This is a genomic window from Streptomyces sp. NPDC090445, assembly GCF_044769385.1.
Taxonomy (GTDB): domain Bacteria; phylum Actinomycetota; class Actinomycetes; order Streptomycetales; family Streptomycetaceae; genus Streptomyces.
Genome location: NZ_JBIVXV010000006.1, coordinates 166,766 through 278,842 on the forward strand (window position 1 = coordinate 166,766; position 112,077 = coordinate 278,842).

A 112,077-nucleotide genomic window follows, 5' to 3' on the forward strand; every position below is an offset into this window, starting at 1 on the left:
GAGAGCGGCCAGCGGGGCCGCGCCGACTTCTCCGACTACAACGAGCCGGTGCCGGCCAAGACCCCGCCCCCGCAGGAATCCGTCGACCTCTCCGACCTCCGGTAGCGGCAGGGCTCAGCGGTCGGTGCCCCAGCGCCAGAGCAGTTCCCCGCCCTCGGGGACCGCGGCCCACCGGGCGGCGGCCGCGTCCAGGCGGGGCCCGGTGCGGGCCAGGGCGTCCGGGCCGATGGGCGGGCGGCCGACCCCCCGGCCCTCGGTGTCCAGTCCGCGCCACACGCGGTACGCCCAGTTCACGGAGAGCTCGGCGGCCATCACCGCGTCACCGCCCCGGCGGAGCACCTTCATGCCGGACCTGCGGTGCCGGCCCGGTTCGACCGTCTCGAAACCCTGGAACGTGGCCCCGCGGGCCATCGCGCCCCAGAAGCCGTCGTCGATGCCGAGGGCGGTCTCCACGACGGCGTGCACCAGGTCGTGCGGCATCGTGGGGCCGACCGGCTGGGCGGGGAGCCTGACGTCCGGGCCCTTGCGGGCTCGGACGAGGATCTCGTGCTGATTGTCCGGCAGCTTCCGGAAGGACATCTCCATCGCGGAGGAGCGTAGGCGCGGACGCCGCTGCGGCCAACCGGATTTTCCGCCGGGAACGGGGCGCCCGGGCGGTCACCCGCGCTGCGGGCGGGTCGCGATGACGACGTAGTAGTCGATGATGCGGCGCTCGTACGCCCGGAAGAAGTTCCGGGGCCAGGTGTCCGGCGCCCACAGGCGGGCCAGCCAGGTGTCCCAGCCCGTCCAGACCTGCGGCCCGATCGAGTGGGCCCGGGCGTCCGCGAGCCCGGCCCCGGCGAACGCGTCGGTGAGCGCGGCCACCGGGCGGGCGATGTCCAGGCCGGTCTCGAACGTGTGCAGGAGCCCTGCGAGTTCGGCCGGGCGGCCGGGCGCGTCGTCCACGGTGAAGAAGCTGGCGACGGCTGCCCGGCCGCCCGGCCGCAGCACCCGCGCCGTCTCGGCAGCGAAGGCGGCCAGGTCCGGAAAGTGCTGGGCGGCCTCCACGCTCACCACGGCGTCGAACTCGCCGTCCCCGAAGGGCATCCGCTCGGCGGCGCCCCGGACGAACCGCAGCCGTCCCGGCTCCTCCCGCAGCAGGCCGGCGTGCGTGTCGCGCGCCCGCTCCAGCTGCTGCGGGTGGATGTCCATGCCGGTGACGCCGGAGGGACCGTACTCCCCCAGGGCGAGCGCGCAGCCCATGCCGAGCCCGCAGCCCACTTCGAGGACCCGCCGGTGCGCGAGCGGCCCGGCGGAGTCCAGGACCTGCCGGTACAGGTCCTGCTGGCTGCGGATGCGTTCGGGCTCGCCGAGGGGGGAGCTCAGGTCGATCGCGTTCCAGTAGCCGAAGTTGATGAACCCTCCGGCGAAGACGGACTCCCGGCTGAGGTCCGCCGGGCCGTACGTCTCCTCGACCGCCGGCCGCATCGCCGGGTAGGACTCCTGGGGACCCTGGGCCACGGTGTGACACCTCCTGGAACGCACGCCGTCGTGCCGACACGGCCAGTCTGGCACCCCCGGGCCGCCGTGCGGACCGCTTCGGCGTCAGTCGGCCACGGCGGAATCGGCCGCCGCGGAACCGGCCGTACGGCTTCCGGCCGAGGCCATGCCGAGCCAGGTGTGCGGATTGCCCTCCCAGCACCAGCCGAGCTTGGGCGCCTTGCGGCTGATCCAGATGGCCGGAACCCGGCGGTCGCCGCTGCGTGAACCGCCCAGCGAGAAGCACTTGTTCGTGACGAGGAGCTGCGGGAAGTGGGTGACGAACGCGATGCCCTCCTCGATGGTGAGGAGGGTCCGGCCCCGGCCGGCGATGACGTCCATGGCGTCCCGGGGCACGGCCCCGCAGAACTCCTCGCCGCGCTCGACGGCGGTCAGCAGGTAGGCGTCCCCGTCCGGGAGGCCGGTCTGCGGGGTGGCGGTGAACCGTTCGAGCGAGCCGGGTTCGAACGAGCGGTCGACGATGCCGGGGAGGCGTCCGCCGCGCAGGGTGGTGCGGGGCATCGTCTCCTCGATCGCTGCCGCGCTGCGGGTGACGACCAGGAGGAACGGCACCCGGCCGGCCTCCTGGTCGTACGCCTCGGGCGGGGCGGCCGCGGCGTGCCCGCGCAGGGGGGCGACGAGGGCGGTGAACTGTTCGGGGTCCAGGCCGGACATCGCCGGGTAGCCGAGGCCGATCAGGGTGTGGACCTGGCGGTCGAACTCGGCTGCACCGTCGAAGGGGGTCTGGGTCAAGGGTGTCCTCACATCCGGAAGGGAAATTACGACAGATGTAACATTACTTCGAGCGCATCTTTAGAGTCAAGGGAAAAATAGGATCGGGGTAACCATGGCGCAGCAGGAGCAGGGCGATGTCGTCCGTGCGGGGTGCCGTGTGCCGGGCGTGCCCGATCAGGTTGTCCGCCACCAGGTCCAGGGCTGCGTGCCGCGGCGTGCGGGCGAGGCGGGCCGCCGTCTCGCCGATGGCGTCCCCGATGTCCCGGCCCGGGGTCTCGACCAGGCCGTCGGTGTACAGGGCGAGGAGGGCACCGGGGGCGAAGGGGACGTCGGTCGCCGTGTACGCGGTATCCGGGTCGATGCCGAGCAGCAGCCCGGGCGGCAGGTCCAGCACCTCGATCGAGCCGTCCGCGCGGCGCAGCAGCGGCGGCGGGTGGCCGGCCGTGGCCAGGCTGGCCATGCGGCGGGTGAAGTCGATGTGGACGTAGAGGCAGCTGGTGAACAGGCCCGGTTCAAGGTCGGTCAGCAGCCGGTTGGTGCGGGCGAGGACCTCGGCGGGCGGCGCCCCGGCGGTGGCGTGGACGGCGGTGCGGACCTGGCCCATGAGGGCGGCGGCATTGACGTTGTGGCCCTGGACGTCGCCGATGGCGGCGGCGACGGTGGTGTCGTCGATGCGGATCAGGTCGTAGAAGTCGCCGCCGATGTCGAGGCCCTGCGCGGCGGGCAGGTAGCGGGCCGCCACCTCCAGACCGGGAACCTGCGGCAGGACCCGGGGCAGGAGGCCGGTCTGGAGGCTCCGGGCCAGCTGATGGGTGGAGTCGTACAGCCGGGCCCGTTCCAGGGCCTGGGCGATGAGGCCGGCGATGGCGGACAGGATCGCCCGCTCACCGGGGGCGAACGTACGGGGGTGGGAGTAGCCCAGGACGAGCGAGCCGACGGGCCGGCTGGAGGAGATCAGGGGCAGGAAGGCCCAGGCGGCCATGCCGTCGAGGACCATCGTCGAGGGGTAGGCGGCCAGCAGCTCGTCCGGGCTCCCGAAGAACAGCGGGGTGCCGGTGCGCAGCACGTGGGTGCGGGCGGTGTCGGCGGAGACGGGCACGCCGTCGAAGCGGGCCATGAGTTCGGCCGTGTAGCCGCGGAAGCCGACGATGCGCAGCCGCTGCTCCTCCTCGACCAGCAGGGCCATGGCATGCGCGCCCAGGGCCGGGACGAGCTGGTCGGCGGCCTTCTCGACGACGTCCTGGGCGTGGGCGGCCTCGGTGAGGATGGCCGCCAGGTGGATCAGCTGGTAGAGGGCGTGGGCGCGGCTGGGCGAGGGCGCCGTCTCGGCGGCCGGGGGCGCGGCGGCGGAGGGCGCGGGCTCCTCCGCGGCCTGGGTGATCCGGACGCTGAGCCCGCTGGCGTCCGGGTAGAGGTCGAAGCGCAGGCGGCGGCCGTCCGGGTGGTCGGCGAGGAAGCTCCGGGGCATCCGGCTGATCATGGCCGCCCGGTAGTGGTCCTCGATGGTGGGGTTGTCCATCCAGGGCAGCGCCTCCCACGGGAGGGCGCCGACCAGCCGCGACACGGGCTCGCCCAGCAGGTCCGCCGCCCGCTCCGTGATGTAGGTGACCTTTCCGTTCAGGTCCAGGGCGCAGCTGCCTCCCGGCAGGCGCCGGATGAAGGCCAGGCCCGCCGCCGCCTCCGCGGGTCCCGGGGTGGGCGGCGGGCGCGGCGCCAGGATGACCGGGTGGGCCTCCGGCTGGATGGCGCGGCCCTCGTCGGCGGCCCGGCGCAGGATGCCGGCCAGGCGCTGCGCGCCCGAGTCGATCACCTGCCGCTCCCGGTCGCTGAGGCGCGGCCCGTGCGAGCCGGGCCACAGGAGCACCAGCCCGGCGCCCGTGCGCATCTCGTCGGCCGTGCCGGCCGTGTCCAGCGGGGTGGCGGCAAGCGCGAAGCGGTACGGCACGACCAGGCCGACCCGCGGGTAGCGGCGGGCCGTGTCCTCCAGGCCGCCCAGCCATACGAGGCGCTGCTCGCGGACCGCGTCCGCCACGGGGACCGGGTCGTCGATCCCGACGCGGGCCCAGGGGACCGCGAACTCGCGGGCCACCCCGACGGTCACCGCCAGGTGCAGCACCCGTCCGGTGGGCTCGGGCAGGTAGAACATGCCGATGGACGCACCGGCCTCGGCGCAGGTCTCGACCAGCGCCTCCTCCATCAGCCGGTGGCCGGCACCCCGGTCCCGCGGGTTGTCTCCCACGTGACCATGGTCACCCCGGACCCACCCGCGCGCTCGGCCCGGCCGCCGCGGCGCCGCCCGGCGGCCTCGCCCGGCCCGGGGCCGGGCACGGGCCGCCGGCGGCCGGACACGGAGCGGGACGGTCGGCGCCCGGGGCGGTGGGGAGGGGCGCCCCGGGCCGCCCGGGCCGCCCGGGCGCTCCGTCGGCAATCCGGTCATGACACTGCGGGCCGGCGGGGGGCCGGTCGCGCAGTTCCCGGCGCCCCTGCGGGGCGCGGTACCGCTCAGGAACGGGCGGCGAAGGCCTTCGTGAAGGCCAGCGGGGCCTGCAGGATGGACGAGCAGGTGGCGTCGGCCTGGTTCTTGGCGCCGCCGGGGCACTGCTTGTCGCGGGCCCCCGACCACATGGAGAGCCAGGCCAGACCCTTGCCGCGGGCGAAATCGGCCAGCTGGGTGGCGTCCTCGACCGTGAATATCTCGCTGGTCACGTCGTTGACGCCGATCATCGGGGTGACGGCGACCGTCTTCCAGGCCTCGGCATCGGAGAGCCCGAGGACGCCCTTGATCTGGGCCTGGGTCGCGGTCGCGGCCTGGATCGCGTAGCCGCCCATGTCGCCGCTGTACGCCGGCCCGTAGTCCATCGCCATGACGTTGACGGCGGAGATGGCCACGCCGTTGCGCTTGGCGTTGGCGACGAGGTCGACACCCGGCTGGGTCAGGCCCTCGGGCATGACGGGCAGGGTGAAGGAGACGTTGAGGCCGGGGTGCTTCTTCTGGAGCAGGGCGATGGCCTGGGCGCGCCGGGTGTTCGCGGCGGTGTCGGGCAGGGCCGCGCCCTCGATGTCGAAGTCGGCCTTGGTCAGTCCGTACGCGTCGATCACCTTGCCGTACGCGGCCGCCAGGTCCGCGGCCGAGGAGCAGGCGAGGGCGAGCTCGGAGCCGGCGGCGCCGCCGAAGGACACCCGGACGTCGCCGCCCTTGGCGCGCAGGGCCTGGACCTGGGAGGCGACGTGGTCGGAGCCGAGGGCGGTGACGCCGCCCCACAGCGGGTTGCAGCCGCCTCCGGAGGTGATGAAGGCCAGGTTGAACTCCTTGACGCCGGTCTGGTCGGCCGTGCCGACGAGGTCGAAGGCGGGGTAGAGCGAGGTGTCCACGTACGGGGCGAACGGGGCCGCCTTGGTGGTGCCGCCCGGGCGGGTCGCGGTGGCGGTGGGCTTCGGGCCGGCGGTCGCGGTCGCCGTGGCGGTGGGCGCGGTCGTGGGGCGGGTGGTGGCGGTGGGGCTCGGGGCGGTGGTGGGGCGGCCCGTGGGGAGGGGGGTGGGGCCGGAACCGGGCGAGCACTTCTCCTTGTTGATGAGGCAGCCGGTGGGGTTGGCCGGGGCGCCGCCCTTGGCGGCGGTGACGAAGCCGATGGTGGTGGAGGCCCCGGGGGCGAGTCCGGCGGTGTCCCAGCGCGGCGGCTTGACGGTGATGTGGCCGCCGCTGACGGTCTGTTCGCCGTTCCACAGCGAGGACAGGGTGGTCCCGGCGGGCAGGTCGAACTCCAGGGTCCAGTCCTTCAGGGGTTGGCTGCCGGTGTTGGTGATGACGTACTGGCCCGTGTAGCCGGAGTCCCAGCTGCTGGAGCGGGTGAAGGCGGCGCCCGCGGCGGCCGCCTGGGCGGTGCCGGTGAGGGCGATCGCGGTGCCGGCGACGGCCGCGGTCAGGGCGAGCGCTCCGGCCGCCTTCGCCTTGGTGCCGGCGGTGCGGCGGTGTGCGTTCCTGGTCATGACTGCCTGCCTCATCGGTGCGGGGAGGGGGGACGGGGCAGCACGCTAGCGATCCGGAATCGGACAAATCGCCGGTTCGGCCGCTCGGGCCGGGATCTTGAGGCCCCCTTAAGGAAGGGATCGGCCGGGGTTAACGAGCACCCGCCGGCTGCTCCGGGTAGGTGTGGAACCCGCGTCCGGTCTTCCGGCCGGGCAGCCCGGCCTGCACCATGCGCCGCAGCAGCGGCGGCGGGGCGTGGAGGGGCTCCTTGAACTCCTCGTAGAGGGCCTCGGCGATGGCGGCGACCGTGTCGAGGCCGATGAGGTCGGCGAGCCGGAGCGGGTCCGGGAGTGGACCGGGGTCTTGCCGAGGGTGTCGCGGGCGAACCCCGCCACCGCGTCCCTCGTGGCGCGGGCGGTGTGGAGGGAGGAGACCACCTCGACCAGGGGCAGTACGGGGACCGGGTTGAAGAAGTGCAGTCCGACGACCCGGTCCGCGCGGGAGGTGGCCGTGCCCAGGCGCATGACGGGCAGGGCGGAGGTGTTGGTCGCCAGGATCGCCTCCGGATCGGCGACGACTTTGTCGAGGGCCGCGAAGACGGCGGTCTTGGTGTCGGCGTCCTCGGTGACGGCCTCGATGACGAGCTGCCGGTCGGCGAGTTCGCCGAGGTCGGCGGAGAACACCAGGCGGGCGAGGGCGTCCTCGGCGGCGAAGCGGTCGAGCTTCCCGCGCTGCACGGCGCGTTCGCGGGAGACGGCGAACCGTTCGCAGGCGGAGCGCGCCAGGGCGGCCCACCTGTGGACGGCCCGGGCCGTGACCCGGCACGGCGGCGGCTGGGGGGAGCCGGGCAAGACGTACGCCATCGGCCTCGGCTGCGAACTGCGGCACGCCGCCCGCCTGGTGTACTCCGACGGCTCGACCTCGGCAGTGCGGCGGCCGCCACCCCGATCGGCATGGGCTGCCGCGTCTGCGAACGCCTCGAATGCCCGCAGCGCGCGGCGCCGCCGCTCGGCCGTGCGCTGGCCGTCGACGAGAACACCAGCACCTTCGTCCCGTATCCGGTGGTGGCCGAAGACCGCCGCCCCTGAGCCCGGGACGGTCCCGCACCCCGAACAAGGCATCCCTTCCTGGACGTTCATGACTTAGGGTGGCCGGTGCAGCTGGTTCGCCCCCGTCATCCGGGCGGGGCGCGTCGCAAGAGGGAACCCGGTGGGAATCCGGGACTGCCCCGCAGCGGTGAGCGGGAACGACCGCCGTCACACGCACTGGACCTCCGGGCCCGGGAAGCGACGGCCAGTAGGAGACCGCGTACGTCGAACGTCAACGCGTCGACGCGTACGCAGGTCGTGCCCGCGAGTCCGAAGACCTGCCACTGCCCGTGCGCGGCCGATGCGTACGGAGATCCCGGTGACCTCGAGGGCGGGTCGGCGACAGCGGGCACCACCGTGCCCGTCGCTCCTTCGCGCCCGCGTTCCCGTCCCCGGGACGCCCACACGACTCGCGAAGGAGAGTTCCGTGACCGCCACCGTGTACGGCTACCCGCGCCAGGGCCCGCACCGTGAACTGAAGAAGGCCGTCGAAGGCCACTGGAAGGGCCGGGTGACGGCCGCCGAGCTCCGGGCCACGGCCGCCGGACTGCGCCGGGCCGCCTGGCGGCAGCTGGCCGAGGCCGGCATCGACGAGGTGCCGACCGGCGACTTCTCGTACTACGACCACGTCCTGGACACCACCGTCATGGTGGGCGCCGTCCCGGCCCGGCACCGCGCGGCATTCGACGCCACCGGCGATCCCGAAGCCGACGCGCTCGACGGGTACTTCGCCATGGCGCGCGGTACCCGGGACGCGGCCCCGCTGGAGATGACCAAGTGGTTCGACACCAACTACCACTACCTCGTCCCCGAGCTGGGCCCCGACACCGTCTTCACCCCGCACCCGCACAAGCAGGTGTCGGAGCTGGAGGAGGCGCTCGCGCTGGGCCTGGCCGCCCGGCCCGTCCTCGTCGGCCCCGTCACCTACCTGCTGCTCGCCAAGCCGGCTCCGGACGCGCCCGCCGATTTCGTTCCGCTGACCCTCCTGGACCGGCTGCTGCCGGTGTACGCGGCGGTGCTCGCCGACCTGCGGGCGGCCGGAGCCGAGTGGGTGCAGCTCGACGAGCCCGCGCTGGTCCAGGACCGCACCCCCGCCGAACTGAACGCCGCCGCCCGCGCCTACCGCGAGCTCGGCGCCCTCCCCGTCGGCACCGCGCGGCCGCGCCTGCTGGTCGCCTCCTACTTCGACCGGCTCGGCGAGGCGCTGCCCGTCCTCGCCAAGGCGCCGGTCGACGGGCTCGCGCTGGACTTCACCGGTCCCGCCGCCGCCAACCTCGCCGACCTCGCCGCGGCGGGCGGACTGCCCGGCAAGCGCCTCGTCGCAGGTGTCGTCGACGGCCGCAACGTCTGGATCAACAACCTGGAGGCGTCCCTCGCCACGCTCGGCACCCTCCTCGGCCTCGCCGGCCGGGTCGACGTCGCCGCCTCCTGCTCCCTGCTGCACGTCCCCCTCGACGCGGGCGCGGAACGGGACATGGACCCGCAGGTGGCCCGCTGGCTCGCCTTCGCCCGCCAGAAGACGGAGGAGATCGCCGCGCTGGCCCGGGGCCTCGCCCAGGGCCCGGACACCATCGCCGCCCGGCTGGCGGCCAACCGCGCCGACCTCGCCTCCCGTGCCGCGTCCGCCCTCACCCGCGACCCGGCCGTGCGGGCCCGGTCCGCCGCCGTCACCGACGCGGACACCCGCCGCCCCCAGGCGTACCCGCAGCGGGCCGCCGCCCAGCGGGCGCACCTGAAGCTCCCTCTGCTGCCGACGACGACCATCGGCTCGTTCCCACAGACCGCCCGGCTGCGCGCCGCCCGCGCCGACCTGCGGGCCGGGCGCATCGGTCGGCCCGCGTACGAGCGGCTCATCGAGGCCGAGATCCGCGAGGTGATCGCGTACCAGGAGAAGGCCGGCCTCGACGTCCTCGTGCACGGCGAGCCCGAACGCAACGACATGGTGCAGTACTTCGCCGAGCAGCTCGGCGGCTACCTGGCGACCCGGCACGGCTGGGTCCAGTCGTACGGCACCCGCTATGTCCGCCCGCCCGTCCTCGCGGGCGACGTCACCCGCCCCGGCCCGATGACGGTGCGCTGGGCGGCGTACGCCCGGTCCCTCACGGACCGCCCCGTCAAGGGCATGCTGACCGGGCCCGTCACCATGCTGGCCTGGTCCTTCGTCCGCGACGACCAGCCGCTCGCCGACACCGCCCGCCAGGTGGCCCTGGCGCTGCGGGACGAGGTTGCCGACCTGGAGGCGGCCGGGATCTCCGTGGTCCAGGTGGACGAGCCGGCGCTGCGGGAGACGCTGCCGCTGCGGGCCGCCGGCCGTGCCGCGTACCTGGCGTGGGCCACCGAGGCCTTCCGCCTGGCGACCGGCGGGACCCGGCCGGACACCCAGGTCCACACGCACATGTGCTACGCGGAGTTCGGCGACATCCTCCCGGCGATCGAGGACCTCGACGCCGACGTGATCAGCCTGGAGGCGGCCCGCTCCCGCCTCCGGATCGCCGGGGAACTGGGCGGGGCCGGCTACCCGCGGGAGGCCGGGCCGGGCGTGTACGACATCCACTCCCCGCGCGTCCCGGACGAGGCGGAAACCGCCGGGCTCATCGAACGGGCCCTGGAGTCGGTGCCGGCCGACCGGCTGTGGATCAACCCCGACTGCGGTCTGAAGACCCGCGACTGGGAGGAGGTCCGGCCGGCCCTGGAGCACATGGCCGCGGCGGCCCGCCGCGTCCGCGCCCGCCTGGACAGCCGCCACACGGAGAGCTGAGGACGCCCCCGTCGATGTGGCGACGGCCCGGCTGATGTTCGTCGCGGGTCCGGCAACGCCTGTCAGCCGTGGGCGGCGGGCTGCGGGACCTCGGCGAGCACGGAGCACATCCGGTGGCGGAGCGCCTCGTCCTCGTGAACGATCCGGGTTTCCCGGCCCGCGCGGATCACCCGCAGGTCCCGCTCGGCGAGCCCGGTGAGCCGACGGATGTGCTCGGGCCCCAGGGCGGCGGGGCCGAGGGCCTCCAGGCCGAGCAGCGCGGCCGCCCGGGCCGCCACCGGCGTCGCCGCGTCCCCCGTGATCCGCCACAGGGCCTCGGCGAGAGCGGTGTCCGCGTCCGGATCCGGGCTGCCGGCCGTACGGGCCTGCCCCTGGGCACCGCTCAGGGCCGCCTGCAGGGCCGGGACCAGCAGGGCTGCTCTCCAGGCCCAGCACTTCGGCGGCTTGCCCGGGCCGCCTCGACGGCCCGGGAGGGGCCGCTCGCGAGCCGCCGGGCCAAGGACGGCCAGCAGGGCCGTGCTCTCCCCGGTCAGTGCGTACAGGGCCTCCTCCACCTCGAACGACGCGCCCTCCGGGGCGGCAGCGCGCAGGACGTCAGCCGCGCGTTCGCGGTCCGGCACGGTCGGGGTTGCGGCGTGCCGCGGCGGCCAGCGCCGGTGCGGCCGCCGCGGCCGCGGTGCCCAGCCGGGAGAGCAGGGTCCGTACGTCGCGGCCCGCGTCGGCGTCGGCGGCGAGCGGGGCCAGGGCGGGCAGCAGGCGCCGCGGCACGCCGCGGGAGAACCGGCACGCTTCCCCGGCCGCCCACAGGGCGCCGGACCGGACTTCGGTCCGCTCGTCCCGCAGGGCACTGTCGAGCAGCGCGGTCACGGCGTCGCGGTCCTCTTCGGTGTCGCGGCGCAGCAGCTCCTGGGCGACGGCCCACAGCGGTTCGCTGCGCTGCTGGTCGAGCCGGTGCGCCATCAGCGGCTCGGCGGGCAGCAGTGACAGCAGGGTCGTGTGGTGGGCGGTGGTCCAGGGCAGGCCGGCGTCCAGGCAGGCGAAGAGGGCGGCCAGCCGCAGTTCGCCCGGGTTGCGCGGGCCGAGGACGGTCTCGGCCAGGGCGGCGCCGAGCTGCGGGTCCAGCCGGGAGATCCCGCCCAGCAGTTCGGCGCGCACCAGGGGCACGTCCTCCCGCCGCCAGCGTTCGCGCAGTGCGGGCAGGACCGCGGCGGCGTCGCGGGTGTGGGCGGCGGCCCAGGCCGCGGCCTGGCGGGTTGCGGGGCAGGCGGCGGCGAGCCGGGGCAGCAGCAGCGGCACCTGCCCGGCGACGGCGGCCCGGACGGCGCCCGGTGCGACGTCGTGCTCGTCCTCGCTCTCGGCGAGGCCGCCGAGCAGCACCAGGACGTCGGCGGTCCAGTGGCCGGCCGCTGCCATCCGGGCCAGGAAGGGCACGGCCTGCGCGCTCGCGCCGTGGACGTTTCCCTGGTGGAGCAGGCACTCGTACAGATCGGACAGAGCTTCCTGCGCCGCGGCCTCGTCGTCGCCGGCCAGTGTGCGCAGGAGGCGGGGCAGGTCGGCGGCGCTGCCGTGGGGGTGCGACACGGCGGACCAGGGCTGTGCGTCCAGGCCGTCGAGAGGATGTGCGAGTTCCATGCGCGGAATCCTGCCAGGCCGGTGCGACGGGAGCGTCTGGGGTCTCCGGCGTCTGCGGTCTCCGGCGTCTGCGGGGGCGGCGTCTGCGGGGCCGGTGCGCGGGGAAGGGTGGTTCGGTCGGGCATGACGGTGCGGGAAGGGAGTGTGCGGTGCACGGAGACGAGCCGGAGCGGTCCACGCCGGGGCAGGGGCGGCGGGGGACGGTGTCCGCGGCCGAGCTGTTCGACGGTCTGGGACTCGACTACGAGCGTGCCTTCGGGCGGCTGCCCGCCCAGCTGGCGGCGGTGGACTGGCTGTCCGCGCGGCTGGCCTTGGGGGCGCGCGTCCTGGACGTCGGCAGCGGGACGGGGCGGCCGGTCGCCGAACGACTGGTGCGCGCCGGCTGTGAGGTGACGGGGATCGACGTGTCCGGGGCGATGGTCGACCTGGCCCGGGCGCAGGTGCCCGGGGCCCGGTTCGAGCAGTGCGACGTACGCGGGTTCGGCGCGCCGGAGGGGAGCTTCGACGCCGTCTGCGCGTTCTTCCCGCTGCTGATGATGAGCCGGGAGGAGGCGTGTGCGGCGCTGGAGCGGATGTCCGGCTGGCTGGCGCCTGGCGGGTACCTCGTGTCGGCCACGGTGCCGGCCGATGTGGAGGGCGTCGAGATCGAGTGGATGGGGCGCCGGGTCGAGGTGTCCAGCTTCTCGCCTGAGGAGTACCTGCGCAGGCTGCGCGAGGACTGCGGGTTGGAAATCCTCCACCACGCCGTCTCGGCCTTCGAGCCGGAGGGGGAGCTCGCGGCCCCCGAGGAGCACCTGTTCTGCTACGCCCGCCGCCGCCCGGCGGCGGCCCCGCGCTGAGCGGAAGGGCTGATTCCCGGGCCGGGCGGACCGGGCCCGGCCGGCCCGGCTGACGGCACGGAACACGCCTGCGGCACGGTGGGGGCGGACCCCCTCCGTGCCGCGTGCGTTCCGGCGGCCCCGGCCGGCCGGTCCCCGCGGGCCGGCACGGCGGAGCCGGCCGTCAGGTGTTCGCCGGGTCGGGCTCCACCTGCCGGAGTTCGGCGAGCAGTTCGTTCCGCCCGGCGAGCATCTCGGTGAGGATGCGGCGGGCCGCCCGCAGCAGGTCGGCGACGTCCCCGCCGGCCAGGGCGTAGGTCACCGTGGAGCCTTCACGGGTCGACACCACGATCCCCGACCGGCGCAGGACCGCCAGCTGCTGGGAGAGGTTCGACGGCTCGATGTCGATCTCGGCCAGCAGGCTGCGGACCGGTTTCGGGCCGTCCTGCAGGAGTTCCAGCACCCGGATGCGGACCGGGTGGCCGAGCATCCGGAAGAACTCCGCCTTGGCCTGGTACAGCGGCACCTGCATTCCCACGACGCTCCTGCTGCTCCTCGGTCCCGTTGCCATGTCCCGCGCATCCCGCCGCAGGACGACCTTGCGTGTCCATCGTCCTGCCCTGTCGGCCCACGCGGAACCGAAGTTGACCGCTTTCAGATGTGCCGAGTTGAAGAAATTTTCAACTCATGGGCATGCGTGGGCCTGACAGAGCGCTGTGTCTAGACCTCCAGATCCGCCTCGATGCGGCGCAACTGGTGGCGGGCCATGGCCAGGTTGGAGCGGCCCTTGTCCAGCACGAGGTAGAGGAACAGACCGGATCCGCTGCGGCTCTTCAGCACCCGGATCAGGTGGTACTGGTTCCCGAGCGTGATCAGCAGGTCCTCGATCTCGTCCTGCAGTCCCAGCATCTCCATGGTGCGGACCTTCGCCCGGATCACGTCGGTGTTGCCCGCCGCCGCGACTCCGAGGTCCAGGTCCTTGCTGCCCCCCAGCGTACCGAGGGCCATTCCGCTGCTGTAGTCCACCAGGGCCACGCCCAGCACCCCGTCGATCGAGGTCATCGCTTCCTTGAGTGAAACTTCCACGTTGGCCATGGCCGTACCTCTCGTCCTGCGCTCTGCCGTTACCGGCACCGGATCTTCCGTAACGGGACGCTACCGAGCGGCGGCCGCCGAGCGGGCGAATCCCGGGATTCGGCGAAAAAACACCGGCGCGTTGGGTATGGGCGAGGCGGACGGACGTGCTCCGCCCCCCGCGCGACCGGCGCTGCACCTCGGGTTCCGCAATGACCGGCCCCGCCGGAGACACGGTCCGGGGCGGACCGGGAGGCCCTTGCCGGAGGGGCCGTCGAACGGGGGACGATTCTTTTCGGCCTGAAGGGCGTCGACCGCAGGCCAGAGGGCCCATGCGGCCTATGCGGCCAGTGCGGCGGGCTCGTCGAGATGCGCGGCGGCCGTGCGCCAGGCGTCCATGACCGCGCGGTGCGCCTGCCGGGTCCGGGCGGAGCCGTCCCCGCTCAGGTGGACGGGAGCGCCGACGTGGACGTGCAGGTCCGGGCGCCGCAGCGGGGCGGTGACGAGGCCCGCGACCTGCTTCGCGGCGCTCCCCGAGGTGACACGGCGGGCCCCGGCCTGCCCGATCGGCACGACGGGGGCGCCGGTGCGTTCGGCGAGCCGGGCCAGCCCGCTGCGGAAGGCGCCGGGCGCGGCCTCCGCGGCGTCCCGACGCTCCGGGATGCCCCCTTCCGCGTACATGAGGACCAGTCGGCCCTCCCGCAGCGCGGCCTCGGCGAGGTCGAGGGCGTCCGCGGCCCGCCGGGAGCGGCGGTACACGGGGATGTGGCCCTCGCGGGCGAGGGAACGCCCGAGCAGGGGGACGCGCCAGAGCCCGGCGGCGGCCATGACGACGGGCTCCACGCCGAGGCGGCGCAGCGCGGCGAGGACGACGGCGGGGTCGGCGAGGGAGGTGTGGTTGGCGGCGAGCACGCTGCCCGGAGCGAGGACGGCTTCGTGGTCCGCGGTCACGCGGAGGCGCCCGAACACGGGCACGAAGGCGTCGGCGAGGCGGCTGAGCATGTGGATCTCCCGTTGCGAGCAGTGGTGTTCACCATCGTCGGCACCCGCCCCGCGGCCGGCCTGAGCGTTCCTACTCAGGTCCGGGCGGGCCCCGTACCCAGGCAACGCACCGGCGCCGTCCGCGGTCACACCCATCCGCGACGCGGTGTCACACCCCGCTCGGCCCCGCCGGTCGCTCCTCGAAGGTCAGATCCACGTGTGGTTCCGGTCCGTGACCGGGGGCAGCGCGGCATCGGGCACGGCCGCGCGCGGGTCGGGGAGGGCCGCGAGGGCGGGCCCGACCGGCGGGAAGAGCGGCAGCGAGGCCGCTTCCCGGTAGTCGATCCACTCGATCACGCCGATGTCGTGGGTGCCGTCGGGGAGCTCGTCCGCCTCGTGCGCGGCGAGGCCGGACCGTACCGCCGGGGTGATGTGGAAGCGGTAGAGCAGGTGGAGCTTGCGGGGCGGGGCCGTGGGCCCGGGACGGGTGACCCGCTGGTCGACGATCCACATCAGGTCGCCGCCCTCGGCCAGGCCGGCGTCGAGGGCGAGTTCCTCCGCGAGTTCCCGGTGCAGGGCCGCGGTGAAGTCCTCCCCGTCCTCGACGTTGCCGCCGGGCAGGGTGTACAGGGCGGAGGCGGGGCGGTCCCGGCGGATGAGGGCCACCTCGTCGCCGCAGAAGACGAGGGCTCCCGTACGGACCTTGATACGGGAGAACGGGACGGACGGCGACGGGTCTGCGGCGGGACGTGCGGTGCCTGCGGGATGAACAGGGCCTGTGGGATCAGCGGTATGTGTCACTGCGTCAGTATCACGGGCCGGGGGCCGGGCCCGGGCCCGGTCGCGCGCGAGGCGGCGAGCCCCCTGCTCCGCCGACTGGAGCAGGGGGCTCGGACGGTACTTCGCCGGTTCGGGGTCGTACGGATGCACCCGCGCGGACCGCGTCGGGCCGCGTCGGGCTGGGCCGGGCCGGGCCGCTCAGCCGGTGTCCTCACGGGCGAGGGCCAGCGCGAGGTCCTGGAGGATCTGCTCCGTGCTCACGTCGGGGCCGGCGCTGTCGTGGGCGTCGGCGAGCGCGTCGAAGGCCAGGATGAAACCGTTCACCAGCGCGCTCAGCGGCGCCGACACCTGCTCGATCACCGCCTGGCCGACCTCCTGCGCCGTCGCGTCGGCCGGGACGGCGAACTGGGTCGGCACGACCTCCGCCAGCAGGTCGGAGACGAACGCCGTGTCGGCCCCGGAACGCAGGGCGGTGAGCGCGGCGATCGCCTTCAGCTTGATCTCGTTCTCCGTCACCAGGCGAGCTTAGGACGCGGGCGGCCGGGCGGCCGCCAACCCGAGACCCTCCACAGGGTGAGGTTGCCCGTGAACGCCGGCGGGGCGACGGAACTGCCGGTCTGCCTGACCTCCTAACCGCCGGACACGGCGGGCCAGATGACCGCGGGTTCGGCACCGGGTCGGCGCAGGTCGGCGCCCGGGGCGGCCCGGTTCGGCGCCGGGGCGGCCCGGTTCGGCGCCGGGGCGGCGCGGCTCGGCGCCGGGGCGGCCCGGAAGGGGCAACCCGGGGTGCGGGGTCGCCGCGGCCGGGATTTGCTGGACGGGACAGGTGTCCCGTGATCTTCCGAGAGGGCGGACTCGATGGCCGCACAGCCCGCAATCGTCCTGGTCCACGGCTTCTGGGGCGGTGCCGCCCACTGGGCCAAGGTCATCGGCGAGCTCCACGCCCTCGGCTACGACTCGCTGCACGCGGTGGAGCTCCCGCTGACCTCCCTCGCGGACGACGCCGAACGCACCCGCAAGATGGTGCGCCAGGTGGACGGCCCGGTGGTGCTGGTCGGCCATTCGTACGGGGGCGCGGTCATCACGGAGGCCGGTGACCTGCCGAACGTGACCGGGCTGGTCTACATCGCCGCGTTCGCGCCGGACGCGGGCGAGAGCCCGGGCGGGATCAGCGAGGAGATGCCCCCGGCCGCCTTCGGGAACATCGTCCCGGACTCCGACGGCTACCTGTGGATCGCGCAGGACAAGTTCCACGAGAGCTTCGCCCAGGACCTCCCGGCGGAGGAGGCGCTGGTGATGGCGGTGACGCAGAAGGCGCCGCCGGCCTCGACGTTCGGGGACAGCGTCACCGCGCCGGCGTGGCGCGTGAAGCCGTGCTGGTACCAGGTCTCCCTGAACGACAACATGATCCACCCCGAGAGCCAGCGGCGCATGGCCCAGCGCATGAACCCGCGGAAGACCGTCGAACTGGACGCCGGCCACGCCTCACTGGCCTCCCAGCCGCGCGCGGTGGCCGACCTCATCGCAGACGCCGCCCACGCAGCCTGACACCGTGCCCGTCCTCCCGCCCGGCGGGGGGGCCGCGGATGAGGGTCGGGCCGATGTACGGGAGGGAGTGCACGGTCATCTGCTGACAAACGTCACTTTCATCCGTCCGGGGTGTCGCAGACGCTGAAGTCGGTGAGAGCCGGAAGGGGGAACCGTGAGCCGGATGGATGCAGTGGAGGGTGTCGTTCCGGGGAGGGTGACGGCGCGGCCGGGCAACGGGCGGATCCTGCGGATCTGGGGTGCCGCGCTGGTGCCCGGGGGGCGGGCGCGGTCCTGCGGGGCGGTGGTGCCGCATTCGGCGGGGTTGCGGCAGATGCTGCTGGGCCTGGTCGTGATGGAGCCGGTCACGGCAGTCGTGGTGTCGTCGATGCTGCCGCCCGCCGTGCGGTTCGCGCACGGCGTCCTCGAAGCCGTGCTGGTCCTCGCCGGGCTGGGGGCCGCCGCGGCCCTGGTTCGGGCCCCGCACGAGGTGCAGGAGCAGCACGTGGTGCTGCGGACCGGGTTCTTCGGCGAGGTGTCCGTCCCCCGCTCCGCGGTCCGTTCGGCGGGCCCGGCCCTGCGGACCGTTCCGGGGCGCGGCCCGCGTCCCGTTCCCGGCGACCCGGCCGCGGTGGCCTGTTCCGCCGAGCCGGCGGTCGACGTGGTCCTGCACCTCCGGCCGCCGGTCCGCCTGGACCTCGGGCCGGCGGGCGGTGTGGTGACGGCCTCCACGCTGTACACGTCGGCGGTGTCCGCCGCGGCCTTCCGGTCAGCGCTCGGCCCGGCCGCCTCGCCGGCCGACCGCTGACCGCCGCCGGCCGGTTCAACGGGTCCAGGGAGCGCGGGGTGGGAGCATGGGCGGGTTGTCCCGTGTTCCGCATACCGTCTGGAGTGGTGCCGGCGTGGTTGCCGATGTGCCCGACCCGTCCGTCCTGTACCCGGCGCCCGGGCAGCCGCGCGTGGTGCTGCTGAGGCCGCTGGTGTCGTCCCCGCTGATCGAGGTGGGCGCGTACTCGTACTACGACGACCCGGACGGGGCGACCGACTTCGAGCGCCGGAACGTGCTGTACCACTACGGTCCGGAGAGGCTCGTCATCGGGAGGTTCTGCGCGCTGGGCACCGGCGTGCGGTTCATCATGAACGGCGCGAACCACCGGATGGACGGCCCCTCGACCTTCCCGTTCCCCATCATGGGCGGTGCCTGGGCCGAGCACTTCGACCTGATCACCGGACTCCCGGGCCGCGGGGACACCGTCGTCGGGCACGACGTCTGGTTCGGCCACGGGGTCACGGTCATGCCGGGGGTCCGGATCGGCCACGGCGCGATCGTCGCGGCCGGCTCCGTCGTGGTCGATGGCGTCCCCGACTACGGCATCGTCGGCGGCAATCCGGCGCGGCTGATCCGCCGCCGGTACAGCGGGCCGGACATCGCCCGGCTGCTGGCCGTGGCGTGGTGGGACTGGCCCGCCGACCACCTGACCCGGCACGTGCGGACCGTCATGTCCGGCAGCGTCGACGACCTGGAGGCCGCAGCCCCGGGCGCACCGGACAGCTCGGACGGCTCGGACGGCTCGGACGGCTCGGACGGCTCGGACGATCCTCGGCAGAACGGGATCTGACGCCCCGTTCCCCCTCGCCCCGTCGGCCCGGCATGCGGCGGCGGGCGGTTCGGCGCACCCTCTATCCATCAACTGTCACATGTGAAATATTACCCGCGCTTCCTTCAGCCTTCCCCCTCAGTGAAAGGCCGTCACGTTGCGCAGACTCGCCGTGGTGGGAGCCGCGATATCGTTCGCGCTCCTCGCCACCCCCGCGCTCGCCGCCACCGCACCACCGCCCCGGCCGGCCCCGGCCGCGCCGTCCGCGCCGTCCGCCGGTCCGGCGCAGCACGCCGAGCACGCCCCCGCTCCCCCGCCCGCGCCCCTGGAGCTCCAGCGGCAGGCCCTGCGCCGGCAGGCGCTGGAGGGCGTCGCCGCCGGCGGTCCCGCCGGTCTGCGGGCGGAGGCCGACGGAACGCTCCCGCGCCGGGCCCAGGTCGGCAAGCGGTACGTCGAACTCGCCCAGGAGCGCAAGGACAAGGTCTTCGTCATCCTCGCCGAGTTCGGCGACCGGGTGGACACCACCACCGAGTTCGAAGGCAAGCCCCGCTTCGGCGGCACCCCCGGCCCCCGCCACAACACCATCCCCAAGCCCGCCTCCGACGACAACCACACCCTGTGGCGCAAGGACTTCGACCGGGCCTTCTACGAGCGGCAGTTCTTCTCCACGGAGCCCGAGTCCGCGTCCCTGCGGGCCTACTACCGGCTCCAGTCCTCCGGCCGGTACGACATGGACGGCTACGTGTCCGACTGGGTCCGGCTGCCCTGGAACGAGGCCCGGTACGGCACCGACAACTGCTCCGAGCCCGGCCAGTGCCGCACCAACTGGGACATGGTCCGCGACGCCACCGCCGCCTGGTACGACGCCGAGCGCGCGAAAGGCCGTACGCCCGGGCAGATCAAGGCACAGCTCGCCGAGTACGACGTGTGGGACCGCTACGACGCCGACCACGACGGGAACTTCGACGAGCCGGACGGCTACCTCGACCACCTGGTGGTCGTGCACGCCGGCAAGGACCAGACCTGGGGCGGAGGCACCCAGGGCAAGGACGCCGTCTGGGCGCACCGCTGGTTCGCGTACTGGAACCAGTCCGGCAGCGCCGGCCCCGAGGGCAACAAGGCGGGCGGCACCCCCGTCGGCGACTCCGGCCTCTGGGCCGGCGACTACCTCACCGCGGGCGAGAACAGCGGGGCCGGCCTCTTCGCCCACGAGTTCGGCCACGACCTCGGGCTCCCGGACCTGTACAGCTCGGACGGGGACAACAGCGTCAACTTCTGGTCCCTGATGTCCTCGGGCTCGTACCTGGCCAAGGGCCGCAACACGACGGGCGCCTTCCCCGGCGACCTCGACCCGTGGAGCAAGCTCCAGCTGGGCTGGCTGGAGTACACGGAGGCCGACGCGGGCCGCAGGACGCGCGCCGTGCTGGGCGTGTCGGGCTACAACACCGAGGACCCGCAGGCGCTGCTGGTGCACCTGCCGCCGTCGGAGACGCGGACCGAGCTGACCGACCCGTACGAGGGCGGCAGCCAGTGGTGGAGCGGCACCGGCGACTTCATGGACAACACCCTCTCCCGGACGGTCGACCTCACCGGCACGGCCGGGCCCGCCCGGCTGGACGCCCGGGTCTGGTACGACATCGAGCAGGACTTCGACTTCCTGACGGTGGAGGCCTCCACGGACGGCGGCGCCTCCTGGACGGCCCTCCCCGGCACGGTGAACGGGGCCGCGATCCCGGTGAAGGGCATGTCCGGGGCGTCGGGCGGCTGGGCGGAGATCGCCGTGCCGCTGGACGGGTTCGCGGGGCGCAGCGTCCAGCTGCGGCTGCGCGTGACGTCCGACAGCAACACCCACGGCAAGGGCGTCACCTTCGACGACATCCGGATCACCGCGGACGGCGGCGCCCGCGAGCTGCTGCGCGACGGGGCCGAGCAGGGCGCGAACGGCTGGAGCGCGGTCAAGTGGTCCCGCACGGAGGGCCGTACGGGCAGCGAGCGGCACCCGCGCGCCTACCTGGTCGAGAACCGCCGCCACACCGGCTACGGCAAGCAGCTGCGGACCGGGCCGTACAACTTCGGCTTCACCGGCGACCGGGTGGAGTTCTACCCGTACCAGCAGGGGGTGCTGATCTGGCTGTGGGACACCGCCTACAGCGACAACACCACCAAGGCCCACCCGGGCGCCGGGATGCTGCTGCCGGTCGACGCCCGCCCGGAGCCGCTGCGGCACGGGGACGGCTCGCTGCTGAACGCCCGCGCGCAGACCTTCGACGCGCCGTTCTCGCTGCGGGCAAGCGACCGCATCGTCCTGCACAAGGCGGGCACGCCGACGGTCATCCCGTCACGCCCGGGCGTGCCCGTGTTCGACGACCGCAAGGGCTCCTACTGGAACCCCGAGCTGCCGCAGGTCGGGGTGAAGGTGCCGGACACCGGGACGCGGATCGCGGTGGTCAAGGAGGCCTCGGGCGGCGCGCACACCACGGTCCAGGTCAGCCCGTCACCGTGAACCGGAGCGCGTGAACGTGAACGGGCCGTCCGCCCCGGTGAGCGGGGGGGACGGCCCGTGCGTACGCCTCGGCACGCCGGGGCGTACGGGGTGGGGTCGGTGGGTCAGGTGGTCAGCAGGCGGTTGAAGAAGGAGCGGTAGCGCTGAAGGGCGAGGCGGAGGTCCTCGGTGGGGACGTCGCCGCCGCTGCTCCACTGCTTCTCCAGGCCCTCCTTGTGGGACGCGAACGTGCCGGCCAGGTGCTGCATGACGGCCGCGACCAGGCTGTCCGCGGCGCGGACGGACTCCTTGGGGTCGTCGACGAAGCCCGTCTGGATCCGGCTCCACTGGTCGCGGAAGTCCGCGGCCTCGGACTCCGGCATCAGGGGCGTCGAGTCCGGCGAGTCCGTCGAGTCCGGCTCTTCCGTCCTCCGTGCGGCCGCGGTGTCCGCTTGCGCCGTGTCCGCTTCCGCCCTGTCGCTTCTCGCCGTCGCGGCCGTCAGGCCGCTCGTGTCCGCCGGGTCCGGGCGATTCGCGTCCGGGCGGTCCGTGTCCGGGCGGTCCGTGTCCGGGCGGTCCGTGTCCGCGTCCTCCCGGAGGTCCGCGTCCGGCCGTGTGCCGGTCGTGGTCGCGGTCGTGTCGTCCACGGGGGTGGCGTCGCCCGGATAGGCCGGCTTGCGTCCGGCTGTGTCCGCCGCGTCGGGGTCGGGGTCCATGCGCGGGCGCGCCAGTTCCTCGGTGGTCAGCCCTTCACGGGATGCGAGGGTCTCGTCGTGCTTCATCTCTCCTCCGTCCGGCTGCCCGCGCCCGAGGGTGCGACCAGGAGTTCGTCGAACAGGGCGCGGTAGTGCACCATCGCCCCGCGGAGCTCCTCGGTGGTGGCGTGCCCGCTGCCGCGGGCCTGGACGTCGTGGGCGTCGCGGTAGTGCTCCAGGGTGCGGCCGTGCTCGACGGACAGGTCCTGGAGCTGCTGCTCGTAGCCCTCCGTGGGATAGCCGCGCTCGCGCATGAGGCGGGTGACCAGGGAGTCGGCCTCGGAGACCGTGCTCTCGGGCCGGTCCACGAAGTGTTCCTGCACGTGGCTCCAGTCCTCGGCGTACTGCTGTCTCAGGTCGGGCGGCAGCTCCCGTATCTCCAGGGCGTCGTGCCGCCGTTCGCGGTCGCGCAGCTCGCGGTCGGCCGGGAGCCGTCCGCCCGCGTCCTCGACGGTGCGCTCGTACTCGGGGCCGAACCGGTGCTTGAGGTGGCGTCGCCTCGACAGCGCCCACAGGCCGACACCGATCAGGACGAGCACGATGACGGACGGGACGATGATGGCGACAAGGGTTTCGGTTGACATCTCGGCCTCCAGGGCCATCCGTTGAAGCTGGCCCGCGCCTGCCCCTTGCCTCCGTGTTCAAACACCCCGTCCCTGCCGTCCCTGCCGTCGCGGCCGTCCCCCGGTCGCGGCACCGCGGCCCCCCGGCCCGGAGGGCGCGGGGGGCCGCGGCGTGGCGCGGGTGACGGGGGCTCAGTGCTCGGACGGGCCGTAGTAGCTGCCCAGGCTCTCGTGGTAGCCCGAGTCGCCGAGGTGCTTGTCCTTGTCGAACTCGGGTGCGTTCTTGATCTGTTCCTTGGTGCGGTCCACGTAGATCTTCTTGTCGTCGACGTCGATCCCGCTGACGGTGCCGGCCGGGATGAGGACTTCCTTGCCGAAGATCCACGGGCCGGTGTCGACGACGAGGTACGCGGCTCCGACCTCGTCGGAGTGTTTGTCGACCTTTCCGATGCTGCCGTCCGTGGCCTCCACCTTGAAGCCGGTCAGGTCCATGCCCGGGAGCCGGGCAACGGTCACTCGATAGGCCCACATGCTCTGCGTCACGGCCATCAACTCCTTGTCCTTGATCGCGTGTTGCGGCTCCTTCGCAGCTCCCTCAGGTCCGGCAGGTCCGGCAGGTCCCACAGCCGGGCGTCGTCGACGCGGAAGTGCGGTCGGGCATGCTCCACGCGTCGGGACCCCTGCTCGCCGAGCCACGGGAAGCAGTGGTCGGAGATGGCGGTCATCGTGTGGCCGATGCGCACCATGCACGGCGTCTGACCCCTCCGGCCCGGTCCAAACCCCGGAGGGCCGCGCCGGCTCCGCCGGCCGGGACACGCCGGTGCGCCCGGGATACCGTCGAGGGATGGACGGTGGGCAGGCCGATGTGCACGGGGCGCTGGCGCGGGCGCTGCGCCGGAGCCATCACATCGGCCCCGGCGAGGTGGCCGGTCTGGTCGTCGGCACGGGCCGGGAGCTGGGCCTGTCCGGGGTCCGGATCCTGCTCGCCGACGTCCAGCAGCGCCGTCTGGTGCCCCTGACCGGCGGGGCGGCCCTGGACATCGACGGCTCCCTCGCCGGCCTCGCCTACCGGACCCAGCGGGTGCAGCGCGAGTCGGGCGGCGGCCGCGGCTGCTGGGTTCCCATGGCCGACGGGATCGAGCGGCTCGGCGTGCTGTACGCGGCCCCGGACGAGGGCAGAGCCGGAACCGGAGCCGGGGCCGAGGCCGAGGCCAGGGCCGGGGCGGGGTCCGAGACCGGGGCCGGGGCCGAGACCGAGGAGCGGGCGGATGCCCTCGCCACGCTCGCGACGCTCCTGCTGGTCTCCAAGAGCACGCACGACGACGGGCTGATCACGGCCGTCCGCAGCCGTCCGATGAGCCACCAGGCCGAACTCGTGTGGGCCATCCTGCCGCCGCGGACCATCGGCAGCCGGCGGGTCACCTCCAGTGCGGTCCTCGAACCGGCCTACGACGTCGGCGGGGACGCCTTCGACCACAGCTTCGACGGCGACGTCCTGCAGCTGGCCGTGCTGGACGCGATGGGGCACGACCTTGCCTCCGGCGGGGCGAGCGCCATCGCGCTGGCGGCGTGCCGGGCGGCCCGGCGTGACGACACCGAGGTCTCGGGCGGCTCCGGCGTCGCCGCCCTGACCCGGGTGGCCCAGCGCATCGAGGAGGCGCTGACGCGGTGGATCCCGGACCGTCTGCTGACCGGCGTCCTGGCCCGTCTCGACACCATGACGGGCCGCCTGGCCTGGGTGAACTGCGGCCACCCGCCGCCCCTGCTGATCCGCGACGGCCGGGTCGTGCCCCACGCCCTGGAGCGCACGGCGCAGCTCCCGCTCGGCCTCGGCGCGTACGGGGAGGGGCGCGAGCCGGCGGGCCATACGGTGCGGCTGCAGCCCGGGGACCGGGTGCTCGTGCACACGGACGGCGTCACCGAGGCCCGCTCCCCCGACGGCGAGACGTTCGGGGAGCAGCGGCTCACGGACATCGTCGTACGGTCCATGGCGGCGGGCGAGGCCGCTCCCGAGGCGCTGCGGCGGCTCGTGCTGAGCCTCCTCGACCACCAGGCGCACGAGCTGCGCGACGACGCGACCATCCTCCTCACGGAGTGGCACCCGCAGCACTGAACGCGACCCCTGCCATCGGACCGCCGGCGGTGTTTTCGGGAGCCCGGCGGGGGCAGGCGCCCGGGCGGACGGTCCGGCGGCCGCCCCTGCGGCCGCGCGGACACCGCGCGAAGAGGGGACCCGCCATGAAGGAACGCACCGACCTCCACGAGGGCCGGCTGCTCGCCGTCTACCTCAACGACCACCTCACCGGAGCCAACGCCGGCGTCTCGCTGATCCGGCGGATGGCCCGGCAGCACCGCGGCACCCCGATGGGGCCGCCACTGGAGCGGCTGGCCGGGCAGATCGCCGAGGACCGGGACAGCCTGCGCGAGGTCATGACCGCCTTGGACATCCCCGCGATGCACGGCCGCGCCGTGCTCGGCCGGATCGGCGAGCGGGCGGGCCGCCTCAAGCCGAACGGCCGCCTCGTGTCCCGGTCCCCGCTCAGCGACGTCATGGAGCTGGAGGCCATGCGGATCGGTGTGGAGGGCAAGGCGGCCGCCTGGCGGTCCCTGCAGGCGATCGCCTCCACCGACGTACGCCTGGACCGCGGCAGCATCGACCGGCTGCTGGAGCGCGCCCAGCGGCAGTCAGGGCTGCTGGAGAGCCTGCGGACGACTGCGTCCGACCGGGTCTTCGCTCCTTCCGTACGGCGTACGCGGACCCCTGTCCCGGCGGGGTCCGCACCGGGCGCGAAGGCGGCGTGAGGGCCGTGAAAGTCGTGGTGACGGGTGCCACCGGCAACGCGGGCACCAGTGTCGTACGGGCCCTGGCCGCCGATCCGGCGGTGACCGAGGTGATCGGCCTCGCCCGCCGGGCCCCCCGCCGGTACGAGGTGCCCGGCGTCCGGTGGGTCGCCGGGAACGTGGATCCCGGCGGGACGGATCTCGTCGGGCTGTTCGCACGGGACGGCGCGGACGCGGACGGCGTCGCGGTCGTGCACCTGGCGTGGCGGTTCCAGCCGACGCACGACCCGGCGCAGACCTGGCGGACGAACGTGCTGGGCAGCATCCGCGTCTTCGAGGCCTGCGCCCGGGCCCGGGTCGACGTGCTCGTGCACGCCTCGTCCGTGGGCGCGTACTCCCCCGGCCCGGCGGACGGCAGCCGCGTCGACGAGACCTGGCCGACGCACGGCTGGCCGGGGGCCGCGTACACGCGGGAGAAGGCGTACCTGGAGCGGTACCTCGACGGGTTCGAGGCCGCCCACCAGGGGATGCGGGTGGTGCGGATGCGGCCTGCGTTCCTGTTCAAGGAGACGTCGGCGTCGGAGCAGCGGCGGATCTTCGCAGGGCCGCTGCTGCCGTGGAAGCTGATCCGGCCGGGCCTGGTGCCGGTGCTGCCGGCCGTCGGGGGCCTGCGGTTCCAGGCCCTGCACACCGACGACGCCGCGGAGGCCTACCGGGCGGCGGTGCTGCGTCCGGTGCGCGGGCCGTTCAACCTGGCCGCGGAGCCGGTCCTGGACACCGCGTCGCTGGCCCGGCTGCTGCACGCGCGGACGCTGCCGCTGCCCGCGGGCTCGGCCCGTGCCGCCCTGGCCGCGGCCTGGCGGATGCACCTGGTGCCGGCCGCGCCGGGGCTCTTGGACGCCGTGCTGCGGCTACCGCTGCTGTACGCCGACCGGGCCCGGCAGGAGCTCGACTGGACACCCGCCCGGACGGCCACGGAGGCGATGGGCGCCTTCCTGGAGGGCCTGCAGAGCGGTTCCGGCCTCGACACCCCGCCGCTGGCCGGTGCGGGCGCAGGCATGTTCGGCGGCCGTCCGGGGTGAGGGGCCGTGACCGGTCGTGGGGTCGTACCGGTCACCTCCGCCTCCGGCGCCGAGCCGGGCACGCTGCGCCGGGCCCTCGACGGCGCGGGCGCGGTGCAGGTCGGCGTGACCCTGCCTCGGGCTGCCGTGCCGGGGCGTCGCGCGCGGGCCTGACGGGGGCGGGCGTCCGGGCCGGGTATGGCGGCCCGTGGGACCTGCCGGCCCGGCCCGGCTCCGGCCCGTTCGCCCGTACGGCCCCGGGCCGGGCGACGGAGCCGGGCGGGCTGCCGTCCGGCGGCGCCGCAGGGCTGCGCCGGTGCCGGGGGTGCCTGCCGGGGCCGGGCCGGCGGCCGTACGCGCTGCCGTCTCGCGGGCGGGCGGGCATCATGAGCCTCATGAGAGTCCCCGTGCACGGGCGGGGTGACAGCACCCTCCCCTTGCTGCTCCACGGATACGCCTGGTTGCCCAACCGGCTCCGCGAGACGGCGGGAGCCCCGGTGCGGACCCACCTGCTGGGCCACCCGGCCATCGCCCTGCACGGCCCGCAGGCGGTGCCGTTCTTCTACGACGAGCAGAACGTCCGCCGGTCCGGGGCGGTGCCGGAGCCCGTCCTGGACACCCTGTTCGGCAGGGGCTCCGTGCACACCCTCGACGGGGCGGCCCACCGGGTCCGCAAGGCCCTGTTCCTGTCCCTGCTCAAGGACCCCGACGGGGTCGCCGCGCTCACGGAGGCCGCGGTCCGGCACTGGCGGGAGACCGTCGAGGGCGACCGGGGCGGGGCCGTGGTGCTCTTCGACACGGCCGCCGAGGCGCTCGCCCGGGCCGTGTGCGAGTGGGTGGGTATGGCGCCGACCGCCGAACAGGCCCGGCTCATCGCCCACGACTGCGTGGCCATGGTCGACGGGTTCGCCGGCCCCGGGCTGCGGCACCTGCGCGCCCGGCATTCGCGTACCCGCCAGGAGGCGGCCCTCGCCGCCCTGATCACGGCGGTGCGGGAGGGCCGGCAGCAGGTCCGGGCCGGGTCCGCACTGGAGGCCGTCGCCGGCCACCGCGATGTCGACGGGCTCCCGCCGGACGAGCGGACCTGCGCGGTCGAGCTCCTCAACATCATCCGGCCGACGATCGCGATCACCTGGTTCATCACGTTCGCCGCGCACGCCCTGCACCGCCATACGGACCTCGCCGAGGAGCTCCGCACGGCGTCCGGCCGGCAGCTGCGGGACCTGAGCACGGCCTTCGCCCACGAGGTGCGGCGCTTCTACCCCTTCGTCCCGTTCGTCGGCGGGGTCGCGGCCCGGGACCTGACCTGGCAGGGCATCCGCATCCGGCAGGGCACCATGGTCCTGCTCGACGTGTACGGCCACCACCACGACCCGGCGCTGTGGGACAACCCGTACCACTTCACGCCCGCCCGCTTCACCGCCCACCCCGACGCCATGGACCGCCTGATCGCCCAGGGCGGCGGGGATCCCGCCCAGGGGCACCGCTGCCCGGGCGAGGACATCACCGTCAGCGTCCTGGCGGCGTTCACCGGCGAGCTGGCCCACCTGGACCACGACGTCCCCGACCAGGACCTGACCATCCCGCTGTCCCGGATCCCCACCCGCCCGCACAGCGGCTTCGTCCTCCGCCTCGCCCCCGCCCCGGCGGACGCCTCCGCCGGCCCGGCCTCCCGGCCCGGCGCCTGAGCCGCCGTCCACCGGCCGGAGCAGGGCAGGAGGCAGGTGGAGACCGTGGAGACCGGAGGAGACCGGTTGCCGCGGTGCGTGCAACAGTGGAATCGACGGCACGGCATGGGTGTGCACATGGACGAGACCGACCGGACGCTCGAACAACTGCTGGCGGGGCTGACCGCCGTGCGCGACGGCAACCTCGACACGCGCCTGCCCGAGGACGTGGGCGGCCTGCCCGGCAAGATCGCGGTCGTCTACAACGGGATGGTGGCGCAGCTCTCCCTCGTGACCACCGAGGTCACCCGGGTGGCGGAGGAGGTCGGCCGCCAGGGGCTGCTCGGCGGCCAGGCCCGGGTGCCGCCCGTCGGCGGTGTGTGGCGGGAGCTGACGGCCGGTGTGAACAGCATGGCCGACAACCTGACCTCGCAGGTCCGCAACATCTCCCAGGTGGCCACGGCCGTCGCCCGCGGCGACCTGACGCAGAAGATCCCGGTCGACGCCCGCGGGGAGATCCTGGAGCTGATGGAGACCATCAACACCATGGTCGAACGGCTGTCGGCGTTCGCCGAGGAGGTCACGCGGGTCGCGCGCGAGGTGGGCACGGACGGCAAGCTGGGCGGCCAGGCCACCGTGCACGGCGTCTCCGGCACCTGGAAGGACCTCACCGACAACGTGAACTCGATGGCGGACAACCTGACCAACCAGGTCCGCAACATCGCGCAGGTCACCACGGCCGTCGCCCGCGGCGACCTCACCCGCAAGATCGACGTGGACGCCCGCGGGGAGATCCTCGCGCTGAAGACGACCATCAACACGATGGTCGACCAGCTCGGCTCGTTCGCCGCCGAGGTCACCCGCGTGGCCCGGGAGGTGGGCAGCGAGGGACGGCTCGGCGGGCAGGCCGAGGTCGCGGACGTCTCCGGCACCTGGCGGCGGCTCACCGAGAACGTCAACGAGCTCGCGGGCAACCTGACCCGCCAGGTCCGCGCGATCGCCGAGGTCACCAGCGCCGTGGCCCGCGGGGACCTGACCCGGACGGTCGCCGTCGACGCCCCCGGCGAGGTCGGGGAGCTGAAGGACAACATCAACGCGATGGTCGAGTCCCTGCGCGCCACCACCCGGGCCAACGAGGAGAAGGACTGGCTGAAGACCAACCTCGCCCGGGTCTCCGGCGGCATCCAGGGGCGGCGCAGCCTGCCCACGGTGGCCGAGCTGGTCATGCGCGAGGTGCCGCCGCTGGTGCGCGCCCAGTACGGCTGCTTCTTCCTCACGCAGGACGGGGCCGACGGGCCCGAGCTCGTCGCCATCGCCTCGTACGGGCTGCCGGACGACCCGGCGGACGGGGTGCGGCGGGTGCGGGTCGGCCAGTCCCTGGTGGGCCAGGCCGCCGCCGACGGCCGCACCCTCGTCGTGGAGGACCTGCCCGCCGGGTACGCGCGGATCGCCAGCGGCACCGGGGCCGCAGACCCGTCCACGCTGATCGTGCTGCCCATCGTGGTGGAGGGGCAGGTCCTCGGCGCGCTGGAACTGGCCGCCGTCCGGCCGTTCGCGCCGCTGCACCGCGACTTCCTGGAGCAGTTCACGGAGCTGCTCGGGGCCATCGTCGGCGCCCTCGTCGCCAACGCCCGCACCGACGAGCTGCTGGGGCGGTCGCAGCAGCTGACCGCCGAACTCAGCGCCCGCTCACAGGAGTTGCAGGCCCGTCAGCGCGAACTGCAGGACAGCAACGCGGAGCTGAAGGAGAAGGCGGCCCTGCTGGCCGACCGGAACCGGGACATCGAGCGGAAGAACCTGCAGATCGAGCAGGCCCGCCAGGAGCTGGAGGAGCGGGCCCGGCAGCTGGCCCAGGCCTCCCTGTACAAGTCGGAGTTCCTGGCCAACATGAGCCACGAACTGCGCACCCCGCTCAACAGCCTGCTCATCCTGGCCCAGCTGCTCGCCCAGAACGGCGAGGGCAACCTGACCGACAAGCAGGTGGACTACGCGACCGTCATCCACTCCGCCGGCTCGGACCTGCTGCAGCTCATCAACGACATCCTGGACCTGTCGAAGGTCGAGGCTGGCCGGATGGACGTGCACCGCGAGCCCGTCTCGATCCAGCGCGTCCTGGACTACGCCGACGCCACCTTCCGGCCCGTCGCCGACGAGCGGGACCTGGAGTTCGGCGTCAGCGCGGCGCCCCGGGCCGGGGCGGGGCTGGTCACCGACGAGAGCCGGCTGCGCCAGGTGCTGCGCAACCTGCTCGCGAACGCCCTGAAGTTCACCGAGGAGGGCAGCGTCTCGCTCCGCGTCGAGCCGGCCGCCGCGGCGGAGACCCCCGCCGAACTCGGCGGCGCCGGCACCGTGCTGGCGTTCCGCGTCACCGACACCGGCATCGGCATCCCCGCCGACCGGCTGGAGTCCGTCTTCGGGGCGTTCCAGCAGGGCCACAGCGGCACCGCCCGCGCGTACGGCGGCACCGGGCTCGGGCTGTCCATCAGCCGCGAGGTGGCCCGCCTCCTCGGCGGGACCATCACCGTCGAGAGCCGGGTCGGCGAGGGCAGCTGCTTCACGCTCTACCTGCCGGAACGCGCAGGCCGGGCGGAGAAGCCGAGGGGCGAGGCCGACAGGAGCGACGCGGACGCCCGCACGGCCCCGGCCGACGGCGGGTACGGGCCGGAGGACCTGAGGGACCGGACCGTCCTCGTCGTCGACGACGACAACCGCAACGTCTACGCCCTCACCGAGACCCTGAAGTCCGCCGGACTTCAGGTGCTCACCGCCGACAACGGCACGGACGGCATCCGGCTGCTCGCCGACCACCCCGAAGTGGACCTCGTGATCATGGACCTGATGATGGCCGGCCTCGACGGGTACGCGGCCACCCGCGCCATCCGCGGCATGGCCGGGCACGCGCACGTACCCGTCGTCGTGGTCACGGCCAAGGCCATGCCCGACGACCGGTCGGAGGCCATGGCCGCCGGCGCCTCCGACTACCTGACCAAGCCGGTGGACCCGGACCTGCTGCTCACCACCGTGCGCACCTGGCTGGGCACGGCCGGGTCCTGATCGGGGGCGGGGATGGGCGTACCCGAGAGCGACCTGGCCTCGGCCGTCGCGGAGCTCACGGCCGAACTCGCCGCCCTGCGCGCCGACCGGGCCCGGCGGCGCCTGCTCGACCTGGCCTCGGGGGTGCTGGCCGCACAGCTCGGCCTGGCCCCGGCCGAGGCGGGCGACCACCTGCTGCGCCTGGCCGCCTCCTCCCGGCTGTCCGCCGTCGACCTGGCGGCGGACATCGTCAACGCGGTCTCCGGAACGCCGCCGGCCGGCTCCTCCTCGGAGGCAGTGGCCGCCGGTGCCGCGCAGGCGGCCGCAGCCGGGATCGCGGAGCCCGGCACCCCTCCGGCCGTGCAGGCCCGGCGGATCCGGCGCGGCATCGCCTCGGCGCTCACTTCCGACACCGCCTCCGAGGCCGCAACGGGCCTGATGGAGGACGGCCTGCACCGCCTGGGCGTGGAGGCGCTCTACCTGTGGCGGCGCACCCCGACCGACTGCCTGGAGCTCTCCGGCCGGGCCGGGGCCGACCCCCAGGAGGCCTCGCACTGGCGCTGGGTCCCCCCGGAGACCGACGGCCCGCTGCACCGGGCGCTGGCGGGCGGCCGTGCCCTGTGGTTCCCCGAGGGGCCGGGCGGGGCGGGGCGGCTCCCCGGCCCGCGGGCCGACGCGGCGCGGGCGGTGCTGCCGCTGGAGCACGGGGGCCGGGTGGTGGGGCTGGCACTGGCCGTCTGGCCGGCCCCGGCCGTCCTCGACGCGCGGGTACGGGCGTCCGTGGAGGCCCTGTGCGGGCCGTCCGGGCTGGTCCTGGACCAGGTCGGTGACGCCGCGGACGTCACGCCGGCGCAGCTGGCGGCCGTACTGGCGCAGCTCGACCAGCCCGCGATCGTGGTCCGGCTCGCCGCCGCCGACGGCCGCTCCCCCGCCGGCGTCAGGGCCCCGCACACCGTCGACCACCTCAACCCGGCCGCCCTGCGCGAGCGGGAGCTCCCGCCCGGCGCGGCCGGGCGGCCCGTCGCCCAGCTGTATCCCGGCCTCCACGAGGAGCTGGTGGGCCTGGTCGCCCAGGCCGGCGCGGCCGGCTCCCCCCAGTACGCAGCCGCCCTGCCCGCGCCCCCGGAAGGCGTCTCCGACCTGTCGGCGCCGGCCGGGCCGGCCATGGCCGAGGTCCGGGTACTGCCACTGGGCGGCGGGCGCGCGGTCGTGCTGTGGCGTGCGGGGGTCCGGCTCGGCCCGCCGATCGCGCGTGCCCTGGAGCGGCTGGAGCGGCTGGCCGCCTTCGAGGACGACGCGGCGGGCGGATCCCGGTGGAGCCCGTCGGCGTACCCGATCTTCGGACTCGGTCCGGACGAGCCGCCCGTGCCGCTGCGGGACCTCGGCGCCCGGCTGCACCAGGACGACACGGGCAGCCTGGACGAGCTCCTGGCCTCGCTCGCCGACCGGCACACCGGCGGCCAGGCGCTGGTACGGGTGTACCGTCCGGACGGCGGCGTGCGGCACGTCCGGATCTCCGCCGAACCCGTCCTCGCGAGCGCGGCCCTGGTCGGCGTCACCGGGGTCTACCAGGACGTCTCCGCCCAGCACCACACCGAGCTCGCGCTCAGCGCCACCTTCGACCGGCTCTCCGCAGCCCAGGCCGACGCCCTCGTCCGCAACCAGGTGGTGCTCCGGCTCCAGCAGACCATCGTCCCCGAGACCTCGGCCCTGCAGGCCGCGGCCGGCCTGGAGGTCGCGGCCCGCTACCGGCCCGCCGCCGTGGAGTACCGGGTCGGCGGCGACTGGTACGACGTGTTCCAGCTGCCCGGCGGGCGGGTGCTCGTCACCGTCGGGGACATCGCCGGGCACGGCATCGGCGCGGCCACGGCGATGGTCACGCTGCGCGGGGCGCTGCACGGGCTGGCGTTCACCGGCGGCACCCCGGGAGCGCTGATGGGCTGGCTCAACGAGGTCGCCTCGGGGACGCCGGACCACCCGACCGCGACCGCCGTGTGCGCCCTGTTCGATCCCTCGGACCGGTCGCTGTGCTGGGCGGGCGCCGGGCACCCGCCGCCGCTGCTGCTGCGCGGCGGACGGGCCCGCTTCCTGGAGGGCCCGCCGAACGTACTGCTGGGGGCGCTCCCGGGGGCCGCGTACGAGGAGACCACCAGCGGTCTGCGGGCCGGTGACACGCTGATGCTGTACACGGACGGGCTCGTGGAGCGCCGGCACACGGGACTGGACGAGAGCCTGGCCGCCCTGCGGGAGGCGTCGGAGCGGCTGGGCGCGGGCGGCGTGGAGGAGCTCGCGGACCGGCTGCTGGCGTCGGTCAGCGGGGACACGGACGACGACACCTGCCTGGTGGTCGTGCACGTGTCCTGACCGGCGGGACGGGCATCCCGCGGGCTCACGGTTCGGGCCGTACGGGCCCTGCGGGGAGTGCGGGCCCTGCGGGGAGTGCGGGGTATGCGGGCTCTGCGCGGCCGCCGGGGCTACTGGAGCCCGCCGGGGCCACCAGAGCCACGGGGGCTGCTGCCGCGGCCGTCGTCACCCGACGGCAGGGCCGCGGAGAGGTCCGGGTGGATGGCGAAGACCCCGTCCGCGCCGGTGAGGCGCAGCATCCGCGCCACCTGCCGGCCGAGCGAGGCCAGCTCCACACTGCCTCCGGCCGCCTCGGCCGCGAGCCTGGCCCGCAGCAGCATGTTCAGGCCGGTGGAGTCGCAGAAGGCCAGTCCCCCGCAGTCGACGATCAGCCGTACCGGGCCGCCGGCCGCGAGCGCGGCGTCCAGCGCCGCACGCAGCGGCTCCGCCGTGTCGTGGTCGAGTTCTCCGGACAGCAGGAGGACTACGGCGCCGTCCATCGGCCGGACCTCGACCGCAAACTGGTCGCCGGAGCCATCGCCGTGCGCTCGCTCCCGGCTTCCGGCCGCTGTCGACGCCATGGCACACCTCCTGCGGAATTCGGCCCCCGAAGCCCTGCTCCATCCGGCCCCTACCCGGTCCGTCCCACGGCATGCCTCGGGATGCGGGCCGCGTTCCCCCAGCCAGGGCCGGGGCTCCGGCAAAACCGGGGGCGCGTGCGCCGGGCGCCCGTACGGGCGGATTCACGCCGGTCGGGCCCGCCGCGCCGTCATCCCGGTCGGCCTCCGCCCCGACAGGCCGAACAGACATCCCCTCGTGTGACCGTCACCGTCGAATCGCCCCCGTACCGCCGCGCCGACCGCCTGCCGCCTGCCGCCTGCCGCCTGCCGCCTGCCGCCTGCCGCCTGCCGCCTGCCGCCTGCCGCGGAGCGGTTCCCCACCCCGCCCCTTCCCGAAACCGGCCTCTGCCCGGACCCTCCCCCGGACTTCGTCCGGGGGACTCCCACGGGCGCTTCGCGCCCGGTGCGCTCAAACGCGGGCTGGATATTCCGGCCTCGCCGGCGTTTGAGGCGCGGGGTCCGTGGCGGAGCCCCGGTTTCGCGCGCGGCTGGGCTGTCCGCGGCGCAGCGGGACCTGGCGGCCGTCGCCGGGGTGCACTCGGTGAGCGTGCCGCCGGGGCTGGGCCGGGATCCGGCCGGCGGTGGCCCGCACCGGAATCCCCCGGCGGAGACAGTGCCACAACTCCCCGTGGGTCCCGGGCCGGTGGCGGTGCTTGCAGTGGCGACGGCGACGGCGACGGCCGGAGCGTGGATACTGCCGGAGGCACGCATCCCCCACCGCACGCCTTCCCCTGAGAGGTCACGATGAGCGCAGCCGCCGCGCCCGTATCCACGCTGAACGGATGGCGCCGGGAGCAGTTCTCCTGGCGCGGCATCACCCACGACTGCTTCGAGCGGGGCGAGGGGCCCGGCGTCGTCCTGATGCCGGAACTGCCCGGGATCACCCCGGAGGTGCTCGGCCTGGCGCAGCACCTGGTCGACAGCGGGTTCACGGTCGTCATGCCGTCGCTGTTCGGCAGCCCGGGCGCGCCGTCCGTGTCCGCCGGGTCGTTCGCGGCCGTCGCACGCGCCTGTGTCTCCCGGGAGTTCCTCGCCTTCGCCACCAACGCCCGGCGGCCCGTGACCGAATGGCTGCGGGCGCTGGCCCGCAGCCTCGACGCGCGGACGCCGGGGCCGGGCGTCGGGGTCATCGGGCTGTGCTTCACGGGCGGGTTCGCCCTGGCGGTGGCCGTGGACGACACGGTGCTCGCCGCCGTGATGGGCCAGCCCTCGCTGCCGCTCCCGGTCACCGCGGCGCACCGCGCGGACCCGGGCCTGTCGGAGGAGGAGCTGGGTGACGTCACCCGGCGCATGCGGGACGACGGGCTGTGCGTCCTGGGCATGCGGTTCACCGGGGACCCGCTGGTCCCCGGGCAGCGCTTCGAGACCCTGCGGCGCCGGCTCGGCGACGCCTTCGAGTACATCGAGCTCGACTCCCGGCCCGGCAACCCGGGCGGCTTCGGCAAGAGCGCCCACTCGGTGCTGACCCGCGAGGTGCGGGAGGCCCCCGGGCATCCCGCCCTGGCCGTCCGCGAGCGGACGGTGGCGTTCCTGCGGCGCCGACTGGTCCCGGCGCCGACGGCCGAGCCGGAGGCCGTCTGACCGGAGGCCCCGTCCGGCCGCCGGGACAGGCGGCCGGACGGGGGCGAGGGCCGGGGCGAGGGCGGCCCGGGGCTCCGTTCAGGCGTCGCGGCGGCGCAGGCCGAGGGCGGTCAGGGCGGCCGCGGCGAGGACGATCACCGCGTCGAGCGCCAGCACGGTGCGCACCCCGTCGAAGAGGGAGGTACCGGTGGTGGCGAGGACGCCGAGGAGCGGGATGCCGATGGTGAGCCCGACCTGCTGGGTGGTGGTGACGAGGCCGGTGGCCAGGCCCTGTTCCTCGTCCGGGACGCCGCTGGTGACGGTGAGCCCGTAGGCGATGATCGCGCCGAGGTGGAACATGCTGGCGATGGAGACGGCGGCGGTCGCGAGCAGGGCTCCGGAGCTGCTGCCGACGGCGAGGAGTGCCGCGGTGAACAGGCCCTGGCCGACCAGGGAGCCGATCAGGGTGCGGCGGGGTCCGAAGCGGCCGATGACCTTGGGCGCGTACGAGCCCGCCAGCGCCGAGGCGATGCCCTGGACGCCGAAGACGAGTCCGGTCCGGAACGAGGACAGGCCCAGCGTCTCCTGGAGGTAGAGGGTCAGGACGAAGATGACGGTGGACATCATCGAGAAGGTGATCAGGCCGCCGGCGTTGCCCCAGGCGACCGTGCCCCGCCGGAGCATCGGCAGCGAGACCAGCGGGGCCGCGGCCCTCGACTCCACGACGGCGAACGCGGTGAGGAGGACGAGGCCGGCGGCGAGGGTGGCCGGGACGTCGGCGCCGCCGAAGCCTCGCTGGGCCGCCGTGGAGAGGGCGTAGATCAGGGCGAGGAGGCCGCCGGTGACGGTGACGGCGCCGGGGACGTCCAGGCGCGGCCGCTCGGGGGTGCGCGACTCCGGCAGCAGGGCGGGGGCGAGGACGAGGATGGTCAGCGCGGTGACCGCGAGCAGGGCCATGGTGGAGCGCCAGCCCAGGGTGTCGGTCATGACGCCGCCGAGGAGCATGCCGACGGTGAAGCCGAGGGAGAGGAGGGTGCCGGAGATGCCGAGTGCCTTGTCGCGCAGCGGGCCCTCGGGGAACGTCGTGGTCAGCAGGGACATGCCGGTCGGCACGACGGCCGCCGCGCCGAGGCCCTGCAGGGCGCGCCCGGCGAGGAAGGACGCCGGGTCCCAGGCGAGGGTGGCGAGCAGCGAGGCGGCACCGAAGAGGGCGAGACCGGCGAGGAAGAGCCGCTTGCGGCCGTACAGGTCGCCGATGCGGCCGAAGAGGAGGAGGAAGCCGCCGGAGGGCAGGGCGAAGGCGGTGACCGCCCACTGGAGCGCCGCCTGGCTCAGGCCCAGGTCCCGGCCGAGGGCGGGGAGGGCCACGTTCAGCACGGAGAAGTCGAGCGCCACCATGAACTGGGCTGCGCAGAGCACGAAGAGGACCAGCTTGGCCCGGCCGGTGAGCTGCGGGGCGCCGGCGCCGTGGTCCGCGGGTGCGCCAGGGGCGGTGGTCGCGGTGGGGGGTGTGTCGATTGCCATGGGCACCACCCTCGCGGCCCGGGAATGCCCGTGGAGAGTGGGAACTTATCCTGTTGCCGGCACCACCAGGCAGCCGACAGGGGGAGTTCGTGGCCACACCGATCGACAGGCACCGCCGTACCGAGCTGCGGGAATTCCTGATGAGCCGGCGGGCCCGGATCACCCCCGCGCAGGCCGGGCTGCCGGACGGCGGGGCCCGCCGCCGGACGCCGGGGCTGCGCAGGGAAGAGGTCGCGGTGCTGGCCGGGGTGGGGGCGTCCTGGTACCAGTGGCTGGAGCAGGGCCGTGACATCACGGTGTCTCCGCAGGTCCTGGATTCGGTGGGGCGGGTGCTGCGGCTGTCGAGCGCCGAGCGGAGGCACCTGTACGTGCTGGCGGGGCTGAACCCGCCCGCCCTTGTGGTCGAGGCGGCGGACCGGGACATGTGCCACGGTCTGAAGCGGCTCATCGAAGCCTGGATGCCGTTCCCGGCGCACATCATGGACGCGTACTGGAACACGGTGATGTACAACGACGCGGCCGCGCTGGTGCTCGGCATGCGGCCCGAGATCGTGCAGAACTGCCTGGTCGCCTTCTTCACCGACCCGATCTACCGGGCGCGTTCGAAGCACTGGGAGGAGATCGCGTGCAGTGTGGTCGCCCAGTTCCGGGCGGCGTGCTCCGAATGCCCGGACGACGAGGGCTTCCTGGCGGTGGTGGAGGAGGCGAGGGAACTCAGCCCGGAGTTCGCGGCGTTGTGGGAGCGCCGGGATGTCCGGCCGGGCGGCCAGCTGCGCAAGGAGATCGAACACCCCGTGGTGGGGCCGCTGTTCTTCGAGTCCACGCAGCTGCGGGTACCGGCCCGCCCGGACCTGGCGATCGTCCTGCACACCCCGCTGCCGGCCACGGAGACGGCCGAGAAGCTGGAGTGGCTGACCTCCCCGGAGGGCCGGCGGGGGGCGATGTACCCGGTCGCGGGCTGAGCCCGGGCCCGGGCCGCTCGTGATCACGGCCGCTGGCATACTCCCGGCATGACCGACGACCCGATCGACCTGGTACGGCGCCTCGTGCGCGAGCGGATCCCCGGCGCGCTGTGCGTCGTGCTGGCCGGTTCCACGGCGGCGGGGCGGGCGACCGCGAGCAGCGACCTGGACGTGGCGGTGCTCCTCGGCGACGGCGGCCGCACCCGCCGGGAGACGCTGCGGTTCGAGGGCCGGCTCGTGGAGCTGTTCCTCCACACCCGCGCGGGCCTGGCGGAGCTCTTCGCCTCGGATGCCGCCTCGCGGCGTGCGGTGCTGCAGAGCATGTACGCCACGGGGCTGGTGCTGGTCGACACCGACGGCACGGCCGGGTGGGCGCGGGCGCTGGCCGAGGCCGAACTCGCCGCAGGGCCCGCCCCGTTGGGACCGGAGGTGGTCGAGGCGAAGCGGTACGGGCTGACCGACGCGCTGGACGACCTCGGGGACGCGCAGGACCCGTACGAGCGGCTGGCGGTGGCCGGGGTCGTCCTCGCCGGCTCCGCCGAGCTGCTCCTGGACCACCGCCGTGCCTGGGCCGGCGGCGGGAAGTGGCTGCCGCGCCGGCTGCTGGCGGCCGATCCGGAGCTCGGCGGTGCGCTGCTCGAAGGCCATCGCCGGCTGTGCGCGTCGGGGGATCCGGCGGGTCTGGCGGAGGCGGCGACGGCGGTGCTCGGCCTGGTCGGCGGGCCGCTGCGGGAGGGCTACCGGCGGGAGTGGCGGGGCGTCGCCCCGGCCTGAACCGCTCCCTTCGCCTCCGCCGGCCGCGGACACCGCCCGGGGCGGTGCGGGGCCGGGGCCGGGGCCGTGCGCGGTTCGGGGAGGATGGGCGGATGGACATGACAGAGGTGGAAGGGCGGGCCCGGCGGCTGGCCGAGGCGGGCGGGCGCAGGATCCTGGGGATCGCGGGCGCGCCCGGCGCGGGCAAGTCCACGCTGGCCGCACGCCTCGCCCGGGTCCTCGGGCCGGGCCTCGCCGCGGTGGTTCCGATGGACGGGTTCCACTTGGCGCAGGCCGAGTTGGTGCGTCTGGGCCGGGCCGACCGCAAGGGGGCTCCGGACACCTTCGACGCGGCGGGGTACGCGGCCCTGCTGCGCCGGCTGCGGGACGGCGGCCCGGAGGCGGTGTACGCGCCGGCTTTCGACCGTGCGCTGGAGGAGCCGGTGGCCGGGAGCATCCCGGTCGGGCCGGGCGTGCCGCTGGTGATCACCGAGGGGAACTACCTGCTGTACGAGGCGGGTCCGTGGGCGGCGGTGCGTCCGCTCCTGGACGAGGTGTGGTTCCTGGCCCCGGACGACGGGCTGCGGGTGCGGCGGCTGGTGGACCGGCACGTGCGCCACGGCAAGGCGGAGGCGTACGCGCGCGACTGGGTCGCCCGCTCCGACGAGGCGAACGCCCGCCTGATCGCGCCGGGGCGGTCCCGCGCCGATCTCGTGGTGGAGTGAGACGGCCGTACCGGTGCGGTGAAGTGACCGCTACCGACGGTGAGTTGTCCGACGCGGTCGCGTGTCCTCCGCTTGTTGTCGGTGAGACGTGGCAGACTCCGTCCTTGATCACGGGGGCGTCGGGCCCGCGTGTGTTCGACGTGCGGATCTTGGGAGAGTAGTGCGCAAGGCGAAGTGGGCGGCCGCGGCTGCCGGTGTGGTGCTGTTGGTCGCGGGCTGTGGCAGTGAGGGCGGTACGGACCAGGGCAAGGGTGCCGACGCGCCCAAGTCCGGTTCCTCTGCCGCGGCTTCCGCCCCGGGGGCGGGCAGGGACTCGGGCGGGTCCCTGGATGCCGCGGCGGTGAAGAAGGAGATCGACACCGCGGCCACGGGGGCCGGCTACGCGGAGAAGCCGGGGGACGACGTCCCGGCGAACCTCAAGTCCTGCATGGTGTCGTGGGTCGCGGACGCCAAGAAGGCCACCGACTCGAAGAAGTCCTACGACGACACGGTCGCCGCCCTGGCCAAGGGTGGGTGGAAGGAGTCCCGGACCTTCGACCAGCAGGGATCGGTCATCAAGTCGCTGGACAAGAGCGGCTGGACCGTCAAGGCGAGCCACGCGGGCAAGGCCGGGGCACTGCTGGTGGTCCAGTTCGTCGCCACGGACAACGGTCCGACGTGCGCGAAGGCCTTCCAGGAAGACCTCGCCAAGAACAAGCAGTAACGGCCCGATCCGACCGGCTGTCACCCGGGTCCCCGCACGGGCGTGCGGGGACTCTGGTGACCCGGCGGGTCAGTCGGCGGGGTCGGTCTCGGGTTCGTCGGTCCACGTGAAGGACTCGATGAGCCAGGTGCCGGACGCGGTGCCGAAGCGGAAGGTCTTGCGGCCCCAGGCGGAGAAGGGGACGCCGTCCCGCACGCCCCACTTGAAGTACTCCCCCGAGCGGGTCGCGCGGCCGTCCGCCACCAGGGTCACGGCGGCGACCTCGGCCTCGGTGAAGTCGGTCAGTCCCGGCCCGTTGAGCAGTGCCTCGCGGGGTGCGAGGAAGGCGTCCACGTCCATGCGGTCGACGGTGCCGTCCTCGGCCACCCGCTCGATCACCGCATCGGGTGCGAGCACCGCGCGGGCGGTGTCCAGGGCCACGGGTCCTCCCCCGACGCGGGTGAACGCCGCGTAGAACGCCGCGGTGAGTGCGTCGACGGCCTTCTCGTCGGCCGAACGCGGCCTGCCCCGGCGCCATTCGGCGGCGAGGACCGCGAACTGCGAGGTGCTCTGCCAGGCGCCCTTCCGGTGGACGTCGTCACGGGCGACGGCCTCGTGGCGCATGCCGACGCGGCGCATCAGGGCCGCCGAGGCCGTGTTCTGCACCGCGCACACGCCGAAGACGCGGTGCCATCCGAAGGTGTCGAAGGCCAGGCCGAGGGCGGCCGTGACGGCCTCCGTGGGGATCCCGGTGCCGTGCACGTCGGGATGGAAGGCGAAGCCGACCTCGCCGGTCAGCGGGGCCCGTCCGTCCCGCTTGAGCAGGACCTCGCCGACGACCCGCCCGGTCCCGGTCTCGACGGCGAGGTCGAGCCAGTCGCCGGGCTCCGCGAGCGCCTCGCCGGCCGGCATCCGTTCCAGGGTCCGCTGCGTGTCCTCGCGCGTGTGCGGCTCGTGCGGGAGGTACCGCGCGACCTCGGGGAGGGAGCGGTGGGCGTGGATCGCGTCGAGGTCCCCGGCCCGTACGGGGCGCAGGGCGAGCCGCCCGGTCCGGACGGGATAGTCGGGCCGGACCGGCGTCCGGTCGGTGACGGCGCTCGGGTCGTTCAGGTCGTTCTGCTCGGTCGAATCGGTCGGATCGGTCGGATCGGTCGGATCGGTCGGGAGGTTCCGGCTGGTCATCTGGCTCCCCTCGTTCGCATGCCCGCATCCTGCCCGACGGGGTCGGGCCGGGGATACGGGTGAGGGGTCAGTCGGGCGGCTCCTGCGGGCGTGGTTCCGGGGCGGGCTCCGACGGGCCCGCGGGCGGACCGGGCTCTTCCGGCGGCGCGTCGGAAGGCGGCGGCAGGTCGGGGGACTTGGGCGGGTCGGACGAGGGCGGGGAGCCCGGCGGCCGGGGCGGGACGTCCGGGACGTCCGGGTCCGGGTCCTGCGGGGCGGGATGCGAGTTCATGACGGCACTCCAAAGCGGCGGAACCCCACAGCCCGCGCCTGCCCCGACGCCCGCGGGGCAAACCGCGTCCGCCGGGGCCGGACGCTCAGGCGTCCCGGTCCTCCCGGGGCCGCCGGCTCGCGGCGATCACCGTGGCGGCGGCGAGGAGCAGCGCGGCGCTCAGGGCGGATCCCCACGGCGAGGTGCGGCCCTCGGCCTCCGGTGCCACGCGCCGCCGCGGATCGTAGGCGACGCGGACCTCACCGCCGACGGGGGCGGCGCGCCGGTCGTCCTTGAGCTCGGACGGGTATCCGCCGGGGCAGTCCAGGGTGTGGCGGTGGACGGTCTTCGGCCCGGGGCCGCCCTCTCCGTAGGACTGCCGGACGGTGCTGTCGACGGCGCGGACGACGCAGAGGGCGACCTCGCTGCGCACCGCGACCCGGTCGGCGGCGGCCACGGTCGCCAGCAGCCCCAGGGCCAGTGCGACGGCCCCGAAGAACCCGCGGGTGCCTGCGACGGCCGTCCAGTACACCGCGCAGAGCAGGGCGATCAGGGTGCCTCCGCCGGCCAGGGCGGTGCCGGCGGACGGCGCGGAGGCGCCGGTGAAGCACCAGTGGGCCCAGCCGTATACGGAGCCCGCGGCGAGCAGCGGCCCTGCGGCGGCCGCCACCCGCGTCCCCGCACGGGACCCGGACGCCCGGGATCTGGACGCCGCGGCGCCCGGCACCCCGCCCGCCCCTGTCATGGACACCACCCCCGTGACGACGGACGCCGGTTGCGGCGCCGGCGGTTGCCGGTCAGTGCGCGGCGGCCGCGGAGCGGCCGGAGCCATGCCCGGGGCCGGGCGGGGCGTCGGACCGCCAGCCGTCCACGGCCACGGCAGCGGCGCCCAGGGCGGCGAAGCCGAGGGCGGTGTGGAGGAGCAGGCCGATGCCCGCGGCCCAGAAGAAGGCCGGCCCGGCCCAGTCGCCGCTGCCGCCGAACAGGCCGGCGAGGAAGGCGACGAGGGTCGCGAGCACGGCGAAGAGGAGCAGCAGGACCGCGCAGAGGCCCGGAAGCAGGGCGGGCAGGAAGCCGAGCAGCCCCGTGTACTCGTTGCCGTTGCGCACGGCGAGGGCGTACGCGGCGACCACGAGCAGGGCGCAGACGACGGTGTAGGTGCCGTTGGCCCCGCCCCACCGGAGGACCTCGCGGGCGTCGCCGACGGGAGCACCGCCGAACATGTCGCGCAGGTTCGCGACGAGGACGGAGGCGAAGAAGTGGCAGGCGGCGAGCCACAGGGCCTGGACGGTGAGCACGGTCACGGTCGTCAGCGCGGCGAACACCCTCCGGTCGACCGGGAGGCTCTCCACGTGCCGGACGCTGTACCGTCCGGCGGCCGCGATCCCCCGGCCGGCGGTGCGGGCCGCCCGGTAGGCCTCCCGGCCGCTCACGTACCACATCCAGGCGGTGATGAGGGTGGTGAGGACGATGCCCGTGAGGCTGCCCGCGCCGAGCCACGAGCCGACGAGGTCGCGTACGACCTCCCAGAGCTGCGGCGCGTCGGGCAGCACGCCGCCCGAAGTCTCGGCCTGGGCCGTCACCGTCATCTTCTCCTCCGGGAAAGCGGAACCGTCAAGGACGGCTGTCCGCACCGAGGTTAGGGGATCGGACCTGACAACACCTCGCGTTATCGGGCGTCCTGGCGGCTGCCGGAGCATAGGTTTCGCTGATCCGGCGCCGTTTCGGGGGGGCGCCCGTCCGAGGGGCAGAGCATGACGGAACAGCAGGCCGGGGCCGCGGTCCTGGATGCCGAGGACCTCACGGCGATCGGTGAGGCCGCCGCGCTCGTACGCTCCTCCGGGACCGTCACCCGGATGCTGCGCACGCTGGCGCCGGCGCTGAGCGACGGGGAGCGGGAGTCCCTCGGTGCGTGGTGCGTGCCCGCGCACGCGGCCGTGCTGGTGTTCCCGCGGCCCCGCGCGGACGTGGCCGGCGCCTTGGCGGGGCTGGGGCTGAAGGCGGGCGCGCCGATGCCCAGCACCGTCGTACGGGACCGGCTCCGCGCCCGCTACGGGATCGCGCCGGAGGCGCTGGAGGTGTCGATCGTCCGCGCGGCCGCCGCCACCCCGGAAGGGGAGCTGGGCGAGATCGAGGTGTTCTGCCTGCCCGTACCGGACGCCGCGCAGGACGCCGCACCGGACGCCGTGCCGGACGAGTCCGCCGTGTGCCTCCACCACCTGGTGCGGCGGGAGCGGGCGGAGCGCAACGAGGCGCACATCGCCTTCCGGGTGACCTCCACCGACGAGGTCGTCTTCGCCGGGCTGCGGCACCTGCTGGTCGAGCGGGCGGGCATGCGGCCCGACGGCGGCGGCTACAACCCGCACGAGGACGTCACGGTCCTGTACTTCCGCTCCGCCGCCCCCGGCGGAACCCCGTACGGGCGCCTGGAGTTGCTCATGCCGGGCCACCGGGCGCCGGCCCTCGCCGCGCACCGCCTGCCGGTGCAGGACGAGCCGGCCCGCGTGCTGCTGGAGCTGATGACGGGGGCCTGGCAGACGCAGGCCATCGCGGTCGGCGCCGAGCTGGGCGTCTTCGACGCGCTCTCCCCCGGTGCCGGGGGCCCCGCCGCGGCGGCCGGCCTGGCGGAGCGGGTCGGCGCGGACGCCGACGGGCTCGGGCGCCTGCTGCGCTACCTGTCGACGCTCGGACTGCTGGTCGGCCCGTACGGGCCGGACGGCGACACGTACGCGCTGACGGGGCTCGGCGAGCTGCTGCGCGAGGACGCCCCGCACTCGATGCGGCCGCTGGCGCTGATCTACGGCGGCCCGTTCTACGAGTCGTTCGGCCGGCTGCTGTACGCGGTGCGGACGGGCCGGGACGCGTTCCTGCACCACTTCGGCGCCCACCACTTCCCGTACTTCGCGCAGAACCCGCCCTGGGACACGGTCTTCGACCGGTCGATGCAGGCGAGCTCCCCCATGTTCGGGCCGGTCCCGGCGGTCGTCGACCGGCCCGGGGTCGACGTGGTCGTGGACGTGGCCGGCGGCAACGGCGAGCTGATGGCGCAGATCCTGGGCGCCGCGCCCCGGCTGCGCGGCGTGCTGCTGGAGCGCGAGCACGTGGTCGCGGCGGCTCGGGAGCGGCTGGAGCAGGCGGGGACCGCGGACCGGTGCACGTTCCTCACCGGCGACTTCACCCGGTCCGTGCCCGGCGGCGGGGACGTGTACGTCCTGTCGCGGGTGCTGCACGACTGGGACGACGCGCGGTGCCTGGACATCCTGCGCAGGTGCGCGGACGCGATGCCCGCGGAGGGCGAACTCCTCGTCATCGAACGGCTCCTGCCCACGGACGGCGGCGAATCCCTGGCCGTGGCCTGGAACCTGCACATGCTGTGCAACGTCGGCGGCCGCGAGCGGACCCTCGACCACTACCGCGGCCTGCTCGCCGAGGCCGGGTTCGACCTCGTGGACACCATGCCCCTGCCGCTCGACGGCTCCCTGCTGCGCGCCCGCCGCCGCAGCACCGCCGCTGCCTCCGCTGCCTCCGCCCTGCCCGCCTTCACCCGTTCGGAGCACGCATAAATGGCCATCCACCCCCATGACTACCCGACCACCCCCGAGCCGGAAGGCACCGGCGGCTGGACGACCCCCCGGCCCACCCTGCCGGAGCTGTTCGCGGCTGCGGTCACGGCCGGCGGCGACGCCACGGCCGTCGCCGCCCCGGACGCCGCCGGCACCCGGTCCTGGCAGGACTGGCGCACGGACTCCGACGCCTTCGGCCGGGCCCTGCAGGACCTCGGGATCCGGCCCGGCGACGTGGTGGCGGTCCAGCTGCCCAACTCCTGGGAGTTCCTGGTGGCTCACGTGGGCATCGCCGCCGTCGGCGCGGTGCTCCTCCCCCTGCACAGCACGCTCGGCACCCGCGAGGTGACCGCCCTCCTGCAGCGCACCGCGGCCCGGGCCCTGCTGTACCCGGGCGCCGCGGAGCCGCCCGCCCGGGCGGAGCTGCCCGAACTGGAGTTCCTGATCCCGGTGGGTCCCGACGCCCCGCGCGACGGCAACGGGCCCGGGCCCGGCCCGTACGAGGCGCTCTTACGGGAGCGGCGCGGCCTCGCTCCGCACCCCGTCGAGGTCACCCCCGACATGCCGCTGGTGCTGATGCCGTCCTCCGGCACCACCTCCGCCCGCCCCAAGATCTGCATCCACACGCACGGCGGCCTGCTCGGCAACGCCACGGTCACCGCGTTCGAGGCCCGGTCCTCCACCGCGGACACCCTCGTCAGCGCCAGCCCCTTCACCCACCTGTTCGGCCTGTTCTCCGTGCACCTCTCCCTCATCGCGACCGGCAGGCAGGCGCTGCTGCCCCGCTGGGACGCCGACGCCTTCCGGGAGCTGGCGGCCGCGACCGGGGCGAGCGTGCTGTTCGCCGTACCCGCCCAGCTGCGCGACCTGGTGGAGACGCCCGGACCGGTGGCTGCGCTGCGGGAGGTCCGGACGGGCGGGGCGGCCGTGCCGGCGGCCCTGGTGGCCGGCGCGCGCCGGGTCCTGGGCGCCGTGACCGTCGTCCAGTGGGGCATGTCGGAGGTCGGGGCCGGTCTGAGCACCTCCCCCGACGACCCGCCCGCGGTCGCCGCCCGCAGCATCGGCCGGCCCGTCGGCGAGGGCCGGGTCCGGGTCGTCGGCGAGGACGGCGCGCCGTGCCCGGCCGGGGAGACGGGGGAGCTCCAGTTCCGGGGGCCGTCGCTGTTCCGCGGCTACCTCGCCGACCCGGAGGCCACCGCCGCGGCCCTGACCGCTGACGGCTGGCTGCGCACCGGCGACCTGGCGTGCCGGTACGAGGACGGGACGATCGGCTACCGGGGCCGGCAGGCGGAACGGATCAACGTCGGCGGGCTGAAGTTCAGCGCGTCCGAGGTGGAGGCGCTGCTCGCCGACCTGCCGCAGCTGGCGAACGCGGCGGTCACCGGACGGGCCGACGACCGGCTCGGCGAATACCCGGTGCTGCTGGCCGAGTTGAGGCCGGGGGCCCGGCTCACCTTGGAGGACGTACGGGCGCATCTCGCGGCCCGGGGCGTCGCCGCGTACAAGTGGCCGCTGGAACTGGTGGTCGTGGACGCCGTTCCCGTCACCCCCACACGGAAGGTGGCCCGCGGCCGGCTGGCGGCGCTGCTGGCGCAGCCGGTGCGGGAGGCCGTGCCGGCCTGGGCGCAGCGGATCGCCGGCCTTCCCGAACGGGCCGCCCTGGACACGGCGCTGGCCCTGGTACGGGAGCAGGCGGCGGCAGTGGGCGGTGCCCGCCTGGCGCAGGCGGACACGGCGGTGAGCTTCCGCTCGGCCGGGCTCGACTCGCTGGGCGCGGTGCGCCTGGCGGCCGGGCTCGGGGAGTGTACGGGGCTGGCGCTGTCGACGACGGCCGTGTTCGACCATCCCACGCCCGGGCACCTCGCCCGGCACCTGGTCGGCCTCGCGACCGGGGCCACGGGAGGCTCCTCCGGGACACCCGCGGCGGCCCCCGGCCCAGGCGAGGGCAAGGGCCCGGGCCCGGCAGGGGATGCGGACGCGGAAGCGGTGGCCGTGGTCGGCATCGGCTGCCGCTTCCCCGGCGGCATCGCCTCGCCCGAGGACCTGTGGCGGCTGCTGGCCGCGGGCGACGAGACCGTGGGCCCCTTCCCGGCGGACCGCGGCTGGGACCTCGACCACCTCCACGACCCCGACCGCAGCCGGCCCGGGACCTCGTACGTGCGCCACGGCAGCTTCCTGGAGGGCGCCGCCGACTTCGACGCGGAGTTCTTCGGCCTGTCGCCCCGCGAGGCCCTGGCCATGGACCCGCAGCAGCGGCTGCTGATGGAGACCGCCTGGGAGGCGCTGGAACGGGCCGGCATCCCGCCGTCCGCGCTGCGTGACTCCCCCGCCGGGGTGTTCGTCGGGCTGATGTCCTCCGACTACGCACCCCGCCTCCAGGAGGACCCCACCCTGCACGACGGGCTGCTGGTGACGGGCAACGCCTCCAGCGTGGCGGCCGGCCGGATCGCCTATACCCTCGGGCTGACCGGGCCGGCGCTCACCGTCGACACGGCCTGCTCCTCCTCCCTGGTGGCGCTGCACCTGGCCCGGCAGGCGCTGCTGCGGGGCGAGTGCTCGCTGGCGCTGGCCGGCGGGGCGTCGGTGATGTCGACCCCGGCGTCGTTCGTGGAGTTCAGCCGGCAGGGCGCCCTCTCGCCGGACGGCCGCTGCCGCGCGTTCTCCGCCTCGGCGGACGGGGCCGGCTGGTCGGAGGGCTCCGGGATCCTCGTCCTGGAGCGGTTGTCGGACGCCCGCCGGGCGGGGCGGCCCGTCCTGGCCGTGCTGTCGGGCTCGGCGGTCAACCAGGACGGGGCCAGCAACGGGCTGACCGCGCCGAGCGGCCCGGCCCAGCGGGAGGTCGTCCGGCTGGCCCTGGCCGACGCGGGCCTCGCGCCGGCCGATGTGGACCTGATGGAGGCGCACGGCACGGGTACGCCGCTGGGCGACCGCATCGAGGCGGAGGCCCTGCTGTCCTCCTACGGCCAGGGCCGGGACGCGGAACGGCCGCTGTGGCTGGGCTCGCTCAAGTCGAACATCGGCCACACGCAGGCCGCGGCGGGGGTCGCCGGCGTCATCAAGGCCGTCCTGGCGCTGCGGCACGGGGAGATGCCGCGGTCCCTCCACGCCGAGGAGCCGACCCCGCACGTGAACTGGGCCGCGGGCGACGTACGACTGCTCGCCGCGCCCCGGCCGTGGCCCCGGCCCGCGGACGGCGGCCGGCGTGCGGCGGGCGTCTCGGCGTTCGGGATCAGCGGGACCAACGCGCACGTGATCCTGCAGGATCCGGCGGTCGAGGACCCCGCGGCGACCGACCCGACGGCGGACCCTGCTCCGGATCCGGTGGCGGCCGAAGCAGCGGTGCCGTGGGTCCTGGCCGCGAAGGGCCGGCCCGCGCTGCGCGAACTGGCCACCCGGCTGGGACAGACGGCTCGTGGGGCCGATCCGGCGCGGCTGGGCCGCGCCCTGGCCGTGCACCGCGCCCCGAACGACCCGGCTTTCCGGCGGCGTGCCGTCGTCGTGGCGGACGGGGTGCACGGGGCGGACCGGGCGGCACGGCTGCGCACCGGGCTGGCGGACCTGGCGGCCGGCCGGGAGAACCCCGACCTCGTCACCGGGGTGCTGCCGGCCGGGGAGACCGGCCGGACGGTGTTCGTCTTCCCGGGCCAGGGCTCCCAGTGGGAGGCCATGGGTGCGGAACTGCTACGGGAGTCCCCCGTCTTCGCCGAGGCCGCGGCGGCCTGCGACGAGGCCCTCGCCCCGTACGTGGACTGGTCGGTCCTGGCGGTGCTGCGCGGCGACGCCGGTGCCCCGCCGTTGACCCGGGTCGATGTCGCGCAGACGGCCCTGTTCACGATGATGGTGTCGCTGACGGCGCGGTGGCGCTCGTACGGGGTCGAACCGGATGCGGTGCTCGGCCACTCGCAGGGCGAGATCGCCGCTGCGTACGTGTCGGGCGCGCTGACGCTGCCGCAGGCCGCCCGGATCGTCGCCCTGCGCGCCCGCGCGGTGCGCGGGCTGCCCGCCGGGGCGATGGCCGCCGTGTCCCTGCCCGCGCCGGAGCTGGCGGCCCGGCTGGCCGGGCGGAGCGGGCCGCCGCTGTCCGTCGCCGCGGAGAACGCCCCGTGCGCGTCGGTGGTCGCCGGGGACCCCGGGGCGGTCGACGCGCTGCTGGCGGAGCTGGCCGCGGAGGGGGTGCGGGCGCGCAGGGTGGCCGTGGACTACGCCTCGCACTGCGCGGCCGTGGAGCCCCTGGAGGCCGTACTGGCCGAGGACCTGGCCGGGACCCTGCCGGGTGCGGTGTCGACACCGTTCCTGTCCACCGTCGACGGGGCCTGGCTCACCGGGCAGGAGCTCACGGCGGGGTACTGGTACCGCAACCTGCGCAACCCGGTGGCCTTCGCGCCTGCCGTGGCCACGCTGCTGGAGGCGGGCTTCCGGACCTTCGTCGAGGTCAGCCCGCACCCCGTCCTCACGTATGCGGTGCAGGAGACGGCGGAGCGGGTGGGCGTGCCCGCCCTGGCCACGGGCAGCCTGCGGCGCGGCGAGGGCGGCGTGCGGCGCCTGCTGCTGTCGGCGGCCGAGGCCTGGGTGCAGGGCGTCGGGGTCGACTGGGCGGCCGTGTCCGCGGGGTCCCGGCCGGTCCCGGCCGAGGTGCTGCCGACCTCTCCCTTCCAACGGCGGCGGTACTGGCTCTCCGTCCGGCCCGCGGCACGTCCGGCCGGGGCCGGCGAGGGGATCGAGGCCGCGCCGCCGGGCGAGGCGGCAGCGGGGCACGCCGCGGCGGCGAGACCGCTCGACGCGGACGAACTGCTGCTCCTGGTACGGGAGTCCGCGGCGGCGGTGCTCGGCTACGGCGATGCGGACTCCGTGGACCCGGACCTGCCCTTCCTGGAGCTCGGCGCCGGCTCGCTGGCCGCGGTGGAGCTCCGGGGAAGGCTCTCCCGGGCCCTGGACCTGGCGCTGCCCTCGACCGTGGTCTTCGACCACCCGACCGCCCGCGCCCTCGCCGCCCACCTGTGGGAGCAGCCGGCCCCCGCCCCCCGGCCGGAGAACGCCACGCCAGGGGCGCGTACGAGCCGGCGCTCCCCGGACACGGACGGCGGTTCGGCAGCGTCCCGAAGGGCCGCGGGGAACGGCGCGATCAGCCCCCACCGGGCCGCAGACGACCTCCCCCAGCCTCCGGCCGGGGGGACCCCCACCTCGCTTCGCTCGCCCATCGCGGCACCTCCCGCGGAGCATGCGGTTCTCGCCGGGCCGCTGCCCGACGGGCTGTCGGGGCTGTTCCGGCAGGCTTCGGCGGAGGGCCGCGGTGCGGTGGCCGTGGAGCTGCTGGCGACCGCTTCCCTGCTGCGGCCTTCGTTCACCTCGGCGGAGGCGCCCGGGCTGGTGCAGCGGCCCGTGCGGCTCGTCGTCGGCGGTGACGGCAGTGGCCCCGTACCCGCGCTGGTGTGCCTGCCGTCGCTGGTGCCGACGGGCGGACCGCACGAATACACCCGACTGGCCGCCGAGTTCGCGGGACGGCGCAGCGTACTGGCGTTGCCGCACCCCGGGTTCGGGCCGGGCGAGGCGCTGCCCGCCGACCTCGGCGCGCTGGTGGACGTCCATCTCGGGGCGCTCGCGCAGTGTGCGGACGACGGGCCCGTGCTGCTGTGCGGGCACTCGTCCGGCGGGTGGATCGCATGGGCGATCGCCGCGCAACTCGCCCGGCAGGGCAGCCCGGCGGCCGGGATCGTGCTGATCGACACCCCCTGGCATGAGAGGGCCGCACCGTCCGACGACCTGACGCTGCTCCTCGCCGAGGCCGAGCGCCGTCACCGCGCCGCGGACGGGAACGGGGAGATCGGCACGACCCGGCTCACCGCCACGGGCGGCTACCTGCGGATCCTGCGGGGCTGGCGGCCCGAGGCGCTCGACGGGCCCGCGCCCGCCCTGCTGCTCCGTGCCCGGGAGCCGATCGGCCGACCCGTCGCCTGGCGGCTGCCGCACACGGTCCGCGAGGTGCCCGGGGACCACTTCACGATGATGGAGAGCCACGCCGCGGAGATCGCCGCGGCGATCGACGCCTGGGAGCACGACCGGAACGCGTACGCCCCGGCCGGCGCCGCCCCCGCAGACCGGTACCGGGTCCATAACCACACCGAGGAGAAGCAGGAGACCGCACGGTGATCGACCCCGACCTCCCGAAGCTGTTCGAGGACCCGGTCTTCGACGACTGCACCCCGCGATCGGCGCAGCCGTGGGTCGGGACGTACGAGCGGCTGCGCCACCTCCACGACCGGATCGGCTCGCCGGTGCCGCTGCTCGCCGGCGGGCCGGTGGAGCAGGAACGGCTGCGTTCCCTGCTGGAGTTGACGGCCATGGCCGATCCGGCGCTCTTCCACGTCCTGTTCCTGCACCAGTGCATGGCGATCGGGCCCGCGCTCGACTTCGGGGCCTCGGCCGAGGACGTGGCGGAGCTGGCCTCCGGGCGGTCGGTCGGGGCGGCCATGAACACCGAGGTGGGGCTGGGCAGCAGCAGTACCGCCATCCGTACCGAGGCCGTGTACGACCCGGCGGCGCGCGAGTTCGTGCTCACCTCCCCCGATGCGGCGGCGGCCAAGTACCCGCCGAACGTGGGCATGCCGGGGCTGCCCCGGCTGGCCGTGGTCAGTGCGCGGCTGCACGTGTCGGGCACCGACCACGGCACGCACCTGTTCCTGGTGCCGCTGCGCGGCGGTGACGGCGGTCCGGCGGCCGGCATCGCGATCAGCCCGAGGCCGCGGACCTCGCTGCTGCCGCTGGACTACGCGGCGGTGCGGTTCGAGGGGGTGCGCGTGCCCTACCACCGCTGGCTCGCCGACGGGGCGTCCGTGTCCGCGGCCGGGGAGTTCCACGACCCGCTGGGCGATCCGCGGCTGCGGACGGCCCGCAGCACCGGCTGGAGCCGCTTCGCGTGGGGGGCGGTGACGGCGGGGCTGGCGGCGGTGGCCCGGGCGGCTGTCGCCGTCGCGCTGCCGCACGCCGGGCGCCGGCGCACGGTGGACCGCTGGGGCGCGGTCGCGTACGCCCTGGAGCGGCCCAACCAGCAGCGGCTGCTGTTCGGCGCGGCCGCGCGGGCCCTGGCCGCGACGGCGATGGCCCGGCAGGTCACGGAGGTGAGCTGGCGGATACCGCCGGGCGGCGGCCGGGGGCGGGGGCTGCCGCCGGCGGTCATGGGGGAGCTCGCGCAGGTGAAGGTGGCGGTGGACGGGCTGGCCGACGGGGCGGTGGACCGCTGCCGGGCGGCCTGCGGGGCTGCCGGGTTCTTCTCGGAGAACCGGCTGATCGAGTACCAGGCGCTCACGTCCGCGTTCCGTTCGGCGGGCGGGGACAACCAGCTGATGCTGCTCGACGCCGCATGGCACATGGTGACCGGGGACGCGTACGAGCCGCCGCCCGCGCCGCCGCGGCACGCACCCGACGAGGGGACCGAGCCGGACTGGCCGCTGCTGCTGGGGGCCCGGGAGCGGGCGCTGTACGAGCGGCTGGCGGCCGCCCTGCGCGGCGCGGCCGGGGCCGGGGAGGAGCCGTCGGCGGCATGGCACGAGCACCTGGACACGGCGCAGGCGTTCGCGGAGGCCCACCGGGCGCGGGTGACGCTGCGGATGCTGGCCGCGCAGTGGCAGCCGGAGCCGGGTGGCGAGCCGGTCGGCGCGGAGGGCGGCGCGGAGGGCGAGGTGCGGGCCGGGCTGTACCGCCTGCTGGGGCTGGAGGCCGTACTGCCGCACGCCGACTGGTACGCGGCCGCCGGCCTGCTCTCCCCCGCGGTCGCAGCGGGCCTGGGGCGCGAGCTGACCGCGACGTGCCGCCGGCTGGTCCCGCATGCGGCGGCGCTCGTGGAGCTGCTGGAGGTGCCGCCCGCGGTACTGCGGGGTCCGCTCGCGGGCGGTGACTACGTGCGGGATCTGACGAATTGACGGACTGAGCAGTACATAACCCGGAAGTGTCACTACGCTTCGTGTTTACCGCTCGTCATTCCGGTTACATCAGCTGATGACAGGCACTCAGTACCCGGCGGAAGGCAAGAACATGACCCTTGTCACGGTGCTCATCCTCGTCGCGGTCCTCGGCTGCATCGCCCTCCTCGCGATGGCGCCCGCGGCGCCGGTCCGGGGCAACCCCGACCCCGAGCGGCCGGCCCCGGATCCTGGCGGGCTGAAGACGGTTCCCGGCCAGCGCGGCGTCCACCACCACCGGGCGGGCTGAGCCGATTCGGCAGCGGGGCGGGGCCGTTCGGTGGGGCGGCCGCCTCGGCACGTGTGACGGAGCCCGGGAGTATGTCCAGCTCCCGGGCTCCTGTGTGCCACCCAATTGCGCACACCGGCGGCGTTTAAGAGTCGCGGATCATTCTGAGATCGATGTGTTCTACCTTTGAACTACCGCGCCACGAGAGAGGCACAGAGGGGACTTGAACCCCCATCCATCGATGATCGTCCGCGCTCGGTCGATCCGGTGTTCGGCGGCGAATACTGAGACTGGAGCGAGAATCTGAGATTTACGGGGCCGCCTCTACCACTTGGGCCACCCCGGCTCGTGTGCCGGGGGAGGGATTCGAACCCCCAACCGTTACCCCTGGATCAGCTTCAACTTCAGTTTCAGCTTGCGCTTCACGCGCACCCTCCCCGCTCAAAAGGAGGGAGTCCTGAGGCTACCCGAACAGGTAGCCGAACACCGCATCGCCGACCCGCTGGTCGGTGACCTCGACGCCGTTGGCCTCCTCGCGGGCGAACTTGACGGCCTGCTGGAGCTTCTCCACCCGCTCCAGGAGCTCGTTGACCCGCCGGGCCGGGAGGGCGCCGGAGAACTTCACGGTCGTCCAGTACCCGACCGCGATGTCCTCGTAGTACACCTCGACCTGCGCCGGGTGCTTGTCGGTGGCCTCCGCCTTGACGTGGTTGCGCGGCACCTTCTTGGTGCGGATCGTGCGGACCGCGTCGGTCTTCCAGGAGTCCGTCGAGGGGTCGAGGGTCCAGGACTCCGAGGCGTCCAGCACCGGGAGCTTCCGGACGAAGGTGTGCAGGTCGGTGAGCTGCTTCTCCAGGAAGAGCAGGTACGGGACCGGGACCTGGGGCAGCAGAACCGTTCCGTCGACGACGACGTCCGCGACGGCCGTGCGGTTCGCCCAGTCCTTGGTCGCGGTGACGTCGAAGAGCCGCGTCAGGGTCGCCGCCGTCGCGCGCAGCACGTCCTCGGCCTTGACCTGCACCCGCGTGGACTCGGGCGGCAGCTGCTCCCCCTCCTCGTCCTTGGGCTGGTACGTACGCGCGATGCCGGCGAGCAGCGCGGGCTTCTGGACATCGTGGTGGGCCTGCGTCAGTTCCTGCAGGGACTTGGACTTGACGCCCTTTTCAACGGCGATGATCTGATTCAACTTCGGCACACGGAGAACCTAACACCACACCGGAACCGGCCACATGTCCTTTTTTCTCCGGCCCCGGACGCGAACGGCCTGCACGACCCCCAACGGGATCACGCAGACAACCACTCATCGAACTGCCTCCCCGCCTTCGGCGGGGAGTGAAGTGCGAGGGGGCGCTTTCGTGCGTTCAGGCCCCGTGCACCGGCGCCATGCTGTCCAAGGCGTCCAGGGCCGGCCCCCACGGGTACGGCTTCTTCTCGCCCGGCTGGTTCGGCACGAACCCTCCCTCGCCGTACAGCACCCGGACACCGGCCGACCGGAGCGTTTCCAGCGACAGCGGGAACTGGGGGTGCTGCGCATACGCGGCGTTCACGCACGGCATGACGGCCATCGGGATGCCCTTGCCGATGCCCTCCGCCACGAACCCGACGGCCCACGTATCGGTGATCCCCAGCGCCCACCGGTTGACGGTGTTCATGGTCGCCGGGGCGAACAGCACCGCGTCCGCGGATGGCCACACGTCCGGCCCTCCGGGCCGCTTGTACCGCGTGCGCACCGGATGCCCGGTCAGTGCGGCCAACCCCGGGAGACCGTCCTCCAGCCAGTCGGCGGCCGTCGGGGTCAGGCCCAGGCAGACATCCCAGCCGCGACGCTGCGCCTCTTCCACCACCCTGGCGATCTCGAAAACGGGCGGGGCGGCTGAGCAGAGCAGGTACAAGGTCCTCGTCGTCATGGCTCCCGAGCCTATGCAATCGCCCCCAACTCCCAAGGAGCCGGTGGCGACCGCGCACCCAGCGCCGCGGGCACGGGTACCGTCCTTGATGACGAGTCTTGGACGGAGACCAGTATGCCTCTACCCGACGACGACCACACCGGTTCTCGGATCAGAGAGCAGCGTCGCTTACGACGTCTCTCACAGCGAGAGCTGGCCGACCGAATTCCGTACAGCCTCAGCCTGCTGAACCAGGTCGAGTGCGGTGCGCGCTCCGCAACTCCCGGTTTCGTGGCGGCAGTGGCGCGAGCGCTTGGGGTGGACACGTCCAAGCTGACAGGACCGCCGGCCATGGCACTGCTGCCCTCCGAGCGGCTGCTCGCCCTCGTCGCCCCGATCCGGGAGGCGCTCGACCGGTTCGGCCTCGGGCCGAACCCGGACCTGACCGCTGTCCGGCCGGCGCCCAAGCTGATCGCCGAGGCGGATGGGCTGTGCCGACAGGTGCGTGCCGCGCACCTGCGTGCGGCGGCCAATGCGCTGCCCGGCCTGATCGTGGAACTGACCCACGCTGTGTGGACGGCCCCGTCAGCGTCGCTGTGGCGGGCCCTCGCTTCGGCGTACCGGACCGCCCACGATGTGGCGCTGAAGCTTGACCACCCTGACCTCGCCCGCGTCGCCCTGGACCGGATGGGATGGGCTGCGGAGAGGGCCTCCGACCCGTGTATCGAGGCGGTGCAGCGATACAAGCGGGCGATCCTCTGGCGCTGTGCGACAAGCCTGCCGCTGATCTCGTCGGGGCACGGCCTGCTGGCCGAGGAGACAAGCCGCGAGGCCCTCGCCGTGGCCGGGCAGCTCCACCTCGGGGCGGCCACGGTCGCCGCGAAGAACGAGGACGCCACCGCTTTGGCAACGCATCTGGCCGCCGCCCGCGACCTGGCGGACCGGGTTGGCGGCGAAGCCAGGGAGGTGCACTGGCTCTCGTTCGGGCGGGTCAACGTCCGGCTGCACGAGCTTGGTGCATCGATCGCGATGCGCTGCTTCGATGATGCTCTCGGCCAGGCCCGCGCGCTGAAGCTGCCGGAGTCGATGCTGATGTCGCGCCGGGCTCGCTATTTGGCGGATCGGGCGCTTGTCGAGATGGAGGCCGGCTCCGCCAAGACGTCACTGCGGTACTTGGCGGAGGCCAGGAAGTTGGCGCCGGAACAGACACGGCATCTGCCCGGTACCCGGACCACCATCCGCGGACTGGTGCACATGTCGCGGCGAGCCCCGGACAGCCTCGGGGGGATGGCCCGCTGGATCGGCATCTAGCACTCACAATTCTGTGAGTGTTCGCCCCTCGCCCGGCCGTCACGCTGGTGTCTCCACCTCCTCACGACGGCAGGGAGCACCGGCATGGCAATGCCTCAGAATCACGCGGACGCGACCGCCCTGGTCTCCCGGGCGCTCGCCCCGTACGGGGAGCGGCCCGGTCCGGAGGGCGTTGCGGTGCTCGTCGACGGCCTGGTCACCTGCGGGCAGAGGCTCCATGACGCCCTCTGCGAGATGCCTTCGGAGCAGCGCCCGGTCGGGGCGTTCGAGGCTCTCGCCGAATGGGAGTACTTCGCGGCGGTCGGCCCGCTGGGGTCCGGCCCCCACGCGAACTGGAACCACGCCAGGGGCTTGGCCAGGATCATCCGGCAGCTGATGCGCGCGCTGGAGCAGGCGGCCCGGGCGAGCGCGTCGTGACCCGGCGCGTGCTCGAAGGCCTGTACGGCGTGGCCCTGCTCTCGGCGCTCGGCCTGCTCGTCGCCGGCATCGCACGCACCTGAGCCCCCCGGCCCCTCCGTCTTCGCAGTATTCAGCCCCGCCGGATGAACCAGCGGGGCAGGGGGCCGGGTGGTCAGGGTCAGGAACGGGCGGCGGCGCGGTAGGTGACGACCTGGGCGCCCGCCGGGCCGGTGACGGAGGAGATCAGTTCGAGGGTGCGCAGGCCGCCGTCGGCCGGGAAGACCGACTTGCCGCCGCCGAGCAGCACCGGCATGACCACGAGCCGGAGTTCGTCGACGAGGCCCTCGGCGATCAGGGTGCGGACGAGGGTGGGGCTGCCCATGACCACCAGGTCGCCGCCCTCGCTCGCGCGGAGTGCGCGGATGCGGCCGAGGGCCTCGCCGGCGGCGATGCGGGTGGTGTTCTCCCAGGTCAGGTCCGCGTCCTTGAGGGTGTCGGAAACCACGTACTTGGGGAGGGAGTTCATCCGGTCGGCGAACGGGTCGCCCGCCCGCCCGGGCCAGGCCGCGGCCATGGTCTGCCAGGTGCGGCGGCCGTAGAGCAGCGCGTCGGCCTGGGTGACGGTGTCGGCGAAGGCGCCGCCGACGATCTCCGGGTCGAAGAACGGGTGGGTCCAGCCGCCGTGGGCGAAGCCGCCGTCACGGTCCTCGTCGGGGCCGCCGGGGGCCTGCACGACACCGTCGAGGCTGATGAACTCGCTGACCACGATGCGCATGGGACTCGCTCCTGTTGCTGTCGATCTCCTGGGTGACACAGGAAGAGACACCCGCGGTGCGGCGGAATCATCGCTCCGGCACACGTGATCCCGGTCACACCGGCAGGAGCCGGGGGCGTTTGGCGGTGCGGTCGGTGCCGGAGGATCGGCCGCGCACCCGGCGCAGCAGCCAGGGCCCGAGGAAGCCGGCGGCCCAGCGGAGCTCGGCCTCGGCGGTCCGGCGGCGGGTCGGGGGCGGTACGGGCGGCAGGGGGCGGGTCCAGGAGTCGCCGCTGCCGGGGAGGGCGAGGGCCTCGGCCACGGCGGCGGCGATCCGCGCGTGGCCGAGCGGACTGGCGTGCAACCGGTCCGGGCTCCACAGGCGGGGGTCGGTCACGACGGGGTGGTGGGCGGTCTCGGCGACGGCGACGCCGTGGCGGCGGGCGGCCTCGCGGATCCGGTGGTTGAGGGCGGTGACGCGGGGCGCCAGCGGGCGGGCGAGCGGCGTGATCCGGGAGGCGTCGGGGAAGGTGACGGTGGCGACCCGGGCGCCCTGGGCGGTGAGCGCGGCGAAGACCGCCTCCAGGTGGCCGGCCACCTCGTCGGCGTCGAACCGGGGCCGCAGCAGGTCGTTCATCCCTGCGACCACGGTGGCGAGGTCGGGGCGCAGCGCGAGGGCGGGGGCCAGCTGCTCGGCCCGCACCTGGCCGGCGAGGCGGCCGCGGACCGCGAGGTTGGCGTACAGCAGGCCGGGGTGGTGGCGGGCCAGCTGCTCGGCGAGGCGGTCGGCCCAGCCGCGCAGGCCGGTGGTGTCGTCGCCGTCGCCGAGGCCTTCGGTCTGACTGTCGCCGAGGGCGACGTACCGCGCGAACCGCTCGAACCGCTCGGACGGCTCGGACGGCTTGGACAGCCGGGACGGCTCCAACGGCTCGGGCGGCCGCTCGCCGGGGCGGCCGGAGTCCGGGTCAGCGCTGTCGGCGGGCATCGGCGGCCTCCCTCTCCCCGAGGACGGTGATGGTGCGCTCGCACCACTGCTCGTTGGCCTGCTCGTAGGCGATGCCGGCCAGGCAGGTCAGGTACGGGCCGACGCGCTCGCCGTGGCGGAGGAACTCCTCCTCGGTGCGGCCGCCGCGCATCTTCTCCAGCAGCTGGCCGAAGAGGGCGGTCTTGGCGCGGGCGACCTCGGCGCGTTCGGCGAGCTGCGCGAGGAGCGCGCCGTGGTCGACGTGGTCGGCGGCGTGGACCTTGACCACGAGGTCGTCGCGCATGAAGGAGGGTTTGGCGGCGGCCTCCGTGAACCGCTCCAGCTCGGCGAGCCCCGCGCCGGTGACCGTGAACAGGCGCTTGTTGGGGCGGGTGTCCTGGACCACTTCCCGGCCGGCGACCAGGCCTTCCTTCTCCAGCCGGGCCAGCTCGGCGTAGAGCTGCTGGGGCAGGGCGTGCCAGAAGTTCGCGACGCCCACGCTGAAGGACTTGGCCAGCTGGTAGCCGCTCAGCTCCGCGTCGAGCAGGGCCGCCAGCACGGCGTGGCGCAAGGCCATGGGACCGTCTCCCGTCTCCTCGGCGCCGCCCTCTGGGCAGCGGCACGCCCGCCATGATACTCAAGAATCTGACTACTCACATTGATGAGTATGCACTGAGGACCCGGAGGAGCCATGAACGCAGCCGATCGCTTCCGCGCCGCCGTCGACAGCCGCGACCTCGCCGCCGTGGAGGAGCTGTTCACCGAGGACGTCCGCCTGTTCAGCCCCGTGAAGTTCACACCCTTCGAGGGCCGGCCGATGGTGCTGGGGCTCCTCGGGGTCCTGCTGCGGACCTTCGAGGACTTCCGCTACGTCGGCCGCTTCGACGGCAGCTCCGAGACCACCGCGGACGGCGGCGAGGCCCCGTCCGCGGTGCTGCTGTTCCGGACGACCGTGAACGGCCGCGAGGTCCACGGCATCGACCTGCTGCACTTCGCCGAGGACGGCCGGATCAAGGAGTTCACCGTCATGGTCCGGCCGCAGTCCGCCGTGCACGCCCTGGGCGAGGCGGTGCTGGCCGGCCTCGTCGCGGACGGCCTGGTCCCGGGCGCGGCCTAGCGCACCGGGCGGCCGTCCGCTGCTTCGGCGGGCGGCCGCCGCGACCGGTTGAACACCGCAACCAAGGGGAAGGGCCTGCCGGTTGCCCCGCGCCGGAGGGGCGCGGAGACTGGGATACGGCAGCAGGCAGTACCCGCGCGTGCCCCGGAGTGCCGCGCTCCCAGGTGCCGGCTGCCGGCCCCGGAGAGAGGGGAGGCTCCGCCATGGCCTTCCACGCCTTCCACCGTGCACCGCACGGCGGGGCGCGTCACGACAGGGGCGGCCGGGAACGGCCGGTCCGTCCGCGGTTCTGGGCGGAGATCGTGCTCGGCGGCCTTTCCGCCCTGCTCTTCCTGGTCACGCTGGTCCGGCGGGACTGGATCGAGCTGCTCTTCGGCGTCGATCCGGATGCCGGGAGCGGGGCTCTGGAGTGGCTGATCGTGGCCGTCACCGCGCTGGTCGCCGTCCTGTGTGCGCTCGGTGCCCGGACGGAGTGGCGGCGCGCCCATCCGGCCGGCGCCCAGGCCCCGCGGTAGCCCGCGGCACCGTCCGCTTACGCACCGCCATGAACCGTACGACGGCGGCCGGTTGGGCGCCGGACGCGGAACCCGGCGACCGACCGGCCCGGTCGCGGCACCGCCACCTCCATGCGGCAGGATGGCCATCCGTTCCGGTTGCGTACCCGCGTACGCCCGAACAGGCCCCCACGCACGACAAACTGACAGGTGGCATGGTGACGACACACCCCATACGACGGCCGGCAGCACCCGTCCCCGCTCCCCCGGCCCGGCAGGCCACGGAGGGCGTCCGTTGAACCGGGACCTCGTCCTGCACGACTGGCTCGCGGCCGGTATCTCGCTCGCCGCGGGCGCCCTGGCCGCCCTCCTCCTGCGCGCCGTCCTGAAACGGCTGGCCAAGCACGCCGAGCGGACGCGGTGGGGGGGCGACGACATCATCGTCGACGCGCTGCGCCCTGTCGCCCCGGGCGCGGCCCTCCTCGCCGGCGCCGCGGTGGCCGGCTCGATGCTGCCCCTCACCAGCAGGGTCTCCGGACTGCTCAACCAGACCCTGACCGCGCTGCTGGTCCTCATCGCCACGCTCAGCACGGCCCGGGTCATCGCGGGCCTCGTCCAGTCCGTGGCCCAGTCGCGGACCGGCGTGGCCGGGTCGGCCTCGATCTTCGTGAACATCACCCGGATCGTGGTGCTCGCGATGGGCTTCCTCGTCGCCCTCCAGACGATGGGCGTGTCCATCGCGCCGCTGCTGACCGCCCTCGGCGTGGGCGGCCTCGCGGTCGCCCTGGCGCTGCAGGACACCCTCGCGAACCTCTTCGCGGGCGTGCACATCCTCGCCTCGAAGACGGTGCAGCCCGGCGAGTACATCCGCCTCACCAGCGGGGAGGAGGGGTACGTCGTCGACATCAACTGGCGCAACACCGTGGTCCGCAACCTGTCGAAGAACCTCGTGATCATCCCGAACGCGCGGCTCGCGAAGACGAACATGATCAACTTCACGCAGCCCGAGCAGCAGCTGACCATCCTGGTGCAGGTGGGCGTGGGGTACGAGAGCGACCTGGAGCACGTGGAACAGGTGACGCTGGAGGTGGTCGACGGGGTGATGGCGGAGATCAACGGCGCGGTCCCCGAACACGAGGGCCTCGTCCGCTTCCACACCTTCGCGGACTCCCGGATCAACTTCACCGTGATCCTCGGCGTCGGCGAGTTCAGCGACCAGTACCGGATCAAGCACGAGTTCGTCAAACGGCTGCACCGGCGGTTCCGGGAGGAGGGGATCTCGATCCCCGCGCCCACGCACACGGTCGCGATCCAGCGGGACCCGAAGCCGTCCGGGCTCGGCGCGGCCGTCCCCCAGCAGCGCGCGACCTCGCCGTCCGTACTGGCGAAGGACCCGGCCTCCGGCCGGTAGTGGCAGTTCCCGCAGGCCGGGGGTCCGGTGACGGGGTGGAGGGTCGTCGGGTGGTGCGGGCGGGTGGTTCCGTTCCGCCGGACGGCCCTCCCGCCGCGTCCGCGCGGAACCGGCCTCCGTACGATGGGCCCGTGACCTTTGCCGCGCAGCCGACGAGCCGCCGCCCCGCCGGGCGCGGCTTCGCGCTGCTGGTACTGGTGCTGCTGGCCGGCGTGCTCGGGATGCACGCCCTGTCGCCCAGCCCCGCCGCCGCCCGTCCGGCCGCTGCCGCGCAGGCGGCGCACGCCGGGCACGCGACGGCCGCCGTCCATGCGGCCGCGGCCCCGGTGTCGGCCTCGGCTCCGGCCGTTGACCGGGACAGGGTCTGCTCGCACACCGACGGCGGATCGGGCCACCTGGGCCATGCCGACGCGACCTGTGCGGCCGCCGGCATCGGCTCCGCATACGCGCCTCCGGCCCTGACCGCCGCGCTCGCGGGCGCGGGTCCCGAGCCGGTGCACCCCGGCGCGGTGCCTGCGTCGGCGGCAACCGACCGGGCCCCGCCGGACCTGGCCGAGTTGCAGCTCCTGCGGATCTAGAGCGGCCCGCGCGGCCCCGCCCCTGCCCGCCCCGTCCGACACCGGCCGGCGGGGGGTGTGGTGGCGATGCCGTGCCACCGGCACCTCTTCATCCGTTTCCCCGCGCACGCCTCGTACCCGTACGTACCCGTACGCCGTACCGGGCTGCGCCGCATCAAGGAGCAGCACCACCATGAGCAGCAAGCGTTCCCTCGTCCGCCGCACCGCCACCGCCGTCGCCGTCTCCGCGGCGGCCGTCCTCGCCCTCGCGGCCTGCGGCGGCAACGGCGGCACCGGCAGCGGCAACAGCTCCGCCGGCCACGGCGCGCACGAAGGCGCCACCGCGTCGGCCGCCCCGTCCGCTCCGGCCTCGGCGCCCGCCGCGCAGGGGCAGCACAACGCCGCGGACACCGCGTTCGCCAAGGGGATGATCCCCCACCACCGCCAGGCGGTCGAGATGGCCGACCTGGCCTCCACCCGCGCCGAGAACGCCGAGGTGAAGAAGCTCGCCGCGGAGATCAAGAAGGCGCAGGACCCCGAGATCAAGACCCTGTCCGGGTGGCTGACCTCGTGGGGCGAGCAGGTGCCCGCCGAGGGCGCCATGGACCACTCCGCGCACGGCACGGCCGGGATGACCGGGATGATGAACGCTCAGGAGATGGACCGGCTGAAGAACGCGTCGGGCAAGGCGTTCGACACCGCGTTCATGGAACTGATGATCAAGCACCACGAGGGTGCCGTGGCGATGGCCAAGACGGAGCAGACGACGGGCTCCTTCGCGGCGGCCAAGACCATGGCCGAGGCGATCATCACCTCCCAGTCCGCCGAGATCGCCCAGATGAACAAGCTCCTCGGCCGGAGCTGACCCGCGGACGCCCCGGCCCGGGTCCGGGCGCCCCTGTGGCGCCGGCGCTCCGGGCCGGGGCCGCTTTGCCGTGAGGTTCAGGCCGTCCGCGCGGCCCCGTCGGGGGCTCCTTCGGGGGCGACCGCGGGAGCGAGGAATTCCGCGATCCGGTGCTCCGCGTCGGCGGGCAGCGCGGTGGGCATCGCGAAGTGGGTGAGGCCGGGGAGGGTCTCGATCCGGGCGTGCGGTACGGCCCTGCGGGCGCGGGCGGCGACGTCCGCGGCGCGGTGGGTGCTGCTGCGGCCGGCGAGCAGCACCAGGAGCGGCGCCCGCAGCCGGGCGGCGTCCGGCCGGCGGCCGACCACCGGGCGCCGGCCCGCGAAGGCCTCGGCCCCCAGGGCGTAGAGCCGCTTCCACTCCGGGTCGGTGTCGGTGCCGGCGGTCTCCCGGTCCAGGTAGGCGAGTGCGCGGGCCGCGGTCGGCCGGAGCAGCACGGGCAGCGACCGCAGCAGGAACGCCGGGCGGAATCCGGCGAAGCACTGCGTCGGGTCGAGCAGGACCAGCCGGTCGACCCGGCCCGGGCTGTGCAGCGCGTAGGTCAGGGCGATCCAGGCCCCGTACGAATGGCCGAGCAGGTGGGCGCGGTCGACGCCCAGGCCGTCGAGGAGGGCGTCCAGCCAGTCCATCAGGTCGGCGGCGGTGCGCAGCGGGCGCCCGTCGGTGATGCTGCGTCCGGCGTCGCGGGGTATGTCGACGGCCAGGACGCGGTGGCCGGCGCCGAGTGCCCGGGCAGTCCGGAACCAGACGGCGCCGGTGGCGCCGCCGCCGTGCAGCAGGAGCAGCGGCGGGGCTTGGGCGGGCCCGTGGGCGTGGACGCGGGTGGTGCCGTACGGGGTGGGGACGTCCAGCTCTTCGGTGCCGGCGGGCCAGCGGGCGAGCAGGGCGTCGTAGGCGGCGAAGAACTCGACTGACGAGGACATGACGGCTCAACCTCCGGGTGGCCCGATTGGTAAATCTCTCGCTGAGCGAGATACTAGCCGAGTGAGGAATGACCGAGCAGGGAATGACCGAGCGAGGAACGACCTGGCCCCCGAGATGCGCCTCGTGCACCTGCTGCGCGCCGTGACCGTCGCGTTCGACCTGCGCGGGGCGGAGTTCGCGGCCCGCAACGGCCTCCACCCCACCGACCTGCGGGCCCTGATCTTCCTGCTCGACGCCGAACGGGCGGGCACGAAGGCCACGCCGGGGCGGCTCGGCGAGGCGCTGCGGCTGAACTCGGCAGGCGTGACGGCGCTGCTCGACCGGCTGGAGCGGCTGGGGCTGGTGCGGCGCCGGCGCGACGAGGAGGACCGGCGGCGCGTCCTGCTGTCGGTGGAGGAGAACGCCGTCGACCTGGGGTGGTCGTTCTTCGGCCCGCTGATCTCCCGGCTGGTCGCCGCGGCGGACGGCTTCACCCCGGCCGAACTGGACACGGTGCACCGCTACCTGACCGCCGCCCTGCACGCCACGACCCCGGAGCAGCCCGCCGCGGACGCGGAGGCGTAGCAGCCCGGCGGCGCCCGGGTCGCGCAGCGCGCCGAGAGCCGGGTCAATTACGGATTGTCACGCCTCCCTCGCGCATAGTAGGGGCATGCAGTCCGAGAAGACGCAGGTACGTGTGGTGATCGTCGAGGATCACCCGCTGTTTCGCGAGGGGCTGAGGCTGGCGCTGGAGAGCGCCGACGACATGCTCGTCGTCGGCGAGGCCGAGACCCTCGCGGACCTGGCCGGCGCGGTGGAGACGGGGCAGCCGCAGGTCGTGGTCATGGACCTGTCCCTGCCCGACGGGTCCGGCATCGAGGCCACCCGGCGGCTCGCCGAGCAGAACCCGGGCCTGTCGGTGCTGGTCCTGACCATGGCGGACGACGACGGCACGCTCCTGGGCGCCCTGCACGCCGGCGCCCGCGGCTACCTGGTCAAGGGCGCCGGCCGGGAGGAGGTCCTGCACGCGGTCCGCACGGTGGCCGCCGGCGGCGCCGTCTTCGGGCCGGACGTCGCCGCCCGGATCGCCGCGCTCGTCACCACCGGCGCCCAGCGCGACGCCGAGCGGCTCTTCCCCTCCCTGACCTCCCGCGAGGTCGAGGTGCTCGACCTGGTGGCCCGCGGCCACGACAACCGCCGGATCGCCCGCGAGCTGTTCGTCGCGGAGAAGACCGTGCGCAACCACATCACCCACATCTTCGAGAAGCTCGACGTCGCCACCCGGGCCGAGGCCGTGGCCCGCGCCCGGGACGCCGGGCTGGGCTCGGCCACGCCGGGCGCCGCCGAGCAGGGCCCCTCGGACACCTGACGGCCCGCGGCCGGGGGCGGCCGGACGGATCCGGGACCGGGACGGGACCTGCGTCCCTTCTCCCCGGGACACCGGCCGTCGCACCCTGACCGAACCCGCTCCAGGAGGCGTCATGGGCGACGCGGCAGCGCAGACCTCCCGGCCTGTGCGCAGGACCGGGCCCGGCCCGGTCACCACCGTGTGCCTCGTGGCGCTCGCCGCGACCGTGCTGTGGGTCGTCCTCCGCTTCGTCGACTCCGGGGTCCCCCGGCTCCAGCGGTCCGGGTTCTCGGACTTCGCCGCCAAGGAGCTGCTGTGCCTGGGCACCGTCCTGTTCGGCGCGCTCGTCATGGCCCGCTCCCCCGCCCGCCGGCTGGGCTGGCTGCTCCTGCTCACACCGACGGCCGTCCTGGTGTCCGAGGCCGCGCTCGCCACGGGCGCGGCCCTCGGCGTGTCGGGCACGGCCGCGGCCGTGCTCATCATGGGCAGCATCCTCGGCGAGGCCGTCTGGGACACCACCGCCCTATCCCTGCCGTTGTGGCTGCCCTCCGGCCGGCTGCCGGGCCTCCCGGGCCGGGTCCTCTTCGCGGTGTGCGCGCTCTGGGCGCTCGCCGAGACCTGGTGCGCCTACGCCGTCCGCTCCCCCTACGGGCTCGCCTCCCCGCTGGCCGGGGGCGGCTGGGCGGACTTCACGCAGTGGCTGTGGACCTTCGTGGGGCCCGTCCCGTACGTGCACCCGCTCCTTCCCCTGGTGGGGGCAGCCGTCATGGCGGCCCGCTGGCCGCGCTGCCGCCGCACCGGCGACATACTGGACCGGTCGCTGCTGTGGCCGCTGCTGGCGGTGTACACCGGCGTGTACGTGTCCACCAACGTGGCCGCGTTCTTCTACGAGGACCTCGGCCCCGAGACGATCAGGCTGCTCTTCTACGTCCCGGTGGTCCTGCTGCCGCCGGCGATCGCCTACGTGTTCGTCACCGACCACGCCTGGCAGTCCGGGGGATCGTCCCGCCGGGCGCCGCTGGTGCTCGTCTGGGTCACCGGCGCGGTCGTCGCGTACCTCCTGGTCGTCCTGCCGCTGTCGGGCTGGCTGGCCGGCACGCCCGCCGTACTGAGCATGCTGCTCACCCTGGGCGGCCTGGCGGCCATGTTCGGCACCCCGTACGCGATGCGGCGGGTGCTCCAGGCCGCCGACCACAACGCGTACGGCGAGCGGGCCCGCGCCTACCGGGCCGTACGGGAGCTCGCCGAGCGGCTCAGCAGCGCGGTCAGCCCGGACGTCGCCCCGCGGCTGCTGTGCGACACGGTGGCGGAGGCCCTCGCCCTGCCCGCGGTCCGGGTCAGTGTCATGACCAGCGAAGGGCCGCGCGTCGCAGCACTGCGGGGCGAGGACCCGCAGGACTGGTGGCAGCGGTTCCCACTGACCCACGAGGACGCCGTCATCGGCTGGCTGGAGATCGGCCGGCGCACCGACGACCACGCCCTCGCCCCGCTCGACGCGGGCATGCTCCGCCTCCTGGCCGACCAGGCCGCGCCGTCGGTGGCCTTCCTGCGGCTGTACGAGGACCTCCAGGCGAGCCGGGAGCGGATCGTGCTGGCCCGGGAGGAGGCCCGCCGCCAGATCCGCCGCGACCTGCACGACGGGCTGGCCCCCGCCCTGTCGGGGCTGCGGCTCCAGCTCGACACCGTCCTGGCGGCCCTGCCGGCGGAGCAGGACGTCTCCCGGCAGCTCGGCAAGGTGTCCCACGGGGTGGCCGCGGCCATCGACGAGCTCCGCCGGATCGTCGACGGGCTCACACCGGACTGCCTGGACCGGTGCGGCCTCGGCGCCGCACTGAAGGAGCTGTCGTGCAACCTGGCCGGACCGCGGCTGGCGGTCGCCGTCACTCTGGACCCGGACCCGCTGCCGCCGTTCCCGGCCGCCGTCGAGGTCGCCCTGTACCGGATCGCCGCCGAGGCCCTGCACAACGTCGTCCGCCACGCGCGGGCCGACCGGGCCCGGCTCGCCGTGCGGGTGGCCGGGGGCAACGTCACGGTCGAGATCGCCGACGACGGCACCGGCCTGCACGCCCTCGGCGGCGGGTCGCGCGGCCGCACGGGCGGCGGGCTGGGGCTGCGCTCGATGACCGAGCGCGCCGCCGAGCTGGGCGGCAGCCTGACGGTGGGCCCGCTCCCGGACGGCGGTCACGGCACGCTGGTCCACGCGGTGCTGCCGATGCGGGGCGGGCCGACGGCAGAGGGGCAGGCGGCAGAGGGGTTGGACCACGACGGCCGGGCGCAGGGGTGACGGTACGCCCGGGGCAGCGGTGACGGTACGAGGGGACCAGCGACTCATGAACCCGGGACAGCGGGCGGGTCACAGTCGAGCGTGACGGATCTTCCCGTCCGCCGCCCGAACACCTCGGCGGCGCTCACACCCCCGACCGAGGCTCCCGCCTCAGAGGCACCATCATGACCACACATCCTTCCGACCACCGGTTCGACCCGACCGACTTCGCCCTCGCCGCGATCGCGGCCACGGCCCTCGCCCTGATCGCGCTGCGCGCCTGCCGCACGGCGAAACCGAGCGGGCCGGGGAAGCCCCAGAAGAAGTGTCCGAACGGGCCGTGCTGAGCGCATGCCCGTCGGCGGCACCCTTTCCCCCAGCCCTTTATCCCCTCGCCCCCTGTCCAGCGCGTCCCGCCGCAGTCCTCTGCGGCGGGACGCTTCGTATGCCCCCTCCCCCGGCCCCAGCCCCCGGCCCCCGGCCCGCCTCATGACAGGATCGGCGGCCGACGCTGGATGGCGGGCAGGCCCGCCGGGGTCCGGGCCCGCCGCGGCCGGCCGGCCGAGCGGGAGCCCGGGGTGAGCCCGTACTCCTCACGCCACAGCTCGAACATCATCAGCGACCACACCGTGGCGGCCCTGCGGTCGTCCGGCCGGGCGGCCTGAGCGACCAGCAGCCGGTTCACGGCGACCGGATCCAGCAGCCCGGAGGCCCGGAGCCGCTCCGGCGCGAGCACGTCGCGGACGAACCCGGCCAGCGGTCCCGCCCCGGTCAGCAGCCCGCTGAGCGGCCCGCCGGCGCCGGGGGCGGGCAGTCGGCCGCCCGTGAGGGCGGGGGCGGCGGACCACACGGTGTGCGGGGGCAGGAGGAGCCGGGCCCGGACCCCGTGCGCCCCGCCGATGTGCGCGACGCGGCGCAGTACCCGGGCGGGCAGCAGGTCGCCCAGCTCCAGGGCGGTCAGGGCCGCGCGGCGGCAGCCGCCGCCCGGGGGCGCGCAGAGCAACTGCGCCAGGGAGCCGGGGGCGCCGCAGGATCCGGCCGGGCCCGTACGGCCCTCGCCGCCCGGGTCGGCCGAGGCGGCGCGGTCCGCGAGGTAGGCGCGGTAGTCGGAGCTGTACAGGCGGAAGCGGGTGGCGGCCGGGACGGGCGCGAGCGCGCCGGCATAGCCGGTCAGCCACTCGGCGCCGCCGGCGACGGCCGCGTCGACCCGCGCCCGGGCGGCGATGATCCCGTCGACGGCCCCGGCGTCCAGCACCGTGCGGAAGCCCTCGCGGCGCGCCCCGTCGACCTGGGCGTACGTGATGAGCGCCGCCGGGTCCGGGTCGGGCTGCCCCAGCACCCAGGCCAGGTGCGGGAGCACCTCGGGCAGCCGGGCCGGGTCGAGCCCCGCGGGGCGGCCGCTCCGGTCCGGCGGGGGCACCGCGGGCAGCTCCGGCCGGGCCAGGGTGGCCAGTTCGGCCACGAGTCCGGCGCCGGGGCTCGCGGAGCCGAGGACGCAGGCGGGTCCGTGGGCGGTGCCGCCGGCGTACCGCCGGACCTCGCCGAGGAGGTCCGGCGGGCGCCGGCCGTGCCCGGCGGGGTCGTCCGCCGGGGCTGCCGGGGACGTCCGCGGGATCAGCCGCAGCCCGCTGCGGGAGCACAGGGCGGTGGTGCCGGGCGGCAGGGCCCGGATCCCGTCGAACAGGGTCCGGCCGGCCAGCGGGACGCCCGCCGTGAGGTAGGCGTCGAGGCCGGGCTCCCACAGGGCGGGCCGGTTGCCGATCAGCATGAGCAGCGCCGGGATCTGGGTGGCGAAGCGGAGCCGTCCGCGGGAGGCGTCCCAGTGGTAGTAGAGCGGGGTCGCCCCGGCCGGATCGGTGGCCAGGACCAGCAGGGGGCCGGCCTGTTCGTCGACGACGGCGGCGGCGTACGCCCCGTCGATGCGGGCGGCGAACGCGTGGCCGTCCGCCCGGTAGGCGGAGCGTACGACCGCGGCCGTGTCCCGGTCGGCGACCGGGTGCCCGCCCGCTTCCAGGCGGGTGAACAGGACCAGCCGGTTGTCGATGTCGCCGTGGAAGGCGGCGGTGACACCGCCGTCGCCGGAGAGCCGGCCCGCGGCCAGGGCCCAGCCCGGTCCGTGCAGCACACGGCAGGGTTCGGGGCCGTGGAGGAGGTGGGCGGCGGCACGCACCTCGTGCGGGGAGAGGTCGGCGCCGACGTGGCCGAGGAGGCCGTTGAGGCCGGCGGCGGGTTTCTGGAGGGGGTCTCGGTTTCTCACCCTGCCACCGTCGGCGGCCCGTTGTCCCGGCCGCACGGGCCGCCGGGCCCGCTTCGGTCCCTTCTCGGTCCCTTCTCGGTCCCGGTCAGGACGCCGGCCGACCGCCGCTGCGGCGCGGCGGGGCCGGGCGCAGGCCGAGGGCCTGGTGGGCGGCGCGGGCGAGGATCCGGGGGCCGTTGCGGGTGAGCACGGACTCCGCGTGGAACTGGAGGGAGGCGAAGTGGGGGCCGTACAGGGCGTGTACCTCGCCGGTGGCCGGGTCGCGGCAGACGTCCACGGCGCCGACGCCTTCCGGTTCGATCCGGTCGTGTGCGCTGTGCGCCGCGAACGTGTTGTAGAAGCCGACGTGTTCGCGCTGTCCGAAGAGGTCGATCTCCCGCTGGACGCCCTGGTTGGGGCTGGTCCGGCGGACGAGGTGCAGGCCGAGGCGGAGGCTGAGCACCTGGTGGCTCAGGCAGACGGCGACGAAGGGGCGGCGCGCGCGGAGCAGCGTGCGGACCGCGGCCGCCAGGTTCCGCATCCGGGGGTCGCCGCGCTCGGCGGGGTCGCCGGGACCCGGTCCCAGGACGACCAGGTCGTGGCGGTCGAGGCGGTCGAGCCGGTGGGCCTCGTCGTGGCCGCGTACGGTCACCAGCAGGCCGAGGGAGCCGAGTTCGTGGCCGATCATGGCGGTGAAGGCGTCCTCGGCGTCGATGACGACGGCGGTCCGGCCGGCCAGGACGGGGTCCGCCCCGGGGCGCGCGCCGACGCGGGTACGGGAGCCCGGGCGGGAGAGGGCGGTGCGGCCGCGCCCGGAGTCCGTTAGGGCCGGCCGTTCTGGCGATTCCGGCGGTTGTGCCGGCTCCGCCGGGTGCAGCCAGAACGCGCCCAGGTGGGCGTTGCGGCGGGCCAGGGCGGTGCGGACGCGCGGGTGGGCGGCGAACGAGGCGGTGGTGCGGGCGCCCAGGGCGTCGAGGAGTCCGGCCGCCTTGGCGCGGGTCTCGGCGGCCTCGGAGTCCGGGTCGCAGTGGCGTACCAGGGTGGCGCCGACGGAGACGTCCATCCGGCCGGTGGCGTCGATGTCGGCGGTGCGGATGAGGATGGCGGAGTCGAGGGTGCGCCCGCCGCGGGCATCGCGGCCGATGAGGGCGGCGACGCCGCTGTAGTAGCCGCGGCCGCGCGGCTCGTACCGGGCGATGACGCGGCAGGCGCTGGCGAGCGGTCCGCCCGTGACGGTCGGCGCGAACATGGTCTCGCGGAGGATGTCGCGGACGTCGCCTTCGGCGCGGCCCTCGATGAAGTACTCGGTGTGGGCGAGGCGGGCCATCTCCTTGAGGCGGGGGCCGGTGATCCGGCCGCCGCCGGCGGGGCAGATGCGGGCCATCATCTTCAGCTCCTCGTCCACGACCATCGACAGTTCGTCGGCCTCCTTCGGGTCGGCGAGGAAGTCGAGGACGCCGGGGAGAGTGGGGCCGTCGGGCGGGTAGCGGTAGGTGCCGCTGATGGGGTTCATGACCGCGGTGCCGTCGTACAGGCTGAGGTGGCGCTCCGGGGAGGCGCCGAGGAAGGTGTGGGTGCCGGTGTGGATCAGGAACGTCCAGTAGGCGCCGTGTTCGCGTTCCAGCAGGCGGCGGAACCAGGCGAGCGCGGTGCGCGGGTGGTACGGGGCGGGGGCGTGGGCGGTGAAGGTGCGCTTGAGCACGAAGTTGGCGCCCTGGCCGGTGCCGATCTCGTCCCGGACGATGCGGCGTACGGTGCGTGCGTAGGCGGCGTCGTCGAGGTCGAAGCGGCCGCCGGCCGGGGCGGGCGCCTCGTGCGGCAGGCGGTCCCGTACCTCGGCGGCGGGCAGGGTGAGCCGGCCGGTGACGGTCATCGCCACGAGCGGGGCGCCGTCGTCGACGCAGGCCAGGCCGCGCTCGGTGAGCTGCCGGTACGGGATGACGACCAACGCCTCGGGGCCCGCGTCGGCGCTGCCTCCGGCGCCGGCCGGCGGTTCGGGGAGCGGGATCCGGGCGAGTGACGGGGGTGTGGACACGGGGCCCGTCAGGATGTCCACGGCGGCCGCACCGGGTGTGCCGTCCGCGGCGCCGGCGCGGTGCAGCAGCGCGAACGGGGTGTTCCGGTCCGCCGCCGCCAGGACGCGGCTCAGCAGGTCGTTCATGATGCGATCTCCTCGGTGGTGACGACCATGGCGCAGCGTTCGGCGGCGTACCGCAGCGCGCAGTCGTGGTGAGCGCGGGAGAAGTCGGCGACGGCGTCCGCGACGAGAAAGACGCGGATGTCGTGGGTGAACGCCTCGACGGCCGTGGCCAGTACCCCGATGTGGGCGTAGACCCCGCACAGCACCAGCTGGTCGCGGCCCTGCCCCCGCATGCGCGCGAGCAGCCCGGAGCGGAAGAAGGCGCTGTAGCGGCGCTTGGTGAGCATCCAGTCGTCGCGGTCGGGAGCCAGTTCGGCGACGATGGCGCGGTCCTCGGGGGCCGTACGCATGCCGGGGCCCCAGAAGTCGGCGAGCAGGCCGCGTTCCGGCCCGCTCATGCCGCCGGGCTGGGCCGTGTACGCGACGGGCACCGCGCCGGCGGCGAGCCGGTCGCGCAGCCGGGCGGCGTTGCCGACCAGGGCGTGGCGCACGGCGGGGGGCAGGGGGGCGAGGAAGTACCGCTGCATGTCGTGGACCAGGAGGACGGCGCGGCGGCGGTCCGGTGTCCAGCGGGCGGTGTTGGCGGGCAGTTCGGGCGGGGTGGGGAGGCGGTAGGGCGTGATGGCGGGGATGCCGGTCATGGGGGTGCTCCGGTGGCCGGTGGGGGTGGAGGGCCGGTGGGGGTGATGGGGGGTGATGGGGGTGGTCTGCGGCGGTCGGTCGATCAGGTCAGCCGGCCGGCCGGCCACCCGTGCCAGATGGCCAGCCGTGCCAGACGGTCAGCCGTGCCAGACGGTCAGCCGTGCCAGACGGTCAGCCGTGCCAGGCCGAGACGACCGACAGGGCCTGCTCCGGGGTCAGGCGCGGGTCGCACAGGCTCGTGTACGCCTCGCCGACGCGACCGAGGTCGGACCGGGTCGTGGCGCACTCGGTGACCTCGTCGGGGGTGGTTTCCAGGTGCAGCCCGCCGGCGGTCCCGCCCGCGGACTCGACGGCCTCGCGGAAGCGGACGACCTCCAGCCGTACGCTCTCCACGATCCGGGTCTTGTTCCCGTCGGGCGCGGTCAGTGTGTTGCCGTGCATCGGGTCCGTCAACCAGGTGACGGGATGCCCGGCCGCGCGGACGGCCTTCACCAGCGGCGGCAGCAGCCCGGCGACCCGGTCGGCGCCCATGCGGGCGATGAGGGTGAGACGGCCGGGGCGGCGCCGCGGGTCCAGCCGCCGGCACAGGCCGAGCAGCCGCTCGGGGGTGGTGTCGGGGCCGACCTTGCAGGCCACGGGGTTGGTGACGGAGGCGAGCAGGGCGACGTGGTGGCCGTCGGCGTGGTTGGTCCGGTTCCCGATCCACGGCCAGTGGGTGGAGGACAGGTACAGCCGCCCGGGGTCGTCGCGGCGCAGCAGGGGCACCTCGTAGTCGAGGAGCAGCGCCTCGTGGCTGGTCCACAGCGGCGGCCCGAACGCGGGGCCGGTGCGCCGCCCGAGCCAGCCCAGGTACTCCATGGCGTCCCGGGCGGCGAGGTAGCCGGTCAGGATGCGCAGGGGGTCGGGGCGGCGGCTTTCCGGATCGGGATCCGGTGCGTTGACCAAGTGGCCGCGGTAGGAGGGGAGTTCACGGTCCCCGATGTGCTCGACGGGGCTGGAGCGGGGCTTGGCGAACTGTCCCGCGATGCGGCCGACCCGCAGCACCGGCTTCTGCGCGCCCATGTGCAGGGCGCCGGCCAGGAGTTCCAGCACGGCGGCCTTGCGGGCCAGGTGCGCGGGGGTGCACTCGGCCGGGTTCTCGGCGCAGTCGCCGGCCTGCACCACCAGGGCGCGCCCGGCGGCGACCTCGGCGAGCAGGGTGTGCAGGGCGCCGAGGTCGTCGGGGCTGACCAGGGGGTGGCGGGCGGCCAGCGCCGCGCGGACCCGGCGGGTCTGCGCGGGGTCGGGCCAGTCGGGCTGCTGGGGTGCGGTGCGGGCGCTGGCCCATCCGGCGGCGCCTGCCGGGGCGGGGGCGGGGGTCATCGGGGCACCCCCGTCCGCCGTATCAGGGGCACCGCCACGCCCAGGGCGCGCAGTTGCCGGTACGGGTTGGTGAAGGCGCGGCCCTGGCGGATCTTCCCGTGGTCGAGCAGGAAGGAGAAGATGAAGTGGTCCTCGTAGTAGCCGTCCGGGTATCCGGGGTAGAGGATCGTGCCGCGGCCGTCGCACTCCACCCAGAAGTGGTCGGGGTCCTGCGTCTCGAAGATGCGGACGTTGTCCCAGTGCCAGTCGGGGAAGCGGCTGACGATCCAGGCGGCCTGCCGTGCGAGCCGCTGCCGCCCGTGGGCGATGAGGGGTTCGCCGGTGTCGGTGGTCCACAGGCCTTCGCTGCCGTCCTCGGTGAAGAGTGCGGGGCGGCGCAGCTGGTCGTGGCCCTGGGCTTTCATGTACGCCTTGACGGTTTCCCGGTTGCGGCGCCGCAGATCGGTGTCGTCGGCGAGGGCCGGGATCGCCGACGGGAAGGTCCCGGGCATGTCGTGCTCCTGTACGTGCGGGGGGAGTGGTGATGCCCCCACACTGGCCCGGCCGCGGTCCCACCCGCATGGGCCTGCGGCCCCGGCGTGGTCCCGCCTGCCGGGGCCGGCCCGTGCTCCGGCGCCTGCTACTCCCCCGCCGCCGGGCGCCTGCCTACCGCTGTGCGCCGCCCGCGGGGGCCGCCGATCACCCGCGCGCGGGCCGCGTACCGGGCCGGGCCGGACCCGTGGTGGGGTCCAGGAGGGCGTCGGCGAGGTAGCCGTCCAGGTCCGGGGCGGGGGCGGCGAGCATGTGCCGGACCCAGGCATCGCGTTCGTGCGTGATCGGCGGCAGCTCCCACACGCAGCCGATCAGCGAGCGGTCGAGTCGTACGAAGTGGGCCGGATCGCGGTCGGGGCAGCCGAGGACCGGCTGCCCGGCCGCGCCGCCCGCGAAGTGCAGGACGTTGTCCCAGACCCAGCTGTAGACGTTCAGGTAGGCCCCGTCGTCCCCTCCCCTGTGGAGGACGAGGAAGCCGCCCGGAGGCGTCCCGTCGGGCTCGGGCAGCGTGCGCAGCAGCTGCGGGAGGAACCGGAGGGCGGCGTCCTCCACCTCCGGTTCGATGCCCGCCGGGTCGGCGGTGACGTGGTAGCGCTTGATCCGGCGGCCCGCGACGTCGATCGGGGGCCGGACGGTGAGGTGCTTCTCTGCGAAAGCCATGGCTGGACGGTAGGAGCGGTCCACTGACATCGTGTGTCAGTGAAGTCGAGCCGTCTCGTGACGATCCTGCTGCTGCTCCAGACCCGGAAGCGGATGACCGCCGCCGAACTGGCGCGGGAGCTGGAGGTGTCCGTGCGGACGGTGTACCGGGACGTGGACGCGCTGGCCGCGGCGGGCATACCGCTGTACGGAGATGCCGGGCACCGCGGCGGCTACCGGCTGCTCGACGGCTACCGGACCCGGCTGACCGGGCTCAGCAGCGCGGAGGCGGAGGCGCTGTTCCTGACCGGGATCCCCGGTCCGGCCGCCGAACTCGGCCTCGGGCGGGCGCTGTCGGCGGCCCAGCTCAAACTGCGGGCGGCGCTCCCGCCCGAACTGCGGGCCCAGGCCGACCGGATGCGGTCCCGCTTCCACCTCGACGCGCCCGGCTGGTACGCGCGGAACACCGAGGTGCCGTTCCTGCCGCGCGTCGCGGACGCCGTGTGGCGGGGGCGGGTGGTGGAGGTCCGCTACCGCCGCTGGAAGGAACCGACCGACGTGGAACGCCGGTTGCGGCCGTACGGGCTGGTGCTGAAGGCGGGCCGCTGGTACGTGGTGGCCGCGCCGGCCGCGCTTCCGGCCGCGGCGGATCCGGAGCAGCCCCCGCGTACGTACCGGGTGGACCAGATCCTCGGCCTCACCGTCACCGACGAGGAGTGCGCGCCGCCTGCCGGCTTCGACCTGGCCGCGCACTGGGAGCGGGCCCAGGAGGACTTCCGGGCCCGGCTGTACCGCGGGCAGGCCGAGGTACGGCTCTCCCCGCGCGGCGTGACCCGCCTGAACGCCGACGACGCCGCGGCCGCGGCCGCCGGGGGCGGCCCCGATCCGGAACGGGAGGGCTGGACCCGGGCCGTGCTGCCCGTCGAGTCGCCGGAACACGCCGTCGCCGCGTACCTCGCCCTGGGCACCGACATCGAGGTACTGGGCCCGCCGGAGCTCCGCGCCCTGATCGCGGACACGGCGGCGGCGGTGGCGGAACGCCACGCGGTGCGGTCCGCGGACCAGCGCTGATCCCCTGCCGGGCGGAGGCGGCCGAACGGCTTCCGCGCCGCTGCCGCCTGCGGCGGCAGGGACCGGCACCGCAGGGCTCGACCTATCCGGTCGACACCCTGATCCGGTTCGGGTTGGCTGAGCGGCATGCCAGAACTGCGAACCGATCGTCTTCTGCTCCGCCGGTGGCGGGAATCCGACCTGGAACCGTGGGCGGCCATGAACGCCGATCCCGAGGTCCGGGAACACCTGGGAGAACTGCTGACACGGGAGCAGAGCGACGCCGCCGTGGCACTCATGCAGGCCGAGCACGACGCGCGAGGCTTTGGGTGGTGGGCGCTCGAAGCACGGGAGACCGGCGCGTTCATCGGCCGTGCCGGCTTGGACGAGGTGGACGGCGACATGCCGTTCACGGGGGTGGACATCGGCTGGCGCCTGACACGTTCGGCGTGGGGGCACGGCTACGCCACCGAGGCCGCCCGGGCCTGCCTGGCGTTCGGCTTCGAGGCCCTCGGACTGCCGGAAGTGGTGGCGTCGACGACCGTCGGCAACCTTCGTTCCCGGGCGGTGATGCGCCGGATCGGCATGACCCGCGACCCGGCCGACGACTTCGAGGACCCGAGCGTGCCCGAAGGGCCGCTTCGCCCGTGTGTCCTGTACCGGACCCACGCAGCGATGCCCACGCACTGCACCACGCGGCGGAACACCGCCCTCGGCACGGCCCGCGCACCCCACGGGCGGGCCGCGTGCGGCGGGGTCAGGACCGGGCCGTGCCGGTGATCCGCTCCAGGTCGGTCATCAGCGAGTCCAGCCAGAACACCGTCGCGTAGTACAGCCAGGGGGCGTCGTCCGGTTCCGCCTCGAAGTCGTCGAACGCCGGATCACGCAGCGGCACCGGTGCCGACGGCGTGTCGCTGCCCCGGTCGAGGGACCCCGACACGAGGAGCATCCGCCCCGCCACCCGGTCCCCCAGGCGCGTCACCGATGCTGCCGCCTCGCGCCCCAGCATCGGCAGGACGACGGGCCCGGGCCGCAGCGGTTCGGGCGGCTCCAGAAGGCGGTCCGCCCCCCACTGGGTGTGGTGTCCGGCCATCAGCGTGGCCTGCCAGTCGGGCTCCAGCAGCTCAGCCAGCCCCGGCGGCCCCGGCGGCCCCGGCGGCCCCGGCGGCCCCGGCGGCCCCGGCGGCCCCGGCGGCTTCTGCGCGTCCCCTCCGGGCCCGGCCGCCCCATGCGCAGCGCCCGGCGCAGCCACGCTGGCGGGCCCAGCGGCCCCGGCGGCCCCAGCGTGCCGTTCGGGCGGGGTCGCCGGCTCGCTCTGGAACTGGGCGTACGCCGACTCCGCCAGGTACAGCGCGTGCCGGAGCGAGCGGCGCCCCGGCACGGCGGGCATCGCCTCCCGCGCTCCGCCCGCCGCGATCGACGCGGTCGTGGCGACCACGACCTCCGCCGCACCCCGCAGGAGCACCGCCCCGGACCGCTGGAGCTCCTCATGGGCTCCGCGGGGCCACGCCAGCAGCCCGAACACCGCACCGATCGTGCTGCCGATCAGCACGTCGAGCAGCCGGAGCTCCGCCAGCTGCCAGCTCGCGGGCGCCAGCTGCGCGAACACCAGGGCCACCGTCAGGGTGAACAGCGCCTGCGCCCACCCCACCCCCTTGACCGGCCCGAGCGTGAAGGTCAGCAGCATGACCGGCAGCAGGGCGGCCGCGTACACGGTGGTGTGGGTGTCGACCAGGGCCAGCAGGCAGCCGGTCACGAGGGCGCCGATCAGGGTGCCGGTCAGGGCCGCGCGGATCGTCGTACCGGTCTCGCGTACGGTCGTCCGGGTCAGCGTCAGGGTCGCGAGCGTGGCCCAGAAGCCGTGCGGGAGCGTGTCCAGTCCGGCGACGGCACGGGCCGCGGCCAGCGCGAGGCTGATCCGCACCGCGTTCTGGAAGAACACCGACCGGCTCCCGGTGTACCCCCACAGCCGGATCCACCACAGCCGCGGGGCCCGCATCCGCGCGTACCAGAACCGCGTCGTCGGGACTCCCGCCGCGGCGGCCCGCCCCCGCAGGGCGAGGTCGGCGGCGGTGGCCACGGCGAGCGCGGCGTCCGCCACCTCCAGGACGGCGGCGTGCCGCCGCAGCCGTGCGGGCGCCCCTGACGGCTCGTCGCGCGCCGCGACCAGCGCCGCGCGGGCCCGGAGGAGGCCGTCGCGGGCGTCCACCGCGTCCGCCACGGGGGGTACGCCGCGCAGCCGGGCTGCGGCCTGCGCCGCCGTGCGCCGTACCGCGCCCAGGACCTCCGCGCCCGTCCGGTCCCCGGCGGCGGCCGGTCCGGCGGGGAGCCGTGCGAGCCGGCTCAGCAGCGTACGGGTGGCCAGGCCGGTGTGCGCGAGGGCACGGTCACGGACGCTCGGCCCGGCCGGACGGTCCGCTTCCGGCACGGTCATCGGCCGCAGCCGGGCCGTGGCCTCCTGCGCGGCGCCCAGGTCCTGGTCGGTCAGCCGGTAGGGGAGCACGGCGAGCCGGCCCGCGCAGTGTTCCGCGGTGTCCAGGGCGCGGGCGGCGAGCTCCCGGTACGGGACGGTCGGCGGCTCCGGGAAGAGGAACGCCTCGGCGGCCACCAGCAGCAGGATCCCGACCGTGGCGCCGACGAGCCGCTGGCCGAGCGTGTCGGGGGCGTACGGCGGGAAGGACGGCAGGATGTACAGCAGCTGCAGGCCGGGCGCCGCCCCGGCCGGGCGCGGCCCGCCGACGGCGATGAAGGCCAGGGCGAAGCCGATGACCAGCATGCCGGCGACCGCGCTCCAGGTCCGTACGGCCAGGAACGTGCCGGCGGTGATCAGCAGCCAGGAGGCGGGCAGCAGGCGCACGACGACCGCGGCGCGCTGCCGGCCGGTGCCGGGGATCCGGGAGAGGCCCGCCAGGGACACGGCGCCGAACAGGGCATAGGTGGCGGCGACGGTGTCCCCGAAGCCGTAGAGGAACAGGTAGAACGCGGCGCCGGCGGCCAGGGTGACCCGCGCGGCGCGGCGGGCGGCGACCGCGAAGCCGGGTGCGGTCCGCACTGCGGTGAGGGAGGCGCCGACACGGCCCATGCCACCAGCATCACGTACCCCCGCGCCGACGGCACCTCCCGACCGCGGTAACGCGTCCGAGAGACCGGCATGTCACCTTTATTTCCCGTTTCCGGTTCGGATACGTTCACAGCCCCGCCACACCGAATTCCGAATGCAGAATTCCGAATTCGAACACACAAATCATCGCCGGACCAATCTGATGATTACGCGAGGAGTTTTCCCGTGAAGAAGATCCGCCGATTGACCGCGACCCTCACCGCGGCGGCCGCCGTCATTGCCCTCGGCGCCGGCAGTGCCCGCGCGGACAACGACTCACTCCTGTCGCCCGTCACGGACCTCCTCTCCGGTGTCAGCCTGGTGTGCCTGCCGATCCAGCAGCAGAACGGAAACGGCAACACGGCCGCCGGGAACCTGCACTGCACCCAGAGCGCGCAGCAGACGCAGACGCAGAACCCCCCTGCCCCCGGCACCACCGGATTCACGGACTACGAGGTTGTGATCGAAACCATGAACGTCCTGGCAGGCGACAGCTTCGTCTTCGATGTGGAATGCCCGGCAGGAAAGCAGGTGACCGGAGGCGGTTACCGCGCGGTCTCGGGCGTCACGATCACCCAGAGCACGCCCTACCCCGGTCCCGTCCATGATCGGTGGCGCATCGTGGGTCAGAACGCCAACGCGAACTCCGTGTCCGTCGAAGGGAGGGCCGTCTGCGCCGACGTGGACGACTGACCACCGTCCCCCGCCTCACCTGCGGGCGGCCGTTCCCCATCCCGGGAACGGCCGCCCGCCCCGTGTCCCCGCCGGCGTGCGGGGCCGGGCGAAGCAGCCGTCCGGCCGGGAGCGATCATGGGCTTGACCCTCACACCGTGTCAGGCGGTCCACTCGGAGACATCATGTTCACCATCGGAGACTTCGCCCGGCACGGCCGCGTCTCGGTCCGGATGCTGCGCCACTACGACGCCATCGGACTGCTGCGTCCGGCCCGTGTCGACCCCGCCACCGGCTACCGCCACTACACCGCCGCGCAGCTGGCCCGCCTCAACCGGGTCATCGCGCTGAAGGACCTCGGTTTCACCCTGCAGCAGGTGCAGGACATCGTGGACGAGCGCATCGGCGTCGAGGACCTGCGCGGCATGCTGCGGCTCCGGCAGGCCGAGCTGGAGGCGGCCGTCGCGGCCGCGGCGGCCCGGCTGGTCCAGGTCGAGGCGAGGCTCCGGTCGATCGAGAGCGAGGGACACATGCCCACCGACGACGTGGTCGTCAAGAGCATCCCGGCCGTACGGGTGGCCGAGCTGACCGCAACCGCGGCGAGCTTCGCCCCGGAGGACATCTCCCCGGTCATCGGCCCGCTGTACGGGGAACTGTTCCGCCGCCTGGAGGAGGCGGGCATCAGCCCGTCCGGCCCGGGCGTCGCCTCCTACGAGGACGCCCCGGAGGGCGGCGGGGCGATCGTCGTCCACGCCGCCGTCCAGGTGTCGGCCCCGCTCCGGGGCGGGGAGGGGCACGGGGTCCTGCGCGTGCTCGACCTGCCGCCGATCGAGCAGGCCGCGACGATCGTGCACCGCGGCTCCATGGACACGGTCCTGCCGACGGCCCAGACCCTGGCCCGCTGGATCGACGGCTACGGACACCGGTCCGGCGGCTACCCGCGGGAGGTCAACCTGGAGTGCCCGGAGAACCGTGACGACTGGGTGACCGAGCTCCAGGCACCCCTGGACGGACCGGCGGCAGCCGGGGCCTGAGGTCCGTGGCCCGGACCGGGACCTGGGTCCGGCACCCGGCCGGGACCTGGGTCCGACACCCGGCCGGGGCCCGGGTCCGACACCCGGCCCGGGAGGTCCCGGCCCGGGAGGTCGCCGCTCCGGCGGGACCCGGTACACGGCCGAGCCCGACCGGCCCGCCCCGGGCCGGGCGTGGCTCCCCGGCCCGGGATTCCCGGACGGCTCCGGGCCCGGAAGCGGCAGGCGCCCCGGGAACCGGCGCGCAAAGGACCCGGAGGTGTGCAGGACCCGGTTGCGGTCGGGGCCGGGGTCAGGGGGCCAGGACTGCCGCGGCCACCGACTCCGGGACCGGGGACAGGCCCGCCGGGCGGGTCGTGAACGTACCGCGGCCCTGGGTGCGGCCGCGCAGCCGGGACGCGTACCCGAACAGTTCGGCCAGCGGCACCACCGCGGTGACCGCCGTGGTACCGGACCGGGCTGCGGAGCCGGTGACCCGGCCGCGGCGGGCCGCGAGGTCGCCGAGCACGGCCCCGACCGCGTCGTCGGGGACGGTGACCACGACCTCGACGACCGGCTCCAGCAACGCCATGGCGCTCGCCCGCAGGGCAGCACGCAGCGCGGCCCTGCCCGCCGTGCGGAACGCCAGCTCCGAGGAGTCCTTGGAGTGCGTCGCCCCGTCGGTGAGCGTGACACGCAGCCCGGTCACCGGGTGGCCGCCCAGCGGCCCGTCGGCGAGCGCGTCCCGGCAGCCCGCCTCCACGGCGCGTACGAACTCCTGCGGGACGCGTCCGCCGACGACCGTCGAGCGGAACACGAACGCCTGCTCGTGCTGCTCGGCCCCCTCCGCCCCCTCCGCCCCCTCCGCCCCCTCCGCCGCCTCCAGCGGCTCGACGTCGATGACGATGTGGGCGAACTGGCCGGCCCCGCCGTCCTGTTTGACGTGCCGGTGGACCAGGCCGGACACCCCGCGCACCACCGTCTCCCGGTACGAGACCTGCGGCCGGCCCACGGCGAGTTCCAGCCCGTGGTCGCGGCGGATCTTCTCCACCGCGACCTCCAGGTGGAGTTCGCCCATGCCCGACAGCACGGTCTGCCCGGTCTCGGGGTCGCTGCGCACCACGAGCGAGGGGTCCTCCTCGGCCAGCCGGGCCAGCGCGGTCGCCAGCCGCCCGGTGTCGGCGCTGCGGCGTGCCTCGACCGCCACCGACACCACCGGGTCCGCCACGGTGGGCGGTTCCAGCAGCAGCGGCGCCTGCGGTGCGCACAGCGTGGTGCCGGCCCGGGCCGTCTTCAGGCCGACCGCGGCGACGATCTCGCCGGCCCGGGCCTCGTCCAGCTCGAAGTGCCGGTCGGCCTGCACGCGCAGGATGCGGGCGACGCGTTCGGTCCGGCCGGTGCCGGTGTCGAGCACGGTGTCCCCCTTCCGCAGGGTTCCGGAGTAGACGCGCAGGTAGGTGAGGCGGCCGGTCGCGGTCACCGCCACCTTGAAGGCGAGTGCGGCCACCGGTCCGGCGGGGTCGGGCAGGCGTTCCTGCTCGCCGCCGTCCGGCCCGAGGCCCCGTACGGGGGGCAGGTCGGCGGGCGAGGGGAGGTAGGCCACGACGGCGTCCAGGAGCGGCTCGACGCCCCGGTTGCGGTAGGCGGAACCGCACAGGACGACCGTGCCCGAACCGTCGAGGGTCACCTCGCGCAGGGCGAGCGCGAGGGTGTCGTCGGACAGCGCGCCGGTGGTGCAGAACTCGTCCAGCGCGGCGGGATGCAGCTCGGCGGCCGTCTCCTCCAGCAGGCGGCGGCGCCGTTCCGCTTCCGCGCGCAGGCCGGCGCCGCCCACCGCGTCCGGGTCGCGGACGTCGGTGGTCTCGTACGTGTCGCAGTCCGCGGGCCAGGTCAGGGCGCGCATGCGGACCAGGTCGACGAGGCCGGTGAAGCCGTCCTCGCGGCCGATCGGCAGCTGGGCGACGAGCGGTACGGTGCCGAGCCGGTCGCGCAGGGAGGCGACGGCCGTGTCCAGGTCGGCGCCCGCCCGGTCCAGCTTGTTGACGAACGCGATTCGCGGGACGCCGTACCGGTCCGCCTGCCGCCACACCGACTCGCTCTGCGGTTCCACGCCGGCGACGGCGTCGAAGACGGCGACCGCACCGTCCAGGACGCGCAGGGACCGCTCGACCTCGTCGGCGAAGTCGACGTGGCCGGGGGTGTCGATCAGGTTGATCCGGTGGCCGTCCCAGGCGCAGCTGACGGCGGCGGCGAAGATGGTGATGCCGCGGTCGCGCTCCTGTGCGTCGTAGTCGGTGACGGTGGTGCCGTCGTGGACCTCGCCGCGCTTGTGGACGGCGCCGGCGGCGAACAGGATGCGCTCGGTCACCGTCGTCTTGCCGGCGTCGACGTGGGCGAGGATGCCGAGGTTGCGGGTGGTGGTGAGGGCGGGGGCAGAGGTGGTGGTGGGGGTAGTGGTGTGCCGGCTGGTGCGCATGGCCCGGGCCTTTCGGGTGCGAAGAGTGAGTGAGTGGGCTGCGCGATTGCCGGACGCACAGAGGGGCCGCGGGCGACACCTCTCCCGCAGCGCGGCGCGCTCCGGACTCCGGAGGTCGGGCCGTCTCCGGGCATGGCCGTGCGCACCGCGGCGAGGCCGGCAGCGGCAAGGACATGCAGGGGAACGGGGGTTGCCCGGGGCTGAGCGGAGCGGCGCACGAGCACGCGGGAGCTCGGTACGGCCGGAGCCCGAGGGCCCGAAGCCCGAGATCCCGAAGCCCGAGGGCCCGGAGTCCGAGGGCCCGGAGTCCGGAGTCCCAGAGGTTCGCGGGCTCGGGAAACCGGAGGCCCGGGAACGTCAGGGGACTCGGAAACGAGTGGGCTCGGGAGCCACGGATCGGCCCGTCGGGGCGGATCCGGTGGGCTCGGCGGGCTCCGCCGGGTTCAGTGGACCCGGCGGATCCGCGCGTGCGTCACGGTCAGACGGTGCGGTGCCGGCCGCGCAGCGGGCACCGCACGATCCGGGACACCGGGATCACGTCGTACCGGGAACGGGGAACGAAGGCGACGACGGTGCGCTGACGGCACATGACCTGTTCCCCTTCTCTGCTCGCTGTCTGCCGGGCGGCGGTGGCCGCACGGGGCCGGACGCCAACTCGTTGGTGTGCGCGCCGCGTTGCCGGCCGTTCCGCGTTGCGGTGGTGGCGCGCGTTGCGAGTGTAGAGAACATTGCGGGCGCGGGGCACGGCATTTATGCGCGGGATCCGCGGGTGCGATCGCGTGGGTGCGATCGCGTGCACCAACGCCGTGCCGGGACCACGCCCGGGACCCACGCCCGGGATCCATGCCGGGGATCCGTGTGCAGGCGGGCCGACCAGCGGCCGGGTCCCTCCCCGCCACCGCCTCCGACGGCCTGCCGTCCACGCCGGCCGGGATCTCGCCGGCCGGCATCACCCGGTACGCGACCCGGGGCGGTCCGGCCGCCAGGTGTCGGCGGGGGCCGGGTCTCGACATGCGCTTCCTCGGCAAGGACGTCGTCGTGCTCACCGGCCGCGGTGACGACCACAAGGGCAGCAAGCCGGCACTCAAGGAGCTGACCAAGGTGCAGACGTACACGCTGGTCCGCGACACCGACGGGGTCTGGCGGATCGCAGCCTTCCACAACACCGAGCGGCAGAGCGTGATGGAGCGCTTCCCCTTCCTCTACTCCCCCGCCACGGCCCCGAAGGCGGAGCGGTGAGGCGCGCGCCGGTCGCCGGCGCGACGGAAGGCGTCGGGCGGGCCTTCGCCCTCGCCCTGGCCGCCGAGGGCTACGCCGTCACCGCAGTCGCGCGCGGCGCGGACCGCCTGGAGGCCCTCACCGCGGAACCGGGCGAGGGGCACGACCACCTCCTGGCCGACCTGGCCGACCCGGAGGGCGTACGCAGCGTGGCGGCCGCGGTCCCCGCGGCCGCCGCCACCCCCTACGACCTGCTCGTCAACAATGCGGGCCGGTCCCGCCCCGGCCCGTTCGCCGGGACGCCCTCGACGAGACGCTGCCCGTGCTGCACCTCAACTGCGAGGCGCTCGTCGGCCTCGCGCACGCCTTCCTCGCCGTCGCCCGCCCCGGGGCGGCCCTCGTCAACGTCGCCTCGACGCCCGCGTTCAGCCCGCGGCCGGGCCAGGCCGTGTACGGCGCCACCAAGGCCTTCGTGCACGCGTTCTCGCAGGCACTGTGGTTCGAGCAACGGCCGCGCGGGATCCACGTGCCGGCCGTGTGCCCCGGGCCGACGGCGACCCGGCCCGACCTCCATGCGGACACCCCGGCCGCGCCGGTCGGGACCCGGAGGCGGTGGCCGCCGCCGCCGTCCGGGAGCTCCACCGGCGGCGCCGCCACACCCTGGTCCCCGGCCGCACCAACGCCGCCGCGACCAGGGCCCTCACGGCGCTCCCCGGCGCGCGTCCCTCGCCCTCCTCGCGGACGGGTGAGGGGCGCGCGGCGCGGCCGGCGGGCGGTGCTCAGATGTCGATGGTGCGCATGAACTCCGGGGCGTAGCGGTCGCCGGAGGCGACGCCGCGGGGAGCGACGGCCTCGATCGCGGCGATGTCCTCGTCCGTGATCACGATGTCCGTGGCCGCGACGTTCTCCTCCAGGTAGCTGCGCCGCTTCGTGCCGGGGATCGGCACCGCGCCCTGCCGCAGCACCCACGCCAGGGCGAGCTGCGAGGGCGTGACCGACTTGGCGTCGGCCAGGCGCCGCACGGCGTCGACGACGGCGAGGTTGCGGGCGAAGTTCTCGCCCTGGAAGCGCGGGTCGGTCCGGCGGAAGTCGTCCTCGGCGAAGTCGTCCGGGCTCTTGATCGCGCCCGAGAGGAACCCGCGGCCGAGCGGGGAGTAGGCGACGAGGCCGATGCCCAGCTCGTCGAGGGTGTCCCGGACGCCGTTGGCCTCCAGGCCGCGCTCGAAGAGGGAGTACTCGGTCTGGACGGCGGTGAGGGGGTGGACGGCGTGCGCGCGGCGGATCGTGGCCGCCGAGGCCTCGCTGACACCGAGGTAGCGGACCTTGCCGGCGGTGACCAGCTCCGCCATGGCGCCGATGCTCTCCTCGATGGGGACGTCCGGGTCGACGCGGTGCAGGTAGTACAGGTCGATGTGGTCCGTGCCGAGGTGGCGCAGCGAGCGGTCGGCGGCGTGGTGGATGTAGGCGCGGTGCCCGTTGTGGCCGAACCGGTTGCCGTCGTCGTCGAACTCGATGCCGGTCTTGGTCGCGATGACGACCCGGTCCCGGCTGCGGCCCGACAGGGCCTTCGCGATCAGCTGCTCGTTGCGGAAGGGGCCGTAGCCCTCGGCGGTGTCGAGCATGGTGATCCCGAGTTCCAGGGCCCGGTGGATGGTGGCCAGCGATTCGGCCTCGTCCGTGGCCCCGTAGAAGGCGCTCATGCCCATGCAGCCGAGGCCTTCGGCGCCGACCTGCAGGCCCTGGGTACCGAGTGCGCGCGTTTCCATGGTGTTCTCCGTTCCCGATGAAATAACTAACCAGTTACATACACCGTGCACGACCCTGCCTCCGCTTGTCAATAACCAGATAGTTACTTGCTAGCCTGGGCCGCATGGCACGTGACTCCAGCGCAACGAAGGCCCGCATCCTCGCGGCGGCCTTCGACGAGTTCGCCGAGTACGGTATCGCCGGCGCCCGGGTCGACCGGATCGCCGACACGGCCGGCGCGAACAAGCGGATGATCTACGTCTACTACGGCAACAAAGAGCAGCTCTTCGACCAGGTCATCCGGCAGGCCCTGGAGCAGGGCGCGGAATCCGTCCCCTTCGACGCCGAGAACCTCCCCGGCTACGCCGGAGCGATCTTCGACCACCTCACCGCTGACCCGCGGCTCATGCGGCTGGTGACGTGGAGGCGGCTGGAGCGGCCGGAGGCCAGCGCCCCGGAGGCCGAAGCGTACGCGCGCAAGCTCGCCGCGCTCGCCGCGGCACAACAGGGGGGCCACGTCGACCCGTCCCACGACCCGGCCGACGTCCTCACCCTGGCCCTGGCCCTGGCCCAGGCCTGGTTCACGACCGCCGACGGCTCCGCGGCGGCCGAGGGCCGCCGAACCGCCCACCGCGCGGCCGTGGTCGACGCCGTGTCCCGCCTGGTCGCCGTCCCGGCCCCGGACCCCCTGCACCACCGCGCATAGCCGCACCGGAGAGGCACCCCCTCAGGCACGCACCTCTGCTCTCGCTTCGACGAGGGCGCTGACGAGGACGCGGACGCGGATGACGTGGCCGTCGCGCGCCCCGAGCCCCGCAGCCGGACTCGGCCTCCCGCCTGCCGAAACCGGCGGGCCGAGGAGGGGGCGGGGCGGGTCAGCCGTGGGTCGGGGCCGGTTCCGGCGGGTGGTGGGCGGACCGGCGGCCCGGGAACCGGCGCCACAGCGCCCAGGCGGCGGTGGCCACGACGATCACGTTCAGCAGCACCGGGGCCCAGCCCCAGTGCAGGGCGGGCCAGATGGCGGTGGCCGCCACGAAGGACACCGCGAGGTCGGCCCCGGCGAACATCAGCCACGCCCCGAGGGGCCCGCGCCGGGGTGCCAGGGTCCCGTTCACGGCGGCCAGCACCGCGGCCGTGACGAGGATGGGGCCCACCGCCCAGCGGCCGTGCCATCCGAGGAGGGCGTACCAGACGTACGTGTTCGCCCAGACCAGCGCGAAACAGGCCCCGCCGCGGAGCAGCCGGGACCCCACCGGGTACGGCCCGTTCCCGGGCGCGGTCCCGTTCCCGGGCGCGGGCCCGTTCCCGGGTGCGGCGGCCTCGGCCGGCGCGTGCGGGACGGCGTCGGGCTCCCGGCGGGGGTGCACGCCCGCGCCCCGGCCGGAGGGCGGCGCGTCCTCCACCGTGGTCGCCGCCGGCCGCGGCGGAGCGGCCTGTGCCGCGGTCCCCTCGTCCCGGGCCACCGCCTCCAGGGCGGCCAGCGCCTGCTCCGCCGTGCTCCGCCGGTCCGGATCCTTCGTCAGCAGGCCCGCCAGTACGGGCCCCAGCGCGCCCGCCCGCTCCGGCGCGGGCGGCTCCTGCGTGACGATCGCGACGCACAGCGCGGAGAAGGTGTCGGCGGAGAACGGCGGTCGGCCCTCCACCGCGCTGTACAGGGTGGCGCCCAGGGACCACAGGTCGGTGGCGGGCGTCGGGGGCTCGCCCTCCAACTGCTCGGGGGCGATGTAGGCGGGGGTCCCGATGATGGTGCCGGTGTGGGTGAGCGTCATCGTGGCGTCGGAGACGTGGGCGATGCCGAAGTCCGTGATGATGACCCGGTCGTCCATCAACAGGACGTTGTCCGGCTTGAGATCGCGGTGGACGGTGCCGGCGGCGTGCGCCCGCGCGAGCGCCTTCAGCATCAGGGCGCCGATCTCCGCGACCCGCCGCACCGGCAGCCCGCCCTCCCGCGCCACGGCGGCGGCGAGGGACGTGCCGGTCACGTACTCCATGACGATGGCGGGCGTCCCCTCGTGCTCGACCACGTCGTGGACCGTGATGATCCCCGGGTGGTTGAGCCGTGCGGCGGCCCGCGCCTCGCGCAGCACCCGCTGCAGCAGGACCGTCCGCTGCTCGTCGCCGATGCCCTGCGGAAGCAGGACCTGCTTGACCGCCACCTCCCGCCCGAGCGTCTCGTCCCTCCCCCGCCACACCCGGCCCATGCCGCCCTGGCCGATGAGGTCGAGGAGTTGGTACCGGCCGCCTATCAATGCCCCGTTCGCCTCTGCCACGGCCCCACCCTAAGTGCTCCGCCGGAAGTCCGGTCGTGAAACCGCGGGCCGGTGGGGGCCGTTCGCACAGTTCCCCGCGCCCCCTACGGGGCGAGGTGGTAGACGGCGAAGGCACGGCCGATGACGGGCATGGCGACGTTGCGGACCCGGATTCCGCCCGCCGTCATCCCGTGCTCCGTGCCGTGGTGGGCATGTCCGTGCACGGCGAGGTCCGCGCCCGCCGCGTCGATCGCCTCGGCCAGCAGGTAGCTGCCGAGGAAGGGGAAGATCTCCAGCGGCTCCCCGGCCAGCGTGTCCGGTACGGGGGCGAAGTGGGTGAGGGCGATCCGCACGGCGCACCCCGTGTCCGCCAGGCCGTCGAGGGCCCGTCGCAGGCCCTCCGCGGACTCCCGGGAGGCCCGGACGAGGGCCTTCATCTCGGGTTCGCCGAAGTCCCCGGCGCAGCGCCCGGCGAAGCCGCCGCAGAAGCCCTTGGTGCCGGCGATGCCGACGGCGACCGGGGCGCCGTCACCGCCGCCGTCCCGGCCGCCGTCGCCGTCGACGTCGATGCGTACGAACGTGCCCTCCAGGACCGTTGCGCCGGCTTCGCGGAGGACGTCCGCGACCTCGTCCTGGCGGTCGCTCTGGTAGTCGTGGTTCCCGAGCACGGCCACCACGGGCACGGGCAGCCCCCGCACCTCCCCGGCCACCACCGCTGCCTCCTCGGGGGTGCCGTGCCGGGTGAGGTCGCCGGCGAGGAGCAGCACGTCGGCGGCGCCGCCGAGGGTGTCGAAGGCGGGCCTCAGCAGGCCCTCGCTCCCCGGAGCGAGGTGGATGTCCCCGACGGCGGCGACGCGGGTCATGGCAGGTCTTCCTCCTGCTCCTGCGACGGCGGCTGCGTACTGACGACGCGTACGTCGTGCCGCCACGGCAGCCCGGCCAGTTCCTCGGCGGCGGCGCGCAGCACCGCGGCCCGGCAGTCGGGGGTGGTGACGGTGCCCGACAGGACGGGGATCCCGCCGTTCAGGTCGATCCGTACGCCGAGTTCGGCGACGTCGTCGCGGGCGAGCCGCTCGCGCAGGTGCTCGACCCGGTAGGTGACGGCGTCCGGGTGGGGGGCGGTCATGGCTGCGTTTCCTTCCCGGCCGGGTCCGGCCGACGACGGTCGTGCTCGCGCGGGCCGATGACGTCGAGCCGTTCGAGGAGGTACAGGAACGCGTCGGGGAGGGGGTCGGACCGGTGGGCGCGGTCGAGCCGGTCCCAGTCGATCCGCTCGCGCAGGACGCGGGCGGTGGGCAGCAGGGCGCCGAAGTCGCAGTAGTGCTCGGTGAGGGCGGCGAGCAGGCTGTCCATGAGGTCGGTGGGGGCGAGGACCGGCATGTACACCGAGTCCACGGAGCGGACCTCGGCGCGGGCGAGCAGGTCGCTGCCGACCGGGCGGCGGGCCAGCTCGAAGATCAGGTCGATCTCCTCGCCGTCGGAGCGCCCCTTGACCAGCCAGTCCTCGGAGGGTTCGCGGAGCCGGACGCCGCCCTCCTCCAGGGCGGCCATGACCTCCGGGGCGTCCTCGCGGCGCAGGCAGAAGTCGGTGTCGTGCTGGAAGCGGGCCGGGGCGCCGTGGGCGAACGCGGCCACGCTGCCGGCCAGGGCGAAGGGCCTGCCCGTGGCCTTGAGCAGGGCGGCGACGCGTTTGGTCGCCTCCAGGATGGCCTGGGTGTGGTCCTGCGGCAGCGCGGCACCGGGGCCGGTGTCCGGGACCGTTTCGGTGTCGGTGCCGGTGTCGACGTCGGGGTCGGCGCCCGCGGGCACACCGGCACCGGCACCGGCAGCGGCTCCCGGGTAGGGCATCGGGGCGTGGCTCATGGGTACGGCCTCCTGGTCGGCCGGTGGTCGCCAGCGCCTGCCCGGCCGGGGGCGGGTCAAACGGGGTCGGCCCGTCGTACGCCCCTCGCCGTGCCGTCTCCCCTCGCCGCGCCGTGCCGTCTCCCCTCGCCCGCCCCGTCCGTACCGGGTCGGGTCCGCCGCGCACGACTCCCGCCCGTTCTCAACATGCGAAACGCTTTGTCTCACATCCCGGCACGGTCATTAGAGTTCCGGTGTGAACACGCAGCGCATGTCACGCAGTTGGCTGATGCTCGCCCTCGGCACCGGCGGCCAGACCGCCAGTACGACGGCGCTCTACGGCCTCGCCTACCTGATCCCCGCGTTCCGCGAGGACCTCGGGGTGTCGCTGGCCGGGGCGGGGGTGCTCGTCGCCTGCCCCATCGTCGGGATCCTGCTCGGGCTGATCGGGTGGGGTGTGGTCGCCGACCGGTACGGGGAGCGGCTGGCGCTGGGGGCCGGGCTGCCGGCCGCCGCCGCCGCGATGGCGGGCGCGGCCTTCACCGACGGCATCCGGACGCTGGGTGTCCTGCTGGTCCTGGCCGGGGCCTTCGGGTCCTCCGTGAACTCGGCTTCCGGGCGGCTGGTCATCGGCTGGTTCCCGCCGGACCGCCGGGGCGTCGCGATGGGGGTGCGGCAGGCGTCTCAGCCGCTGGGCACCGCCCTGGCGGCCGCCGCCCTGCCCCCGCTGGCCCAGCACGGCGGCCCGGCCGCGGCCTTCGGCCTGTGTGCCGTGCTGTGCGGGGTGACCGGCGCGGCGACCGCCCTGTTCGCGGTCGACCCGCCGCGCCCCGACCGGCCGAAGGGCGCCCGTACCCCCGCCCCGTACCGGGACGGCAGCGGCCATCTGTGGCGGCTGCACGGCGTCGCTGCCGTGCTGTGCGTGCCGCAGTTCGTGGTGACGGGCTTCGCGCTGCTGTTCCTGACCGAGGCGCGCGGCTGGTCCGCGGCGGCTGCCGGGGCGGTCCTGGCCGCCGTCAACCTGGCCGGTGCCGCCGTCCGCCTGCTGGCCGGCTGGTGGTCGGACGCCGCGGGCAGCCGGATCCGGCCCATGCGGTGGCTGGCCGCGGCCACCGCCGTGGACCTGGTCCTGCTCGCCGCCGGGGCGGCCTGGGACTCCCCCGCCGGTACCGCCGCCCTGCTGCTGGCCTCGGCGCTGACCGTCAGCACCAACGGGCTGCACAACACCGCGGTCGCCGAGTACGCCGGCCCCGACTGGGCGGGCCGCGCCCTGGGCGTGCACGGGATGGGGCAGCACGCCGCGATCGTCCTCGTCCCGCCGCTGGCCGGCGCGCTCATCGCCGACCGGGGCCATCCGCCGGCCTTCGCGCTGGCGGCCGTGTGCGCGGTGCTGGCGGTGGTGCTGCTGCCCGCCGCGGACCGGGCCCCGCGTACGGCATGGACCACCGCGCCCGGCGGCGGCGCACGGTCACCGGCCGGGGCGGCCGTCAGCCGCGCTTCGCGCGCAGGAAGCGCTGCAGACGCGTCCACGGCCAGGCGTTGACCACGTCCTCCTTCGTGAGCCAGCCGCGTTGGGCCGTGCCCACCCCGTACCGCAGGTAGGGCAGGTGCACGGTGGCGTGCGCGTCCGAGTCCACGGCGAACTTCACGCCGTGGCCCTTCGCCCGCAGGATGTCCTCGTCGCCCAGGTCGAGCCGTTCCGGATGGGCGTTGACCTCCAGGGCGGTCCCGGTGCGGGCGCAGGCCTCGAAGACCGCGTCGAAGTCGGCGTCCACGCCGGGCCGCTTGCCGATCCGGCGGGTGGTGGGGTGCCCGATGACGGCGACGTACGGGTTCTCGCAGGCCCGGATCAGGCGCCGGGTCATGGCCTGCCGGCTCTGCCCGAAGTGGGAGTGGACGGAGGCCACGCACAGGTCGAAGCCGGCGAGGAACTCGTCGGGCCAGTCCAGGCCGCCGTCCGGGCCGATGTTGAGCTCCGTGCCGTGCAGCAGCCGCATCCTGCGCACGGTGCGGTCCAGGGCGCGGACCTGTGCGCGCTGTTCGAGGATCTTCTCCTTCGTCATCCGCTGCATGGCGAGGTCCGGGGCGTGGTCGGTGACGGCGTAGTACGCGTATCCGCGCGCGGCTCCGGCGGCGATCATGTCGTCGAGGGAGGCGAGCCCGTCGGTGAGGTCGGTGTGGGTGTGCAGGTCGCCCTTGATGTCGGCCTCGGTCACCAGCTCGGGGAGGTCCCCCGCCAGCCCTGCCGCGATCTCCCCGCGGTCCTCGCGGAGCGTCGGCGGGATCCAGGGCAGGCCGAGCCGGGCGTAGATCTCCTCCTCCGTCTCGGAGGCGAGGTTCTCGCCGCTCTCGGCGTCGAAGAGCCCGTACTCGGAGAGCTTGAGCCCCTGGCGCACGGCGAGCTCGCGGGTGCGGATGTTGTGCGCCTTGGAGCCGGTGAAGTACTGCAGCCCCGCGCCCCACGAGGCCGGCGGCAGGACGCGGAGGTCGATCTGGAGGCCGGCGGCCGTCCGGACGGAGGTCTTCTTCGCGCCGTGCGCGATGACCTCGGCGGTGACGGGGAGGTCCGCGAGGGCGGTCATGAACGGCTCGGACCGGTCCGCCGCGACCAGGATGTCGAGGTCGCCGACCGTCTCCCGCATCCGGCGCAGCGAGCCGGCGTACGTGCACCGTACGCAGCCGGGGATGCGGGTCAGCTCGGCGACGATCTCCTCGGCGATCTCCGTCGCCGCGTCCAGCAGGATGCGGTCGCCGGCCTGCCGGAGCAGGGAGATGCCGTGGAGGATGCTCTGCTCGGTCCGCTCGCCGAAGCCCTTCAGGTCGCGCAGCCGCTCCTCGTGCAAGGCGGCCTCCAGCTCCGCGACGGACGAGATCCCGAGCTCCCGGTGCAGCGCCAGCGCCTTGCGGGGGCCGAGCCCGGGGATGCGGGTCAGTTCGCGCACGCCGGGCGGGATGGCGGCCCGGGAGGCGTCGACCTCGGGGATGTGCCCGGTGCGCAGGTAGGCCTCGACCTTCTCGGCGATGGACCTGCCGACGTTCGGGATCTCCATGAGGCCCTTGGTGTCGAGCCCGGTGATGTCGGCCGGGTGGCCGCCGATGGCGCGGGCGGCCTTCTCGTACGCGCGCGCCTTGAAGGCGTCGGCCCCGCTGATCGCGATCAGGTCGGCGTACTCCCGGAGCAGTGCCTCCACCTCTTCGTTGGCCCGGCCCATACCTCCAGGGTGCCCCCGCGGCGCCGCCGGGGCACGGCCGTGCCCCGGCAGGCACTTGCCCCGGCTGCCGGCAGGCCCGCCCCGCCGCCCACGGGCCCGTCCTGACCGACCGCCCGCGGGAGCGGGGACGTGCCTGCCGCCCGCGGGAGCAGGGCCATGGCACACCCCGGGCGGGGCGGCTTCAACTCCCGGCGCCACCGGACGCCTTGGCGCGGAAGGTCTGCCGGTACGCCAGCGGCGCCACGCCGATCGCCAGGGCCATGTGCCTGCGCAGGGACGCGCCGGTGCCCAGCCCCGCCTCCTCGGCGATCCGGTCCACCGGCAGGTCGGTGGCCTCCAGCAGGCGCCGGGCGTGTTCGATGCGCTGCCGGGTGAGCCACTGGCCCGGTGTCATCCCGACCTCGTCGCGGAACCGGCGCGAGAAGGTGCGTACGCTCATCCCCGCGTGCGGCCGGCGGCCTCGCCGGCACCGGCCTGCCGCCCGTCCCGCTCGGCTGGGACCTGTCGGGCACCGTCGAGGCCGTCGGCATCGGCGTCACGCTCTTCCGGCCCGGCGACGAGGTGTTCGGCATGCCCCGGCACCCCGCTCCCGCGGGCACGTACGCCGAGTACGCCACCTCCCCCGCCCGGCACCTCGCCCACAAGCCGGCCGCCCTCGACCACGTGGCCGCCGCCGCCCTCCCGCTGGCGGGACTGACCGCGTGGCAGGCCCTGGTGGACACCGCCGACGTGCGGCCGGGACAGCGGGTCCTCGTCCATGCGGCGGCCGGCGGGGTCGGACACCTCGCCGTGCAGATCGCCAAGGCGCGCGGGGCGTACGTGATCGGCACCGCGAGCGCGGCCAAGCACGGCTTCGTCCGCTCCCTCGGCGCCGACGAGGCCGTCGACTACCGCACCACGGACTTCGCCGAGGCGGTCTCGGACGTCGACGTCGTCCTGGACACGGTCGGCGGCGCGTACGGCCCGCGCTCGCTGTGCACCCTGCGCCCCGGCGGCCTCGTGGTCTCCCTCGCCTCCCCCGCCGAGGCGGCCCTCGCCGACGGGGCGCGCCGGCTCGGCCTCCGCGCCGTGTTCATGGCGGTGGAGGCAGACCGGGCGGGGATGCAGGCCCTCGCGGACCTCGTCGAGCGGGGCGAACTCCGGCCGCACGTCGCGGAGGTGCTGCCGCTCGCACAGGCGGCCGAGGCGCACGCGCTCTCCCAGTCCGGCCGCACCACCGGCAAGATCGTCCTGACCACGGCGGCCCACACCCCCGGCAACGGCTGACGGGAACCCCCGCCCTGCCCTTGTTCCCTCTTCCCCTCTTTCCCTCTTCCCTTCTGACCTACGGAGTCCGCAATGACGACGTACGTACTCGTCCCCGGCGCCTGGCACGGCGCCTGGACCTTCGAACCCCTCGCCCGCGAGCTGCGCCGCGCCGGGCACGAGGCCTACCCGCTGACCCTGACCGGCCTCGGCAGCCGGAAACACCTCCTCACCGCCTCGGTCAACCTGGACACCCACATCGACGACGTGGTGAACCTCCTGGCCGACGAGGACGTGACCGACGCCGTCCTGGTCGGGCACAGCTACGGGGGCATGGTCGTCACCGGCGCCGCGGACCGGGTTCCGGACCGGGTGAAGGGCCTGGTGTACGTGGACGCGATGGTGCCCGAGGACGGCCAGTCCACCTGGTCGCTGGTCTCGGACAACGAACGCGCCTGGTACCTCGACGGCACCGGGGAGAACGGCTACACCAGCGCCCCGCTGCCCTTCTTCGACCCGCGCGCCACCCCGCATCCGCTGGCCTCGCTGCTCCAGGCGATACGGCTGGAGGGCGACCTGGGCCGCTTCGCCGCGAAGTCGTACGTCTACGCCACGCAGTGGCCGACTCCGTCGCCCTTCACGGGCCTGTACGAGCGGCTGAGCGGGCTGCCGGACTGGCGGACGCACGCCGTGGACAGCGGCCACAACGTGATGCGCGACGCGCCGGAGGAGCTGCTGAAGGTCCTGCTGGAGCACGGCTGACCCGGCCCGGGCCCGCGACGGCGCCGCCGGGCGTTCCCGCACAGGGGCGTCGGGCGGGGGCGTCGGGCGCGGGGATACGTCCTAGCCTGGTGATGTGGGTGCCGATGCGGTCACGGTGTTCCTGTGCGGCGACGTCATGCTCGGTCGCGGCGTCGACCAGGTCCTGCCCTGTCCCGGTGATCCGGAGCTGCGGGAGGGGTACGTCCGGGACGCCCGCGACTACGTGGGACTGGCGGAGGCCGTGAACGGGCCGCTCCCGCCCCTGCCGGTCGGCTTCGTCTGGCCGTGGGGGGACGCCCTCGGGGTCCTCGACGCGGCCGGGCCGGCCGCCCGCGTGATCAACCTGGAGACCTCCGTCACCCGGAGCGACGACTTCGCCCCGGGCAAGGCGGTCCACTACCGGATGCACCCGGGGAACCTGCCCTGCCTGGCGGCCGCCCGCCCCGACGTGTGCGTCCTGGCCAACAACCACGTCCTGGACTTCGGCCGACGCGGCCTGCACGAGACGCTCCGTACGTTGTCCCGCGCCGGGCTGCGGACGGCCGGGGCGGGCAGCGACGCCGCCGAGGCGGCCGCGCCGGCCGCCGTCCCGCTCGGCGGCGGCCGCCGCCTGCTGGTGTTCTCGTTCGGGATGCCCTCCAGCGGCATCCCGTCCGACTGGGCCGCCACCGGGAGCCGGTCCGGGGTGGCGTACGTCGCCGGGCCCGGCGCGGCGGCGGCGCGCGAACTCACCGAGCGGATACGGCAGGAGAAGCGGCCCGGGGACCTCGCGGTGGCCTCGGTCCACTGGGGCTCCAACTGGGGCTACCCGGTCCCCCGCGACGACACCGCCTTCGCCCGCGCGCTCGTCGACGGCGGCGCGGACCTCGTGCACGGCCACTCCTCGCACCACCCCCGCCCGCTGGAGCTGTACCGGGACCGGCTGATCCTGTACGGCTGCGGCGACTTCATCGACGACTACGAGGGCATCAGCGGCTACGAGCAGTACCGCGACGACCTGCGCCTGCTCTACCTGGCCGCCCTGGAGCCGGACACGGGCCGGCTCACCGCCCTCGGGATCACCGCCTTCCAGGCCCGCGCGCTGCGCCTGTGCCTCGCCTCGCCGGAGGACTCCCGGTGGCTGCGGCAGCTCCTGGACCGGATCGGCACGGGCCTGCGCAGCCGGGACGACGGCCACGACACGGCACCGCCGCACAGCTGGACCCTGGTCCCGGCCTGAAACGGCACGCCGGCCGCGCTCCGAAGTGCCCGGCGGCCCGGCCGGTTTGACGCGCCGGCAGGCCCCGGCACCGCCCGGGCCTGCCGGCCCCGCCCGGGCCTGCTGGCCCCGCCCGCACCGCGGGGGCACACTGATCACGCCGGGATCAGCGATCCGAGGAGACTCGATGCCCGAACCGTCCGCGCCGTCGACGCAGTCCGCGCCGCCCGCGCCTGCCGCACGCCCCGTACCGATCATCATCGACTGCGACCCCGGGCACGACGACGCCCTCGCGATCATGCTGGCGGCGGGCGACCCGGCCGTGGAGCTGCTCGCCATCACCACCGTCGCGGGCAACCAGACCCTCGCCAAAACCACCCTGAACGCGCGGCGGGTCTGCACGGTCGCCGGCATCACCGGGGTGCCCATCGCGGCGGGCTGCGACCGGCCGCTCGTCCAGCCGCTGGCGGTGGCCGACGACGTGCACGGTGCGTCCGGCATGGACGGCCCCGAGTTCCCGGAGCCGGCGGTGGACGTGGTGCCGGAGCACGCCGTGGACCTCATGCACCGGATCCTGACCGGCCATCCGGAGCCGGTGACCCTCGTCCCGACCGCCCCGCTGACCAACATCGCGCTGCTGCTGACCCGTTACCCGCAGGACGCCGCCCGGATCCGCGAGATCGTCCTCATGGGCGGCTCGACGGAGCGCGGCAACCGGACCCCGGCCGCCGAGTTCAACATCCAGACCGACCCGGAGGCCGCCGACATCGTCTTCCGCAGCGGCGTCCCGCTCACCGTGTGCGGCCTCAACGTCACCCACCGGGCGCTCGCCACCCCCGAGGTGGTGGCCCGCTTCGAGGCGCTGGGCACCGAGCTGGGCCGGATCTGCGCCGGCCTGCTCACCTTCTTCGCGTCCACCTACCGCGAGCTGTACGGGTTCCCGGACCCGCCGCTGCACGATCCGGTGGCCGTGGCCCGGGTGATCGACCCCGGGATCGTGCCCTGCGTGGACGCCAACGTGGTGGTGGAGCTGGCCGGCCGGTACACGCGCGGTGCGACCGTCGTCGACCTGCACCGCCGTACGGGCCGGCCGGTGAACGCGCGGGTGGCGACGGCCCTGGACGCGGACCGGTTCTGGGACCGGGTGGTCGCCGCGGTCTCCGTACTCGGCACCCCCGCCCCCTGACGGGCGCCGCGGGGGCGGGAGGGGGTGGCGGCGGTACGGTCCCGCTCGCCGCCACCCCGCGGCCGTCGCGCCCGGGCGCGGCCGCAGCACCCGCCTCCGTCAGGCGAGGGTAATGCTGTCTCCGGCCACGGTGATGCGGGCGGGCGCGAGCGGGCTGGTCGCGGGGCCGCCGGCCACCGTGCCGTCGGACACCTTGAACAGGCTCTGGTGGCAGGGGCAGACGATCTTCCCGTCCTTCACCGAGGCGACCGAGCAGCCCGCGTGCGTGCAGGTCGCCGAGAAGGCCTTGAACTGGCCCGCGGTCGGCTGGGTCACCACGACCTTCTGGTCCTTGAACACCTTGCCGCCGCCGACCGGTATGTCCGCGGTGCGCGCGAGGGCCTTCCCGCCGCCCGCGGGAGCCGGGGCCGCGGCCGAGCCGGCCGGCTGCGGGGCGCCCGCTTCGGAGCCGGCCGGGGCCGGGACGTCCTGCGTGCCGGAGGCATCGGAGCCGCCGTCGGCGCCGCAGCCGCTCAGGGCCGCGCCCGCCAGGGAGGCGGCGCCCGCCGCGAGGACCGTGCGACGGCCTGTGGTGTTGCCCATACCGTGTCTCCTTTTTCGTCCCGGAAACGGACCGGGGCATCGTATGTCTCCCCGGCCTCAACAGGAACACGCCAATCCGCCGTGGCCGGTTCAACGCTTCCTCGGATCGGATGTGATCGAACCGCGGCGGGCCCCGCGCCGTGTGCAGCGTATGAACACCTCGACGAACGCCTCGGCGAACAGCTCGGCGAACAGGTCGGCGAACGCCTCGGCGCCCACGTTCACTTCGGTCGTGCGCCGGCACGCGGCCCGCCACGCCCTCCTGCCGCTGCGGCTCTTCCTCGGCCTGACCTTCGTCTACGCCGGCCTGGACAAGCTGACCGACCCGGCCTTCCTGTCGGCCGGCGGCGACGGCTCGATCGGGCAGCAGATGCAGTCCGTACGGGATGCCTCGGCCCTGCCCGGCCTGGTCGACCTGGCGCTGGGCGACCCGGTCGCCTTCGGCTTCGCGATGGCCATCGGCGAGCTGGTCGTCGGGCTGGCGGTGCTAGCCGGCCTGCTGACCCGGGTCGCGGCGCTCGGCGGCAGCCTGATCTCGCTGAGCCTGTGGCTGACCGTCAGCTGGGCGGCGACCCCGTACTACCACGGCAACGACCTGGCCTACCTGATGGCGTGGACCCCGCTGGTGCTCACCGGTGCTCCCGTCCTGTCCCTGGACGCGGTCCTGCTGCGGCGCCGCAGGCAGCGGCTCACCCCGGCGGCCGGGCCGGAGCTGCAGGGCCCGCTCCGCATCCGGCGCCTCCAGGAGGAGGAGGTGCGGGGGGTGCGGGGCGTGTCCGCCGCGGCGCGGGGCGTGTCCGCCCGGGCGTGACGCGGCTCCGCCCGGGTGTGTGGCGGGTCCGCCCGGCCGTGATGCGGGGCGCCGCCGGCCGTGCGCTCGCCCGTACGCGGCCCCGCTCCCGCACCGTACGCGCGCCGCGTTGCGCGGGTGTGCCCCAGGGGGCAGGGTCGGGGAGGCGGTCGCCGGCCGACAAGGAGCGCCGGGGCCGAGGGCGACACGGACGAGGAGCCAGGATGCCGATTGCCACGGTGAACCCCGCGACGGGCGAGACGGTCCGCACCTTCGACACGCTGGGGCCCGACGGCATCGAGCGGTGCCTCGCCGATGCCGCGCGCGCCTTCGACTCGTACCGCACGACGGGCTTCGCCGAGCGGGCGGCGCTGCTGCTGCGCGCCGCCGACCTGCTGGAGGGCGACAACGAGGACATCGCGCGGACCATGACCACCGAGATGGGCAAGCCGCTGGCGGCGGCCCGCGCCGAGGCCGCGAAGTGCGTGAAGGCCATGCGCTGGTACGCCGAGCGCGCCGAGGGGCTGCTCGCCGACGAGGTGCCCGCGGCTTCCGACGTCCGCGACAGCGGTGCCACGACCGTACGCGCCCACTACCGGCCGCTCGGGGTGGTCCTCGCCGTCATGCCGTGGAACTTCCCCCTCTGGCAGGTCGTGCGGTTCGCCGCGCCCGCCCTGATGGCGGGGAACGTCGGCCTGCTCAAGCACGCCTCGAACGTCCCCCAGACGGCCATCTACCTCGGCGACCTCTTCGAGCGGGCCGGCTACCCGCACGGCTGCTTCCAGACCCTGCTGATCGGATCCGACGCCGTCGAGGGGGTGCTGCGGGACCGCCGGGTCGCCGCGGCCACGCTGACGGGCAGCGAGCCGGCCGGGCGCGCGGTCGCCTCGGCGGCGGGCGACGAGGTCAAGAAGACGGTGCTGGAGCTGGGCGGCAGCGACCCGTACGTGGTGATGCCGTCGGCGGACATCGCGCGGGCCGTCCGGACGGCTATCACCGCGCGGGTGCAGAACAACGGGCAGTCGTGCATCGCCGCCAAGCGGTTCATCGTGCACGCCGACGTGTACGACGAGTTCGCGGAGCGCTTCACCGCGGGCATGGCGGCGCTCACCGTCGGCGACCCGATGCTGGAGACCACCGACGTCGGCCCGCTCGCCACCGAGAAGGGCCGCTCCGACCTGGAGGAGCTCGTCGACGACGCGGTGCGCGGCGGGGCGGAGATCCTGTGCGGCGCGCGCCGGCCGCCGGAACTGGAGCGGGGCTGGTACTACGAGCCCACCGTGCTCGCCGGCATCACCCCGGACATGCGCATCGACCTGGAGGAGACCTTCGGGCCCGTCGCGACGCTCTACCGGGTGGCGGACCTCGACGAGGCGGTGGCCCGGGCCAACCACACGCCGTTCGGGCTCAGCTCGAACGTGTGGACCCGCAGCGACGAGGACATCGCGCGGTTCGTCCGCGACCTCCAGGCGGGCGGCATCTACGTCAACGGCATGACGGCCTCGCACCCCGCCCTGCCGTTCGGCGGCGTCAAGCGGTCGGGCTACGGCCGGGAGCTGTCCGGGCACGGGATCCGCGAGTTCTGCAACGTCACCACGGTCTGGCACGCCGCCGGCTGACGTGCCGACCGACGCGCCGCATGACGCGACGCCTCACCTCACCGCTGCTCACCCGCCGGTCTGCCGCCGAACTGCTGAACCGCGGCCTCCGCAGGCGTCGGGCGGGCGCCGAGGGGGCACGCAGCACGCGTGAGCCCTCTCGAACTGCATCCGGCGAGCGCCGCCGCCCGTACCGCCCGCTCCCGGCGGGCGCTGCTCGCCGGGAGCGTCGGCAACCTCGTCGAGTGGTACGAGTTCGGCGTCTACGGCTGCCTGGTCACGGTCATCGCGGACAACTTCTTCGCCACCGGCGGCCCGGCCGGCGGGGCCGGGGCGCTCGTCGCGACGTACGCCTCGTTCGCGCTCGCCTTCTTCTTCCGGCCCGTCGGCGCGCTGCTGTTCGGGCGGCTCGGCGACCGCGCCGGCCGCCGGCCCGCCCTCGTCGCGTCCGTCACCGTCATGACCCTCGCCACCACGGCGATCGGGCTGCTGCCGACCCGGGACGCGATCGGTGTGGCCGCCCCCGTCCTGCTGACGGTCCTGCGGGTGCTGCAAGGGCTGTCGGCGGGCGGCGAGTTCGGCGGTGCGGTCTCCCTGATGACGGAGCACGCGCCCGCGGGCCGCCGCGGCCTGCACGGCGCGTTCCAGTCGTTCACCGTCGCGCTCGGCCTGCTGGCCGGGGCCGGCACGGCCGCCGCCCTGGCGACCGTCCTGCCCGCCGAGGCCCTGTACGGGTGGGGGTGGCGGATCCCGTTCCTGCTGGCCCTGCCGCTCGGCGCGGTGGCGCTGTGGCTGCGCACCGGGGTGGAGGAACCGCCGCCGCCCCCCGACCCGGACCCCGGGCCCGGGCCCGGCGGGATGCCGGACCGGGCCGGCGTGGTGCACGCCGTCGTGCTGGGCATCGGCCGGGTCATGGGCTGGTCGGCGGCCGGCTACACCTTCCTCGTCGTCCTGCCGGCCCACCTGCAGGCCGTCCTCGGCACCTCCGTACGGGACGCCCTCCTCGCCACCGCCCTCGCCAACCTCGGCTTCGCGGCGGCCATCCTGCCCGCCGGGGCCCTCAGCGACCGGATCGGCCGGCGCCCGGTGATGGTCTTCGGCGCCCTGTCGGTGGTCCTGCTCGCCCTCCCCCTGCTCCGCCTGCTCCAGTCGCCCGCGGCCGGGCCGGGGGCCACAGCAGGGGCGGTGCTGCTCGCCGGGGCACTGGTCGGCCTGCTCGCCGGGCCGGGGCCGGCCATGCTCGCCGAGATGTTCCCGCGCCGGATCCGCTGCACGGGCCTGGGCGTGGCCTACGCCCTGTCGAACGCCGTGTTCTCCGGCTGTGCGGGCCTCGTCATCACCGCGCTGACCGCCCGGACCGGCAGCCCGGACGTACCCGCCTACTACGCCGCCGGGACGTGCGCGGTGAGCGCCGCCGCACTGCTGACCCTGGGCGGCTCGGACCACAAGGAGGCCCTGCGATGAGGGTGATCGGGCTGATGTCGGGGACCTCGTACGACGCCATCGACGCCGCGGCCGCCGACCTGGAACTGTCCGCCGCCGACGGAGACAGGGGCGGAGGCGGAGACGTAAACGGAGCCGGAGACGGAGACGGAGACGGAATCGGAGACGGAATCGGAGACGACGGCACCACCCTGCACCTGACACCGCTGGGCATGGTCAGCGACCCGTACCCGGACGAGGTCCGCGGCGCCCTCGCCGCCGCCCTGCCGCCCGCCCGCACCACCCTGGCCGAGGTGTGCCGCCTGGACACGCGCATCGGGCAGGCCTTCGCCGCCGCGGCGGCCCGCGCCGACCGCGAACTGTGCGCCGGGCGGGCCGAGCTGATCGCCTCGCACGGGCAGACGGTGTTCCACTGGGCCGAGGCCGGCCGGGTGCACGGCACCCTCCAACTGGGTGAGCCCGCCTGGATCGCCGAGGCCGGCGGCTGCCCCGTCGTCTCCGGGTTCCGGACGCGGGACGTGGCCGCGGGCGGGCAGGGGGCGCCGCTGGTGAGCCTGGTCGACCTGATGCTGCTGCGGGGGCGGCCCGGGGTGCCCGCCGCCCTGAACATCGGGGGCATCGCCAACCTCACGGTGCTGCCGTCCGGCGGCGAGCCGGTGGCATTCGACACCGGGCCGGGCAACGCGCTCGTCGACGCCGCGGTCCGGGACCTGACCGGCGGGCGGCTCGCCTACGACGACGGCGGTGCGCTCGCCGCCGCGGGGCGGGTCCACGAACCGCTGCTGGAGCGGCTGCTCGCGGAACCGTACTACCGGCTGCCGCCGCCCCGGACCACCGGGAAGGAGCTGTTCCACGCGGGCTACCTGCGGGCCGTCCTGGCCGGGTGCGCGGGGCCGGCGCCCTCGCCGCAGGACCTCGTGGCCACGCTGACACGGCTGACCGCCCGTACCGTGGCGGGGGCGCTGCGCCCGCTGCGGGCCACCGAGGTCTTCGCGTCCGGCGGCGGGGTCCGCAACCCGGTGCTGATGGGGATGCTCCGCGAGGAGCTCGCGGGGAGCACCGCCGTGCACGGCTCGGAGGAGCTCGGCCTGCCCGCGGCGGCGAAGGAAGCCTACGCGTTCGCCGTCCTCGGCTGGCTCACACTGCACGGGCTGCCCGGCAACGCCCCCGGGTGCACCGGAGCCGGCGGGCCGCGGGTGCTGGGCTCGCTGACCCCGGGCCGGCGCCCGCTCCGGCTGCCCGCGCCCCCGCCCCGGGCGCCCCGGGCCCTGGTGGTACGGAAACCATGAGCTTCAGGGTCCGGGTCGCGGTCAGGGTTCGGGGGCGGTTTCGACGAGCCGGGGGCCGTTGTTGCGGACGCTGTTGACGGCGGTCGAGACCGGGCGGACCTCCAGCCGGCCGTCCGCCGGGGTGTGGAGCAGGGCACGCAGCGCATCCACGTCCTGGTGGGCGGGATCCAGCCAGGCCTCGTAGTCGCCCGGGTCCAGGGCGAGCGGCATGCGGGGGTGGATCCGGCCGGCCGCGTCGACCGCCTCCGTGGTGATGATCGTGGCGGTGGCGAGCCAGGCGTCCGGGTCGTCCTCGTCGGCGACGGCCGGGTCGCGCCAGAACTCGTACAGTCCGGCCATGGCCAGCACCGAGGCGTTCTCGGGGGCGATGAAGTACGGCTGCTTGTACGCCTTCGCCGTGGCGGTCGCGGACACCGGCTGCCACTCGTAGAAGCCGTCGGCGGGCAGCAGGCAGCGGCGGCGGGTGAAGGCGCGGCGGTAGGCCGGCTTCTCGTGGACCGTCTCCATCCGTGCGTTGATCATCCGGGCACCGCCCGACGCGTCCTTCGCCCAGGAGGGGACCAGGCCCCAGCGGAGCGTACGGAGCCGGCGCTCGGGCGTACCGGTGGCGGTGGCGCGGTCGGGGCGCTCCAGGACCGCCCAGACCGGGTCGGTGGGGGCGACGTTCCAGCTCGGCGCGAGCGTCTCCCGGGGGTCCCAGGCGGCCTCGAACAGGCCGGCGAGATCCTCGGGGGCACGGGATGAGGCATAGCGTCCGCACATGCCCCCCACTGTGCCACCTCGGCTGCCGCAGCCGACGCACGTACGCCCGCGTCCGGCGCCGCGGGCGCGGGGAACAAGGAGGGGTACGTGCCCGCAGCCGCCGGGGCGACCGCCCGGGCCGCTCACCGCAGGCGGCCGCCGCCTCCAGCGTATGCCGAGGTCGCTGCCGCGGACAGTCCAGCCGCCGGTATCCCGCGCGGGGATCTTCTCCCCCACCCCGCCCCTTCCCGAAACCGGGCTCCGCCCGGACCCGGTGCGCTCAAACGCCGCGCGGGCTGGAATTTCCGGCCTCGCCGGCGTTTGAGGCACTGGGGGTGCCCCCAGCGGTAGCTGGGGGAGGGTCTGGGGGCGGAGCCCACAGTTTCGGGAAGGGGCAGGGTGGGGGAACGGCTCCGCGCAGCGGCAGCGGCAGGTGGTGGGGCGGCGGCGGTCAGGGGGCCATCGGGCGGCCGCCGATGTCCGCGGCACCGGCGAGCTGGGCCTGCCACCAGGCCCCGGCGGCCCGGCCGTCCATCTCCGCCCAGGCGGGGGTTCCCCCCGCTTGGGCCCGGCCCGGCCGGCGCGCCGGCGCCACCAGCTCCCGGCCCGCCGCCCCACGGGACGCCCGGTACGCCGACAGCAGCTCCGCCCAGGACCCGGCGCCCCGCCAGGCCGCCTCGAACGCGGTGGCGTCCTGGAGGGCCTTGGCGGCGCCGCTGGTGTTGTGGGGGCGGACCACGCTCGCCGCGTCTCCCGCGAGCAGCAGCCGTCCGGCGGTGATGCGGTCGGTGGCGAGGACGCGGAGCCCGTCCGGGCCGGGGATGCGGTAGATCACGCAGCTGCCGCCGGGGAAGCAGACGGTGGCGACCGTCTCGGGGGCCAGGTGCCGGCTCCGGCGGCGGGGAGTCGCGCGGCGTCGAGGTTGCCGCGCCAGCAGACGTACCCGGCGTACTGCGGCAGGTGGTCGGGGCAGACGGCCTCGCGCACCACGGACCGGTAGCCGTCGGCGCCGATCACCAGGTCGTACGGTTCGACGGTGCCGTCCGCCAGCCGTACCCCGGCCTGCCCGCCGACGGCTCCGGAGGCGTCGGCGACGCCGGTCACGGCCGCGCCCTGCCGGTAGACCACCGACCGCGGGGTGGTCTCGCGGAGCCCGCGCCACAGCAGGCCCCAGTGGTAGGAGTGGAACGGGAACGGCTGCTCCCGGAACACCCGCCCGGCCGGGCCGGCCGCGTCGTCCCGGACCAGCCACCGGCGGCGGGCCAGCGGGTGCGCGGGGATCCCGGCGGGCAGTGCGCCGGTGGCGGCGAGTTCGGCGGCCCGGTCGTCGTGGATGCACAGCCCGACGCCGCGGTCCGCGAGGCGGCCCCGGGTGCGTTCGAGCACGGACACCTCGTCCGCGCCGGCGCGGACGGCCGCCGAGGCGAACGCACAGCCCGCGATGCTCCCGCCGACCACCGCGACCCTGCCACCCCGCATGGCTGCTCCCTCCGCGCCCGCTACGGATCCGGGCCGCCACCCTGGGCGTGGGCGGGGCGGCGACGGTCGGTTTTCGGACGTCCGGAAGGAGGACGTCCCAACGGGCGGGCGCGGAGGGCCCCGGGGTCAGGCGTCCAGTGCGGCCGACACGACCGACCGGGCCTCCTGCTGGACGCGGCCCAGGTGGTCGGGGCCGAGGAAGGACTCGGCGTAGATCTTGTACACGTCCTCGGTGCCGGAGGGGCGGGCCGCGAACCAGGCGTGCTCGGTCGCGACCTTGATGCCGCCGATCGCGGCCCCGTTCCCGGGCGCGTGCGTCAGGACGGCGGTGACCGGCTCCCCGGCCAGGGTGTCGGCCGTGACCTGCTCGGGCGACAGCCGGCCGAGGACCGCCTTCTGCTCCCGGTCGGCGGGGGCGTCGATGCGGGCGTACGCGGGTTCGCCGAAGCGCTCGGTGAGGCGGGCGTACCGCTGGCTGGGGGTCTGCCCGGTGACGGCCAGCATCTCGGAGGCGAGCAGGGCGAGGATGATGCCGTCCTTGTCGGTGGTCCACACGGATCCGTCGCGGCGCAGGAAGGAGGCGCCGGCGGATTCCTCGCCGCCGAAGCCGAGGGTGCCGGCGGACAGGCCGTCGACGAACCACTTGAAACCGACGGGTACTTCGACCAGTTCGCGGCCGAGGTCGGCGGCAACCCGGTCGATCATCCCGGAGGAGACCAGGGTCTTGCCGACCGCGGCCCGCTGCGGCCACTGCTCGCGGTGGCGGTAGAGGTAGTCGATGGCGGTGGCCAGGTAGTGGTTGGGGTTCATCAGGCCGCCGTCGGGGGTGACGATGCCGTGCCGGTCGGCGTCGGCGTCGTTGCCGGTGGCGATCTGGAACCGGTCGCGGCCTTCGATGAGGGAGGCCATCGCGTACGGGGAGGAGCAGTCCATGCGGATCTTGCCGTCCCAGTCCAGCGTCATGAACCGCCAGGTGGGGTCGGTGTGCGGGTTGACGACGGTGAGGTCGAGGCGGTGCTCGTCGGCGATGCGCTGCCAGTACGCGACGGAGGCGCCGCCGAGCGGGTCGGCGCCGATGCGCACGCCCGCCGCGCGTACGGCGTCGAGGTCGAGGACGGAGGGCAGGTCGCGGACGTACGCGCCGAGGTAGTCGTACGTGCCGGTGGTGGCCGCGGCCCGGGCGCGGGCGTACGGCAGCCGGCGGACCTCCTTGAGGCCGCCGGTGATGATCTCGTTGGCGCGGTCCTGGATCCAGCCGGTGGCGTCGGATCCGGCCGGGCCGCCGGACGGCGGGTTGTACTTGAACCCGCCGTCCGCGGGCGGGTTGTGCGAGGGGGTGACGACGACGCCGTCGGCCAGGCCCGAGGTGCGGCCCCGGTTGTGGGCGAGGATGGCGTGCGAGACGGCCGGGGTGGGCGTGTAGCCGTCGGCGCTGTCGACGAGGACGGTGACCTCGTTGGCGGCGAAGACCTCCAGGGCGGTCACCCGGGCGGGTTCGGACAGGGCGTGGGTGTCCGCGCCGAGGAACAGCGGCCCGTCGATGCCCTGCTGGGCCCGGTATTCGCAGATCGCCTGGCTGGTCGCGGCGATGTGGTCCTCGTTGAACGCGGTGGCGAGGGAGGAGCCGCGGTGTCCGGACGTGCCGAAGGCGACGCGCTGGGCGGGGTCCGCCGGGTCGGGGTGCAGGGCGTAGTACGCGGTGACGAGCCGGGCGACGTCGATCAGGTCGTCCGGGCCCGCCTGCTGCCCTGCTCGTTCGTTCGGCATGTGCCGGCTCCTCCGTACTGGTCCAAAGAGAACAACACCGGTCATTGTGTCGTCCCCGGACGGTGCCCGCACAGGCGGCCCCCAGCCGTGTTCCCGCCCGGCGGGGCCCTCCCCCGGCCCGGCTCCCCCGCCTGCCGGGCGGTCCGGGACCGGTGGCCGCGGGTCAGCGGCCGGGGTTCAGGCCGGCGAGTTCGCGGTGCAGGACGGCCAGGCGGGCCTCGACGGCGGCGGCAGCGGCGTACTCGTGTTCCGTCAGCTCCCGCAGTGCGTCGCGGACTTCGGCGTCCGGTGCCTCGTCCAGCCACGGTGTGACCGTGCGGCGGCAGACGGTGCTGTCCTGGTGCTCGCCGAGCGCGTCGTGGAGCGCGCCGAGGACGCGCAGCGGGCTCCGGAGCAGCCCCGGGTACGCGCGGGCCACGCTGCGGCCGGTGTCCAGTACGGGTTTGGCGGCCTTGCGCACCTCGTGCAGCTCGTCCGCCCGGATCTCGGGGTCCGTGATGGCCGCGGCGGCGGCGAAGTCCTCGACCAGTACCGGCCAGGCCGCGCAGAACCAGGTGCCGAATCCGCCGGCCGGGCCCTGCGGGACCGGGGCGTCGGCCCTGGTGTCGAGCTCGGTGACGAGGGCCCGGTAGCGGGGTCCGTCGAGGACGGCGAGCAGCTCGCGGCGGGCCGGGCCGCGCGACTCCTCCAGGCGGAGCAGCGTCCAGCGGGCCGGGCGGCCGGCCATGGGGGCGTGGGCCGCGACCCGGTGGGCCGTCTCGTCGAAGTGCCGGACGCGGCCGAGGTGTTCGTTGAGCCAGGTGAACTCCTCCGGCAGCCCGCCGGGCTGCGCGTGGGGCCGTGTGCCGGGCTCCGCGTCAGGCCGTGTGCCGGGCCGTGTGTCGCGCGCCGTGCCTGCGGGTGTGCCTACCGCCGGTGCCGCGGCGGGCGGTGCCGGTGCAGCAGCGGGCGGTGCCGGTGTGCCCGACTGCTCCAGTGCGTGCCAGACGCTGCGCAGCCGGCGCGAGGCGGTGCGCATCACCTTCACCGCCCCCGGCCGGTCCCGGCGCACGAGCGGTTCGCGCGAGACCAGCCTGTCCCGTTCCCGCTGTACGTACGCGCCGACGGCCGCCGCGGCCTCCACCCTCATCAGCGTTCCCTCCCCCAGGTGGCGTGCGCGCCGGCCGGCCGGTCCGGGCCGGAGCCGCCCATGGTGGGCACGGTCTACCCGAGGGGCGGGGTGGCGAAAACCGGACGGCGGCACTGCCCCCGATCGGGTCACGGCGGTGATGCCGGGTGACGGCGGCGGTGGCGGCAGCAGCAGCAGCAACGGCAGCAGTGACGGCCGCCGCCCGGTCCCGGGCGTTACTCGATGACGAGCTCGACCGGGATGTTGCCGCGGGTCGCCTTGGAGTAGGGGCAGACCTCGTGCGCCTGCTTGACCAGCAGTGCGCCCGTCTCGCCGGCGAGGGACTCGGGGAGCTCGACGCGGAGGGTGACGGCCAGGCCGAAGCCGGTGCCGTCCTTGCCGATGGAGGTCTCGGCGGTGACGGACACCTCGCCGGTGTCGACCTTCGCCTGGCGGCCGACCAGGCCGAGGGCGCTGGCGAAGCAGGCCGCGTAGCCGGCGGCGAAGAGCTGCTCGGGGTTGGTGCCCTGGCCGTTGCCGCCGAGCGCCGGGGGCATGGCGAGCGCGAGGTCGATCTGGCCGTCGGAGCTGACCGTGCGGCCCTCGCGGCCGTTGGCGGTGGCGACAGCGGTGTACAGCGCGTCCATCGGGGTTCCTCTCGCGGTGGTGTTTCGCGGTGGTGGTTCCTGTGTGCCGGGCGGTCGGCGTCCGGCTGACGTCCACTACTAGAGCACACAATTCAGTTGTGCACAACTGAATGACTCGCAAGCCACTCCCCGGTACACTGGCCGGCATGAGCGCGCAGCACACCGAAACCCTCCGCGACGAGGACTTCCTCCGCCTGGACGGCCAGATCTGCTTCGCCCTGAACGCGGCGAGCCGGGCTTTCGGCGGCGTCTACCGGGTGATCCTCAAGGACCTCGGCCTGACCTACCCCCAGTACCTGGTGATGCTCGTGCTCTGGGAGCACGGCACCACCCCCGTCAAGGAGCTCGGCAACCGCCTGCGCCTGGACTCGGGGACCCTCTCCCCCCTCCTCAAGCGGCTGGAGTCCGCCGGACTGATCCGCCGCGAGCGCAGCACCGAGGACGAGCGCTCCGTCTCCGCCGTCCTCACCGAGGCCGGTACGCAGCTGCGCGCCCGCGCGGTGGAGGTCCCGCGCCGCATCGCCACCGCCACCGGGTGCGACCTCGACGAGATGCGGGACCTCCAGGCCCGCCTGCAGCGGCTCACCGCCGCGCTGGACGCGGCCGCCCTGGAGGTGTGACCGGAGGACCGGAGCCGCCGGAGCGGACGGGGCGCGGGCAACCCGCGCAAACCGCTTCCCGGCGCGCCCTGCGCCTCCTACCCTCGTAACCGGAGGGGGCACCCATGGAGGACATCGTCACCGCCGCGGCAGCATCGCTGCTGGGGGCAGTAACCACCGACGCCTGGCAGCAGGCCCGGGCGGGGGTCATCGCCCTGTGGCGACGAGCCCGGCCCGCACCGCAGGATCCGGCAGGCCGGCCGGAGGACGGCGCACGGACGGAGCGCGAGCTGGACGCCGAACTCGTCGTCCTGCGCTCCCGGCTGGCCGAAGCACGGCACTCCGGCGACACGGCGGCCGAGGAGGCCCTGGCCTCCGACTGGCGCCACCGGTTCCGCGAGCTGCTGCAGCGCCACCCCGAACTGGTCGACCCGATACGGCAGTTGATCGAGGAGCTCGACCCCGCCGCGGCCGCGGCGGAAGACGCCGGCGACTCCGGCGAACCGGACGGCGGTGCCACCGTGACCAATCACGTCCACGACCACGGCACCGTCTACGTGGCCGCGCGGGACATGACCGTCAACGTCCGATGACCGGAGCGGACGACCGGCCGCCGCCCGCCCGGGAGCAGCCGCCCCCGCCGCCGCCCCGGCCGGAGGGGGACCGCCCCGTCCTGCACACCGAGGTGCACGACAGCGGCACCGCGATGGTCGCGGGCCGCGACCTCATCATGCAGGTCAGGGACGGCTCGTACGTCCACCAGGCGGTGCTGCCCGGCCGCCCCGGGTCGGACGGCACCGACGCCGGGCCCCTGTGCCCGTACCCCGGACTGCGCTCCTTCGTCCCGGAGGAGCACCTGTGGTTCAAGGGGCGCGACCAGGCCGTCTCGGAGGTGCTCCAGTTATTGGCCCGGCGGCTGGACACGGGCGGACAGCTGATGGTCGTGGCCCCGTCCGGGGCGGGGAAGTCCTCGCTGCTGCGGGCGGGAGTGCTGCCGCTGGTCTCGCAGGGCGCGCTGCCCGGTTCGGCCCGCTGGCCCCAGGCCGCGTTCACCCCCACGGCCCGGCCCATGGCGGCCCTCGCCGACGGCCTCGCCGAGGCCCTGGCGGAGCGGCTCGGCGACGGGGCGGCCGGGCGGATCCGGGAGGCGCTCGCGGCGGGTCCGGCCGCCGTCGAGGCCCTCGTGCGGGAGGCGCCGGGCGGCCCGGCCCGCCGGCCGGGCGAGGCCGCGCCGCGGATCGTGCTCGTCGTCGACCAGCTGGAGGAGCTCTTCACGCTCTGTCCGGACGCGGCGGCACGCCGGGCGTTCCTCGCGGTCCTCGCCCACCTGGCGGCGGGCACCGCCCGGACTCCCGCGGCCGCCCTCGTGGTCCTCAGCCTCCGGGCGGACTTCGTCGCGGCCGGCGCCGCCCACCCCGAGCTGCGCGAGGCCGCGCGCCACGGCCAGATGCTGCTGGGGCCGATGGGCGAGCGGGAGCTGCGGGCCGCGGTACTGCTGCCGGCCCACCTGGTGGGGCTGCACGTCGAGCCCGAGCTCGTCGACCTGCTGCTGCAGGACCTGGGCGACCTGGGCACCCCCGCCGGAACGGCACCCGCCGGACCCGGCCCGCGGGGAGCCGCCGCGCGCATCCCGGACGCCCCGGACGCGGAGTCCACGGAACTCTCCGAGGCGGGCCGGCTCCCGCTGCTCGCCCACGCCCTCCAGGCCACCTGGCAGGTCTGCCGCGGCGGCACCCTCACCGTCCGGGGCTACCGGCAGACCGGCTGCATCCGCGCGGCCGTCGCCACCACCGCCGACCGCGTCTACGCCGGCCTCGACGAGGCGGCCCGGAAGGCCGCGCCCTGGGTTTTCGTCCAGCTGGTGAACGTGGGCGACCGTACGGCGGACACCCGCGCCCCCACGGACCGTGCGAGCCTGCTCGACGCCGCACGGGGCACCCACGGCATCGAGCGCGAGGCGGTGGAGACCGTCCTGCGCGCGTTCGCGGACGCCCGGCTGCTCACCGAGCACGGGACCGACGTGGTCATCACCCACGAGGCGCTG

The 112,077-nt window shown here is 75.0% G+C and carries 103 protein-coding genes, 4 pseudogenes and 1 riboswitch (2 of these 108 only partly in view); of the genes and pseudogenes, 55 read left to right on the plus strand and 52 right to left on the minus strand.

Annotated features, from left to right (window positions below; translation table 11 throughout):
• Positions 1–105 carry the final stretch of a hypothetical protein gene (locus tag ACIQUT_RS15840; RefSeq protein WP_403563466.1) on the plus strand. The gene continues 621 nt to the left of window position 1, outside the view, so only the last 105 of its 726 coding nucleotides appear in the window; its start codon lies off the left edge, out of view; the stop codon is at positions 103–105.
• A gap of 9 nt (positions 106–114) precedes the next feature.
• Here ACIQUT_RS15840 and ACIQUT_RS15845 read toward each other — a convergent pair whose 3' ends face one another.
• From ACIQUT_RS15845 to ACIQUT_RS15870, 6 genes and pseudogenes are all read right to left on the minus strand, one after another.
• The gene (locus ACIQUT_RS15845) at positions 115–585 is read right to left on the minus strand and encodes a hypothetical protein (RefSeq protein WP_403563468.1); all 471 of its coding nucleotides are present in this window, start codon (positions 583–585) and stop codon (positions 115–117) included.
• A gap of 72 nt (positions 586–657) precedes the next feature.
• Positions 658–1,500 carry a methyltransferase domain-containing protein gene (locus tag ACIQUT_RS15850; RefSeq protein ID WP_403563470.1) on the minus strand — a complete coding sequence of 281 codons (843 nt, stop codon included), beginning with the start codon at positions 1,498–1,500 and terminating at the stop codon, positions 658–660.
• 84 nt (positions 1,501–1,584) lie between these two features.
• The gene (locus tag ACIQUT_RS15855) at positions 1,585–2,271 is read right to left on the minus strand and encodes a DUF5701 family protein (protein WP_403563472.1); all 687 of its coding nucleotides are present in this window, start codon (positions 2,269–2,271) and stop codon (positions 1,585–1,587) included.
• A 43-nt stretch (positions 2,272–2,314) separates the two neighbouring features.
• Positions 2,315–4,492: a SpoIIE family protein phosphatase gene (locus ACIQUT_RS15860; RefSeq protein ID WP_403563474.1), complete on the minus strand. Its 2,178-nt coding sequence runs from the start codon at positions 4,490–4,492 to the stop codon at positions 2,315–2,317.
• Between the two features lie 263 nt (positions 4,493–4,755).
• The gene (locus ACIQUT_RS15865; RefSeq protein WP_403563476.1) at positions 4,756–6,240 is read right to left on the minus strand and encodes a cellulose binding domain-containing protein; all 1,485 of its coding nucleotides are present in this window, start codon (positions 6,238–6,240) and stop codon (positions 4,756–4,758) included.
• A gap of 130 nt (positions 6,241–6,370) precedes the next feature.
• Positions 6,371–7,011: pseudogene (locus ACIQUT_RS15870) on the minus strand (3-hydroxyacyl-CoA dehydrogenase NAD-binding domain-containing protein); the annotation flags it as partial.
• Between the two features lies 1 nt (position 7,012).
• On the opposite strand from ACIQUT_RS15870, the pseudogene ACIQUT_RS15875 reads away from it, so the two are divergent.
• A pseudogene (locus ACIQUT_RS15875) lies at positions 7,013–7,308 on the plus strand (short-chain fatty acyl-CoA regulator family protein); the annotation flags it as partial.
• Positions 7,309–7,416: 108 nt separating this feature from the next.
• Positions 7,417–7,588: riboswitch (cobalamin riboswitch) on the plus strand.
• Between the two features lie 147 nt (positions 7,589–7,735).
• Positions 7,736–10,066, plus strand: coding sequence for a 5-methyltetrahydropteroyltriglutamate--homocysteine S-methyltransferase (metE, locus tag ACIQUT_RS15880; protein ID WP_403563478.1), 2,331 nt, complete (start codon positions 7,736–7,738; stop codon positions 10,064–10,066).
• A 62-nt stretch (positions 10,067–10,128) separates the two neighbouring features.
• Here metE and ACIQUT_RS15885 read toward each other — a convergent pair whose 3' ends face one another.
• A complete protein-coding gene (locus ACIQUT_RS15885) occupies positions 10,129–10,686 on the minus strand; it encodes a hypothetical protein (protein ID WP_403563480.1) in 558 nt (185 codons plus the stop codon).
• On the minus strand, positions 10,661–11,698 hold the full coding sequence (locus ACIQUT_RS15890; RefSeq protein ID WP_403563482.1) for a hypothetical protein: 1,038 nt from the start codon (positions 11,696–11,698) through the stop codon (positions 10,661–10,663). Before ACIQUT_RS15890 ends, ACIQUT_RS15885 begins: the two co-directional genes overlap by 26 nt.
• A gap of 149 nt (positions 11,699–11,847) precedes the next feature.
• Between ACIQUT_RS15890 and ACIQUT_RS15895 the strand changes: the two genes are divergently transcribed.
• The gene (locus ACIQUT_RS15895) at positions 11,848–12,537 is read left to right on the plus strand and encodes a class I SAM-dependent methyltransferase (protein ID WP_403563484.1); all 690 of its coding nucleotides are present in this window, start codon (positions 11,848–11,850) and stop codon (positions 12,535–12,537) included.
• A 163-nt stretch (positions 12,538–12,700) separates the two neighbouring features.
• On the opposite strand, the gene ACIQUT_RS15900 is transcribed toward ACIQUT_RS15895, so the two are convergent.
• The 5 genes from ACIQUT_RS15900 to ACIQUT_RS15920 form a co-directional block, all read right to left on the minus strand.
• Positions 12,701–13,048, minus strand: coding sequence for an ArsR/SmtB family transcription factor (locus ACIQUT_RS15900; RefSeq protein ID WP_403563672.1), 348 nt, complete (start codon positions 13,046–13,048; stop codon positions 12,701–12,703).
• A gap of 188 nt (positions 13,049–13,236) precedes the next feature.
• Complete coding sequence (locus ACIQUT_RS15905; protein ID WP_403563486.1) at positions 13,237–13,611, minus strand: hypothetical protein; 375 nt, start codon at positions 13,609–13,611, stop codon at positions 13,237–13,239.
• Between the two features lie 318 nt (positions 13,612–13,929).
• Entirely contained in the window at positions 13,930–14,592 is a 663-nt protein-coding gene (locus tag ACIQUT_RS15910) for a lysophospholipid acyltransferase family protein (protein WP_403563488.1), read from the minus strand.
• 186 nt (positions 14,593–14,778) lie between these two features.
• Complete coding sequence (locus ACIQUT_RS15915; protein WP_403563490.1) at positions 14,779–15,372, minus strand: NUDIX hydrolase; 594 nt, start codon at positions 15,370–15,372, stop codon at positions 14,779–14,781.
• A gap of 177 nt (positions 15,373–15,549) precedes the next feature.
• Positions 15,550–15,867, minus strand: a complete 318-nt coding sequence (locus ACIQUT_RS15920) for a hypothetical protein (protein WP_179175871.1) — start codon at positions 15,865–15,867, stop codon at positions 15,550–15,552.
• Positions 15,868–16,209: 342 nt separating this feature from the next.
• On the opposite strand from ACIQUT_RS15920, the gene ACIQUT_RS15925 reads away from it, so the two are divergent.
• The 4 genes from ACIQUT_RS15925 (at position 16,210) to ACIQUT_RS15940 (ending at position 20,979) form a co-directional block, all read left to right on the plus strand.
• On the plus strand, positions 16,210–16,899 hold the full coding sequence (locus tag ACIQUT_RS15925; protein WP_403563492.1) for an alpha/beta hydrolase: 690 nt from the start codon (positions 16,210–16,212) through the stop codon (positions 16,897–16,899).
• A gap of 163 nt (positions 16,900–17,062) precedes the next feature.
• Complete coding sequence (locus ACIQUT_RS15930; RefSeq protein ID WP_403563494.1) at positions 17,063–17,686, plus strand: hypothetical protein; 624 nt, start codon at positions 17,063–17,065, stop codon at positions 17,684–17,686.
• Between the two features lie 94 nt (positions 17,687–17,780).
• Complete coding sequence (locus ACIQUT_RS15935) at positions 17,781–18,497, plus strand: CatB-related O-acetyltransferase (RefSeq protein WP_403563496.1); 717 nt, start codon at positions 17,781–17,783, stop codon at positions 18,495–18,497.
• 154 nt (positions 18,498–18,651) lie between these two features.
• Complete coding sequence (locus ACIQUT_RS15940; RefSeq protein WP_403563498.1) at positions 18,652–20,979, plus strand: immune inhibitor A domain-containing protein; 2,328 nt, start codon at positions 18,652–18,654, stop codon at positions 20,977–20,979.
• Positions 20,980–21,083: 104 nt separating this feature from the next.
• On the opposite strand, the gene ACIQUT_RS15945 is transcribed toward ACIQUT_RS15940, so the two are convergent.
• From ACIQUT_RS15945 to ACIQUT_RS15960, 4 genes are all read right to left on the minus strand, one after another.
• A complete protein-coding gene (locus tag ACIQUT_RS15945; RefSeq protein WP_403563500.1) occupies positions 21,084–21,740 on the minus strand; it encodes a hypothetical protein in 657 nt (218 codons plus the stop codon).
• Positions 21,737–22,297 carry a transmembrane domain-containing protein gene (locus ACIQUT_RS15950; RefSeq protein WP_403563502.1) on the minus strand — a complete coding sequence of 187 codons (561 nt, stop codon included), beginning with the start codon at positions 22,295–22,297 and terminating at the stop codon, positions 21,737–21,739. The genes ACIQUT_RS15945 and ACIQUT_RS15950 overlap by 4 nt, the downstream gene beginning before the upstream one ends.
• 171 nt (positions 22,298–22,468) lie before the next feature.
• Positions 22,469–22,819 (minus strand): PRC-barrel domain-containing protein, encoded by a 351-nt coding sequence (locus ACIQUT_RS15955; protein WP_403563503.1) that lies wholly within the window; start codon positions 22,817–22,819, stop codon positions 22,469–22,471.
• A gap of 5 nt (positions 22,820–22,824) precedes the next feature.
• Positions 22,825–23,022: a hypothetical protein gene (locus ACIQUT_RS15960; protein WP_403563504.1), complete on the minus strand. Its 198-nt coding sequence runs from the start codon at positions 23,020–23,022 to the stop codon at positions 22,825–22,827.
• Positions 23,023–23,120: 98 nt separating this feature from the next.
• On the opposite strand from ACIQUT_RS15960, the gene ACIQUT_RS15965 reads away from it, so the two are divergent.
• The 7 genes from ACIQUT_RS15965 (at position 23,121) to ACIQUT_RS15995 (ending at position 33,182) form a co-directional block, all read left to right on the plus strand.
• Complete coding sequence (locus tag ACIQUT_RS15965) at positions 23,121–24,389, plus strand: PP2C family protein-serine/threonine phosphatase (RefSeq protein ID WP_403563505.1); 1,269 nt, start codon at positions 23,121–23,123, stop codon at positions 24,387–24,389.
• A 125-nt stretch (positions 24,390–24,514) separates the two neighbouring features.
• Positions 24,515–25,078, plus strand: a complete 564-nt coding sequence (locus tag ACIQUT_RS15970; RefSeq protein ID WP_403563506.1) for a hypothetical protein — start codon at positions 24,515–24,517, stop codon at positions 25,076–25,078.
• Complete coding sequence (locus tag ACIQUT_RS15975) at positions 25,075–26,139, plus strand: NAD-dependent epimerase/dehydratase family protein (protein WP_403563507.1); 1,065 nt, start codon at positions 25,075–25,077, stop codon at positions 26,137–26,139. Before ACIQUT_RS15970 ends, ACIQUT_RS15975 begins: the two co-directional genes overlap by 4 nt.
• A 6-nt stretch (positions 26,140–26,145) precedes the next feature.
• Complete coding sequence (locus ACIQUT_RS15980; protein ID WP_403563508.1) at positions 26,146–26,292, plus strand: hypothetical protein; 147 nt, start codon at positions 26,146–26,148, stop codon at positions 26,290–26,292.
• A 221-nt stretch (positions 26,293–26,513) separates the two neighbouring features.
• A complete protein-coding gene (locus tag ACIQUT_RS15985) occupies positions 26,514–27,806 on the plus strand; it encodes a cytochrome P450 (protein WP_403563509.1) in 1,293 nt (430 codons plus the stop codon).
• A gap of 111 nt (positions 27,807–27,917) precedes the next feature.
• Positions 27,918–30,839 carry a HAMP domain-containing protein gene (locus tag ACIQUT_RS15990; RefSeq protein WP_403563673.1) on the plus strand — a complete coding sequence of 974 codons (2,922 nt, stop codon included), beginning with the start codon at positions 27,918–27,920 and terminating at the stop codon, positions 30,837–30,839.
• A 12-nt stretch (positions 30,840–30,851) separates the two neighbouring features.
• Positions 30,852–33,182: a SpoIIE family protein phosphatase gene (locus ACIQUT_RS15995; RefSeq protein ID WP_403563510.1), complete on the plus strand. Its 2,331-nt coding sequence runs from the start codon at positions 30,852–30,854 to the stop codon at positions 33,180–33,182.
• A gap of 110 nt (positions 33,183–33,292) precedes the next feature.
• Here ACIQUT_RS15995 and ACIQUT_RS16000 read toward each other — a convergent pair whose 3' ends face one another.
• Entirely contained in the window at positions 33,293–33,742 is a 450-nt protein-coding gene (locus tag ACIQUT_RS16000; RefSeq protein ID WP_403563511.1) for an STAS domain-containing protein, read from the minus strand.
• A 783-nt stretch (positions 33,743–34,525) separates the two neighbouring features.
• Between ACIQUT_RS16000 and ACIQUT_RS16005 the strand changes: the two genes are divergently transcribed.
• Positions 34,526–35,362 carry a dienelactone hydrolase family protein gene (locus ACIQUT_RS16005; protein ID WP_403563512.1) on the plus strand — a complete coding sequence of 279 codons (837 nt, stop codon included), beginning with the start codon at positions 34,526–34,528 and terminating at the stop codon, positions 35,360–35,362.
• 78 nt (positions 35,363–35,440) lie between these two features.
• Here the strand turns inward: ACIQUT_RS16005 and ACIQUT_RS16010 are convergent, their stop codons facing one another.
• Positions 35,441–36,865: an MFS transporter gene (locus ACIQUT_RS16010; RefSeq protein WP_403563513.1), complete on the minus strand. Its 1,425-nt coding sequence runs from the start codon at positions 36,863–36,865 to the stop codon at positions 35,441–35,443.
• Between the two features lie 140 nt (positions 36,866–37,005).
• On the opposite strand from ACIQUT_RS16010, the gene ACIQUT_RS16015 reads away from it, so the two are divergent.
• The 4 genes from ACIQUT_RS16015 (at position 37,006) to ACIQUT_RS16030 (ending at position 40,008) form a co-directional block, all read left to right on the plus strand.
• Positions 37,006–37,827, plus strand: a complete 822-nt coding sequence (locus tag ACIQUT_RS16015; RefSeq protein WP_403563674.1) for a helix-turn-helix transcriptional regulator — start codon at positions 37,006–37,008, stop codon at positions 37,825–37,827.
• A gap of 48 nt (positions 37,828–37,875) precedes the next feature.
• Complete coding sequence (locus ACIQUT_RS16020) at positions 37,876–38,601, plus strand: nucleotidyltransferase domain-containing protein (protein ID WP_403563514.1); 726 nt, start codon at positions 37,876–37,878, stop codon at positions 38,599–38,601.
• 92 nt (positions 38,602–38,693) lie between these two features.
• On the plus strand, positions 38,694–39,305 hold the full coding sequence (locus tag ACIQUT_RS16025; protein ID WP_403563515.1) for a nucleoside/nucleotide kinase family protein: 612 nt from the start codon (positions 38,694–38,696) through the stop codon (positions 39,303–39,305).
• A gap of 160 nt (positions 39,306–39,465) precedes the next feature.
• Positions 39,466–40,008, plus strand: coding sequence for a hypothetical protein (locus ACIQUT_RS16030; RefSeq protein ID WP_403563516.1), 543 nt, complete (start codon positions 39,466–39,468; stop codon positions 40,006–40,008).
• A gap of 69 nt (positions 40,009–40,077) precedes the next feature.
• Here the strand turns inward: ACIQUT_RS16030 and ACIQUT_RS16035 are convergent, their stop codons facing one another.
• The 4 genes from ACIQUT_RS16035 to ACIQUT_RS16050 form a co-directional block, all read right to left on the minus strand.
• Entirely contained in the window at positions 40,078–41,169 is a 1,092-nt protein-coding gene (locus ACIQUT_RS16035) for a GNAT family N-acetyltransferase (RefSeq protein WP_403563517.1), read from the minus strand.
• Positions 41,170–41,236: 67 nt separating this feature from the next.
• Complete coding sequence (locus ACIQUT_RS16040) at positions 41,237–41,440, minus strand: hypothetical protein (RefSeq protein WP_403563518.1); 204 nt, start codon at positions 41,438–41,440, stop codon at positions 41,237–41,239.
• An 85-nt stretch (positions 41,441–41,525) separates the two neighbouring features.
• A complete protein-coding gene (locus tag ACIQUT_RS16045) occupies positions 41,526–42,089 on the minus strand; it encodes a hypothetical protein (RefSeq protein WP_403563519.1) in 564 nt (187 codons plus the stop codon).
• 127 nt (positions 42,090–42,216) lie between these two features.
• Entirely contained in the window at positions 42,217–43,008 is a 792-nt protein-coding gene (locus ACIQUT_RS16050) for a hypothetical protein (RefSeq protein WP_403563520.1), read from the minus strand.
• A 165-nt stretch (positions 43,009–43,173) separates the two neighbouring features.
• Here ACIQUT_RS16050 and ACIQUT_RS16055 point away from each other — a divergent pair, with 165 nt between their 5' ends.
• The 4 genes from ACIQUT_RS16055 to ACIQUT_RS16070 all read left to right on the plus strand — a co-directional run bounded on the left by ACIQUT_RS16055 (position 43,174) and on the right by ACIQUT_RS16070 (position 53,187).
• Positions 43,174–44,982 carry a methyltransferase gene (locus tag ACIQUT_RS16055; protein WP_403563521.1) on the plus strand — a complete coding sequence of 603 codons (1,809 nt, stop codon included), beginning with the start codon at positions 43,174–43,176 and terminating at the stop codon, positions 44,980–44,982.
• The gene (locus ACIQUT_RS16060) at positions 44,983–51,129 is read left to right on the plus strand and encodes a beta-ketoacyl synthase N-terminal-like domain-containing protein (protein ID WP_403563522.1); all 6,147 of its coding nucleotides are present in this window, start codon (positions 44,983–44,985) and stop codon (positions 51,127–51,129) included.
• Positions 51,126–52,898 (plus strand): hypothetical protein, encoded by a 1,773-nt coding sequence (locus tag ACIQUT_RS16065; protein WP_403563523.1) that lies wholly within the window; start codon positions 51,126–51,128, stop codon positions 52,896–52,898. The genes ACIQUT_RS16060 and ACIQUT_RS16065 overlap by 4 nt, the downstream gene beginning before the upstream one ends.
• A gap of 76 nt (positions 52,899–52,974) precedes the next feature.
• Complete coding sequence (locus ACIQUT_RS16070) at positions 52,975–53,187, plus strand: hypothetical protein (RefSeq protein ID WP_403563524.1); 213 nt, start codon at positions 52,975–52,977, stop codon at positions 53,185–53,187.
• A 442-nt stretch (positions 53,188–53,629) separates the two neighbouring features.
• On the opposite strand, the gene ACIQUT_RS16075 is transcribed toward ACIQUT_RS16070, so the two are convergent.
• On the minus strand, positions 53,630–54,361 hold the full coding sequence (locus ACIQUT_RS16075) for a hypothetical protein (protein ID WP_403563525.1): 732 nt from the start codon (positions 54,359–54,361) through the stop codon (positions 53,630–53,632).
• Positions 54,362–54,527: 166 nt separating this feature from the next.
• Entirely contained in the window at positions 54,528–55,073 is a 546-nt protein-coding gene (locus ACIQUT_RS16080; protein ID WP_403563526.1) for a flavoprotein, read from the minus strand.
• Between the two features lie 114 nt (positions 55,074–55,187).
• On the opposite strand from ACIQUT_RS16080, the gene ACIQUT_RS16085 reads away from it, so the two are divergent.
• Together ACIQUT_RS16085 and ACIQUT_RS16090 are read left to right on the plus strand one after the other, a co-directional pair.
• Positions 55,188–56,363 (plus strand): helix-turn-helix domain-containing protein, encoded by a 1,176-nt coding sequence (locus tag ACIQUT_RS16085; RefSeq protein ID WP_403563527.1) that lies wholly within the window; start codon positions 55,188–55,190, stop codon positions 56,361–56,363.
• 84 nt (positions 56,364–56,447) lie between these two features.
• Entirely contained in the window at positions 56,448–56,780 is a 333-nt protein-coding gene (locus tag ACIQUT_RS16090; RefSeq protein WP_403563528.1) for a DUF6415 family natural product biosynthesis protein, read from the plus strand.
• A 160-nt stretch (positions 56,781–56,940) separates the two neighbouring features.
• Here the strand turns inward: ACIQUT_RS16090 and ACIQUT_RS16095 are convergent, their stop codons facing one another.
• The 3 genes from ACIQUT_RS16095 to ACIQUT_RS16105 all read right to left on the minus strand — a co-directional run bounded on the left by ACIQUT_RS16095 (position 56,941) and on the right by ACIQUT_RS16105 (position 59,057).
• Positions 56,941–57,537, minus strand: a complete 597-nt coding sequence (locus tag ACIQUT_RS16095) for a dihydrofolate reductase family protein (RefSeq protein WP_403563529.1) — start codon at positions 57,535–57,537, stop codon at positions 56,941–56,943.
• A 94-nt stretch (positions 57,538–57,631) separates the two neighbouring features.
• Positions 57,632–58,501 (minus strand): SGNH/GDSL hydrolase family protein, encoded by an 870-nt coding sequence (locus ACIQUT_RS16100; RefSeq protein WP_403563530.1) that lies wholly within the window; start codon positions 58,499–58,501, stop codon positions 57,632–57,634.
• Positions 58,482–59,057 (minus strand): PadR family transcriptional regulator, encoded by a 576-nt coding sequence (locus ACIQUT_RS16105; RefSeq protein WP_403563531.1) that lies wholly within the window; start codon positions 59,055–59,057, stop codon positions 58,482–58,484. Before ACIQUT_RS16105 ends, ACIQUT_RS16100 begins: the two co-directional genes overlap by 20 nt.
• 114 nt (positions 59,058–59,171) lie before the next feature.
• Here ACIQUT_RS16105 and ACIQUT_RS16110 point away from each other — a divergent pair, with 114 nt between their 5' ends.
• The 5 genes from ACIQUT_RS16110 (at position 59,172) to ACIQUT_RS16130 (ending at position 62,924) form a co-directional block, all read left to right on the plus strand.
• Entirely contained in the window at positions 59,172–59,597 is a 426-nt protein-coding gene (locus ACIQUT_RS16110; RefSeq protein ID WP_403563532.1) for a nuclear transport factor 2 family protein, read from the plus strand.
• 203 nt (positions 59,598–59,800) lie between these two features.
• Positions 59,801–60,112: an ABC transporter permease gene (locus ACIQUT_RS16115; RefSeq protein WP_403563533.1), complete on the plus strand. Its 312-nt coding sequence runs from the start codon at positions 59,801–59,803 to the stop codon at positions 60,110–60,112.
• A gap of 274 nt (positions 60,113–60,386) precedes the next feature.
• The gene (locus tag ACIQUT_RS16120; protein ID WP_403563534.1) at positions 60,387–61,502 is read left to right on the plus strand and encodes a mechanosensitive ion channel family protein; all 1,116 of its coding nucleotides are present in this window, start codon (positions 60,387–60,389) and stop codon (positions 61,500–61,502) included.
• Between the two features lie 131 nt (positions 61,503–61,633).
• A complete protein-coding gene (locus tag ACIQUT_RS16125; RefSeq protein WP_403563535.1) occupies positions 61,634–62,080 on the plus strand; it encodes a DUF6153 family protein in 447 nt (148 codons plus the stop codon).
• A 172-nt stretch (positions 62,081–62,252) separates the two neighbouring features.
• Positions 62,253–62,924 (plus strand): DUF305 domain-containing protein, encoded by a 672-nt coding sequence (locus ACIQUT_RS16130; RefSeq protein ID WP_403563536.1) that lies wholly within the window; start codon positions 62,253–62,255, stop codon positions 62,922–62,924.
• Positions 62,925–63,001: 77 nt separating this feature from the next.
• Here ACIQUT_RS16130 and ACIQUT_RS16135 read toward each other — a convergent pair whose 3' ends face one another.
• Positions 63,002–63,883: an alpha/beta fold hydrolase gene (locus ACIQUT_RS16135; protein ID WP_403563537.1), complete on the minus strand. Its 882-nt coding sequence runs from the start codon at positions 63,881–63,883 to the stop codon at positions 63,002–63,004.
• 115 nt (positions 63,884–63,998) lie between these two features.
• On the opposite strand from ACIQUT_RS16135, the gene ACIQUT_RS16140 reads away from it, so the two are divergent.
• The 4 genes from ACIQUT_RS16140 (at position 63,999) to ACIQUT_RS16155 (ending at position 67,821) form a co-directional block, all read left to right on the plus strand.
• Positions 63,999–64,448, plus strand: a complete 450-nt coding sequence (locus ACIQUT_RS16140) for a MarR family winged helix-turn-helix transcriptional regulator (RefSeq protein ID WP_403563675.1) — start codon at positions 63,999–64,001, stop codon at positions 64,446–64,448.
• 85 nt (positions 64,449–64,533) lie between these two features.
• On the plus strand, positions 64,534–65,232 hold the full coding sequence (locus ACIQUT_RS16145) for a response regulator (RefSeq protein ID WP_403563538.1): 699 nt from the start codon (positions 64,534–64,536) through the stop codon (positions 65,230–65,232).
• 112 nt (positions 65,233–65,344) lie between these two features.
• Entirely contained in the window at positions 65,345–67,495 is a 2,151-nt protein-coding gene (locus tag ACIQUT_RS16150) for a sensor histidine kinase (protein WP_403563539.1), read from the plus strand.
• 164 nt (positions 67,496–67,659) lie between these two features.
• On the plus strand, positions 67,660–67,821 hold the full coding sequence (locus tag ACIQUT_RS16155) for a hypothetical protein (protein ID WP_403563540.1): 162 nt from the start codon (positions 67,660–67,662) through the stop codon (positions 67,819–67,821).
• A 140-nt stretch (positions 67,822–67,961) separates the two neighbouring features.
• On the opposite strand, the gene ACIQUT_RS16160 is transcribed toward ACIQUT_RS16155, so the two are convergent.
• The 6 genes from ACIQUT_RS16160 to ACIQUT_RS16185 form a co-directional block, all read right to left on the minus strand.
• On the minus strand, positions 67,962–69,731 hold the full coding sequence (locus tag ACIQUT_RS16160; protein WP_403563541.1) for a hypothetical protein: 1,770 nt from the start codon (positions 69,729–69,731) through the stop codon (positions 67,962–67,964).
• Positions 69,732–69,816: 85 nt separating this feature from the next.
• On the minus strand, positions 69,817–71,871 hold the full coding sequence (locus ACIQUT_RS16165) for an anthranilate synthase family protein (protein WP_403563542.1): 2,055 nt from the start codon (positions 71,869–71,871) through the stop codon (positions 69,817–69,819).
• Positions 71,868–72,491 (minus strand): isochorismatase family protein, encoded by a 624-nt coding sequence (locus ACIQUT_RS16170; protein ID WP_403563543.1) that lies wholly within the window; start codon positions 72,489–72,491, stop codon positions 71,868–71,870. Before ACIQUT_RS16170 ends, ACIQUT_RS16165 begins: the two co-directional genes overlap by 4 nt.
• A 172-nt stretch (positions 72,492–72,663) precedes the next feature.
• Positions 72,664–73,854, minus strand: coding sequence for a 3-deoxy-7-phosphoheptulonate synthase (locus ACIQUT_RS16175; protein WP_403563544.1), 1,191 nt, complete (start codon positions 73,852–73,854; stop codon positions 72,664–72,666).
• Positions 73,851–74,345: a PhzA/PhzB family protein gene (locus ACIQUT_RS16180; RefSeq protein ID WP_403563545.1), complete on the minus strand. Its 495-nt coding sequence runs from the start codon at positions 74,343–74,345 to the stop codon at positions 73,851–73,853. Before ACIQUT_RS16180 ends, ACIQUT_RS16175 begins: the two co-directional genes overlap by 4 nt.
• 187 nt (positions 74,346–74,532) lie before the next feature.
• A complete protein-coding gene (locus ACIQUT_RS16185) occupies positions 74,533–75,045 on the minus strand; it encodes a hypothetical protein (protein WP_403563546.1) in 513 nt (170 codons plus the stop codon).
• Between the two features lie 39 nt (positions 75,046–75,084).
• Between ACIQUT_RS16185 and ACIQUT_RS16190 the strand changes: the two genes are divergently transcribed.
• Complete coding sequence (locus ACIQUT_RS16190) at positions 75,085–76,095, plus strand: helix-turn-helix transcriptional regulator (RefSeq protein ID WP_403563547.1); 1,011 nt, start codon at positions 75,085–75,087, stop codon at positions 76,093–76,095.
• A gap of 126 nt (positions 76,096–76,221) precedes the next feature.
• Positions 76,222–76,854, plus strand: coding sequence for a GNAT family N-acetyltransferase (locus ACIQUT_RS16195; protein ID WP_403563548.1), 633 nt, complete (start codon positions 76,222–76,224; stop codon positions 76,852–76,854).
• Here ACIQUT_RS16195 and ACIQUT_RS16200 read toward each other — a convergent pair.
• Positions 76,832–79,156: an FUSC family protein gene (locus ACIQUT_RS16200; protein WP_403563549.1), complete on the minus strand. Its 2,325-nt coding sequence runs from the start codon at positions 79,154–79,156 to the stop codon at positions 76,832–76,834. The genes ACIQUT_RS16195 and ACIQUT_RS16200 overlap by 23 nt on opposite strands.
• A 204-nt stretch (positions 79,157–79,360) precedes the next feature.
• Here ACIQUT_RS16200 and ACIQUT_RS16205 point away from each other — a divergent pair, with 204 nt between their 5' ends.
• Together ACIQUT_RS16205 and ACIQUT_RS16210 are read left to right on the plus strand one after the other, a co-directional pair.
• Entirely contained in the window at positions 79,361–79,867 is a 507-nt protein-coding gene (locus tag ACIQUT_RS16205; protein ID WP_403563550.1) for a hypothetical protein, read from the plus strand.
• Positions 79,868–80,031: 164 nt separating this feature from the next.
• Positions 80,032–80,880 carry a MerR family transcriptional regulator gene (locus ACIQUT_RS16210; RefSeq protein WP_403563551.1) on the plus strand — a complete coding sequence of 283 codons (849 nt, stop codon included), beginning with the start codon at positions 80,032–80,034 and terminating at the stop codon, positions 80,878–80,880.
• Between the two features lie 289 nt (positions 80,881–81,169).
• On the opposite strand, the gene fusA is transcribed toward ACIQUT_RS16210, so the two are convergent.
• Entirely contained in the window at positions 81,170–83,332 is a 2,163-nt protein-coding gene (fusA, locus tag ACIQUT_RS16215) for an elongation factor G (RefSeq protein WP_403563552.1), read from the minus strand.
• A gap of 843 nt (positions 83,333–84,175) precedes the next feature.
• On the opposite strand from fusA, the gene ACIQUT_RS16220 reads away from it, so the two are divergent.
• The 3 genes and pseudogenes from ACIQUT_RS16220 (at position 84,176) to ACIQUT_RS16230 (ending at position 85,352) form a co-directional block, all read left to right on the plus strand.
• Positions 84,176–84,571 carry a hypothetical protein gene (locus ACIQUT_RS16220; RefSeq protein ID WP_403563553.1) on the plus strand — a complete coding sequence of 132 codons (396 nt, stop codon included), beginning with the start codon at positions 84,176–84,178 and terminating at the stop codon, positions 84,569–84,571.
• Positions 84,568–84,792 (plus strand): annotated as a pseudogene (locus ACIQUT_RS16225) (SDR family NAD(P)-dependent oxidoreductase); the annotation flags it as partial. The gene ACIQUT_RS16220 and the pseudogene ACIQUT_RS16225, both read left to right, overlap by 4 nt.
• 74 nt (positions 84,793–84,866) lie before the next feature.
• A complete protein-coding gene (locus tag ACIQUT_RS16230) occupies positions 84,867–85,352 on the plus strand; it encodes an SDR family NAD(P)-dependent oxidoreductase (RefSeq protein WP_403563676.1) in 486 nt (161 codons plus the stop codon).
• Here the strand turns inward: ACIQUT_RS16230 and ACIQUT_RS16235 are convergent.
• The gene (locus tag ACIQUT_RS16235) at positions 85,330–86,316 is read right to left on the minus strand and encodes an aldo/keto reductase (RefSeq protein WP_403563554.1); all 987 of its coding nucleotides are present in this window, start codon (positions 86,314–86,316) and stop codon (positions 85,330–85,332) included. The genes ACIQUT_RS16230 and ACIQUT_RS16235 overlap by 23 nt on opposite strands.
• Before the next feature lie 104 nt (positions 86,317–86,420).
• On the opposite strand from ACIQUT_RS16235, the gene ACIQUT_RS16240 reads away from it, so the two are divergent.
• Positions 86,421–87,002 (plus strand): TetR/AcrR family transcriptional regulator, encoded by a 582-nt coding sequence (locus ACIQUT_RS16240; RefSeq protein WP_403563555.1) that lies wholly within the window; start codon positions 86,421–86,423, stop codon positions 87,000–87,002.
• A 169-nt stretch (positions 87,003–87,171) separates the two neighbouring features.
• On the opposite strand, the gene ACIQUT_RS16245 is transcribed toward ACIQUT_RS16240, so the two are convergent.
• The 4 genes from ACIQUT_RS16245 to ACIQUT_RS16260 form a co-directional block, all read right to left on the minus strand.
• Positions 87,172–88,566: a serine/threonine-protein kinase gene (locus ACIQUT_RS16245; protein WP_403563556.1), complete on the minus strand. Its 1,395-nt coding sequence runs from the start codon at positions 88,564–88,566 to the stop codon at positions 87,172–87,174.
• Positions 88,567–88,649: 83 nt separating this feature from the next.
• Positions 88,650–89,408, minus strand: coding sequence for a metallophosphoesterase (locus ACIQUT_RS16250; protein ID WP_403563557.1), 759 nt, complete (start codon positions 89,406–89,408; stop codon positions 88,650–88,652).
• On the minus strand, positions 89,405–89,671 hold the full coding sequence (locus tag ACIQUT_RS16255) for a hypothetical protein (protein WP_403563558.1): 267 nt from the start codon (positions 89,669–89,671) through the stop codon (positions 89,405–89,407). The genes ACIQUT_RS16250 and ACIQUT_RS16255 overlap by 4 nt, the downstream gene beginning before the upstream one ends.
• On the minus strand, positions 89,668–90,408 hold the full coding sequence (locus ACIQUT_RS16260; RefSeq protein ID WP_403563559.1) for a nucleotidyltransferase family protein: 741 nt from the start codon (positions 90,406–90,408) through the stop codon (positions 89,668–89,670). Before ACIQUT_RS16260 ends, ACIQUT_RS16255 begins: the two co-directional genes overlap by 4 nt.
• Positions 90,409–90,643: 235 nt before the next feature.
• Between ACIQUT_RS16260 and ACIQUT_RS16265 the strand changes: the two genes are divergently transcribed.
• Positions 90,644–91,930 (plus strand): MFS transporter, encoded by a 1,287-nt coding sequence (locus tag ACIQUT_RS16265; protein WP_403563560.1) that lies wholly within the window; start codon positions 90,644–90,646, stop codon positions 91,928–91,930.
• Here the strand turns inward: ACIQUT_RS16265 and polX are convergent.
• On the minus strand, positions 91,875–93,599 hold the full coding sequence (gene polX / locus ACIQUT_RS16270; protein WP_403563561.1) for a DNA polymerase/3'-5' exonuclease PolX: 1,725 nt from the start codon (positions 93,597–93,599) through the stop codon (positions 91,875–91,877). The genes ACIQUT_RS16265 and polX overlap by 56 nt on opposite strands.
• Positions 93,600–93,780: 181 nt before the next feature.
• Positions 93,781–94,038 (minus strand): helix-turn-helix domain-containing protein, encoded by a 258-nt coding sequence (locus tag ACIQUT_RS16275; protein WP_403563562.1) that lies wholly within the window; start codon positions 94,036–94,038, stop codon positions 93,781–93,783.
• Between ACIQUT_RS16275 and ACIQUT_RS16280 the strand changes: the two genes are divergently transcribed.
• The 4 genes from ACIQUT_RS16280 (at position 93,987) to ACIQUT_RS16295 (ending at position 97,990) form a co-directional block, all read left to right on the plus strand.
• On the plus strand, positions 93,987–94,865 hold the full coding sequence (locus ACIQUT_RS16280; RefSeq protein ID WP_403563563.1) for an NADP-dependent oxidoreductase: 879 nt from the start codon (positions 93,987–93,989) through the stop codon (positions 94,863–94,865). The two genes, ACIQUT_RS16275 and ACIQUT_RS16280, sit on opposite strands and share 52 nt — an antisense overlap.
• Positions 94,866–94,937: 72 nt before the next feature.
• Complete coding sequence (locus tag ACIQUT_RS16285; protein WP_403563564.1) at positions 94,938–95,606, plus strand: alpha/beta fold hydrolase; 669 nt, start codon at positions 94,938–94,940, stop codon at positions 95,604–95,606.
• Between the two features lie 94 nt (positions 95,607–95,700).
• Entirely contained in the window at positions 95,701–96,825 is a 1,125-nt protein-coding gene (locus ACIQUT_RS16290) for a CapA family protein (RefSeq protein WP_403563565.1), read from the plus strand.
• A 166-nt stretch (positions 96,826–96,991) separates the two neighbouring features.
• Positions 96,992–97,990 (plus strand): nucleoside hydrolase, encoded by a 999-nt coding sequence (locus ACIQUT_RS16295; protein ID WP_403563566.1) that lies wholly within the window; start codon positions 96,992–96,994, stop codon positions 97,988–97,990.
• Positions 97,991–98,089: 99 nt separating this feature from the next.
• Here ACIQUT_RS16295 and ACIQUT_RS16300 read toward each other — a convergent pair whose 3' ends face one another.
• Both ACIQUT_RS16300 and ACIQUT_RS16305 read right to left on the minus strand, forming a co-directional pair.
• Positions 98,090–98,572, minus strand: coding sequence for a Rieske (2Fe-2S) protein (locus ACIQUT_RS16300; RefSeq protein WP_403563567.1), 483 nt, complete (start codon positions 98,570–98,572; stop codon positions 98,090–98,092).
• A gap of 90 nt (positions 98,573–98,662) precedes the next feature.
• A complete protein-coding gene (locus ACIQUT_RS16305; protein ID WP_403563568.1) occupies positions 98,663–98,791 on the minus strand; it encodes a hypothetical protein in 129 nt (42 codons plus the stop codon).
• A 13-nt stretch (positions 98,792–98,804) separates the two neighbouring features.
• On the opposite strand from ACIQUT_RS16305, the pseudogene ACIQUT_RS16310 reads away from it, so the two are divergent.
• From ACIQUT_RS16310 to ACIQUT_RS16325, 4 genes and pseudogenes are all read left to right on the plus strand, one after another.
• Positions 98,805–99,260 (plus strand): annotated as a pseudogene (locus tag ACIQUT_RS16310) (DoxX family protein); the annotation flags it as partial.
• A 326-nt stretch (positions 99,261–99,586) separates the two neighbouring features.
• Positions 99,587–100,981, plus strand: a complete 1,395-nt coding sequence (locus tag ACIQUT_RS16315; protein WP_403563569.1) for an NADP-dependent succinic semialdehyde dehydrogenase — start codon at positions 99,587–99,589, stop codon at positions 100,979–100,981.
• Positions 100,982–101,110: 129 nt separating this feature from the next.
• A complete protein-coding gene (locus ACIQUT_RS16320; protein WP_403563570.1) occupies positions 101,111–102,424 on the plus strand; it encodes an MFS transporter in 1,314 nt (437 codons plus the stop codon).
• Positions 102,421–103,692 carry an anhydro-N-acetylmuramic acid kinase gene (locus ACIQUT_RS16325; protein WP_403563571.1) on the plus strand — a complete coding sequence of 424 codons (1,272 nt, stop codon included), beginning with the start codon at positions 102,421–102,423 and terminating at the stop codon, positions 103,690–103,692. The genes ACIQUT_RS16320 and ACIQUT_RS16325 overlap by 4 nt, the downstream gene beginning before the upstream one ends.
• Positions 103,693–103,713: 21 nt before the next feature.
• Here ACIQUT_RS16325 and ACIQUT_RS16330 read toward each other — a convergent pair whose 3' ends face one another.
• The 6 genes from ACIQUT_RS16330 to ACIQUT_RS16355 form a co-directional block, all read right to left on the minus strand.
• A complete protein-coding gene (locus ACIQUT_RS16330; RefSeq protein WP_403563572.1) occupies positions 103,714–104,454 on the minus strand; it encodes an SOS response-associated peptidase in 741 nt (246 codons plus the stop codon).
• A 430-nt stretch (positions 104,455–104,884) separates the two neighbouring features.
• The gene (locus ACIQUT_RS16335) at positions 104,885–105,268 is read right to left on the minus strand and encodes an FAD-dependent monooxygenase (protein ID WP_403563573.1); all 384 of its coding nucleotides are present in this window, start codon (positions 105,266–105,268) and stop codon (positions 104,885–104,887) included.
• Positions 105,265–105,912 (minus strand): hypothetical protein, encoded by a 648-nt coding sequence (locus tag ACIQUT_RS16340; protein ID WP_403563574.1) that lies wholly within the window; start codon positions 105,910–105,912, stop codon positions 105,265–105,267. The genes ACIQUT_RS16335 and ACIQUT_RS16340 overlap by 4 nt, the downstream gene beginning before the upstream one ends.
• Before the next feature lie 126 nt (positions 105,913–106,038).
• Positions 106,039–107,679 (minus strand): phosphoglucomutase (alpha-D-glucose-1,6-bisphosphate-dependent), encoded by a 1,641-nt coding sequence (gene pgm, locus ACIQUT_RS16345; protein WP_403563575.1) that lies wholly within the window; start codon positions 107,677–107,679, stop codon positions 106,039–106,041.
• Positions 107,680–107,842: 163 nt separating this feature from the next.
• Positions 107,843–108,808 carry a CHAD domain-containing protein gene (locus ACIQUT_RS16350; RefSeq protein ID WP_403563576.1) on the minus strand — a complete coding sequence of 322 codons (966 nt, stop codon included), beginning with the start codon at positions 108,806–108,808 and terminating at the stop codon, positions 107,843–107,845.
• 215 nt (positions 108,809–109,023) lie between these two features.
• Positions 109,024–109,434: an organic hydroperoxide resistance protein gene (locus tag ACIQUT_RS16355; protein ID WP_179173396.1), complete on the minus strand. Its 411-nt coding sequence runs from the start codon at positions 109,432–109,434 to the stop codon at positions 109,024–109,026.
• Between the two features lie 146 nt (positions 109,435–109,580).
• On the opposite strand from ACIQUT_RS16355, the gene ACIQUT_RS16360 reads away from it, so the two are divergent.
• The 3 genes from ACIQUT_RS16360 to ACIQUT_RS16370 form a co-directional block, all read left to right on the plus strand.
• Entirely contained in the window at positions 109,581–110,054 is a 474-nt protein-coding gene (locus tag ACIQUT_RS16360) for a MarR family winged helix-turn-helix transcriptional regulator (protein ID WP_403563577.1), read from the plus strand.
• A 104-nt stretch (positions 110,055–110,158) separates the two neighbouring features.
• On the plus strand, positions 110,159–110,626 hold the full coding sequence (locus tag ACIQUT_RS16365; protein ID WP_403563578.1) for a hypothetical protein: 468 nt from the start codon (positions 110,159–110,161) through the stop codon (positions 110,624–110,626).
• On the plus strand, positions 110,623–112,077 hold the 5' portion of the coding sequence (locus ACIQUT_RS16370) for an AAA family ATPase (RefSeq protein WP_403563579.1). 2,580 nt of this gene lie beyond the right edge of the window; 1,455 of the gene's 4,035 nt are visible here — the first part of the coding sequence; the start codon lies at positions 110,623–110,625; its stop codon lies beyond the right edge, outside the window. Before ACIQUT_RS16365 ends, ACIQUT_RS16370 begins: the two co-directional genes overlap by 4 nt.

Bases quoted from the DNA above. Each gene is read 5' to 3' on its own strand.
- ACIQUT_RS15845 (WP_403563468.1), bottom strand. From the start codon at position 585: ATGGAGATGTCCTTCCGGAAGCTGCCGGACAATCAGCACGAGATCCTC.
- ACIQUT_RS15865 (WP_403563476.1), bottom strand. From the start codon at position 6,240: ATGACCAGGAACGCACACCGCCGCACCGCCGGCACCAAGGCGAAGGCG.
- ACIQUT_RS15890 (WP_403563482.1), bottom strand. From the start codon at position 11,698: ATGGAACTCGCACATCCTCTCGACGGCCTGGACGCACAGCCCTGGTCC.
- ACIQUT_RS15900 (WP_403563672.1), bottom strand. From the start codon at position 13,048: ATGCAGGTGCCGCTGTACCAGGCCAAGGCGGAGTTCTTCCGGATGCTC.
- ACIQUT_RS15905 (WP_403563486.1), bottom strand. From the start codon at position 13,611: ATGGCCAACGTGGAAGTTTCACTCAAGGAAGCGATGACCTCGATCGAC.
- ACIQUT_RS15910 (WP_403563488.1), bottom strand. From the start codon at position 14,592: ATGCTCAGCCGCCTCGCCGACGCCTTCGTGCCCGTGTTCGGGCGCCTC.
- ACIQUT_RS15925 (WP_403563492.1), top strand. From the start codon at position 16,210: ATGGCCGCACAGCCCGCAATCGTCCTGGTCCACGGCTTCTGGGGCGGT.
- ACIQUT_RS15930 (WP_403563494.1), top strand. From the start codon at position 17,063: ATGGATGCAGTGGAGGGTGTCGTTCCGGGGAGGGTGACGGCGCGGCCG.
- ACIQUT_RS15945 (WP_403563500.1), bottom strand. From the start codon at position 21,740: ATGAAGCACGACGAGACCCTCGCATCCCGTGAAGGGCTGACCACCGAG.
- ACIQUT_RS15950 (WP_403563502.1), bottom strand. From the start codon at position 22,297: ATGTCAACCGAAACCCTTGTCGCCATCATCGTCCCGTCCGTCATCGTG.
- ACIQUT_RS15960 (WP_403563504.1), bottom strand. From the start codon at position 23,022: ATGGTGCGCATCGGCCACACGATGACCGCCATCTCCGACCACTGCTTC.
- ACIQUT_RS15965 (WP_403563505.1), top strand. From the start codon at position 23,121: ATGGACGGTGGGCAGGCCGATGTGCACGGGGCGCTGGCGCGGGCGCTG.
- ACIQUT_RS15970 (WP_403563506.1), top strand. From the start codon at position 24,515: ATGAAGGAACGCACCGACCTCCACGAGGGCCGGCTGCTCGCCGTCTAC.
- ACIQUT_RS15985 (WP_403563509.1), top strand. From the start codon at position 26,514: ATGAGAGTCCCCGTGCACGGGCGGGGTGACAGCACCCTCCCCTTGCTG.
- ACIQUT_RS15995 (WP_403563510.1), top strand. From the start codon at position 30,852: ATGGGCGTACCCGAGAGCGACCTGGCCTCGGCCGTCGCGGAGCTCACG.
- ACIQUT_RS16000 (WP_403563511.1), bottom strand. From the start codon at position 33,742: ATGGCGTCGACAGCGGCCGGAAGCCGGGAGCGAGCGCACGGCGATGGC.
- ACIQUT_RS16005 (WP_403563512.1), top strand. From the start codon at position 34,526: ATGAGCGCAGCCGCCGCGCCCGTATCCACGCTGAACGGATGGCGCCGG.
- ACIQUT_RS16010 (WP_403563513.1), bottom strand. From the start codon at position 36,865: ATGGCAATCGACACACCCCCCACCGCGACCACCGCCCCTGGCGCACCC.
- ACIQUT_RS16015 (WP_403563674.1), top strand. From the start codon at position 37,006: ATGAGCCGGCGGGCCCGGATCACCCCCGCGCAGGCCGGGCTGCCGGAC.
- ACIQUT_RS16020 (WP_403563514.1), top strand. From the start codon at position 37,876: ATGACCGACGACCCGATCGACCTGGTACGGCGCCTCGTGCGCGAGCGG.
- ACIQUT_RS16025 (WP_403563515.1), top strand. From the start codon at position 38,694: ATGGACATGACAGAGGTGGAAGGGCGGGCCCGGCGGCTGGCCGAGGCG.
- ACIQUT_RS16035 (WP_403563517.1), bottom strand. From the start codon at position 41,169: ATGACCAGCCGGAACCTCCCGACCGATCCGACCGATCCGACCGATCCG.
- ACIQUT_RS16040 (WP_403563518.1), bottom strand. From the start codon at position 41,440: ATGAACTCGCATCCCGCCCCGCAGGACCCGGACCCGGACGTCCCGGAC.
- ACIQUT_RS16050 (WP_403563520.1), bottom strand. From the start codon at position 43,008: ATGACGGTGACGGCCCAGGCCGAGACTTCGGGCGGCGTGCTGCCCGAC.
- ACIQUT_RS16055 (WP_403563521.1), top strand. From the start codon at position 43,174: ATGACGGAACAGCAGGCCGGGGCCGCGGTCCTGGATGCCGAGGACCTC.
- ACIQUT_RS16060 (WP_403563522.1), top strand. From the start codon at position 44,983: ATGGCCATCCACCCCCATGACTACCCGACCACCCCCGAGCCGGAAGGC.
- ACIQUT_RS16070 (WP_403563524.1), top strand. From the start codon at position 52,975: ATGACAGGCACTCAGTACCCGGCGGAAGGCAAGAACATGACCCTTGTC.
- ACIQUT_RS16080 (WP_403563526.1), bottom strand. From the start codon at position 55,073: ATGACGACGAGGACCTTGTACCTGCTCTGCTCAGCCGCCCCGCCCGTT.
- ACIQUT_RS16085 (WP_403563527.1), top strand. From the start codon at position 55,188: ATGCCTCTACCCGACGACGACCACACCGGTTCTCGGATCAGAGAGCAG.
- ACIQUT_RS16090 (WP_403563528.1), top strand. From the start codon at position 56,448: ATGGCAATGCCTCAGAATCACGCGGACGCGACCGCCCTGGTCTCCCGG.
- ACIQUT_RS16095 (WP_403563529.1), bottom strand. From the start codon at position 57,537: ATGCGCATCGTGGTCAGCGAGTTCATCAGCCTCGACGGTGTCGTGCAG.
- ACIQUT_RS16100 (WP_403563530.1), bottom strand. From the start codon at position 58,501: ATGCCCGCCGACAGCGCTGACCCGGACTCCGGCCGCCCCGGCGAGCGG.
- ACIQUT_RS16105 (WP_403563531.1), bottom strand. From the start codon at position 59,057: ATGGCCTTGCGCCACGCCGTGCTGGCGGCCCTGCTCGACGCGGAGCTG.
- ACIQUT_RS16110 (WP_403563532.1), top strand. From the start codon at position 59,172: ATGAACGCAGCCGATCGCTTCCGCGCCGCCGTCGACAGCCGCGACCTC.
- ACIQUT_RS16115 (WP_403563533.1), top strand. From the start codon at position 59,801: ATGGCCTTCCACGCCTTCCACCGTGCACCGCACGGCGGGGCGCGTCAC.
- ACIQUT_RS16130 (WP_403563536.1), top strand. From the start codon at position 62,253: ATGAGCAGCAAGCGTTCCCTCGTCCGCCGCACCGCCACCGCCGTCGCC.
- ACIQUT_RS16135 (WP_403563537.1), bottom strand. From the start codon at position 63,883: ATGTCCTCGTCAGTCGAGTTCTTCGCCGCCTACGACGCCCTGCTCGCC.
- ACIQUT_RS16140 (WP_403563675.1), top strand. From the start codon at position 63,999: ATGCGCCTCGTGCACCTGCTGCGCGCCGTGACCGTCGCGTTCGACCTG.
- ACIQUT_RS16145 (WP_403563538.1), top strand. From the start codon at position 64,534: ATGCAGTCCGAGAAGACGCAGGTACGTGTGGTGATCGTCGAGGATCAC.
- ACIQUT_RS16150 (WP_403563539.1), top strand. From the start codon at position 65,345: ATGGGCGACGCGGCAGCGCAGACCTCCCGGCCTGTGCGCAGGACCGGG.
- ACIQUT_RS16155 (WP_403563540.1), top strand. From the start codon at position 67,660: ATGACCACACATCCTTCCGACCACCGGTTCGACCCGACCGACTTCGCC.
- ACIQUT_RS16165 (WP_403563542.1), bottom strand. From the start codon at position 71,871: ATGAACGACCTGCTGAGCCGCGTCCTGGCGGCGGCGGACCGGAACACC.
- ACIQUT_RS16170 (WP_403563543.1), bottom strand. From the start codon at position 72,491: ATGACCGGCATCCCCGCCATCACGCCCTACCGCCTCCCCACCCCGCCC.
- ACIQUT_RS16175 (WP_403563544.1), bottom strand. From the start codon at position 73,854: ATGACCCCCGCCCCCGCCCCGGCAGGCGCCGCCGGATGGGCCAGCGCC.
- ACIQUT_RS16180 (WP_403563545.1), bottom strand. From the start codon at position 74,345: ATGCCCGGGACCTTCCCGTCGGCGATCCCGGCCCTCGCCGACGACACC.
- ACIQUT_RS16185 (WP_403563546.1), bottom strand. From the start codon at position 75,045: ATGGCTTTCGCAGAGAAGCACCTCACCGTCCGGCCCCCGATCGACGTC.
- ACIQUT_RS16195 (WP_403563548.1), top strand. From the start codon at position 76,222: ATGCCAGAACTGCGAACCGATCGTCTTCTGCTCCGCCGGTGGCGGGAA.
- ACIQUT_RS16200 (WP_403563549.1), bottom strand. From the start codon at position 79,156: ATGGGCCGTGTCGGCGCCTCCCTCACCGCAGTGCGGACCGCACCCGGC.
- ACIQUT_RS16210 (WP_403563551.1), top strand. From the start codon at position 80,032: ATGTTCACCATCGGAGACTTCGCCCGGCACGGCCGCGTCTCGGTCCGG.
- fusA (WP_403563552.1), bottom strand. From the start codon at position 83,332: ATGCGCACCAGCCGGCACACCACTACCCCCACCACCACCTCTGCCCCC.
- ACIQUT_RS16220 (WP_403563553.1), top strand. From the start codon at position 84,176: ATGCCGGGGATCCGTGTGCAGGCGGGCCGACCAGCGGCCGGGTCCCTC.
- ACIQUT_RS16235 (WP_403563554.1), bottom strand. From the start codon at position 86,316: ATGGAAACGCGCGCACTCGGTACCCAGGGCCTGCAGGTCGGCGCCGAA.
- ACIQUT_RS16240 (WP_403563555.1), top strand. From the start codon at position 86,421: ATGGCACGTGACTCCAGCGCAACGAAGGCCCGCATCCTCGCGGCGGCC.
- ACIQUT_RS16250 (WP_403563557.1), bottom strand. From the start codon at position 89,408: ATGACCCGCGTCGCCGCCGTCGGGGACATCCACCTCGCTCCGGGGAGC.
- ACIQUT_RS16255 (WP_403563558.1), bottom strand. From the start codon at position 89,671: ATGACCGCCCCCCACCCGGACGCCGTCACCTACCGGGTCGAGCACCTG.
- ACIQUT_RS16260 (WP_403563559.1), bottom strand. From the start codon at position 90,408: ATGAGCCACGCCCCGATGCCCTACCCGGGAGCCGCTGCCGGTGCCGGT.
- polX (WP_403563561.1), bottom strand. From the start codon at position 93,599: ATGGGCCGGGCCAACGAAGAGGTGGAGGCACTGCTCCGGGAGTACGCC.
- ACIQUT_RS16275 (WP_403563562.1), bottom strand. From the start codon at position 94,038: ATGAGCGTACGCACCTTCTCGCGCCGGTTCCGCGACGAGGTCGGGATG.
- ACIQUT_RS16285 (WP_403563564.1), top strand. From the start codon at position 94,938: ATGACGACGTACGTACTCGTCCCCGGCGCCTGGCACGGCGCCTGGACC.
- ACIQUT_RS16295 (WP_403563566.1), top strand. From the start codon at position 96,992: ATGCCCGAACCGTCCGCGCCGTCGACGCAGTCCGCGCCGCCCGCGCCT.
- ACIQUT_RS16300 (WP_403563567.1), bottom strand. From the start codon at position 98,572: ATGGGCAACACCACAGGCCGTCGCACGGTCCTCGCGGCGGGCGCCGCC.
- ACIQUT_RS16315 (WP_403563569.1), top strand. From the start codon at position 99,587: ATGCCGATTGCCACGGTGAACCCCGCGACGGGCGAGACGGTCCGCACC.
- ACIQUT_RS16325 (WP_403563571.1), top strand. From the start codon at position 102,421: ATGAGGGTGATCGGGCTGATGTCGGGGACCTCGTACGACGCCATCGAC.
- ACIQUT_RS16330 (WP_403563572.1), bottom strand. From the start codon at position 104,454: ATGTGCGGACGCTATGCCTCATCCCGTGCCCCCGAGGATCTCGCCGGC.
- ACIQUT_RS16340 (WP_403563574.1), bottom strand. From the start codon at position 105,912: ATGCGGGGTGGCAGGGTCGCGGTGGTCGGCGGGAGCATCGCGGGCTGT.
- pgm (WP_403563575.1), bottom strand. From the start codon at position 107,679: ATGCCGAACGAACGAGCAGGGCAGCAGGCGGGCCCGGACGACCTGATC.
- ACIQUT_RS16350 (WP_403563576.1), bottom strand. From the start codon at position 108,808: ATGAGGGTGGAGGCCGCGGCGGCCGTCGGCGCGTACGTACAGCGGGAA.
- ACIQUT_RS16355 (WP_179173396.1), bottom strand. From the start codon at position 109,434: ATGGACGCGCTGTACACCGCTGTCGCCACCGCCAACGGCCGCGAGGGC.
- ACIQUT_RS16360 (WP_403563577.1), top strand. From the start codon at position 109,581: ATGAGCGCGCAGCACACCGAAACCCTCCGCGACGAGGACTTCCTCCGC.
- ACIQUT_RS16365 (WP_403563578.1), top strand. From the start codon at position 110,159: ATGGAGGACATCGTCACCGCCGCGGCAGCATCGCTGCTGGGGGCAGTA.